At 35.4% G+C, this 115,343-nt stretch carries 103 protein-coding genes and 1 pseudogene (1 of these 104 running past the window's edge); 38 read left to right on the plus strand and 66 right to left on the minus strand.

Features of this window, described 5'->3' with window-relative positions; genetic code table 11:
* From ychF to V0410_RS05695, 6 genes are all read right to left on the minus strand, one after another.
* On the minus strand, positions 1-112 hold the 5' end (the start) of the coding sequence (gene ychF / locus V0410_RS05670; protein WP_202838764.1) for a redox-regulated ATPase YchF. Its footprint begins 980 nt before the window's first position; 112 of the gene's 1,092 nt are visible here — the first part of the coding sequence; the start codon lies at positions 110-112; its stop codon lies beyond the left edge, outside the window.
* Positions 113-290: 178 nt separating this feature from the next.
* On the minus strand, positions 291-842 hold the full coding sequence (locus V0410_RS05675; protein ID WP_330746661.1) for a ferritin: 552 nt from the start codon (positions 840-842) through the stop codon (positions 291-293).
* 240 nt (positions 843-1,082) lie between these two features.
* On the minus strand, positions 1,083-2,699 hold the full coding sequence (locus V0410_RS05680) for a glycoside hydrolase family 10 protein (RefSeq protein ID WP_330746662.1): 1,617 nt from the start codon (positions 2,697-2,699) through the stop codon (positions 1,083-1,085).
* A 128-nt stretch (positions 2,700-2,827) separates the two neighbouring features.
* Complete coding sequence (gene typA / locus V0410_RS05685) at positions 2,828-4,633, minus strand: translational GTPase TypA (RefSeq protein WP_062675162.1); 1,806 nt, start codon at positions 4,631-4,633, stop codon at positions 2,828-2,830.
* A gap of 136 nt (positions 4,634-4,769) precedes the next feature.
* Complete coding sequence (locus V0410_RS05690) at positions 4,770-4,976, minus strand: bacteriocin-like protein (protein ID WP_137905639.1); 207 nt, start codon at positions 4,974-4,976, stop codon at positions 4,770-4,772.
* 87 nt (positions 4,977-5,063) lie between these two features.
* Positions 5,064-5,318 carry a DUF1294 domain-containing protein gene (locus V0410_RS05695; protein WP_330746663.1) on the minus strand — a complete coding sequence of 85 codons (255 nt, stop codon included), beginning with the start codon at positions 5,316-5,318 and terminating at the stop codon, positions 5,064-5,066.
* Between the two features lie 117 nt (positions 5,319-5,435).
* Between V0410_RS05695 and V0410_RS05700 the strand changes: the two genes are divergently transcribed.
* Complete coding sequence (locus V0410_RS05700; RefSeq protein ID WP_330746664.1) at positions 5,436-5,792, plus strand: hypothetical protein; 357 nt, start codon at positions 5,436-5,438, stop codon at positions 5,790-5,792.
* 67 nt (positions 5,793-5,859) lie between these two features.
* Here V0410_RS05700 and V0410_RS05705 read toward each other — a convergent pair whose 3' ends face one another.
* Positions 5,860-6,537 (minus strand): YceI family protein, encoded by a 678-nt coding sequence (locus V0410_RS05705; protein WP_330746665.1) that lies wholly within the window; start codon positions 6,535-6,537, stop codon positions 5,860-5,862.
* 262 nt (positions 6,538-6,799) lie between these two features.
* Here V0410_RS05705 and V0410_RS05710 point away from each other — a divergent pair, with 262 nt between their 5' ends.
* Positions 6,800-8,923 (plus strand): Tex family protein, encoded by a 2,124-nt coding sequence (locus tag V0410_RS05710; RefSeq protein ID WP_330746666.1) that lies wholly within the window; start codon positions 6,800-6,802, stop codon positions 8,921-8,923.
* A 43-nt stretch (positions 8,924-8,966) separates the two neighbouring features.
* Entirely contained in the window at positions 8,967-9,617 is a 651-nt protein-coding gene (locus V0410_RS05715) for an HAD family hydrolase (protein ID WP_330746667.1), read from the plus strand.
* 70 nt (positions 9,618-9,687) lie between these two features.
* Here V0410_RS05715 and V0410_RS05720 read toward each other — a convergent pair whose 3' ends face one another.
* Entirely contained in the window at positions 9,688-11,028 is a 1,341-nt protein-coding gene (locus V0410_RS05720) for a LuxR C-terminal-related transcriptional regulator (RefSeq protein ID WP_330746668.1), read from the minus strand.
* Positions 11,029-12,047: 1,019 nt separating this feature from the next.
* Between V0410_RS05720 and V0410_RS05725 the strand changes: the two genes are divergently transcribed.
* A complete protein-coding gene (locus tag V0410_RS05725) occupies positions 12,048-12,485 on the plus strand; it encodes a transposase (RefSeq protein WP_330746669.1) in 438 nt (145 codons plus the stop codon).
* Positions 12,486-12,631: 146 nt separating this feature from the next.
* On the opposite strand, the gene V0410_RS05730 is transcribed toward V0410_RS05725, so the two are convergent.
* The 4 genes from V0410_RS05730 to V0410_RS05745 all read right to left on the minus strand — a co-directional run bounded on the left by V0410_RS05730 (position 12,632) and on the right by V0410_RS05745 (position 15,843).
* A complete protein-coding gene (locus V0410_RS05730) occupies positions 12,632-13,408 on the minus strand; it encodes a hypothetical protein (protein WP_330746670.1) in 777 nt (258 codons plus the stop codon).
* A 158-nt stretch (positions 13,409-13,566) separates the two neighbouring features.
* On the minus strand, positions 13,567-14,988 hold the full coding sequence (locus V0410_RS05735; RefSeq protein WP_330746671.1) for a tetratricopeptide repeat protein: 1,422 nt from the start codon (positions 14,986-14,988) through the stop codon (positions 13,567-13,569).
* 86 nt (positions 14,989-15,074) lie between these two features.
* Positions 15,075-15,518, minus strand: coding sequence for a hypothetical protein (locus tag V0410_RS05740; RefSeq protein ID WP_330746672.1), 444 nt, complete (start codon positions 15,516-15,518; stop codon positions 15,075-15,077).
* A 127-nt stretch (positions 15,519-15,645) separates the two neighbouring features.
* Positions 15,646-15,843 carry a hypothetical protein gene (locus V0410_RS05745; protein ID WP_330746673.1) on the minus strand — a complete coding sequence of 66 codons (198 nt, stop codon included), beginning with the start codon at positions 15,841-15,843 and terminating at the stop codon, positions 15,646-15,648.
* 510 nt (positions 15,844-16,353) lie between these two features.
* Here V0410_RS05745 and V0410_RS05750 point away from each other — a divergent pair.
* Positions 16,354-16,692, plus strand: coding sequence for a helix-turn-helix domain-containing protein (locus V0410_RS05750; protein ID WP_330746674.1), 339 nt, complete (start codon positions 16,354-16,356; stop codon positions 16,690-16,692).
* A 298-nt stretch (positions 16,693-16,990) separates the two neighbouring features.
* On the opposite strand, the gene V0410_RS05755 is transcribed toward V0410_RS05750, so the two are convergent.
* The 3 genes from V0410_RS05755 to V0410_RS05765 all read right to left on the minus strand — a co-directional run bounded on the left by V0410_RS05755 (position 16,991) and on the right by V0410_RS05765 (position 20,203).
* Entirely contained in the window at positions 16,991-18,562 is a 1,572-nt protein-coding gene (locus V0410_RS05755; protein ID WP_330746675.1) for a M20/M25/M40 family metallo-hydrolase, read from the minus strand.
* Between the two features lie 133 nt (positions 18,563-18,695).
* Positions 18,696-19,853, minus strand: coding sequence for a hypothetical protein (locus V0410_RS05760; protein WP_330746676.1), 1,158 nt, complete (start codon positions 19,851-19,853; stop codon positions 18,696-18,698).
* 173 nt (positions 19,854-20,026) lie between these two features.
* Complete coding sequence (locus V0410_RS05765) at positions 20,027-20,203, minus strand: histone H1 (protein ID WP_002978882.1); 177 nt, start codon at positions 20,201-20,203, stop codon at positions 20,027-20,029.
* Positions 20,204-20,666: 463 nt separating this feature from the next.
* Here V0410_RS05765 and V0410_RS05770 point away from each other — a divergent pair, with 463 nt between their 5' ends.
* The 3 genes from V0410_RS05770 to V0410_RS05780 all read left to right on the plus strand — a co-directional run bounded on the left by V0410_RS05770 (position 20,667) and on the right by V0410_RS05780 (position 23,564).
* A complete protein-coding gene (locus tag V0410_RS05770) occupies positions 20,667-21,182 on the plus strand; it encodes a hypothetical protein (protein WP_330746677.1) in 516 nt (171 codons plus the stop codon).
* Between the two features lie 173 nt (positions 21,183-21,355).
* Positions 21,356-22,270, plus strand: coding sequence for a helix-turn-helix domain-containing protein (locus tag V0410_RS05775; RefSeq protein WP_330746678.1), 915 nt, complete (start codon positions 21,356-21,358; stop codon positions 22,268-22,270).
* An 88-nt stretch (positions 22,271-22,358) separates the two neighbouring features.
* Positions 22,359-23,564 (plus strand): MFS transporter, encoded by a 1,206-nt coding sequence (locus V0410_RS05780; RefSeq protein ID WP_330746679.1) that lies wholly within the window; start codon positions 22,359-22,361, stop codon positions 23,562-23,564.
* A gap of 121 nt (positions 23,565-23,685) precedes the next feature.
* Here the strand turns inward: V0410_RS05780 and sph are convergent, their stop codons facing one another.
* Positions 23,686-25,254, minus strand: a complete 1,569-nt coding sequence (gene sph, locus V0410_RS05785) for a sphingomyelin phosphodiesterase (protein WP_330746680.1) — start codon at positions 25,252-25,254, stop codon at positions 23,686-23,688.
* Between the two features lie 253 nt (positions 25,255-25,507).
* Here sph and V0410_RS05790 point away from each other — a divergent pair, with 253 nt between their 5' ends.
* Positions 25,508-25,984, plus strand: coding sequence for a MarR family winged helix-turn-helix transcriptional regulator (locus V0410_RS05790; protein ID WP_330746681.1), 477 nt, complete (start codon positions 25,508-25,510; stop codon positions 25,982-25,984).
* Positions 25,981-26,823: a universal stress protein gene (locus V0410_RS05795; protein ID WP_330746682.1), complete on the plus strand. Its 843-nt coding sequence runs from the start codon at positions 25,981-25,983 to the stop codon at positions 26,821-26,823. The genes V0410_RS05790 and V0410_RS05795 overlap by 4 nt, the downstream gene beginning before the upstream one ends.
* 15 nt (positions 26,824-26,838) lie before the next feature.
* Here the strand turns inward: V0410_RS05795 and V0410_RS05800 are convergent, their stop codons facing one another.
* Together V0410_RS05800 and V0410_RS05805 are read right to left on the minus strand one after the other, a co-directional pair.
* Positions 26,839-27,435 carry a Crp/Fnr family transcriptional regulator gene (locus V0410_RS05800; RefSeq protein ID WP_330746683.1) on the minus strand — a complete coding sequence of 199 codons (597 nt, stop codon included), beginning with the start codon at positions 27,433-27,435 and terminating at the stop codon, positions 26,839-26,841.
* A 109-nt stretch (positions 27,436-27,544) separates the two neighbouring features.
* The gene (locus V0410_RS05805; protein WP_330746684.1) at positions 27,545-27,901 is read right to left on the minus strand and encodes a winged helix-turn-helix transcriptional regulator; all 357 of its coding nucleotides are present in this window, start codon (positions 27,899-27,901) and stop codon (positions 27,545-27,547) included.
* Between the two features lie 118 nt (positions 27,902-28,019).
* Here V0410_RS05805 and V0410_RS05810 point away from each other — a divergent pair, with 118 nt between their 5' ends.
* The 6 genes from V0410_RS05810 to V0410_RS05835 all read left to right on the plus strand — a co-directional run bounded on the left by V0410_RS05810 (position 28,020) and on the right by V0410_RS05835 (position 35,169).
* Positions 28,020-28,622 (plus strand): FMN-dependent NADH-azoreductase, encoded by a 603-nt coding sequence (locus V0410_RS05810; RefSeq protein WP_330746685.1) that lies wholly within the window; start codon positions 28,020-28,022, stop codon positions 28,620-28,622.
* 154 nt (positions 28,623-28,776) lie between these two features.
* Positions 28,777-29,202, plus strand: coding sequence for a RidA family protein (locus V0410_RS05815; protein ID WP_330746686.1), 426 nt, complete (start codon positions 28,777-28,779; stop codon positions 29,200-29,202).
* Between the two features lie 444 nt (positions 29,203-29,646).
* Positions 29,647-30,093, plus strand: a complete 447-nt coding sequence (locus V0410_RS05820; RefSeq protein WP_110011158.1) for a hypothetical protein — start codon at positions 29,647-29,649, stop codon at positions 30,091-30,093.
* Complete coding sequence (locus tag V0410_RS05825) at positions 30,090-32,165, plus strand: GMC family oxidoreductase (protein ID WP_330746687.1); 2,076 nt, start codon at positions 30,090-30,092, stop codon at positions 32,163-32,165. Before V0410_RS05820 ends, V0410_RS05825 begins: the two co-directional genes overlap by 4 nt.
* Positions 32,166-32,169: 4 nt before the next feature.
* Entirely contained in the window at positions 32,170-33,624 is a 1,455-nt protein-coding gene (locus V0410_RS05830) for a ferritin-like domain-containing protein (RefSeq protein ID WP_330746688.1), read from the plus strand.
* 18 nt (positions 33,625-33,642) lie between these two features.
* Entirely contained in the window at positions 33,643-35,169 is a 1,527-nt protein-coding gene (locus V0410_RS05835; protein WP_330746689.1) for a peroxidase, FMP-type, read from the plus strand.
* Between the two features lie 71 nt (positions 35,170-35,240).
* On the opposite strand, the gene V0410_RS05840 is transcribed toward V0410_RS05835, so the two are convergent.
* The 5 genes from V0410_RS05840 to gndA form a co-directional block, all read right to left on the minus strand.
* Positions 35,241-35,879 carry a TetR/AcrR family transcriptional regulator gene (locus tag V0410_RS05840; RefSeq protein ID WP_330746690.1) on the minus strand — a complete coding sequence of 213 codons (639 nt, stop codon included), beginning with the start codon at positions 35,877-35,879 and terminating at the stop codon, positions 35,241-35,243.
* Positions 35,880-36,569: 690 nt separating this feature from the next.
* Entirely contained in the window at positions 36,570-37,199 is a 630-nt protein-coding gene (locus tag V0410_RS05845; RefSeq protein WP_330746691.1) for a TetR/AcrR family transcriptional regulator, read from the minus strand.
* Positions 37,200-37,862: 663 nt separating this feature from the next.
* A complete protein-coding gene (gene pgl / locus V0410_RS05850) occupies positions 37,863-38,573 on the minus strand; it encodes a 6-phosphogluconolactonase (RefSeq protein WP_110011164.1) in 711 nt (236 codons plus the stop codon).
* A 25-nt stretch (positions 38,574-38,598) separates the two neighbouring features.
* Positions 38,599-40,080 carry a glucose-6-phosphate dehydrogenase gene (gene zwf, locus V0410_RS05855; RefSeq protein ID WP_330746692.1) on the minus strand — a complete coding sequence of 494 codons (1,482 nt, stop codon included), beginning with the start codon at positions 40,078-40,080 and terminating at the stop codon, positions 38,599-38,601.
* 11 nt (positions 40,081-40,091) lie between these two features.
* Positions 40,092-41,510 (minus strand): NADP-dependent phosphogluconate dehydrogenase, encoded by a 1,419-nt coding sequence (gene gndA, locus V0410_RS05860; protein ID WP_330746693.1) that lies wholly within the window; start codon positions 41,508-41,510, stop codon positions 40,092-40,094.
* A gap of 253 nt (positions 41,511-41,763) precedes the next feature.
* On the opposite strand from gndA, the gene V0410_RS05865 reads away from it, so the two are divergent.
* Positions 41,764-42,123, plus strand: coding sequence for a prevent-host-death protein (locus V0410_RS05865; protein WP_330746694.1), 360 nt, complete (start codon positions 41,764-41,766; stop codon positions 42,121-42,123).
* Between the two features lie 165 nt (positions 42,124-42,288).
* On the opposite strand, the gene V0410_RS05870 is transcribed toward V0410_RS05865, so the two are convergent.
* The gene (locus tag V0410_RS05870) at positions 42,289-42,738 is read right to left on the minus strand and encodes a response regulator transcription factor (RefSeq protein ID WP_330746695.1); all 450 of its coding nucleotides are present in this window, start codon (positions 42,736-42,738) and stop codon (positions 42,289-42,291) included.
* A gap of 627 nt (positions 42,739-43,365) precedes the next feature.
* Between V0410_RS05870 and V0410_RS05875 the strand changes: the two genes are divergently transcribed.
* Positions 43,366-46,188, plus strand: coding sequence for a T9SS type B sorting domain-containing protein (locus V0410_RS05875; RefSeq protein WP_330746696.1), 2,823 nt, complete (start codon positions 43,366-43,368; stop codon positions 46,186-46,188).
* Between the two features lie 50 nt (positions 46,189-46,238).
* Positions 46,239-46,676, plus strand: a complete 438-nt coding sequence (locus V0410_RS05880) for a hypothetical protein (RefSeq protein ID WP_330746697.1) — start codon at positions 46,239-46,241, stop codon at positions 46,674-46,676.
* Between the two features lie 65 nt (positions 46,677-46,741).
* Here V0410_RS05880 and V0410_RS05885 read toward each other — a convergent pair whose 3' ends face one another.
* Positions 46,742-48,022 (minus strand): helix-turn-helix transcriptional regulator, encoded by a 1,281-nt coding sequence (locus tag V0410_RS05885; RefSeq protein WP_330746699.1) that lies wholly within the window; start codon positions 48,020-48,022, stop codon positions 46,742-46,744.
* A 393-nt stretch (positions 48,023-48,415) separates the two neighbouring features.
* Here V0410_RS05885 and V0410_RS05890 point away from each other — a divergent pair, with 393 nt between their 5' ends.
* Entirely contained in the window at positions 48,416-49,555 is a 1,140-nt protein-coding gene (locus V0410_RS05890) for a T9SS type A sorting domain-containing protein (protein WP_330746700.1), read from the plus strand.
* Positions 49,556-49,736: 181 nt separating this feature from the next.
* On the opposite strand, the gene V0410_RS05895 is transcribed toward V0410_RS05890, so the two are convergent.
* Complete coding sequence (locus tag V0410_RS05895; protein WP_330746701.1) at positions 49,737-51,131, minus strand: helix-turn-helix transcriptional regulator; 1,395 nt, start codon at positions 51,129-51,131, stop codon at positions 49,737-49,739.
* A gap of 240 nt (positions 51,132-51,371) precedes the next feature.
* Between V0410_RS05895 and V0410_RS05900 the strand changes: the two genes are divergently transcribed.
* On the plus strand, positions 51,372-54,371 hold the full coding sequence (locus tag V0410_RS05900; protein WP_330746702.1) for a reprolysin-like metallopeptidase: 3,000 nt from the start codon (positions 51,372-51,374) through the stop codon (positions 54,369-54,371).
* A 342-nt stretch (positions 54,372-54,713) separates the two neighbouring features.
* Positions 54,714-55,949 (plus strand): PKD domain-containing protein, encoded by a 1,236-nt coding sequence (locus V0410_RS05905; RefSeq protein ID WP_330746703.1) that lies wholly within the window; start codon positions 54,714-54,716, stop codon positions 55,947-55,949.
* A 67-nt stretch (positions 55,950-56,016) separates the two neighbouring features.
* On the opposite strand, the gene V0410_RS05910 is transcribed toward V0410_RS05905, so the two are convergent.
* From V0410_RS05910 to V0410_RS05920, 3 genes are all read right to left on the minus strand, one after another.
* Complete coding sequence (locus V0410_RS05910; protein ID WP_330746704.1) at positions 56,017-56,157, minus strand: hypothetical protein; 141 nt, start codon at positions 56,155-56,157, stop codon at positions 56,017-56,019.
* Positions 56,158-56,191: 34 nt separating this feature from the next.
* On the minus strand, positions 56,192-56,521 hold the full coding sequence (locus V0410_RS05915) for a helix-turn-helix domain-containing protein (protein WP_330746705.1): 330 nt from the start codon (positions 56,519-56,521) through the stop codon (positions 56,192-56,194).
* A gap of 247 nt (positions 56,522-56,768) precedes the next feature.
* Positions 56,769-58,193 (minus strand): hypothetical protein, encoded by a 1,425-nt coding sequence (locus V0410_RS05920; RefSeq protein WP_330746706.1) that lies wholly within the window; start codon positions 58,191-58,193, stop codon positions 56,769-56,771.
* A 695-nt stretch (positions 58,194-58,888) separates the two neighbouring features.
* Here V0410_RS05920 and V0410_RS05925 point away from each other — a divergent pair.
* From V0410_RS05925 to V0410_RS05950, 6 genes are all read left to right on the plus strand, one after another.
* The gene (locus V0410_RS05925) at positions 58,889-59,587 is read left to right on the plus strand and encodes a hypothetical protein (protein ID WP_330746707.1); all 699 of its coding nucleotides are present in this window, start codon (positions 58,889-58,891) and stop codon (positions 59,585-59,587) included.
* 91 nt (positions 59,588-59,678) lie between these two features.
* A complete protein-coding gene (locus V0410_RS05930; RefSeq protein ID WP_330746708.1) occupies positions 59,679-60,101 on the plus strand; it encodes a transposase in 423 nt (140 codons plus the stop codon).
* Positions 60,102-60,661: 560 nt separating this feature from the next.
* Positions 60,662-61,249 (plus strand): TetR/AcrR family transcriptional regulator, encoded by a 588-nt coding sequence (locus tag V0410_RS05935; RefSeq protein ID WP_330746709.1) that lies wholly within the window; start codon positions 60,662-60,664, stop codon positions 61,247-61,249.
* Positions 61,250-61,344: 95 nt separating this feature from the next.
* Positions 61,345-62,151: an SDR family NAD(P)-dependent oxidoreductase gene (locus tag V0410_RS05940; RefSeq protein WP_330746710.1), complete on the plus strand. Its 807-nt coding sequence runs from the start codon at positions 61,345-61,347 to the stop codon at positions 62,149-62,151.
* 271 nt (positions 62,152-62,422) lie between these two features.
* Entirely contained in the window at positions 62,423-63,721 is a 1,299-nt protein-coding gene (locus tag V0410_RS05945; protein WP_330746711.1) for an epoxide hydrolase family protein, read from the plus strand.
* Between the two features lie 42 nt (positions 63,722-63,763).
* Positions 63,764-64,222 carry an organic hydroperoxide resistance protein gene (locus tag V0410_RS05950; RefSeq protein WP_330746712.1) on the plus strand — a complete coding sequence of 153 codons (459 nt, stop codon included), beginning with the start codon at positions 63,764-63,766 and terminating at the stop codon, positions 64,220-64,222.
* Positions 64,223-64,334: 112 nt separating this feature from the next.
* On the opposite strand, the gene V0410_RS05955 is transcribed toward V0410_RS05950, so the two are convergent.
* The gene (locus V0410_RS05955; protein WP_330746713.1) at positions 64,335-66,134 is read right to left on the minus strand and encodes a hypothetical protein; all 1,800 of its coding nucleotides are present in this window, start codon (positions 66,132-66,134) and stop codon (positions 64,335-64,337) included.
* Between the two features lie 121 nt (positions 66,135-66,255).
* The gene (locus V0410_RS05960; RefSeq protein WP_330746714.1) at positions 66,256-66,663 is read right to left on the minus strand and encodes a 5-fold beta-flower protein; all 408 of its coding nucleotides are present in this window, start codon (positions 66,661-66,663) and stop codon (positions 66,256-66,258) included.
* Positions 66,664-66,808: 145 nt separating this feature from the next.
* Between V0410_RS05960 and V0410_RS05965 the strand changes: the two genes are divergently transcribed.
* Positions 66,809-67,294, plus strand: a complete 486-nt coding sequence (locus V0410_RS05965; RefSeq protein WP_330746715.1) for a hypothetical protein — start codon at positions 66,809-66,811, stop codon at positions 67,292-67,294.
* A 179-nt stretch (positions 67,295-67,473) separates the two neighbouring features.
* Here V0410_RS05965 and V0410_RS05970 read toward each other — a convergent pair whose 3' ends face one another.
* From V0410_RS05970 to V0410_RS05980, 3 genes are read right to left on the minus strand one after another with little or no spacing between them, the layout of a single operon-like run.
* On the minus strand, positions 67,474-67,806 hold the full coding sequence (locus V0410_RS05970) for a helix-turn-helix domain-containing protein (RefSeq protein ID WP_330746716.1): 333 nt from the start codon (positions 67,804-67,806) through the stop codon (positions 67,474-67,476).
* Positions 67,785-68,201 (minus strand): transposase, encoded by a 417-nt coding sequence (locus V0410_RS05975; protein WP_330746717.1) that lies wholly within the window; start codon positions 68,199-68,201, stop codon positions 67,785-67,787. The genes V0410_RS05970 and V0410_RS05975 overlap by 22 nt, the downstream gene beginning before the upstream one ends.
* A gap of 37 nt (positions 68,202-68,238) precedes the next feature.
* On the minus strand, positions 68,239-68,706 hold the full coding sequence (locus V0410_RS05980; protein WP_330746718.1) for a hypothetical protein: 468 nt from the start codon (positions 68,704-68,706) through the stop codon (positions 68,239-68,241).
* A 481-nt stretch (positions 68,707-69,187) separates the two neighbouring features.
* Between V0410_RS05980 and V0410_RS05985 the strand changes: the two genes are divergently transcribed.
* Positions 69,188-72,196, plus strand: coding sequence for a ligand-binding sensor domain-containing protein (locus V0410_RS05985; RefSeq protein ID WP_330746719.1), 3,009 nt, complete (start codon positions 69,188-69,190; stop codon positions 72,194-72,196).
* A complete protein-coding gene (locus V0410_RS05990) occupies positions 72,189-72,827 on the plus strand; it encodes a response regulator transcription factor (protein ID WP_330746720.1) in 639 nt (212 codons plus the stop codon). The genes V0410_RS05985 and V0410_RS05990 overlap by 8 nt, the downstream gene beginning before the upstream one ends.
* 176 nt (positions 72,828-73,003) lie before the next feature.
* On the opposite strand, the gene V0410_RS05995 is transcribed toward V0410_RS05990, so the two are convergent.
* Entirely contained in the window at positions 73,004-74,134 is a 1,131-nt protein-coding gene (locus V0410_RS05995) for a hypothetical protein (RefSeq protein ID WP_330746721.1), read from the minus strand.
* A gap of 1,194 nt (positions 74,135-75,328) precedes the next feature.
* Here V0410_RS05995 and V0410_RS06000 point away from each other — a divergent pair.
* The 3 genes from V0410_RS06000 to V0410_RS06010 all read left to right on the plus strand — a co-directional run bounded on the left by V0410_RS06000 (position 75,329) and on the right by V0410_RS06010 (position 81,058).
* Positions 75,329-78,316: a ligand-binding sensor domain-containing protein gene (locus V0410_RS06000; protein ID WP_330746722.1), complete on the plus strand. Its 2,988-nt coding sequence runs from the start codon at positions 75,329-75,331 to the stop codon at positions 78,314-78,316.
* Positions 78,309-78,944 carry a response regulator transcription factor gene (locus V0410_RS06005; protein WP_330746723.1) on the plus strand — a complete coding sequence of 212 codons (636 nt, stop codon included), beginning with the start codon at positions 78,309-78,311 and terminating at the stop codon, positions 78,942-78,944. The genes V0410_RS06000 and V0410_RS06005 overlap by 8 nt, the downstream gene beginning before the upstream one ends.
* Positions 78,945-79,768: 824 nt before the next feature.
* Positions 79,769-81,058, plus strand: a complete 1,290-nt coding sequence (locus tag V0410_RS06010) for a reprolysin-like metallopeptidase (protein ID WP_330746724.1) — start codon at positions 79,769-79,771, stop codon at positions 81,056-81,058.
* 99 nt (positions 81,059-81,157) lie between these two features.
* Here V0410_RS06010 and V0410_RS06015 read toward each other — a convergent pair whose 3' ends face one another.
* The gene (locus tag V0410_RS06015) at positions 81,158-81,334 is read right to left on the minus strand and encodes a hypothetical protein (protein WP_330746725.1); all 177 of its coding nucleotides are present in this window, start codon (positions 81,332-81,334) and stop codon (positions 81,158-81,160) included.
* Between the two features lie 277 nt (positions 81,335-81,611).
* Here V0410_RS06015 and V0410_RS06020 point away from each other — a divergent pair, with 277 nt between their 5' ends.
* Both V0410_RS06020 and V0410_RS06025 read left to right on the plus strand, forming a co-directional pair.
* Positions 81,612-83,285 carry an SGNH/GDSL hydrolase family protein gene (locus tag V0410_RS06020; RefSeq protein ID WP_330746726.1) on the plus strand — a complete coding sequence of 558 codons (1,674 nt, stop codon included), beginning with the start codon at positions 81,612-81,614 and terminating at the stop codon, positions 83,283-83,285.
* A gap of 174 nt (positions 83,286-83,459) precedes the next feature.
* Positions 83,460-84,263, plus strand: a complete 804-nt coding sequence (locus tag V0410_RS06025; RefSeq protein WP_330746727.1) for a hypothetical protein — start codon at positions 83,460-83,462, stop codon at positions 84,261-84,263.
* Positions 84,264-84,446: 183 nt separating this feature from the next.
* Here the strand turns inward: V0410_RS06025 and V0410_RS06030 are convergent, their stop codons facing one another.
* From V0410_RS06030 to V0410_RS06105, 16 genes are all read right to left on the minus strand, one after another.
* Positions 84,447-85,304, minus strand: a complete 858-nt coding sequence (locus V0410_RS06030; RefSeq protein ID WP_330746728.1) for an EboA domain-containing protein — start codon at positions 85,302-85,304, stop codon at positions 84,447-84,449.
* A 92-nt stretch (positions 85,305-85,396) separates the two neighbouring features.
* Entirely contained in the window at positions 85,397-86,227 is an 831-nt protein-coding gene (locus V0410_RS06035) for a hypothetical protein (protein ID WP_330746729.1), read from the minus strand.
* A 56-nt stretch (positions 86,228-86,283) separates the two neighbouring features.
* Positions 86,284-86,862, minus strand: coding sequence for a hypothetical protein (locus tag V0410_RS06040; RefSeq protein WP_330746730.1), 579 nt, complete (start codon positions 86,860-86,862; stop codon positions 86,284-86,286).
* A complete protein-coding gene (locus V0410_RS06045; protein ID WP_330746731.1) occupies positions 86,849-87,409 on the minus strand; it encodes a hypothetical protein in 561 nt (186 codons plus the stop codon). The genes V0410_RS06040 and V0410_RS06045 overlap by 14 nt, the downstream gene beginning before the upstream one ends.
* Before the next feature lie 20 nt (positions 87,410-87,429).
* Positions 87,430-87,984, minus strand: coding sequence for a hypothetical protein (locus tag V0410_RS06050; RefSeq protein ID WP_330746732.1), 555 nt, complete (start codon positions 87,982-87,984; stop codon positions 87,430-87,432).
* A 28-nt stretch (positions 87,985-88,012) separates the two neighbouring features.
* Positions 88,013-88,600, minus strand: a complete 588-nt coding sequence (locus V0410_RS06055) for a hypothetical protein (protein ID WP_330746733.1) — start codon at positions 88,598-88,600, stop codon at positions 88,013-88,015.
* A gap of 186 nt (positions 88,601-88,786) precedes the next feature.
* Positions 88,787-89,143, minus strand: a complete 357-nt coding sequence (locus tag V0410_RS06060; RefSeq protein ID WP_330746734.1) for a hypothetical protein — start codon at positions 89,141-89,143, stop codon at positions 88,787-88,789.
* 21 nt (positions 89,144-89,164) lie between these two features.
* Positions 89,165-90,025, minus strand: a complete 861-nt coding sequence (locus V0410_RS06065) for a DUF4138 domain-containing protein (RefSeq protein ID WP_330746735.1) — start codon at positions 90,023-90,025, stop codon at positions 89,165-89,167.
* Positions 90,022-92,379: a TraG family conjugative transposon ATPase gene (locus V0410_RS06070; RefSeq protein ID WP_330746737.1), complete on the minus strand. Its 2,358-nt coding sequence runs from the start codon at positions 92,377-92,379 to the stop codon at positions 90,022-90,024. Before V0410_RS06070 ends, V0410_RS06065 begins: the two co-directional genes overlap by 4 nt.
* 45 nt (positions 92,380-92,424) lie before the next feature.
* Entirely contained in the window at positions 92,425-93,597 is a 1,173-nt protein-coding gene (traM, locus tag V0410_RS06075) for a conjugative transposon protein TraM (protein WP_330746738.1), read from the minus strand.
* Positions 93,598-93,601: 4 nt separating this feature from the next.
* Positions 93,602-94,009 carry a M23 family metallopeptidase gene (locus V0410_RS06080; protein WP_330746739.1) on the minus strand — a complete coding sequence of 136 codons (408 nt, stop codon included), beginning with the start codon at positions 94,007-94,009 and terminating at the stop codon, positions 93,602-93,604.
* 133 nt (positions 94,010-94,142) lie between these two features.
* Positions 94,143-95,831, minus strand: coding sequence for a type IV secretory system conjugative DNA transfer family protein (locus tag V0410_RS06085; protein ID WP_330746740.1), 1,689 nt, complete (start codon positions 95,829-95,831; stop codon positions 94,143-94,145).
* 381 nt (positions 95,832-96,212) lie between these two features.
* Positions 96,213-96,902, minus strand: coding sequence for a hypothetical protein (locus tag V0410_RS06090; RefSeq protein ID WP_330746741.1), 690 nt, complete (start codon positions 96,900-96,902; stop codon positions 96,213-96,215).
* Between the two features lie 48 nt (positions 96,903-96,950).
* Positions 96,951-97,211 carry a hypothetical protein gene (locus V0410_RS06095; RefSeq protein ID WP_330746742.1) on the minus strand — a complete coding sequence of 87 codons (261 nt, stop codon included), beginning with the start codon at positions 97,209-97,211 and terminating at the stop codon, positions 96,951-96,953.
* Between the two features lie 205 nt (positions 97,212-97,416).
* Entirely contained in the window at positions 97,417-97,716 is a 300-nt protein-coding gene (locus V0410_RS06100) for a hypothetical protein (protein ID WP_330746743.1), read from the minus strand.
* An 808-nt stretch (positions 97,717-98,524) separates the two neighbouring features.
* Entirely contained in the window at positions 98,525-99,505 is a 981-nt protein-coding gene (locus V0410_RS06105; RefSeq protein WP_330746744.1) for a hypothetical protein, read from the minus strand.
* 589 nt (positions 99,506-100,094) lie between these two features.
* Between V0410_RS06105 and V0410_RS06110 the strand changes: the two genes are divergently transcribed.
* Complete coding sequence (locus V0410_RS06110) at positions 100,095-100,217, plus strand: hypothetical protein (protein WP_330746745.1); 123 nt, start codon at positions 100,095-100,097, stop codon at positions 100,215-100,217.
* A 930-nt stretch (positions 100,218-101,147) separates the two neighbouring features.
* Here the strand turns inward: V0410_RS06110 and V0410_RS06115 are convergent.
* From V0410_RS06115 to V0410_RS06140, 6 genes and pseudogenes are all read right to left on the minus strand, one after another.
* Positions 101,148-101,870, minus strand: a complete 723-nt coding sequence (locus V0410_RS06115) for a carbonic anhydrase family protein (protein WP_330746746.1) — start codon at positions 101,868-101,870, stop codon at positions 101,148-101,150.
* Positions 101,871-101,925: 55 nt separating this feature from the next.
* Positions 101,926-102,544 (minus strand): annotated as a pseudogene (locus tag V0410_RS06120) (peroxiredoxin).
* A 230-nt stretch (positions 102,545-102,774) separates the two neighbouring features.
* Positions 102,775-103,785, minus strand: coding sequence for an NAD-dependent epimerase/dehydratase family protein (locus V0410_RS06125; protein ID WP_330746747.1), 1,011 nt, complete (start codon positions 103,783-103,785; stop codon positions 102,775-102,777).
* A 64-nt stretch (positions 103,786-103,849) separates the two neighbouring features.
* Entirely contained in the window at positions 103,850-104,425 is a 576-nt protein-coding gene (locus tag V0410_RS06130; RefSeq protein WP_227944124.1) for a Crp/Fnr family transcriptional regulator, read from the minus strand.
* A gap of 95 nt (positions 104,426-104,520) precedes the next feature.
* Positions 104,521-105,168 carry a response regulator transcription factor gene (locus tag V0410_RS06135; protein WP_330746748.1) on the minus strand — a complete coding sequence of 216 codons (648 nt, stop codon included), beginning with the start codon at positions 105,166-105,168 and terminating at the stop codon, positions 104,521-104,523.
* Positions 105,165-105,899: a sensor histidine kinase gene (locus V0410_RS06140; protein WP_330746749.1), complete on the minus strand. Its 735-nt coding sequence runs from the start codon at positions 105,897-105,899 to the stop codon at positions 105,165-105,167. The genes V0410_RS06135 and V0410_RS06140 overlap by 4 nt, the downstream gene beginning before the upstream one ends.
* A gap of 412 nt (positions 105,900-106,311) precedes the next feature.
* Between V0410_RS06140 and V0410_RS06145 the strand changes: the two genes are divergently transcribed.
* A complete protein-coding gene (locus V0410_RS06145) occupies positions 106,312-106,467 on the plus strand; it encodes a hypothetical protein (RefSeq protein ID WP_330746750.1) in 156 nt (51 codons plus the stop codon).
* Between the two features lie 35 nt (positions 106,468-106,502).
* Here the strand turns inward: V0410_RS06145 and V0410_RS06150 are convergent, their stop codons facing one another.
* From V0410_RS06150 to V0410_RS06185, 8 genes are all read right to left on the minus strand, one after another.
* A complete protein-coding gene (locus V0410_RS06150; RefSeq protein ID WP_330746751.1) occupies positions 106,503-107,936 on the minus strand; it encodes a hypothetical protein in 1,434 nt (477 codons plus the stop codon).
* Between the two features lie 10 nt (positions 107,937-107,946).
* Entirely contained in the window at positions 107,947-110,751 is a 2,805-nt protein-coding gene (locus tag V0410_RS06155) for a hypothetical protein (RefSeq protein ID WP_330746752.1), read from the minus strand.
* Between the two features lie 9 nt (positions 110,752-110,760).
* Complete coding sequence (locus V0410_RS06160; RefSeq protein ID WP_330746753.1) at positions 110,761-111,561, minus strand: WxL protein peptidoglycan domain-containing protein; 801 nt, start codon at positions 111,559-111,561, stop codon at positions 110,761-110,763.
* A gap of 80 nt (positions 111,562-111,641) precedes the next feature.
* On the minus strand, positions 111,642-112,187 hold the full coding sequence (locus tag V0410_RS06165) for a peptidoglycan-binding protein LysM (protein WP_330746754.1): 546 nt from the start codon (positions 112,185-112,187) through the stop codon (positions 111,642-111,644).
* 82 nt (positions 112,188-112,269) lie between these two features.
* Positions 112,270-112,815 carry a peptidoglycan-binding protein LysM gene (locus V0410_RS06170; protein WP_123280015.1) on the minus strand — a complete coding sequence of 182 codons (546 nt, stop codon included), beginning with the start codon at positions 112,813-112,815 and terminating at the stop codon, positions 112,270-112,272.
* A gap of 228 nt (positions 112,816-113,043) precedes the next feature.
* The gene (locus V0410_RS06175) at positions 113,044-113,589 is read right to left on the minus strand and encodes a peptidoglycan-binding protein LysM (RefSeq protein ID WP_123280015.1); all 546 of its coding nucleotides are present in this window, start codon (positions 113,587-113,589) and stop codon (positions 113,044-113,046) included.
* A gap of 229 nt (positions 113,590-113,818) precedes the next feature.
* The gene (locus V0410_RS06180; protein ID WP_110011201.1) at positions 113,819-114,364 is read right to left on the minus strand and encodes a peptidoglycan-binding protein LysM; all 546 of its coding nucleotides are present in this window, start codon (positions 114,362-114,364) and stop codon (positions 113,819-113,821) included.
* Between the two features lie 229 nt (positions 114,365-114,593).
* Positions 114,594-115,139 carry a peptidoglycan-binding protein LysM gene (locus V0410_RS06185; RefSeq protein WP_110011201.1) on the minus strand — a complete coding sequence of 182 codons (546 nt, stop codon included), beginning with the start codon at positions 115,137-115,139 and terminating at the stop codon, positions 114,594-114,596.
* Positions 115,140-115,343: the final 204 nt, after the last annotated feature.

Genomic DNA, 115,343 nt, shown 5'->3' on the forward strand with positions numbered 1-115,343 from the left:
TCGGTTCAATCGTACAGAAAGGATAGTTTGCTGATTGAGCTTTTGCGTTGCTCAGACAGTTAAAAAGAGTTGATTTACCTACATTCGGTAAGCCTACGATTCCACATTTCATATTGTAAAATTCAAAGTTTAAGGTTTAGGGTAACTCAAGGTTTCTCCAACTTTAAACATTGAACTCAGAACCTTGAATTACGAGTGTGCAAAGATAGTGATTTTTGAGGGAGTTTCATAATAAAAAAATCTGCCGATATTCTGACAGATTTTTAAATGGCCTGGTTTCACCAATTGTTTTAAGGATTATCCCCTGTAGCATTCTGAGCCAGCGGCACATCATTCGGTGCTTCCTGCAAAGTTTTATCTAAAGTAAATAAAGATTCATCTGTTGCCCTGTCGCCGCCTGCAATTTTTAATTTATCAATTAAGTTCTGCGCTAATGTTTCTTCTTCAATCTGTTCCTGTACAAACCATTGCATAAAATTCCATGTAGCCCAGTCTTTTTCTTCAAGAGAAAGATCTACAATTCTGTAAATTGCGGTGGTATTGTCAACTTCATGCTTAAAGACGCCATCAAAACAGGCAGTAAGGCTGTCCGGATCTGCCGGAGGAGCGGGAATAGCGTCTACTTTTGGTTTTCCACCGCGGTTTAAGATATATTCCATGAATTTGATGGAGTGGTTTCTTTCTTCCTGAGCATGGCGGTAAAGAAAATTGGCAATACCCTGATAACCTTTATCATCAGCCCAGATCCCATAAGATAAAAAAACGTGTGATGCATGAATTTCTTTGTTCATCTGATCACTTAATGCCTTTTCCATGTTGTCGGAAAGTCTTTTAGTATTCATAATGTTATATTTTGGTGATTATGGGATGAATCATGCAAAAACAGTTCCGATAGGATTATTATTCCGTACAAAAATTCCAAAACACCTTTAAAATACAACTGAAATTCAGTAACTTAAATTAATAATTTATAGTTATTCTAAAATAAAACCGGCTCTGTCTGAGAACCGGTTTTTTAAATTTATGATTGAGATTGCTTCACCTAAAGGTTCGCAATGACCAATTTAGAATGGGCATACTAACTATTTAATCTTTCTTGCTGTATAATCACTCTCATTTCCTAATCTGTCGATAGCTTTGATGGCAACAGCATTCAATTTTTTTCCGTCTTTAGATTTGGGAATATCTTTTGAAAGCGTATCCAATGTCAGAATTTCTGTTTGCCATACTCCGTTGTACTGAGTAAAAAGTACCCACAGGAAAACATCTGCAGCATTTTTTGTACTCCAGCTTGTCTGAGCAAAGCTTCCGTTATCAGCAATAAACAAGGTTGGAGTCTGCAATGGAACCGCTTTAATCCACGGAGATTTTGGAACTAATGCTTTTTCATTGTATGGTCCGCTTTTCAAAGCGGGAAGCATATTTGGATTTTTGCTAAGCCCGGCAATACTCCAATGAATTTCTCCGGCATCATTTTTAAGGATATTTCTGGAAATTGCAATCTGGTTTTTGATTTCAGCCGGACGGTCTGATACTTTTATTTCAACAGTATTCAATCCCGGCCACAGGTGACGTTTCATTGTATTTTCAGACTGCCACCAGCTTAACAGGCCTTCGAAGCTTTGTCCTTTGGAATCTATAGGCCAGTAAAGCTGTGGTGAGAAATAATCTACCCAGCCTTTATTTAACCATAATTTAGCATCTGCATACAGTTCATCATATTGTGATGATCCTACAACTCCTGCCGGATATCCTGGTTTCCATATTCCGAACGGGCTGATCCCGAATCTTACATTATTTTTTTCTGCGTGAATTTCTTTATAGATACGTTCTACAAATTTATTCACGTTATCCCTTCTCCAATCTGCCCTGGATAAGGTTCCGCCACTGCTTACATAGGCATTCCAGCTTGCATTATCAGGAAAATCCGCACCTTTATTGTAAGTAGCATAAGGATAGAAATAATCGTCGAAATGTACAGCGTCAATATCATATCTTTTTACAATATCTTTCACCACATTGGATACGTGACCTTGTGTTTTCGGATTAGCAGGATCAAACCAATACATTCCATTCTTTAGTCTAACCACAATATCAGACAGTTTATTGGCCATTGACAGCTTATTTACCGCACCTCCGTTGGTATGATGTGCACGGTAAGGGTTTAACCAGACATGGAGCTCCAGACCTCTTTTATGAGCTTCTTCAATCCAGAACTGAAGCGGGTCATAATTGGGATATGGTGCAGTTCCTGTTTCTCCGGTCAGAAAGTAAGACCATGGTTCGATATTACTGGTATAAAGGGCATCTGCCGAAGGTCTGATCTGGAAAATAGCGGCGTTGAAATTGTTATCTTTCAGCATATCAAGCATACTTATTGCTTCTGCTTTCTGCTGATCCACCGTAAGATCATTTCTTGATGGCCAGTTGATATTGGCAACACTTGCGATCCATGCTCCACGGAATTCTCTTTTGATTTCGGGAAGATTGGTTCTGAAATTTTCTTCACCGGAAGCTCCTGTATTTGTAGCAGGTTTTACAGCTGTCGGATTTACTTTCGGAGGATTTGTATTGTTGATTGGTTTTGTCGGATTCTTCGCGGAAGGTGTTTTTACAACGTTGTTCTGAACGGAACAGGAGGTAGCGTAAGATGCAAAAACGCCCAATAAAACGATAAGTTTTAATTTATTCATTCTCATAGTCACAAAACTACTTTAAAATTTATTTTTTTATTTCAGAGATTATTATGCCAAAATAAGCATTTAATGGGTAGGTATAGAAAAAAAGCCTCGAAAATCGAGGCTTTGATTTTATGTATAAGATTTTATTATGCTTTTGCAGATCTTTCTACTCTTTTTCTTTCTTCTTCAGAAAGGATTTTCTTTCTCATTCTGATGAAGTTCGGAGTTACCTCAATCGCTTCATCACCCTGGATGTATTCCATACATTCTTCAAGTGAGAATAAGATTTTCGGAGCAACACCAGTATCTTTATCTTTTCCGGAAGCTCTCATGTTGTTCAACTGTTTTGCTTCTACGATGTTTACTACTAAGTCACCAGGTTTGTTTTGCTCACCGATGATCATTCCTGTGTAGATTTCCTCACCTGGATCAACGAAGAACTTACCTCTATCCTGCAGTTTAGCAATAGAATATTCTGTAGCAGGACCAGTTGTTTTGCTGATCAAAACACCATTGTTTCTTCCAGGAATAGCACCTTTGAAAGGCTTATATTCTGTGAAACGGTGTGCCATAATAGCTTCACCAGCTGTAGCTGTCAACATCTGAGAACGTAATCCGATCAAACCTCTTGAAGGAATTTCGAATTCCATGTGCTGCATTTCACCTTTAGTTTCCATAATGTGAAGGTCACCTTTTCTCTGAGTTGCCAGGTCAATAACTCTTGAAGCAAATTCTTCAGGAACGTCAACAACCAAAGATTCATAAGGCTCACATTTCTCACCATCAATTTCTCTGAAGATAACCTGCGGCTGACCAATTGTCATTTCGTAACCTTCTCTTCTCATTGTTTCGATCAAAACTGATAAGTGAAGAATACCTCTACCGAATACAAGGAATGTATTGGCATCGTCAGTCTGCTGAACTCTTAAGGCAAGGTTTTTCTCTAATTCTTTTGTTAATCTTTCTTTCAGGTGATTAGAAGTAACATATTTACCGTCTTTACCAAAGAAAGGTGAGTTGTTGATAGAGAACGTCATATTCAGCGTAGGCTCATCAATTGCCGTTCTTTCCAATGGCTCAGGATTTTCAAGATCTACGAAAGAATCTCCGATCTGGAAAGCATCAAATCCTACTACAGCACAGATATCACCTGCCTGTACTTCAGTTACTTTTTTCTTTCCTAATCCTTCAAAAACGTAAAGTTCTTTTACTTTTCCTTTTACAATTTTACCATCTGCCTGAGCAAGACCAATCCATTGAGATTCTTTGATCTCCCCTCTTGTCACTTTCCCGATTGCAATTCTTCCTAAGAAAGAAGAGAAGTCAAGAGAAGTGATCTGCATCTGAAGATTACCTTCTGTTACTTTCGGTTCAGGAACATATTGTAAAATACCATCCAATAATGGTAAGATATCTTCAGTTTGCTCTAATGAAGTGTTGAACCATCCTTGTTTTGAAGATCCATAGAATGTAGGGAAATCCAATTGCTCTTCTGTAGCATCAAGGTTGAAGAAAAGGTCAAATACTTTATCATGAACTTCGTCAGGACGACAGTTTGGTTTATCTACTTTATTGATAACCACTAATGGTCTCAATCCTAATTCCAAAGCTTTCTGAAGTACGAATCTTGTCTGTGGCATTGGTCCTTCGAACGCATCCACCAACAAAATAACCCCATCAGCCATTTTCAATACTCTTTCTACTTCTCCACCAAAATCGGCGTGACCAGGAGTATCGATTACGTTAATTTTTGTGTCTTTATAAGTAACAGAAATATTCTTGGATAAGATCGTGATCCCTCTTTCTCTTTCAAGATCGTTGTTATCCATAATTAACTCCCCACTCTCCTGATTTTCTCTGAAAATGTTGGTAGCGTGAATGATCTTGTCAACCAAAGTCGTCTTTCCGTGGTCAACGTGTGCGATAATCGCAATATTTCTAATGTTTTGCATAAAAGATTTTTACGGGTGCAAAAGTAGTGATTTTTAATGAAAAAATATTTAGTTATACAAATATTTAATATTTTGTTTAAAATACTTATTTACAAGACAATAAAAAAGAGTGCTCAAAAAACACTCTTTAGATTATTTATACACAAGCCTGTACTTCGCATGGATCTACTGCAGGCGGTTCTCCACATATAATGTCAAACTCTGCACAATTGCTGGAGAATCCGGTTCCCCATCCCCATCTTACAACGCATGTATCAGCATCTTTGCATCTTACCATTCCTTTGACGATTCCTCCCTGAACTGATTTCATTTCTGTTCTGGAAATTTTTTTGAGATTTTTCATGTTGTTCTTTATTTGTTATTAGCCTGATAAAGATAAAAAAAATAAATCATGACAACTATTTATTAAAAACATTTAACATTTTTAATATCAACGTCTTATTAATCTGTAAAACATAACCAGGTCAATCAAAACCACAAGCACAAATTTTACTAAAAAAGATTTTTTTGAAGTTTTATGATTGAAAATCACCATTCCTGAAGCCGCTCCTAAAATTCCACCTAGAAGGGAGATTCCTAAAAGAGCATTTTCGGAGATTCTCCATTGATGTTTTTGGGCCTGCCATTTATCAAATCCAAAGATCCCAAATGTAATCAGGTTTGTTATAAAAAGAAAAGGAATCATTCAAAAAATTAATTTGTGGCAAAAATAAAGCTTAATTTGTATACTTTACAACCATGATATATTTATAATTTATCAGAATAAGATTTTATAAATTTGCGCTTCCTAAAAATAAAATCAATGACAGTACATGATCTTGCAGGAAGCTACTCTATTGAAGGAAGTAACCAGGAAGAGTCTTCCCTACCCACATATCATGGTATATTAACCATATCCATTGACGAGAATAACCGTATCATCGCGCAATGGATTATTGGCGACCATATACAAAATGGCACCGGATTTTATAAAAATCAGATCCTGGTAATCAACTTCAATTATGAAGGTGAAGATCATAAAATATATAAGGGTGTTGCTGTATATCGCTGTCTAAATAAGGATATACTTGATGGATTCTGGTCTGAAAAGCACGGTAATCCTCTATATCTTGGAAGTGAATATTGTGTGAGAATTCAGAATTCAACGATTTTGAACTGATTTTTAAGTAAATAAAAAGGGCTGCCTTTTAAAAAGACAGCCCGGTTGTTATTAAAGTTTAAATAACTTATTTTTTAGCTTTTACATCGATAGCAATCTCGATATCTTTGCTGATCATCCATTCTGCAGGGTCTGCTTCTGAAGTACCGAATTTGATTCCCCAATCTGCTCTGTTTACTGTAAATTTAGCCTGAATAACCGCTGAGTTTTCAGTCACATCTACTTTAGCAGGGAAAGTAACATTCATTGTTTTTCCTGATAATGTAAGGTTTCCGCTTACTGTTTTATTAGCTCCTGCTACTGCATCTTTTGGTGCTTCCTTCAAATCTGTAACACTGGTAATTTTGAAATCTGAAGTAGGGTTTTTAGCTACATCAAAGAAATCAGGGTTTTTAAGGTGAGCTTCAAGGTCTGCCGGTTTTTTATCTTTTTCTGTTACTGAAGCCGGATCTACTTTGATAGAATTCATGTCAATAATAAAGTTTCCTGCAGCAACCTGACCTGCGTCAACACTGATATCTCCTGATTTTACAGTAAGTGTTCCCCAACGAGGTGCCATACCTCCCTTGTGGAATGCTTTCCAGTTTACTACTGAAGCTGCTGTGTCTACTGCCAGTGTTTCTCCTTTACTTTCAGCTACTGTCTGTTCCTGAGCTGTTGCTGCAGACTCTGCTGTTTTTCCTTTATCACATGATGCCAAAAGCAATCCTACTCCAACTAATGCAATTACGCTAATTTTTTTCATATTGAACTGTTTAAAAAAGTTTGAATTTTGTTGTTTTCGGGTACAAAAATAGAAAAACCTATTTGGAGGAGCCTTAACATACATCAAGAAATGTGGTATTTTTGTAGTATTTGTAATGATAATACCATTTGCGGAATATTTCTATTAAATTAAATGCCTACCGAAATAATTGGTATAATATATAAAAATAAACAGATTAATACATTCAGGATCTATATTTTCTCATTCCAAAACCCTATTTTAGCTATCCGAAAACAGAACAATGACGACCGTAGAATTTATCCAGAGACATCTCAATATTTCAGAAAAGAGCATCAACAATACTTTACAATTATTAGCAGAAGACTGCACCATTCCTTTTATTTCGCGTTACCGAAAAGATAAGACAGGAAACCTTGATGAAACACAGATTGAACAGATTTCAAAAATCAGCAAGCAGTTTGAGGAAATTGTTAAAAGAAAAGAATCTATTGTAAAATCGATAGAAGAACAGAATTCATTAACGCCTGAACTTCAGCAGAGAATAGAAGAAAGCTTTGATATCCAGGAGCTGGAAGACCTTTACCTGCCTTTCAAAAAGCGTAAGAAAACCAAAGCAGATACTGCCAAGGAAAAAGGGCTGGAACCTTTAGCCAAAATCATAATGAGCCAAAAGAATAACGATCTGCAGTTTTTGGCTTCAAAATATCTTAATAATGAAGTAAGTTCTGAAGAAGAAGCATTGCAGGGAGCAAGAGATATCATGGCAGAATGGATCAATGAAAATATGTATGTCCGTAAAAATCTCCGCAGATTATTTCAGCGTAAGGCTGTTATCACTTCTAAAGTTGTAAAAGCCAAAAAAGATGAAGAGGATGCGCAGAAATTTTCCCAATATTTTGAATGGGAAGAAAGCCTTGCCAGAACTCCTTCCCACAGACTTCTTGCAATGTTGAGAGCAGAAGCGGAAGGTTTTGTAAAAACAAATGTAGCTGTAGATAAAGAAGAAGCAATCGGTTTTATTGAAAAAGCGGTCATTAAATCCAACAATGAAAGTTCGGACCAGATTGCACTGGCCATAAAAGACAGTTATAAAAGACTTCTGGAACCCGCTATTTCAAATGAAACATTACAGGAAGCCAAAGAAAAAGCAGACAAAAAAGCAATTGAAATTTTCTCTGAGAATTTAAGCCAGCTGCTTCTTGCCCCGCCTTTGGGAGAAAAAAGAATTCTGGCAATAGATCCCGGATACCGAAGCGGATGCAAAGTTGTGTGTCTGGATGAGAAGGGAGACTTACTGCATAACGAAACCCTCTACCCTCACGCTCCGCAGAATGAAAGCGGAATGGCGATGAAAAAAATCCGTTCTATGGTGAATGCCTATAATATTGAAGCTATTTCCATTGGTAACGGAACAGCAAGCCGCGAAACAGAATTCTTTATCAAGAAAATTGCTTTCGATAAGCCTTTGCAGGTTTTTGTAGTTTCTGAAGCCGGAGCATCCGTATATTCTGCAAGTAAAATTGCAAGAGATGAGTTTCCTTCGTATGATGTAACAGTACGTGGAGCTGTTTCTATCGGAAGAAGACTTTCTGATCCGCTGGCTGAATTGGTGAAAATTGATGCCAAATCTATAGGCGTTGGGCAATATCAGCACGATGTGGACCAGACTCAACTGAAAAATGAGCTGGATTCTACTGTGATGAAATGTGTAAATTCGGTGGGAATTAATTTAAATACCGCCAGTAAGTCACTATTGAGTTATGTTTCCGGAATCGGAGAAAAGATGGCAGAAAACATTGTAAATTACCGTACTGAGAACGGAGCATTTGAAGACAGAAAACAGCTTAAAAAAGTTCCAAGGCTTGGAGAAAAAGCCTTCCAGCAAGCTGCCGCTTTCGTGAGAATCACCAATGCCAAAAATCCACTGGACAACTCTGCAGTACACCCGGAAGCGTATGGAATTGTAGAGAAAATGGCAAAAGATTTGGCTATTAAAACCACTGAGCTGATTGCCAATAAAGAAAAAATAGCTCTGGTAAAACCGGAAAACTATACAACAGGAGAAATCGGAATTTTAGGAATTAAAGATATTTTAAAAGAACTTGAGAAGCCGGGACTGGATCCAAGAAAAGCAGCAAAAGTATTTGAATTCGACCCGAATGTTAAAAGCATCAAAGATTTAAAAGCAGGAATGATTCTTCCCGGAATTGTCAATAATATTACCGCTTTTGGGTGTTTCGTAGATCTTGGAATCAAAGAAAGCGGGCTGGTTCATATTTCGCAGCTTAAAGATGGCTTTGTATCAGATGTGAATGAAGTGGTAAAACTTCATCAGCATGTCCGCGTAAAGGTAACGGAAGTGGATGAAGCAAGAAAAAGAGTACAACTGAGCATGATTTTGTAATCTTTAACCGTTATATATTTAAATTAAATCAACAATTATCATTTTGAAAACAAAGAACTTAATCTTCGATCTGGATGGAACATTATGGGATTCCAGAGCTACGATTATCAAAATATGGAATAAAGTATTGGGCAACCATCAGTTGATCCAAAAAGAACTGAAACCTGAAGACATGAATCAGTATATGGGATTATTAGCTCATGACATTGTAAAAGATATTATTCCCGGCATTTCAGACCCGCAGGTTCAGGAACTCCTTTCTGAAATTGTAGGCGAAGAAAATAAAATACTACACTTAGAAGGTGGAATTTTATATGATGGTGTGGAAGAAACTTTAAAGAATCTGGCTAATACCTATTCCCTTTTCATTGTAAGCAACTGCCAGGATGGGTATATTGAATCTTTTTTAGATTATTATCAATTCAGTGATCTGTTTGTTGATTTTGAGTCCCACGGAAGAACCCGAAAAAACAAATCTGAAAACATACAGCTTCTTATGGAAAGAAATCAGTTATCTGCTGAAGACACCATATATATTGGAGATACCCAAACTGATTATGATTCTGCAACACCCAATGGGTTACCATTCATATTTTGTAAATATGGGTTTGGAAAGTTAACCAATCCTCTGTATGAGCCGGCGATTCTTTCCTTTTCACATTTAGGACTCCGCATTTCCGATATAACCCAATAGAGGCCGTCTCTCAGACAGCCTTTATTTTTACCCATACACTTACAAGTACTCGTAAAATGCGATTGAATTATTATTTGGAATTTAAATTTTGCAAGAAAAAATAAAGATCCACATCGGATGGAATATTTAATTTTTTCCTTAATCTATTTTTCTTTGTTTGTACCGATCTGTGCTGCATAAAGCCATATTGTGCAATTTCCTTAGAGGAAAAACCCAGTTGTATCATTGCACAGAAAGAAAGTTCATTTGCTGACAGCTTTGGATTAATCTCAAAAAGTTTTTCAACCAGCTCAGGATAAGCACTTTGATATTCATTAAAAAACAAAGGATCATTTTTCTTTGCTAAAAACACCAGCCTTTCATCATTAGCAGACATTTTTTTCATTAAAACTTCCGTCTCTAATTCTTTCTCCTCTATTATTTTATGCTTTTTGGCAATTCTTTTACGATAGACAAAAAAAACAATTATGATAACGCCTAATAATGTAAAAACGATTACATTATATATGATGGCTGAATGCTTTTTTTCAATATCATTTTTCTCCTTTTCCAGAAGCATTTTATCAATAGAAGTATTGATTGACTCATCCCATATCTTTCCAAGGCTATCATTTAATTTCGTATATTTCTCCAGATAATCTTTTTCTTTGGAATCATTGTTTAATTTTTTATAGGTCTTGGCAATAGCTTGATACAATACGGGAACCTGATAAATTCTCTGGGTCTTTTTGAGTATTTCTACCGATTTAGTATAATAGTCTAATGCCTGACTATAATCCTGTTTATCAAATAAAAAATTCCCATAATAAAAATAAGTAAGCGCCCTCTGGGAATCCCAGTAATCTTTTTTTTCTAAAAGAGAAAATGCTCTGTTAAAATATACCTGTGCAGAATCCTCATTTTTACCAAAAAGCAAATAGTGATTAGCAATCGTGGAATTGATAACCGGTGTAGGTTTTACATCTAAAGCTTTGTGCAGATAGATTAATGAAGAGTCAACCGAATTTGTTTCCCTTAAAAAGTCGGCTCTGTTTGCATACACAACGGATAAAATTTCCCGGTCATGCTTATCTTTTATTTGTTTACCATAATAAATTGACCTGGAATTATACTTAATCGCTTTTTTATAAAGACCTATTACAAAATTTGCCTGGCCATACTCCTGATATAGTCTTGTACACAGGTAATAATCTTCCATCCCTTCAAGGTCATTTTCAGCCAGCTGAAGGTATTTGAAGGCTTTTTCATACATCCCGACAGTCGCATACATATTACCCAGATTAATATATGAAAGTACGACTCCTTTTTTATAATCCTGTTTTTTACTGATATTGTAAAATTTCGTATTAAGGTCAATTAATTCCTTCTTTCTCCCACTTACTCTCAAATTCTCATTTACTTTGATCAACATACTATCTATATATTGAGGGGTGTATGTCTGAGAAAAGTATAAGTTAGAAAACAAAAAATATATCAGCGTGCTTAGCAATACTTTCGAAAATTGGTTAAGCTTTAATGTTTGCATAGTAAATTTAATAATAATTAGTTTCTAAAGTGAAAAAGCAAGATCAGATTCTACCACAAAAAACTACTTAACAAGATATTAATAATAACTTCTTCAACCAAATTACAACGCACAATTTAGTTTCCATAAAATTAAATAAAAAAAACATATCGCTATAAAATTTTTGCTAATTTTAGTTAAATTAAATAATATATCATGACCATATTCACCATATGTTGATTAATTGAAACACATAAACAGTCAATCTTAATGAATTAAAAATCATCAGAAATTTATTTATATTAATAAATTTATTGACGTAGTAAACCAATTGATAAAATTTCTTTTTTGCATTAAATCTTCATGCCCCGGATACTACTACAATGGCAAACTATAAATTGATGTACTTTTGATGTATGTGAAATTTTGCTTTAATCATATACCAGATTTAACTTTGTAACAGTAAAATTTATTGATACAATCTGATATAAAGCACAAAAAAAATATTGAGTTGAGAATTTAATTAAAGTTTTCACACAAATAAAAACATCCGTTGTAAAACTTTCAGTTCTCAATATTTAATAACAAAATCAGTTTTCATTTTTATAGAAATCTATAATACTGATCAAAGTTGCTACTCCCGTTTTACGGGAGTTTTTTGATCCTATACCATAGAAATTGATGTATCTCTGATGTAGAGCCATTTAATTAAAAAAAAATAATGAATGCTAAATTTGAACAAATGATAGAAAAAAGGTTACCCTTATTATTTTCTCTTCTCAGGTAGGAATTAATATTACCTGTATAGAACATAGTGAAAATACTCACTATAATCCAAGCCATATCTGTCATCCAACCAACGAAACTAAGTCTTAAGACTTATTATTCTTGTAAAAAAAAATTTTAACTATATAATACCGTTTATTTTGAATTTTAAAAAAATACATATTGGCAGTACTATTAAAGCTAAGTTTCAGGAAGAAGCACTGGACATGCAGAGAGCATGCAGTTTCATGAAATGTACTGAATCTGAAATTGAACAAATGTTCCTTGAACAAGATCTGACAACTGATAAATTATTAAGGTGGAGCAAGTTGCTGGAGTATGATTTTTTCCGGGCCTACTCACAACATCTTATACTCTTTTCTCCTCCCAAAAAGGAGGCTTCCCATAAAACTTCCGATAAAAAAACATCTTCTCTGCCAGCGTTCAGGAAAAACATCTACACCAAGGAAATAATAGAATTTATTCTTGAGCAAATTGAAACAGGAAAAAAAACAAAGCTGGAGATAATAAATGATTATAAAATCCCAAAAACTACACTATATAAGTGGATAGCAAAGTATACGGATAAAAACAAGTAGACATCAACTTTATTTTGTATAGTCATAAAGTTCTATGGCTAATACTCTGCTTAAAACAATATTCATTAAATAGGTAAAAAAAATAGACTAATTTTTTAGTCTATTTTTTTTAAGCTCAAATAAAATTATTAAACACTATAATTTATCTACTTTAGTCGTCGTAAAGACATTTGGGTAACAGGACCGGATCCTGTAGAACCTGAGCTTAAATATCTGACGATTACATCCACTGTATTAGACAGTCTGAAAGAATAGGTATGAGAAGCTAACATAGGAATTGAGGTAATAAGAGTATAGGTCTGCTTTGGTCCACCTCCAACTGAAGTTGATGATCCTGCCCAATAAACATCATTAACACGCGCCACCCAGCTACTACTTGTATCGTCCCATATGCCTATTACTGGAATCGTAGGTTGATTACTACTATCATTACTTGTTGATAACTGCGCATTCATCATTATCTGATATACTCCATCTGCAGAAACTTTAAATGAATTAGTGGATGGTGAACCTGTATACAGATTTTCATTATCTACAATTTCATTATTTAAACTTCCTATAGCAACCGGAATACCACCATTGGAACCAGCTGTATACGTAAAATCATTAGTCATTTGTACTATGATTTCCTGGGCGACCATAAACTGACCGTTTACAACAATCACCGTTCCTGTAGAACTGGGAACACCCGCAATAGATTGCCAGGTAGGAGCATTACCCGGTCCATTAGACTTAAGTACCTGCCCGGCAATTCCTGCCGAACCTGCGGTAGAAGCAGTCCCTCCCACATTCAGTTCATTGACAACCTGCAAAGCTCCGTTAACATGCAGGGACTTCATAGGAGTAGAGGTATTAATTCCAACTTGGGAATGATAAAATAAAGAACCAAAGATACTGGTTATAAGGATGGCTTTCTTTTTCATAACGAATATTGTATTTTAAATTGTATGCAAAACTATAACACAACACCGCTTTTACAGCATAAAACCACATACATCACAGGTACATCATCCAACAACAACATTTATAAAACTCTAAAAATCAACACCTGTACACCTTAAGAAAAACAGCAAATCTATTTTTACGTACTACTGTCATCCTGGTCATGAGAAAGGTTTTTAAAGAAAAAATACAGATCAACATCTGAAGAAATATTCAATTTTTTCCTGAGTCTATGCTTTTTATTCTGGACAGACCGATGTTCCACAAAAGTATATTGTGCGATTTCTTTTGATGTAAACCCCAACCAGATCATTGCACAAAAAGCCAGATCAGATTTTGACAAATTAGAATTGATTAAAAGTAATTCTTTTATAAAGTCCGGATGTGCTTCCTGAAATTTATTGAGAAAAACAGGGTCATTTTTTTTAGCCAGCTCAATAATACAATCGTAGGAATTATTAAGTTTCTCCTTTAAAACATCTGTTTCAAATTCTTTTTGTTTTATGATGTCTTTATTCTGTTGACAGTGGATGAAGGCTAAAATCAGAATAACAATAAGACTGAAAACTACACTATTATAAACAAAAAATATATTCTTCTTTGAAATATTTGCTGATTCTTTTTCCTTCATCATGTCATCAACAGAAATATTGATGCTTTCATTACAAACCCTCCTTAAACTGTCATTTAGCCTTGTATATTTTTCAAGGTATTCTCTTTCTCTCTCCAGGTCATTTAAAACCCGATAAGTATCGGCTATTTTTTTGTATAGGAGAGGAATATTACAAACTCTTTTGGTTCTTTCTAAAATGGCTACAGACTTTGTATAGTACAACAGCGCTTTTTTGTACTCCTTTTTTTTATTAAGAAAATTACCATACAAGTAGTAAGTCTGCCCTCTTTGGACATTCCAGTAATCCATTTTCTGCAGCAGTTTCAATGCATTATTCAAATAATATGAAGACGAATCTGTATTCTCCTTATAAACCATATAATGATTTGCTATCGATGAATTAATTACCGGAGTCGATTTTATATTTAATGCTTTATGCAAATAAATCAGTGAAGAATCATGCCGATGGATATCATATAAGAAATCTGCCCTGTTGGCAAAAATATCTGATAATATTTCCTTTTCATTGGGATTGGAAATCAGCTTACCATAGTAAATAGATTGCGAATTATATTTCAAAGCTTTTGTATATAACCCAATAACATAATTAATCTGTCCATATTCGTGATATAGCCTGGCAGATAAATAAACATCATTAATTTTTTTGATTTTTCTTTCAGCTTTCTGAAAATAATAAAAAGACTCTTTATAGTCACCTATAGCTGCGTAAATATTGGCAATATTGATATAACCTAAAATCTCTCCTTTCAGATAATTTTGATTTTGGGAAATAATAATATATTTTTCATTGAAAGAAATTAACTCTTTTTTTTCACCTCTTAATCCTAATTTCTCGGATTTAATTATTAATGCATTGTCTATTTGGTCCGGAGTATAATTTTGAGAATATAAGACAGTAAAAATAGACAAATGGGCAAATACCATCATTAAAAATTGAAATATTCTTTTTATGCTCACTCTGATCATATTGTATATTCAATTGCTGTTCCGTTGTTACTAGCAGATAACTCTGCTTATTCTTGTACTTTCTGAAAAATTATTTTTTTTGAATCAGGTTTTTGAATGATAACAATGGTGTTGGGGATAGTCATGAAACTCCGCTGACCTCCTTTGATCACTTTATAAGAGTATACTATATTCTGACCTTTCTGCTGAAGGCTGACAGGGATAATCTCCACTTCCAGATTGGTTTTCGGGTAGATAAGAGCAAGTACATTTTCTTTTGAAAAATTAATAGGTGTTGGTTTCCCACTCATGCCCATTGTTGTTGCGGCCCCAAAAATCAAATCAAATTCTTCCTGTGAAGTAATTATTTTTTCAGTTAATTCTTTTTGATCAGTGGTATTTTTAACAAAATATTTCTTTGCTGATGTATAGGGAATATCTTTTTGAGAAACATTTACAGCACACGAAAAAGCTATTAGAGTACTTATTAAAGTCATGATGAAATTTTTCATTTTTTTCCAATTTATTATGTGTTAAAAGCTATTGTAATTACTTAAACAGATAGTAATCAAAGCCGGGCCCGAGGGATTACTTAGAGAATATTAGATAATCCGAACACATCCTGTTTCTATAATCGTATTATAGCTTGTAAGAAAGGATAATTTTAGTCTGGGCGGCAGCAATTCTTGGTAACAGGATACCATCGTTGATAGATGACCGGGTTGAATTTCCCGTTACATTTATAGTAATTTTAGAATTTGGAGTATTAATCCCGCCCTGAGAATCCATCTCCAGCGACAATAATACAAGCAAGGTTAATACAATCTTTTTCTTCATAATGTTTTTTGTTTCACCGTAAAAGTATAAAATAAGCATTATGCTGCATTAAATGACACATACATCACAGATACAGCACGATGGAACATGCATTATTTCAAGCAAATACTCCTGATTTATACTAAAAGACAAACAACTGTTATCTGTAAGCAATTTTTGTGTTTTTTGACATTCATCAAAAGCTGTATAGATGATGTATACAAAATATTGCAGCGTATAGAACAGTACCTATATTTTTGCAAAAAACACAAACTATATACTTTCTATTAACTCACAAATCATTTAGTTGATATTAAGACCAGATACTAGAGTTGTAACTGACATTAAAGAATAAACTATTGTAAAATTCAAAAACAATTTTACTTTATTATTTGGAATATTAAAAGCATTCTTTTAATTGGTTGAGACACTCTCTTTAATTAATTTATAAACTCTAGTATTCTTTTTAGTAGATAGAGCTCACTCAAAAAAAGAGCTATAAAACGGAAAAATTATATTATTATATTACAAATGGATCATCACAAGCAATCTCACTCAATGACGCCTGATTATAAAAAGATTTATATTGATCTTGTCGACCTGAAATATCCTGAGAAAAAGGATGAGTGTGCAAAAATTTTATCGAAGCAAAACCTTTCAGCGTTTGATGTAATAGAAATTAACAGAATAATATTTAATTATAACCAGGACATCAAGGCAAATCAGTCTCATCGTTCTTACAATGAAGAAACGATACACAAAATCCTTGAATATCAAAAAAAGAATTATCTTAATAATACGCAGCTGGCCCTGCATTTTAAGTTGAGTCGTAATACCGTTGCAAAATGGAAAAACTTATTCAGTATGTAATCAATTCACGTCCTCTATAAATTTATTATGACATTCATTCCTGATTAAAATACTGTGCTTTTATTGGCTTGTTTAAAGGGTATATTGAGGATATAGCAGAACCTTAGCACTTCCGATTATTCTGTGAGGGATATTCCTTTTTGGGAAAATTCATAATAACAAATGCCGTTATTGACTACAACATATATAACTACAAATATATGTTGTAAGCAATAACGGCAAAAAGAATATACCAGAATATGGTGTGATATGTAGAGATTTAAAACCAGCCTTCTTTAATGTTTTTTCAAAGAAAGAACTATTTATAATCTTTGGAACTTCTTCGAGGTTCTTTTACTTCCGGCCATTTTACCGCCTCTCCTTTTTCGTCTTGGGGCATTACTCTTTTTTCTCTGTTACTGAATTCAGGATCCTCGGAAGCCATATAAGCCAATGCCGCTGTTAAAATCACATTATTTTTCACCTCATCAAAAACGATCTTGTCATAGGTATCTTTCGTAGTATGCCATGTATATCCGAAATACCCCCAGTTCAGAGAACCTAAAGAAATTCCGGGCACTCCTGCTGCCACGAAAGAAGCATGATCGGAGCCTCCACCACCAGGCATTCCTGGAAAATCTGTCTTGATGTGGCTTCTTACAGCCTTTGGAACTCCATCAAGCCATCTTCCCACATAATCATAAGCTTTTACAAATCCTTGTCCACTGATATTAACCACTCGTCCCGTTCCGTTATCCTGATTAAAGGCAGCCTGTACCCCTTTAATAATCTGAGGGTTGTCTGCAACAAAACCTCTTGAACCGTTTAATCCCTGCTCTTCACTACCCCAAAGCCCGATAACAATAGTTCTCTTGTTATCAGGATAATATTTTTTCAGAATTCTCATGGCTTCCAGCATGGTAATCGTACCGGTACCATTATCTGTAGCTCCCTGAGCTCCGTCCCATGAATCAAGGTGAGCAGAAAGAATTACATATTCATCAGGTTTTTCTTTCCCTTTGATCATTCCGATCGTATTAAAGCTTTTGGCTTCGGGAAGTATTTTTGACTGGGCATCAATTTTAATTTTAGGCCGAGTTCCTTTTTCTGCCATTCTGTAAAGCATTCCATAGTCTTCCAAATCGATATCAATCATTGGAATTTTGGTAGTTTTTGCGCCGAATATTCTGTTAGCTCCCATAATACCCGTCCAGTTTGAAATGGCAATGCCTGCCGCTCCTGCTTTTTCCAATGCTTCCGGAAGACTGTTATTATCATAGCCGATATTCTTTATATAAGCTGCAAAATCTTTAGCAGCCTGATCTTTTTCGGCTTTAAGTTTTTCATACAATTCCGGGGTTGCAAATTCTTTGATCTGTTCATCAGAACGTCCGATTTTCTGGTATTGTGCCATCAGCACAATTTTTCCTTTCACTGAAGGAAGCCATTGATCAAACTCAGCTTTAGAAGACACTTTCGGAAGAGTAATTACTTCTGCTTCAATGGCTTTTTTTGTAGCCGGACTCCATGCCAGCTGAGTTGCTGAAAGAGATTTTATGCGAGGATAGGTCATATCAACATGAGTAGTTCCTCTCTGCCATCCTTTCCATGTTCCGAATTGCTGAAGATTGGCATCTACTCCCCAGGAGCGAAGTTTATTGACACTCCATTCATTTGCTGCCAGCATTTCGGGAGTTCCCACAAGACGAGGCCCGATACCATCCAACAGTTCAGATGCCAGGTTTTCAAGCTGGGAATTATTATTGACTTCATCTACAAAACTTTTTACGATAGGGTCTAGTCTTTCTTTTGGATCAACCTTTATCTGAGCCCATGAAAACTGGGCAGCCAGCACTACTGCAGGCACTGCAAAAAATCTATTTATCCTCATAATATATATTGATTGGTTTAAAGATAGTAGAAATTGGGGAAATGAAAGCAAAAAACTCTTTAAACAATATACTTTAAAGAGTTTTTTATATAATAAATTAAATTGATAAAGAATATAATTAGAAATATTTCTGCTATTTGGATCCAAAATCAGGTAATTTCCTATCGATAAAAGCTTGCTCTTCCCTGGAAAGTAAAATTGTATTATTTTTATTTTCTTTCACCTGAACATTATCCCAAATATTTTTAGTAAAATCCACTTTAGGGACAAGTCCTTTTTCTTCTGATTTTTTAAAGGTATTGTATATAAGCTCCCTACTGCTCTTTCTTTCATGTTTAACCCCTTTGTAATATGCAACATATTTATTCCCTTCAAGTCTGCTCATCGCAGGAACATACATTCCATCATTTTTATAAAAATCGAAAACAAGTATTGCATTTCCCAGTTGATAATCATATTCTTCCCCCTCAACTGTTTTTCTTTTCATCATCGGATATTGATCCTGTAAATAATGGATCTCAAAATAGGTAATTACTTTATCTGCTTTATTAAATTTAAATTCGCCTTCCATTTCAATTCCCAATCCCGATTTAATACTAAATGTAACCAATTGTTCATTGCCTTCTTCGAAGATCATCCATCCTGAATATTTTGAATCTTTATTTTTTAAATGAGCCAGCACCCGTGTTAATTCAAAATTGAAAAAAAAATTCCCCATATATTCTTCAGAAAATTCTTTTAATCCTGCGGTAAAAATACTGTCCGACTTTACATTTTTAAAGCTTTTCACATTATTTAACTGCATTTGCAGGTTCTTATCATAGGATTTATTATGGTTGTAATAATTGGCCTTACTCCACAATTTAGTCTCCGCAATTACTAAAAAATAAAGCTTATTATTATCACTCTTTTTTTCTTTGTAGATTACGTCATAAAGAGATGGATCACTGTAATATCTCTTTCTATAATTATCACTTACGTCTTCAAAGAGTTTTCTGATATCGATTTTTGCTAGTTTTACCTCTTCAATTTTTTTATAAACCCGCTTTAGTTTTATAACAGAATGAAATTCATGAACTATTGTCTTTTGGAAACCGGAAGCAGAAATTTCAAAGTTCACAGCGCCTTGTTCAACCGGTGCAAAACCATCTTCATTGGTATAAACAATCTGATTCTGTAAAAGAATTCTTGCATTGAAAATAGGCTTCCCGTTTTCTGCATCCACAACTTTTAATTTCTGCCCTGAAAAAAAATTAAAAAAGAGAATAAACAGCAGATAAAAATATTTCATAATATACCATCATTGATGTTTCTAAAATACAAATTATATAAATGGTATGTATTCAAACAAAATAAATTAACATTGGATTTAAAAAGCATCAACATAAAGGTATGATAGGATCGAAAGTGATCAGGAAAATAAAGGTATAAAAAAACCGGCTTCAAAAGCCGGCTAAAGGTGAATTATTTCTTAGCTTCTTCTACAGAAACTTTTCTGAATTCTTTGAACAATTTGCTTAGTTCTAAAGCTGCTTTACGAGCTCTTGTACCAGCTGCTTTGTTTCCTTTTTCCGCTTGTTGGTTTGCCTCAGTTGTGAACGCTTCAAATTCTGCGTTGATTTTTTCAATTAGTTCTTTCATTTATTTAAAAATTTAGGCTGCAAATATAGGTTTTATGGCGATTCCAGCCTAATTGTGTTGAAAAAAAATAGTGGATTTACTCATTTTTTCTGAGTCTTTCTTAAATTCAATTTAATTTTTAAAATAAAATCAAATTATTGTAGAAAATAAGCCATGTTATTCGTTGTCACATAGAGCATCAATGAATATTTAAATAAACTATTCAAAATCAATAAGAACCGAAGAAACATCTAGAAAAATATTCTTAAAAATTTTATCTGTAAATTATTCATTTTCCTTACTTCATACGTATTTGATTACGTTGCTTTAAAACTGCAGTTCTTTATATTCCTGCCAGAATTTTATACTAAAATTTTAATGATATAGGACAATTTTAAACAAATAATGTCTGTACCGCTGATATTTTACCAAACTGTATCCTTTTTGAATGGATTAATCTTATATTTTTGAATAAAAAAATTTCATGGATATCATTTCAAAATTTACAGTAGGTTCTGAAGAGGGAATTTCTGATCTTATAGCCATCATTGATTCTTCCGTTTATGCATTACACAAAGAATTTGTAACTGAAGAAGAAATCAAAAGATATATTCACAACGAAATAGACCCGAGAAAGATGATCAATGACCTGAACGATCTTTCCAACCAACTGATCATGATGTATGCAGATCAGAAACCCATCGGATTCAGTATTATAAAAAGCGGTTCGGTACATCCGGGAATTCCTGACGGAAAAAGAGCTACAGAAATCAGTTTTGTAATTCTTTCAGAGTTTGATCTTCCTGAAACACGACAGTCTCTCTGGAAAAAATGCAGGTCAGCAGTGAGCTTTACGGATATTATATGGATCAATATCCTGGATCATGATCCGATCGCAGACTTTTTAAAAGAATGTGGTTTTATCGCTGTGAGCAGTTCAAAAGCCGGACCTTTTCAACTGCCGTCTCATATTTTGGAACTGGAGATTAATAAAAGTTAATCGGCTGCTTTCAACCCTAGGTTTCATAGATATTTGCCTATATAATAGTATCAATCATTTTTTTAATTCTGCAACTATTGAGGAAGACTATTATTTTAATTTCTATTATCTCATTTAAAATGCTCTTAAGTAGACAACAGTTTACTTATCTTTGATTTTTATAATTTTTACTTATGAGTGATCAGCTGGAAACGATAGAGGATTATTACAGACGTATCCGTAAAAATCAGATCAAAATATTTGATTCTGAGGATTTTGAAATGGGAAAATCCCACTTCAATATTTCTATGCGGAAATACTGCAGTTTTAAAAGCCCTTACAACCGCCGTGATTATTACAAAATAAGCTTTATTATTGGAAAGGGCACCATTCATTATGGTACTCATCAGCTGTTTATAGATGGTCCTGCCCTGTTTTTTCCTTCTCCAAGCATTCCGTATTCATGGGAGTGCGGGAGCGATGTGCAGGAAGGATATTTTTGTTTATTCAATCAGGAATTTTTTAATGGGAATTCTGAGTTCAATCTGTTTAAAAAAACGTCGATGTTCAAGGAATGGAGTAAGCCGGTTGTTTTTTTGACGGAAGAACAGACTCAGCTGGCAATGCTTTATTTTGATCAGATTTACAGAATGAATAACTCTTCCTATCCTTTCCGCTGCAGCAGCATCAAAAGCAATCTTGCTTCTGTAATGCATCTGGCGCTGGAAAACCGTGTGGAAGACATCAATCCTAGTGAGCTTCCCGCAAATGTACGTCTGTATAAGCTATTTGATGAACTGCTCAACAAACAGTTTCCGTTGGACTCCCCTGCTTATCCGCTGGCCTTAAAAACACCTTCTGATTTTGCCGCGCACTTGAATGTACATGTCAATCATCTGAATTCTTCAGTGAAATCCGTAACTAATCTTACAACCACACAGATCATTAAAGAAAAGATGTTTGAAGAGTCTAAAAACCTGCTGAAGTATACGAATTGGGATATTGCCCAGATCGGTTATACTTTAGGATTTGATCAGCCTGCTCATTTTAATAATTTCTTTAAAAAGCATGCACAGACTTCGCCCTTAAAATTTAAGAACCTGTCATAATATTTGATTTTTGTAATTTTTACTTTGTCTTTTAAAATCCAGTTTTGTATTTCTTGACTTATTTTTGCAATGTAAAAAATGAATGAATATGTTGAGAGAAGCATCTGAACAACGAATCAGATTAATTACCATTATGGCTTTCGTGTCTATCCCGCTTTCCGGTTTTGTCACGGATATTTATTTACCATCGTTCCCATCTATGGCCAAAGAAATGATGGTTTCGGAAAAAGATATTCAGATTACCCTGACATCATATCTGTTGAGCTACGGGATTTCCCAATTATTTGTAGGAGGAATTCTGGACAGCATCGGGCGTTATCGTCCCAAATTGATAGCCTTGTTTCTGTTAATACTAACCAGTATTTTAATTACGATGACCAACAGTATTCTGCTGATCTGTCTGCTTCGTATTCTTCAGGGAGCTGCAGTTTCAGTACTCGTTGTGGCTACGCGTGCTATTTTTGTAGATATTTATGATGCGGAAAAGGTAAAACATTATCTGAGCTACTTTACTATTGTATGGTCCTGCGGTCCTATTCTGGCCCCTTTCCTTGGAGGATATCTTGAGAAAATCTTTAACTGGCATGCTAATTTTTATTTTCTGGCAGCATATGCAGGATTTCTGTTCCTTTTTGAGTGGTTTTTTAGCGGGGAGAGCCTTCCTCAGAAAAAGAAACTGGATCTTTCAGAGAACATCAGCCTTTATAAGATGATGCTTAAAAACAGGATTTTCATGTTGGGGATTTTCATTTTAGGTTTAAGCTACTCTATCGTGATGTTATTTAATATTACCGGGCCATTTATTATAGAAAATACTTTTCATTTTACGCCGGTAGTGATTGGATATTGTACATTAATCTTAGGATTTTCATGGATGATTGGAGGTTTTATAGGGAAACGCAGGCTGACTCTGGATTTTAAACCAAGAATATTGCAGCCTATCTTACTTCAGCTGATCCTGATCGCAGGCCTGATCATCACCAGTTATTTTGCAGAAAGCCTGTTCATTATGATTCCTTTTGCCTTTTTTATTCATATCTGCTCCGGAATTTTATTCACCTCCTTTTTTACGACAAGTATGCTTTACTTTCCGAAAAACGCAGGTACAGCCGGCGGACTGATGGGTGGACTGGTGTATGTAATCACTTCTGTAACAAGTTTCATCATCTCTGTAAGCGGAACGGTAACAGATCAAAAAGGTCTTTCCTGGCGCTACCTGATCATTGCATGTTTCCTTTTGGGGATCATTCTTATCATGCACCAAGCCGTTAAAAAAGAAAAAGCAGAGAATTAGTCTCTGCTTTTTTAATGGATATCTTTCAATATTCTTGTTATTCTTGTTTTATAGTGATAATAAGCGGCTACCAGAAGGCAACCGCTTATTAAATCCTTACATCAGTTTATAATACATAATTCTAAAAAGGCTGTGCAACGGTATTATTCATTTCAACTACGAATTGTACATCCGGAGTTAAGCTTGTTCCATTCAGATAAATCCAGTCTGTTCCTGACTTATTATAGACCTGAAGATAATATGTGTTACCAAATCCTGTTGTATCCTTGAAAGCAACGGTATCTCCATTTTCAATACTTGTTGAAAAATTCCCTGGTTTTTTCTTGACAATTTGAATTCTCATATTATAAGTAGTCTTTCCATATTTTGGATAAAAATAATAACTTCCACTGCCTGAAGAATACCAATACCAGAAATGATTAAGCCTTTCGCTGCTCTCTACCCTAACGTATCCTTCTTTCAAATCAAAATAATTGTCAGAATCTCCGATATTCACAATATTAAACCAGGTTCTTGCATCGCTTGGCAGCAGAGAGGAAACAGTTAGCCAATCATTGGGTGTTGAAAGGTTCGAGCTGATATATTTCCCGGTGGCTACAGATCGCAATGAAATACGGTCATACTTTCTGAATTTCATACTTTTTGTTGGTGTTTTCGGGTCTGAATAAACATTGGCCTCTACAGGATAATGATCCGAATATTCTGTCCAGTGATATTTAATTCCAGCTATATTGGTATAGGTCATAAGGTTTGAAGCTACAGGATCGAATGCAATATTTTGCCAGCTTGGAGGAACAAGATGATCATTGGAAACCAGAATATAATCAAGATATTCTCTTTTATTGTCCGGGTAAGGATAATGGTAAGAAGCCATGGTATTGGTTTTTGTATCCCATGAATATTTTAATCCTTTATAGGTAGGAGCATTCACATTCAAGGTCTGCAGCATACTGGAATATTCGGGAGTATCTTTTATAATGTTGAAATCTCCACCATAAATTACCATTTCATCTTCAGGGATATTCAAACGGTCAACAAATGATTTCATCATTCCCAACTGCTGTTTGCGGATTTCCACATCTCTTCCGTTACAAGACGGCTGTGTAGACTGTGCATGTACTGCTATAAAGTGGATACGTTTTCCTCCTTTTACTATTCTGGCGTAAGCAAAGCCTTTCAGACAGTATCCATCAAAATCACATCCTGCAGGAAAGATAAACTGATCCATTCTTTCAATAGGATATTTACTGGCAATCATCACACCTCCGTCTTCAAATCCTCCGGAGATGATCTCACGCCAGTGACCGAAAGTATTGTTCCATCCATTTTTTGTGCGTCCCACTATTGGAGTCTGATAAGGAAAAGTGGGAAGAAGTTTTTCTCGCAGCTTATCGGAAGCTGCATTATCGAAGCACTCCTGAAGCATCAGTACATCATAGTTCTTCAAAAAAGAAGCTTCACCAATTTTCTGAGCACTGGCCTGTTGTGACCATTGTGTCATACCAGACACTGCAAGTTCTTTCAACAGGAATGTATTATACGATAATACTTTGATGTTTGGAAAAGAACCTCTCATGGCATTTTCCTGTGCATTGGGGAGAGTCTCATCTTGCTGAAACTGATCTGACCTACACGATAAAAGGGTTAATAGACAAAGTACCGGAAGAAACCGGAATAATGAAAATTTCATTTGATTCATAAGTTTTTAAGTTAAAATTGTTTTGTTTTGCTGTGGCCAAAGTAAAATTTACAGTATAAACAAAAATGAACTGAATATTATCTAAATAATAATTTTCCGGTTCGTCATTTAACTATTAAAAATCATCATAATCTAATGGCCTAATTAGTTTCAATTAAAACTAATTTTTCGTATATTTGTTAGGTTAAGACATGCTAAAAACCCTCTTGACAGGCGCTGTAGCCTTCCATATTATTATAAAATTATGCCCGCAAAACAGAATAACATATCGGAACTTGCTCTGGAACTTGGCCTGGCAATGAGTGAAATGAAAAGCCGTCTTCGGCAGAAAATTCAGACCATTGTTAATGAATATGATCCCGATTTGTCTTTTGAGCTGATTGAAATCCTGGGATTGCTTTCACGAAATAACGGCATCAACCAGCAGGAAATTGGAAATAAAGTAAGCAAAGACAAGTCAAGTATCACCTATCTCATCAACAGCCTTGTGAAAAAGGATCTTGTTGAACGGATAGCTGATAAAAAAGACAGGAGAAATAAACAGATCTTTTTAACTCCGAAAGGTAAACAGATTGTAGAAACCGTTTATCCATGGGCATTGGATCTTTATAAAAAAGCAGCTGACGGTATTGATGAGAAAGAGATCAGCAAAGCACTGCTATTGGTAAAAAAAATGACAGCCAACCTGGAGGAATCAGCATTAAAACATGATACAATATGAGAACAATTCTTGTACCTGTTGATTTTACATCAACTACGGAAAATGCAGTAAGAGTTGCCGCAGACTGGGCAAAAACCTACGAATATCAAAATATTATCCTGTTAAAAACTGCAGGAGAATCAGAATTTGATTATCTGCATATTGCAGAAGGACATTCATTTGTCAATGAAGAAAGTATCAATAACCTGCTGCAAAGGACAGAATTGCTATTCGATCAGCTAAGCAGTATTATCACGGAAAAGTCACCTGAAGTTAAAGTTTCCAGTGTTTTAAGTGATTGGACTCTTACCAGAAGTATTAATGAACTTTTAAAAAACCAGCCGTCTGTAGAACTGATTATTCTGGGAAGTGATGACCAGACTTCTTCTACCGATAGTTTTGTTTCTGAGAATATTATAAGTATTGCCAGAACAAGTCCTGTGAAAACATTAATTGTTCCCAGCAGCTACCATTATTCACCTATTAAGAATATATTTATTCCTTGTGATATTAGAGGTATTAAAAGGCTAGAAAGACTGTTTCACCACAAATCTGTTATTCATAAACAAGATGTCCGTCTTTCATTTCTCAATATCAACACCAGTGAAAAAGAGAACGAAACGCAAAAAAGAGAACTGGAGGACTACATTCGTGAGCATTTAACAGAAATTCCGAGCAGTATTCATTATTCTCATGATGAAAATATTATTAAAGGTATCCTGAACTTTGCTGTATCAGATCAGGCAGACCTTATTATAGCGCTACCCGGTAAGCACAGCTTTTTGTATTATCTGGCAAGCAGAAGTATTTCCGAAGGAATTTATCAGAACACCTCTCAGCCCGTTTTAATTTTAAAATAACAAGAAAACTGAAAGCTAATAATAAATCTTAGCATTTTCAATTTTAACCATGTTCAGCTCTTCCATTTTCTTAACATAGCGGATCACCGTCTCTACCCGAAGGCCGCTTAAGGTTGCTATTTGCTGTCTGGTATAAGGAATCAGAAATGAATAAGGTTCTTCAAAACCGAAATATCTTTTAAGGTGATCGAAAAGCTTCGTGAGCTTTACAATAGGATCTGAAATTGCCAGAAAGCTTGAAATCATATATCTGAAATGAAGTCTGTCTGCGGTATACTTATTTATTTCAAGCATTAATAAAGGGTTTTCCACCAGGAATTCCAGGAATCTTGTTTTGGAAAGCCTGATAATCTCACAGCTGGTTACCGCAATGGCATTTACAGCATAATGGTGATTGGTAAATAAATAGCTTTCACCTATACAATGCCCGTCAAAGGGAAGCCCATGAACAAACTCTTTTCCGTCTTCCAGAAATGTATTGACTTTCACAGTACCCTCTCTGATCTGAAAATAATATTTTGCTGCGGCGCCTTCCTGAAAAATAGTATCTCCCGCTTCATAATTTTCCAGACTGGCTCCGAGGGAAAATAATAATTCTTCATCTATGATCATCTTACCATTATTAATTTGAGTAAAAATACTTAAAGAATAAGCAATGTTGCAACTTATTAAATACCACAGAAACGGTAATCCTTTTCTACACTGCTTTTCTTATATCTTATTAAGTTGTAATTTTCTTCTTGTGTTTGGAACCCCAATCTGCCAAAGCAGCAATCACATCTTTCAGGGATTCACTATACTCTGTGGGAACATATTCTACCAGCACCGGCTTCTGATCCGTAATCACAGTTCTTTCCACCAGGTGATTCATCTCCAGCTTTTTCAATTCGCTGGATAAGACTCTTGCCGAAATTCCATTGATAGTCCGCTGTAACTCATTGAAGCGGGTATGTCCGCCTAAAATGGCAATCATTACTCTGATGGTCCACCGCCCACCCAAAACATATAAAGCATCCTCAGTAGCAGCCAGATGAGTACTGCATTGCGGTCTTGAATACACTATTTTCTCCTCTTCCATTCTTTTATTTTTACTGATTACTAACCTAAATGTTATTACTAACCTTTTGGTAACTACTATCTTTTTATTAGTAAATATAGATAATTTTGAAACATCAATTTTAAAAAAAATAAAAAAAATGAAACGTGTACTTCATATCATTTCAAGCCCGAGAAGCGAATCATCAATCAGTAAAAAACTGGGTAATGCTGTTGTAGAAAAAATTGCAGCAAAGTATCCTGACAGTGTTTTTAAAAAGCGTGATCTGACCAATCCACTTTTTCCTCATCTGGAAGAAGCACATATCAATGCATTTTTTACTCCAGCTGAAAACCGCACTGCTGAACAGCAGGAAATCGTAAAACTTTCAGACACGGTAATTGATGAATTACAGGAGGCTGACATTATCATTATTGAAGCTCCCCTTTACAACTTCAGTATCACTTCTACATTAAAATCCTGGCTTGATCATATTGCCAGAGCAGGAAAGACATTCAGCTATAGCGAAAACGGTCCTGAAGGCCTGGTAAAAAATAAAAAAGTATACCTTGCCTTTTCAAGTGGCGGAGTCTATTCTGAAGGGGAAAGACAGGCTTACGACTTTGTAGTTCCTTACCTGGAAAAAACGCTTGGATTTATGGGGATGACGGATATTTCCGTTGTCCGAGCAGAAGGACTTTCTGTTCCGGTGATCCAGGATACAGCCCTGCAAAAAGGGATTGAAAGTATTGTTGTAGAGTAAAGACTAAAAATACTGTTCCTTTGAACAGTATTTTTTTTGCATCAGAATTTTATTATTGATGAAAGTATGTAAAGAATTAAAAATATTTCCCTCAACATATGTAAAGTTTTTTTCAATTTTTTTCGCTCATTTTTACTTTATTAAATAAAAGATTATGGAAAAAAATAAACAGCCTAAACTGATCAATCCTGTTGAATTATTTGATCCCAGCCCTTACGGCTTCTCTCACAGTATTGCTGTGAAATCTCCATCAACGATGTGTTTTATATCCGGACAGAGCGGCGGCGTGGGGGGAAATCATGTGCTGGCAGATGACTTTAAAACTCAGGTTCAGGATGCTTTGAAAAATTTACAGATTGTTTTACAGAGCCATTCAATGACATTTGAAAATATAGTTAAAATCACCTTACTTATTGTAGATCACAACCAGGAAAAACTTGAAATATGGGCAGAGGAAGCCAGAAAAGTCTGGAAATCTTCGTTCCTGCCTACGAGTACGCTTATTCCTGTAAGCCAGCTGGCTTTGCCGGGAATGATGTTTGAGATCGATGCAATTGCTGTAAAACAGCTGGCCACCTAGAAATATCTGATAATGGTATTATAATTCTTCCCTTCGACCTTATTTATTTAAATACTGCCTGAATATTCAATTCAGGCAGTATTTTTATCTATCCCAGGCAATCGTCACTGTTTTATCCGATATATTTCGATAACAGATACCACATTATTTAAAATAATTCTAAACTATGTGAAAATAGAATCTCCTATAAACACTTCAAATAAAGGATTTGTTACAAAAAATTAAAACACTGTTAATTCAAATTACGTAGAAATACTGAATCTTATCTGCCGGGATGTGATTAATTTCGAATAAACAAAAACTGATACTATGGATCGCTTGAAATACAGTCAATCATTTCTGAAAAAGAGGTGTTATCTGAAATATCCGGCAGCTGTAGATCAATCAGCTTGATAGCCTCCTGTTAAAAGGAGTTGAAGATATTGAATCCAAATTTTTTACGAAATGAATATTATTAACAAAATTCTCAACGTCGACGATTATTATTTCGACGTGTTCATGTCTATCTCGGAAGCGCTTACCGGGTTTACGGTAAACGAACTGCAGTCAACAGGGCTTGCAGAAACCTATTACACTTATGTTTTAAAAAGCCTGGAAGCAGCCACTTTCGTAGAATTCCTTACGGTTTCTAAAAATATCCTTGAAAATTCTTCCGGTGAAGAGGAATTAAAAAAGGCTATTCAATCTGAAATTATTGCCCATCCGGGAATGAATGACATTTCAGGAAAAGTAATCACCATGTGGTATCTGGGAACCTGGGAAGGAGCGTATATCAATGATCTGTCTTACAAGGAAGGTCTTGTCTGGAATCTGATGCATTCACACCCGCCGGGAGCCAAACAGCCGGGCTACAAATCTTGGAATATTAAACCTGTAAACACCCACTCATGAATCCAACCCATAACAAAAAAGATGTGATCATTGTAGGAACAGGGATCGCAGGGTCATTAATCGCAAAGCTATTATCCGACCACGTATTTGACACAACCAAAGGAAAAATGGTCCATCGTGCAGATGCCGGAAAATCCGATAACATCAGGGAAATATCAATCCTAATGTATGAAGCTGGCCTGGAAGCTGGTATTGAGCTGGATTCCGTGTCCTCAATGACCACTTATAATGAATATATCCGTACTTTTTACAGAGAGGAAGCCAAAGTACCCAACTCTCCTTATCCGAACTTAAAGCAGGCTCCTTCTCCCAACGTTCTGGATATGGAACATATTGTTCAGCCGTATCCGGATAAAAAAGGGTATCTCGTTCAGTTCGGGCCGATGCCATTCGCAAGTGATGCGATACGGGTAGGCGGCGGAACTACTCTTCACTGGCTGGGAACTACACCAAGAATGCTTCCCAACGATTTTAAACTTACCGAAAAATACGGCATCAAGATTCCAAAGCCGGATTCTGAGGAAAAAGCTCCTGTCGACTGGCCGATAAGCTATGAAGAATTAAGACCTTATTATGAGATGGCTGAGTTTGAAATCGGGGTTTCCGGGGATGTTTCAAGACAGGAATATCCAATTACAGAGAAGACGGAAGAATATTATGGAAACTATGTATTTCCGATGGAAGAAATTCCCCAGAGTTACATGGATCATAAGATTATTGAGGGACTTAAAGGGACAAGTGTAAAGCTGAGTTCAGGAGAGATTCCTTTAATGATGGTGCCTTCTCCACAGGGAAGGAATTCCATTCCAAATCCAAAATACGGAAAAACGAAGATCATTAAAGCAGAGTCAAAGGATTCCGGTTATAAACTGGTTTTAGACAGCTCTGAAAAAGAAGAATACAAAGCTCTTGGTTCCGTGTGGAATCCTTATATGGGAGAACGCTGTGAAGGGAATGCTTCGTGTGTTCCGATCTGTCCTGTTCAGGCGAAGTACAATGCGTTAAAAACATTGAAAAAGGCTTTATATAAAATAAATGATAATGATAACCTGAGCCGTAATCCATTCATGCAGATTCAGGCGCAGAGTGTTGTTTACAGGCTAAGCATTGATCAGAATGATAGTCATAAAATTTCAAAAGTCCATCTGAGAAAATATATATCAAAAGAAAAAACCGATTTTGTTGAAGAATCTATTGATACTTCTGATGCCATCGTCATTCTGGCAGCCAATGCTTTTGAAAATCCCAAAATTCTGTTGAATTCCAAATATACAACTCCAGATGGTGTAAAAACAGCAGCCAACAGCAGTGATCAGGTGGGGAGAAACCTGATGGATCATATGGTAATGCTTACCTGGGGACTTTTCCCTGAACCGGTATATCCGTACAGAGGTCCAGGTTCTACGACAAATATTTCTTCTTTCCGTGACGGAGAGTTCAGAAAGAACTTCTCAGCATGGATTTCTCCGCTTGACAATTGGGGCTGGGGCTGGCCGGCATTTTCTCCGGGTTCTGATGTGGCAGAATTTATCGAAGATAAAAAGTTTGGGTCAGAATTAAGAGAAAAGCTCACCGACAGACTTTCAAAGCAGGTATTATTTCATTTTGAAATTGAACAGCTCCCGAATCCCAATAACAGAGTAACCATTAATGATGAGTATCTGGATGTTCTCGGAATTCCACGCCCTGTTATTCATTATGAACTGACAGAGTACGAAATGAAAGCTATGGAACAGGCAAAAGATGCTTCGGATCAAATGTTTAAAAGATTAAACATTACGGATTCTACAAAATATACTGAGAAAGACAAAAACTCTGTGATATACAATGGTAAAAGATATTCTTACAATGGTGCAGGGCACATCGTGGGAACTCACAGAATGGGTTCTAAAGCTGAAGAATCCGTAACCAACAGCTACTGCAAAACCTGGGATCATCCGAATTTATACGTTGTAGGTGCGGGAAATATGACCACACTGGGAACATCAAATCCTACTTTAACATTATCAGCATTCACAATCCGTTCGGTAGAATCCATCCTTGCTGACCTTGAAATTCAACTTAAAAAATAACAACATGAGACAAAGACTTATCAATAAAACAGTTCAACCACAGGAAACATTATTAACAGCAGGCAGGATGGCTTCCAGAAGTGCCGCGGTTACAGAAGCTATTTCATTACCTTCTTTATTATTTGATTCAACATTAAGCAAAGAAGACTGGATAGAGGGATTAAAGAATCACAGTAAAACAGTAACTAATCTTTTACTGAATGATCAGATTGGTGACTTCAATGCCTATCTGGAATCTCAGTTCGGTTCAGGAGTTTCAGAAATGAAAAGAGAGGTAACAGAAGTTGATTACAAACCGGTTTTGCAGGACCTTCTGCAAACTGCCATTCTTATTGAACATTCTACAATTCCACCCTATCTTACAGCATTGTACTCGATCAAAGACGGAACCAATGCTCTGGCTTCACAAATTATCAGAAGTGTGGCTGTAGAGGAAATGCTTCACCTGATTATGGTTTGTAACGTATTGAATGCCATCGATATTCAGCCTTCAGTCAACAAAAAGGAGAACTACCCTGTTTATCCTATGAAATTACCGATGAACGTTGATTTCTATGTAGGGTTGGAAACATTCTCAAGCAACAGTATTGCCACGTTTATTGCCATTGAAAGTCCGAGTGCATCTGTGGTAAAAGCTCCGAAATATGATGATGAAGCGGAGATTTCTGAACTATACTCTCAAAGAGCTGCCGTACAGGAAAAACACCTCTGGGCTCTTGAAAACATGAAAGGTTTCATTATGGAAAACGTACACACCATTGGTGAATATTATGACGTATTATTCTTTTATATCGTTGTCTTCCAAATCATTGCTTACTATAAAGCACATGGGACACTTCCGACAAACTTTGAGGAATTAAATACCGGAGGAATTTTCACAGGAAATTCGTCAAAACAGATCCGCCCTGAGCAATATTACGGAAGCGGCGGGAAACTTCATTCTGTAGAGGCTTTGGACGGAGTAATTGCTGTTTTCCAGGAAATCAAAGGGCAAGGTGAAGGTGCAGATGATTCTATTTTCGATGTAGATCCGTCCCAGTTTGAAGAAGGGGTTGAACTGGCTCATTATTTCAGGTTTAAAGAAGTTTTCCATGAGCATTTCTATCTGGGAGGAAACTATGAGCCTTTCATGGATGAAAATGGAATGATGCCTGTAACCACTCCGCCTACAGGAAAAGATCTTCCGGTAGACTGGAACGAGGCTTATCCTATGAAACCTAACCCTAAGATGGAAGATTACATCAAAAACAAAGATTTACATGCTCAGGGTGTGGAGTTTAATAAAACCTACAAACGTTTGTTAGATGCTATACAAAGCGCTGTGGAAGGAAATCAGAGAGAACTGGAAAAATCCATTATGTATATGTATGCTCTGAAAGAACAGGCTGTAAATCTGATGAAACAACCGTTGGATGCTCAGACCAATGCGGGGCCAACATTCGAATACATCGACCTATAACCATAAAAACGATATATCATGCTTAAAAGAAAAAAAGAAAGCCTGGAAGCCGGAAAAGAACAGCTGTTCCGCAGAATGCCGGGACAAAGTGAAGTTAATCTGGCTGAATTAATGGACGGATATTCTAAACTTCTTATTGATGATCCGGTAAGACCATTCAGGGAAGACAACCTGCAGGCTATTGAGAATAATGTGGATTATGGAGTTCTGGCTGCCCTGGATGGCACATGGGTAAGCTATAATGTCAATTATAATAAAGGTGTTACCACCCCTTCGTTAGCAAGCGGAGTACATACAACCATCATGCCTTCTCCCGGAACCAATCCGGGGACGATACCCGGAAAGTTCGCTTTTACCAGTGAAGAATATATTGAGAAATTAACATTTTCCATCGTTCCCGGCGGAGTACGTAACCGTGGCGGAGCGAGTGAGCTTTTCTGCGGAGCAGTTAAGTACGAACAAAGCATTAAAAGTGTTAATACAATACCGGGACAGGATGCGCTGAAATATACCCCTATCCACGAAGAAAACGGAATGTACCTATGGCTGAGTGATGTCTATAACCATGCAGCAACGAAAGAATCTATTGAAAGAGACCGCGGTATTCATGCCGTTTTAACAGAAGATGCAAAGTACGGATATACCGGCGAATACAGAGACGAGCCTTTGCTAAGGATAACACCGGACGGAGAACCCAACCCTCAATACATTCTTCAAAGCCAGCTGCAACCGGGACAGCCTTATTATGAAATCATTCCGGCACAGGAAATAAAGCCGGGAGCAGGGCTTGATGGTCCTTATTTTATCCCGGACTACTCTATCTCCCGAAGCGGTGTTATTCCGCATGGAAGCACCATTACTTTGCTTGGAGATATCATTCCTCAGAATAAAGATAAGACAACGTACTATTTAATTGAAGGTTCACCTCAGTTCCCTTACGGTAAAGAGGCTTGGGAAACCAATCATCTTTCCATTTCACGGACTATGGGAAATGCCGGAGTAACTCCGGAAGAAATTATTGATCTTGACCAACCGGCACCGGCGTGGGTTCATGAAAAACTTAATGATGATAATGATCCCGGCTCCAATAAGATCTATACCCAGAGAATTCTTGCAGACAATTTATATCCTTACTCTGTACGGCCTGACCTGAGGCTCAGGGATACGTTAAGAGGCCAGAAAGTCAGCAATCATGTTCATGTGAGAATGTCTTCAAAAATGAAAACAGGAGCACAGGGAGGCGTGTTGAATGTTCCGTTTGTCAATCGTTTCGTTCCAACTGTTGAGGTAGATATGGACATGTGGATCGAAACGGTGATTGAAGATGGAAAAGAGATTCTTCAGCTGCAGTATGAGCAGATTGTATTTTTTGAATTTGATTTCGGGAATGACGGAGGTACCACAAGCTGGCCTCATATCCAGGTAAATACCCTGCGAAAGATACAGGATATTCCTGAGGATCAGAGAAAGGTAATTGAAGAGCAGTTCTTTAATACCGGAGTAAATACCGGTACAGCTTCTGGCTGTCCTTATCATAAAGGATAGACTACTATACTATAAGTAACATATAAAAAAGGGGCAAACTATTGTCCCTTTTCTATGTTCTTTAAATTAGATTAAAGATTATCGTGGGTTTGTTGTACCATGAAAGATATTGCCTTTTTGATTTTTTCCCGTCCTTCAGGCGTATTGGTATCTATACCACAGAAAATACTTCCGTTCAGAGACGAAAACATATTCAGGTAATACAATCCTGAAACCATGATGGCCATAATAGAACGGTAAGTATCCATTTTATCTTTGAAACGCGACTCCATCAATAATTTGAAGATATATTCTCCGTTTTCCTCCTGAGTGTCAATCAGTTTCTTTAATGATTTGCGGGGTTCAGAAATAGTCCACAACAATAGTTTTTGAGCTTCTTTATTGGCGTATACATAATCAAACTGGGAAAGCAGCATATGCTCGATAAATTCTCTGCCTCCATCTTCAAGATTCGGTTTCATCTTTTCCACTTCCTCGCTGGTTACTTTTACCCAGAAATCCTGTGTACGAACATATTCGTCCATGAGGCCATCCATTCCGCCAAAATAGGTATAGATCATTTTCTTATCTACCCCGGCAGTCGCAGCGATATCATTAATCTTCAACCCTGCATGTCCCTTCGTTTTCAGTATTTTTCCAACGGCGTCCAGAAACTTTTTTTTGCTGCGTTCCTTATTCCTAATACTACCTGATGCTGACTTTCTTTCCATGACTAAACATTCAATATACAAGATACAAGTTTAAGAAATTTTTTTTTATTTTAGACACTAACTAGTGTCTAAAACAATCTGTTTGTATATATTTGTACAAACTATAACCATTCAATATACAAAACACTATTGAAATTGAGAATTAAAACTATTCAGATTGTATCGTTAATTCCCTCAGTTCAAAATATTTCGAACAAAATGACTGAGGTAAAACAACAGCAGCATCATTTTTTACAGTGATGCTGTTTTTTACATAGCAAATAATGGCTTGATATTAAATAATTATTTCTACAGATATCCTTGATCAACCCTTCTTTGTTATTAAAGACGCTATTTTAAACTATTTCATAGACTTAGCTTAATCAAAAGCATCGAGAAAGAGAAATTTTTACATCAATAATAAAAAATAATATACTGATTTTCAATAAATTAAATAAAATAATGAAAAATATTACGATTTTACACACTTAGCAGTGTCTTATTTTATATATTTGTACAAACTAAAACCATCTACATATTTTAAAACACTTTTTAGGTTGAAAAATAAGACAATTCAGATTGTATTATTTTAGTTCCCTCACTTTATGAGAATTTCGGATACGAAACAACTAAGGTAGAAACACAACTTACATACAGACCATTAGATTTCTAATGGTTTGTTTTTTTATAATTTTCAAATTCCAAAAAGTTCTACAGGTTTTTGCAGGTATGATGCAGCAGAAAAGAAACAGCTTTTTTTATTTCATCCCGTCCTTTGGTTGTGCTTATATCTATTCCGCAGAAAATACTCCCATTGATTTCAGCATACATATTCAGGTAGTATAATCCTGAGGTCATGATCGCCATGATGGCACGAACATTTTCAGCATTATTCTTAAAGTGGAAATCCGTTAAAAGCTTAAAAATGTATTCTCCGTTTTTTCCCTGAGTTTCGGTGAACTTTTTTAAAGATTTACGGGATTCTGATAACCGCCAAAGCAATAGTTTTTGTGCCTCTTTGTTGCTGTGAATATAATCAAATTGAGAGAAAAATGTGTTTTCCATAAAGGATCTTCCTCTATCGTCCACCTGGGGTTTTATTTCCTCAATCATTATTTTACTCCAGTAATCCTGTGACTCTATATACTCATCTATCAGACCATCTATTCCTCCAAAATAAGAATAGATCATTTTCTTATCGACCCCGGCTGTAGCAGCAATACTATTCACTTTCAAGGCAGTATACCCTTTTGTTCTCAGTATTTTTCCAACTGCATCCAAAAATTTTTTTTTACTGCGTTCCTTGTTCCGGATATTTCCTGCCGCTGACTTTCTTTCCATGGTACACTTTTCAATCGTACAAGTTTATGAATTTTTTTTCATTTTAGACACTTTTTAGTGTCTAAATGTATATATTTGCATTAACTAATAACCATTTTATATAAACAGACAATCAGAGTTGTGAGATTGAGAGTGATTAGATTGCACCGTTAGTTCCCTCAGTATACATATTTTACTATTCCATTACTGAGGTAAAACATTATCACAGCATCACTATACATGATGCTGTTTTTGATTAATAAGGGTATTTTTTTAGTTTTTGATCAGTTAAGGCTTAATTTTTCAAATTTCATAACCTCATACAAGCCCCTTTAATAAAGGGTTTTCTTCACATTACCAGACTGTTGATTATTTTTTTTTATATTTTTTTTCATATTAGACACTTAGAAGTGTCTTATTTTGTATATTTGCTTCAAACTAATAACCATTTTTACATAGAAACACTCATTGAGTTGAAAATTAAAAGTTTCGAATAAAAGCAACTAAGGTAAAAACATTAAATGCAGCAGCATCATGAGTTCTCTAATGGTGCTGTTTTTCATTTAGAATTTTAATTTAGTTGGACCTACGGAAAATTGTATATACCGGGAATCCGGTACTAGAATAGTTGATATGAAGAGAGACTGCCCAAGGACAGTCTCTTATTTTTAAATTGAAGTTGTATTAGCCTTTTGCTTTCTCATCTGTAAAAAACTGAAATCCATTCTTCTTCTCAATAAGCTGCATTGGATATAACGAAGGATTATATTCACCATTCAATACTTCATTCAGTGCATGCTTTTTAGATTCCCCGAATGCAATAACCAGGATATTTTCAGCATTATTAATGATAGGGGCAGTCAATGTAATTCTGAACATTTCCTGAGGCTTAAGATAATAAGCAGATACCCATTTTTCTTTTTCATTTAAAACATCTTCGCCTGGAAATAATGAGGCTGTATGGCCGTCATCTCCCATTCCTAACAGGATAAAATCAAAAACACCTTCATCACCAAGAACAGTTCTTATCTGCTGTTCATAAGCTTTTGCATAATCTTCAGGAGTTATTCCTTCAGCATACATAGGAAAGATATGGCTTTGGTCAACCGGAACCTTACTGAGAAGTGCCTCATCTGTCATCCGGAAGTTGCTCTTATCATCGTTTAAAGGAACCCATCTTTCATCTACCCAAAAAAAGTAGACTTTATTCCACTCTATCTTTTCTTTATATTCCGGTGTTGCCAATAATTTGAAAATAGCTTTAGGTGAAGAGCCTCCACTTAATGCCACTACAAAACGGCCATTTTTCTGAATAGATTTTTTTGAAAGATCAACAAATGCATCTGCTGCCTTTGTATACAGTTTTTCCAGATCGTCAAATACTGTGATATTCATTTTTTCTGTTTACATTTTATTTTGTTTATACCCAGCTGTGCCCTTGTCTTTCCACCAAAGCATTAACATCTTCCGGACCCCAGCTTCCTGCTTTATAATTTGGGAAAGATAAATCTTTGTTATTTTCCCATGCTTCCTGTATGGTAGTCACTACATCCCACGCCTCTTCCACCTGATCGGAACGCATAAATAAGGTAAGATCTCCTAAAAGAGCATCCTGTAACAAAGTTTCATACGCCTCCGGAGTATCTTCTTTACAGGCAAAATTATCGAAAATCATTTCTGCAGGTTTCAGATCCAGTGTCAGTCCCGGTTTTTTGGTCATGAACTGTAATCTGATATCCATCATGGGCTGAATATTAATGATCAACCTGTTGGCAGATAAAAGATGTGGGCTGTCTGAGAACGTTGAGTGAGGAAGCGGCTTAAACTGAATGGTAATGTAAGAATGCTTTTCTTTCATTTTCTTTCCGGTACGGACATAGAAAGGGACATCCTGCCATCTTTCGTTATCCAGATAAAATTTAATCGCTGCAAAAGTCTCTGTATTGGAATCCGAAGCAATTCCATCTTCCTGGCGGTAGCCTTTCACTTCCACTCCGTTGATGGTTCCTTTTCCATACTGGCCTCTTACCGCATAATGATCAACCTGATCGGAAGATATTCTCCGAATTGATTTCAGAACGTCAACTTTCCGGTCTCTGATTTCACCTGACTGCAATGAAGCCGGTGGTTCCATAGCCACCATACACAGAATCTGCAACAGGTGATTCTGAATCATATCTCTTAACGCACCTGTCTGTTCGTAGAATGCTCCTCTAGTCTCTACTCCAACTTCTTCCGCTACCGTAATCTGTACAGATTCTATATATTTATGGTCCCATAAAGGTTCAAAAATAGAATTTCCAAATCTGAAAGCCAGTATATTCTGCACCGTTTCTTTTCCCAGATAGTGGTCGATACGGTAGATCTGCTCTTCTTCAAATGTTTTAGCCAAAAGGCTGTTCAATTCAACAGCAGATTGTTTATTGTGACCAAAAGGCTTCTCGATAATGATACGGTCTTTTTTCGGATCAGAAGCTAGTAAAGTCGTTTTGATATGATTGGATATTGTAGAAATAAAGTTGGGCCCGATGGATAAATAAAACAGTCTGTTTGCTCTCATTCCGTAAACGGTATCGAAATCCTGCAGTTTCTGCTGCAGATTTTCGTAAGAACTTTCTTCATCCAGCTGATGCTGAAAGTAAGTAATATGAGCCTGAAAACCTGCCCAGTCTTCGGAAGTCACTTTTTTTCTTGAGAAACTTTCAAGGTTTTCTTTGATATAATTTCTGAAATTTTCGTTGGTATTTTCAGCTCTTCCCAATGCTACAATATTGAATCCTTTGGGCATTCTGCCATCGATATATAAGTTGTAAAATGCCGGAAAAAGTTTTCTTTTTGCCAGATCGCCTGTAGCACCAAAAATAACAATAGTTGTTGGCTGCAAGACTTTATTTTGATTCATTTTTCCGAATTTTAGTTGTTTGCACTCTGCCAGGAAGTATGAAAAACTCCTTCTCTGTCAATACGCTGATAGGTATGAGCTCCGAAATAATCACGCTGAGCCTGGATAAGATTCACGGGAAGAGATTCTGTAGTATATGCATCAAAATATCCTAAAGCTGTCTGAATTCCCAGGCTTGAAATTCCGTTGGTAGCGGCATATCCAGCTGTTTTTCTTAAACCTTTGATTTTTGATTTTACCAGTTCTGAAATTTCTTTATCAAGAAGAATATTAGAAAGGTTAGGGTTTTGGGTATAAGCGGAATAGAATTTTTCCAGCAAAACTGAACGGATAATACATCCTCCTCTCCAGATTTTCACAACATCTTTCAATGGAATTTCAAAGCCGTATTCTTCAGATGCTTTTACCAGTAAAGATAAACCTTGTGCATAGCTGATTAAGGTAGAAAGGAAAAGAGCATCGCCAACCTCCTTAATGAATAATTCTGTATTTTCAGGTTTTACAATTTCGTTATCGGCATATATTTTTGAAGCCTGAACTCTCTCGTTTTTATAAGCAGATAAAATTCTTGAAGTTACCGCAATATCAATGGTAGGAATAGAAACTCCGATTTCCATGGCCTGTTCTGAAGTCCATTTTCCGGTTCCTTTCGCACCTGCTTTATCTAAAATCTGATCTACAAGATAGCCATCTGTTAATGAATCTTTTTGTGTGAAGATATCTCTGGTAATTTCAATAAGGAACGAGTTCATTTCGCCGTTATTCCATTCTTTGAAAACCTGATAAAGCTGTTCATTATTTAAACCTGCTCCTCTTTTAAGGAGATCATAAGCTTCACTGATCAGCTGCATTATGGCATATTCAATACCGTTGTGTACCATTTTCACATAGTTTCCGGCAGATCCTTTTCCCATATATGCTGTACACGCTTCGTTGTCTACTTTGGCTGCAATGGCTTCCAGCATCGGTTTCAGAAGTTTGAATGCATCCAGATCCCCTCCAGGCATTATACTTGGACCTGTTCTGGCCCCTTTTTCACCTCCTGACACTCCCATTCCCATAAAATGCAGTTTTTTAGATGCCAGGTCAGCAACACGTCTGTTGGTATCTTCGAAATAAGAATTTCCTGCATCAATCACGATATCGCCTTCGCTTAAAAGCGGGGTAATATTTTCCAGCACAGCATCTACAGGTTTTCCTGCAGGAACCATAAGAATAATTTTTCTTGGAACTTCCAATGCGGATACAAAGTCTTCTAAAGATCCTGTACCTTTCACCTTCATTTCTGAAGCAGCTCCGCCTTCTAATTCTTTAACTTTCTCCTGATCAAGGTCGAATCCTGCGATTGAAAACCCGTTGTCAGCGATATTATAAAGCAGATTCCGCCCCATTACTCCAAGGCCAACCATCCCATAACTATATCTTTCCATTATATTGGTATTAATATGAATTTTTGTTATACAGAGAATAAAATTACGGAAATGCCTATAATGAAAAAAATAAAAGGAAAGAAAATGTTTGTTACACTTTTGTTACGTCCTCATTTATAAGCCTCTAATATTCACATTTTCATATGATTTTGTGTTTATAGAATAAAATTCAATCATTAATATGGGAATGATCTATTAAAACAGTCTGTTTTTTGGCATAATTAAACTTATATTTGCCAAAATTTATAAAGTAATGAACTATAAACTTGAACTCAACACTCAGGAGCCTAATTCTAAAATCGTTTTTAATAACATCATATTTGATTCGTTCAAGATTAATATAGTTGAAAGATATATCGGTTCCATGAAGGCTCGCCCTACGTTATGCGAAGTTTTATTTAAAGTAAGAACTCTGGATAATGTACTTATTAACAGAAAAGATGGTAATATAAGAGTAAAGATAAAGGGTGATGATTTTGAAACGTATCAGAAATTATCACGCGACCTGAATTCTTATGAATACAAAAACAAACTGATTAACAGAAAAGAGGTAGAACAGAATTATGTTCATTTCATCCTGAGTTTAGTGATCACAAATTATCAGCTTAACTAAGCTGGCCGGGTATTTTCCCTCTGAATTTTGCGGAGGGAAAATTCTCGTACGTTAGTAAGGACATAGAAACAACTATTTTTCAAGGCTTGAAAAATAAGATTATAAAGAGAAGTACATTTTGTTTCTCGGTACTTCAGGACTGGAAAATGTTTTAAAAAGTAAAGTTTAAATCAAATTATTCGTTATTACGTAGGATATTGCTTCAATTATATTTTTCACTCCAATTCTTTCAAACAATTTGCTTCTGTGAAACTTTATTGTACTGGGCGACACAAACAGTTGTTCTGCGATTTCTTCTATTTTTAATCCCTGGAGATACAGCCGTATGATCTCGATTTCCCTTATCTTTAAGGTTATTTTGCATTCTTCTGTCCATTTTCCGGTAAAGAGATTATATTTCCAGTAGGTTTCTGAAGTATTGGATATAATCCTGATATTTCCTGCATTCCTGTTCAGGGAATAAGACACCACACAGACTATTTTGGAAATTTCACCATGATCATCCAGTTCTATAGGGGTGATCCTATGGTTAACAAGCACATCTACACTGTTGGTATACTTAAGATGGAAATCATAGGTAATAGTGTGTATTTTTTTTCTTCGGGTGACAGGCATTCAAAAAATTTGAGTCCGTAAGTATTTACTTTTCTTAGTATAATTATATTCAGACTTAAACCTATTGTAGAAAATTACTTAAAAGACAAAAAACACCTGCTTTTATTGAATTTTCAACATTAAGTGAAATTTTTAAACACAATATACACACAAAAACAGGCATTAGATTGAATATTAAAAAAAGAATTAAAATAAAAATCAAGTACTCTCTTTACTGATAGTGTTTGAACAGAGGTTCCCTTCAAATTAATTCATCAAGCTTTGATTTAAAACTATACAAAAGTATAGTCAGTTTATATTTTTATTAAATTATTTTTATCCAAACAATAAAATGGAAAATGCTCTAAGAAAAAATATAAAAATGAAATAAATTTTGCCAGTTATAATCAGACCATTAACAAGCCATTAGGTGCGCGATCTTGTATCTAAGGTATCAAACGGCATTCATACGTTTCTGAAAAGATTCCCTCTTTTTCAGTATTTTCTTATTTTTTCAGACAATCCAATGATTACTTTTTAATAGAAATGGTATATTGAAATATAACAATTAATAAAAAATTAATAATAAAATCATAATCGTTTTTAAAAAAAGAATTCGTAATTTTTAGAACGAAAATTTAACGATGCATGAAAAGTATTATATTTTGTTTATTGTTCCTTCTATTGAGTCCTCCTCTTTTGGCACAAAGAGATACAGATCATTGGTTTGCACCTTATTACGGGTCTGTAAATTATACGCAGGCACTCTATCTTTCTACCGATTCTGCAACTCCTTTTGTTGTTACAATTAACAACAATAATGTCCCGATAGGTAATGTCACCATCAGTAAAGGGTCTCCTCAGACTTTTGTGGTGCCGGCTAGTATTATAGCAGCTAATGTTGCTTCAAATGCATTCACTACTATCAATAAAGGTTTATATGTACATGGAAGCAAGCCATTTTACTGTTCATTAAGAATGGTAAGCGGTACTGTACACGCTGAAATTATAACAAGTAAAGGAAAAGCCGGTATAGGCAAAGAATTTTTTGTAGCCGCAACTCCTACCACTTCATCACTTAACATATTTAACTTCTCAGCAGGTATATTGGCAACAGAGAATAATACAGTTATCACCACTACTTGGAATGGAAATGTAACTTTCTTTGGAGGAACACCTGCCACCCATTCGCAAACAATCACTCTCAACAAAGGACAATCCTTTATTTTTGCCGGAGGTCCTGGAATAGGAGGTCAAAATATATCAGCTTTTATTGGAGCTAAAATTGTTTCTGATAAACCGATTACCCTTACCAACGGAAATATCAATGGAAATTTTGGAAACAACACCAGCATGGGATCTGATGCGGTTCTTGATCAGGCTGTACCTACGGATAGGCTTGGTAGCACCTTTGCCATAGTAAGAACAAGATCTACCGATCCGGATCTTGAAGGTGGCATCATTGTAGGAACAGAAAACAATACACAAATATTTATTAACGGTTCCAACACTCCTGTTGCGACCATCAACAGTGGGGAATTTTACAGAGTTTCAGGAAGTAATTATGTGCAGCAGGGAAATTCCGGACATTTCAATATGTTTATTACGACTTCAAAAAATGTCTATTTATATCAGTTGGTCTCTGTAAATAACAGCAGTGCAACGGTTGGATTCAACTATATCCCGCCATTGAACTGCTTTTTACCCCGAAAAATTGATGAAATCGGGAAAATCAATGAAATGCCAACAGGACCAGGGGTAACAAGCACTGTCCCAACCGGCACTGTTGTAAAACTGAATATTTTAACGGAAACCGGAGCCAATGTCACGGTAAACGGCATTACTCCCACTGCCGCACAAGGACCTTTCCCATTGACAGGAAATAGCAGCTGGGTAACATATGCTATCCCATCCATCACTGGAAATATAACTGTAGTTTCTGATAAAGCTGTAACAGCAGGTATTAATGGTGGTTACAGCACATCAGGATACGGGGGTTATTTTGCAGGTTTCTCTTCCATCCCACTGATTTCAAAAAAGACCGGAGACTGTATTCCGGGTATTGTATTGGAAGTAAATGACAGCTATGATACCTACCAATGGTTTCTCAACGGAAATCCTATTAACGGAGCCAATACCAATACTTATGCTCCAGTGGCTGCGGGAAATTACACCGTGAAAATTTCAGTAAGCACTTGTCCACCGGCAACCACCCCTGTCTATAAAGTATACACATGTCTTCAGGAATCTACAAAAGCGATTACTGTTTGCGAAGGAAATCTTACGATCGTACCGGAATTTACCAATTCCACCCAAACTTACGTTCCGAGTACAGTAACGATTATTACTTCTCCAACAAACGGTACTGCTACCATTGATGCAGCAGGAGTAATTAATTATGTTCCCAATTTCGGTTTTCTGGGTACTGATACCATTGTTTATAAATTTTGTGGGAATGATCCGGAATTTACAGATTGTGAACGGGTAACTGTAACCTTTACTGTTTCTGAAAGCCCCATTGTAAAAGATGCAGCTTTAAGATCATGTTTCCAGCCATCCAATCCGTTGTTTGGGTTATTTGATTTAACAACGGCAGGAGTTAATGTACAACCGGGAATTACTAAGCAATACTATCCATCTCCTACTGATGCGCATAACGGGACAAACGAAATTCTGACTCCCTCCAACTATATTGCTCCTAACGGTTTGGTTTACATTAAGGTAAGCAATGCCAGCGGATGTTATAAAATTGCAAAAGTAACTCTCACGGTTATTCCTCCCAGCTATTCAGAAGCATTAAAGGATAAAATTATCTGTATGGAAAGTACAACCATATTAGATGCAGGACCAGGCTATACCTCTTATGAATGGAGTACTGGAGCGACAACACAGTCCATCAAAAATGCAGGGGTTGGGGTCTACTGGGTAGATCTGAAAACCAGAGAATGTACCACCAGGCAAACAGTGAAGGTTTATGCTTCTGAAAACCCTGTTATTTCAGATATTAACATTAACAATAATACGGTTACCTTAAATGTAATTGCAGGTACAGCGCCTTATCAATATTCGATGGACAATATCAACTGGCAGAGTGAAAACATATTTACCAATATATCCCGCGGAAGCCATACTTTCTATGTAAGGGATTCATATAACTGTGTTCCTGTACAGGTAGAAATTACGGTTCCTAATTTAATAAACATCATCACCCCTAACGGTGATGGAATCAATGACGTACTTGATTATTCTGCTTTGGCAAATAAAAGTAATTTCACATTCGGTATCTACGACAGATATGGAAGCAGAATTCATACAGGAAGTAAATTAAACGGATTCAAATGGGACGGAACCATGGACGGTAAAAAAGAACCTACAGGAACTTACTGGTTTGAAATGGGCTGGAATGAAAACAACACAAAACAAACCCCAATAAAGTATACAGGATGGATTGTAGTAAAAAACAGGAATTAACACCAGCCTTCCATGGTAAAATATCCAACATTTAAACCTCTATTTTTATTATGAAAAAGTTATTGTACATACTCTTCATTATTAATTCATTATTACTGTTGGGCCAGAAAAACAGTAACATACAATTTGCAGTTTACAATGATGCCGTTGGAACCAGCAGCATGTTTAACCTTTACAAAAGCAGTATTGAAAAATTAAACGTTTTTAAAACCAAGGCCAGTCTGCCTTCTCATTTAAAAAAGTTTGACTATCTGGCTGACAACGGTTTAATAGAGATCACGTTTAAAAAAAATGAAGGTTATCCTGATAGTTTATCGCTGGAAATGCTTAATGAGCAGAGCGATCTTCCTAAAGACAGACCAGTGTTTATAGAAGGATATCAATTTAATGATACCTCTACCCGGATCTACAGTGAAATGATCACCAACATTGAACTTAAAGATTGTAATGGATTGCAATGCATCCATATTTCCACCATAAGAAATTAACCACTGGTTTTTAATCGGGAATTAATTTACTACGGGGACTATTTCGAAATGAAATAGTCTCTTTTTTATTTTAATAATTTAGAAAACCAAACATAGATATCCATATCAACGGGAATATCCAGTTTTTTTCGCAAATTGTATTTCTTGGTCTGCACAGTTCTTACTGAAGTATGAGTATACCCGGCAATTTCCTTGGTAGAGAAATTAAGATAAATGTAGGCACAGAATCTTACTTCTGAAATTTTTAAAGGCGAAACCTTCAGAAGCTCTTCAGAAAAACGGGGGCAGTATTCATTGAAACGGGTTAAGAATTCAGCATTATTTTCTTTAGCAAGTTGTATAACTTCTTTAAAAATACATTCCTGTACCGGTGGTTGATGAGGAACATCAAGTGTATCCAGGTTTCTGCTTTTATATTTTTTATAGTAAAACCAGAAAAGGAAGATGAAAAAAACACCTATTACAATGGTTCCCGATAACAGCCATATCAATCTTTCTGTAAATTCCTTCTCCTTTTTGCCTTCAAGCTCATCTCTTTTATCAATAAAATCTTTTAAATCATAGCTTTGATGCTCCCCAGCAGTTTGAATATCCAGTAACATATCTGCATAAAAAGCAGCGCTGTCTTTTTCATTTATTTCCTCATAGAGGTTTTTCAACTCATTGGCTACAGGTTTTTGATGAGGCACATTCTTAAAGTGATTGTTCGCAATTTTTTTACAGATCCATAGGTATTGCTGTGCATTTTCAAAGTCTTTTATTGTTCTGTAATATTTTGCAGCGTTAAACAAAGTAAAGTACAAAACGCCTTTATCACTTGTTTTTTTTAAATCTCCCAATGATTCCTGTACATAGATCTTTGCAGAATCAAGCTTACCCAGATCAACATACACTGCCGCCAAATATGCTGTTGTTTTATAACTCCAGGCTAATTTGGTTTTATGCATTTTGTATTGATTATTTTTATTTTCTCTGTATATTTTGGAGTATTGATAGGCAATTTTAATCTTCTTTAATGCCTTTTCGGTATCGCCCATTTCATTATAAAACCCCGCGTACTGCCAATTGATCAGATAGGTATAGTAAGCATTATGCTGCTCCAAAGTCTTCTCATAAATTTCATCCATCTGCCGTAGCGCAGTAACCCGTTCTCCCAAATTATAATAAAGTAAAGATTTTAAAAGATTGAGATATAAAACAATTTCAAAATCTGTTTCTTCATTAATTAAGTTTTCATTCTCTACTTTCCCTATATAGTAGAATGCTTTTTTAACATCATTATTTTTGTTGTAAATATTGGCAATCTTAAGATATCCTAATGCGATGCAGTCCTGGTAGGAATTCATCCGGCAAATTGTTATAATATTTTCAATTTTTTCTATTTCTTTTGGACCGGATGTACAAAATTCAATATCAAAAAGAATATTCTTCAACTGTTCTTCAGTTTGTTGTGCGTAAAAAAGGGAAGAAATTAAGAAAAGCAGAAAACTTAGATTTTTTATCATGAGTACCCCATACTATTTAATGCAATATTAATACTATAACAATTCAATAAAAGACAAAATATATACGTATTACATACACAATACGCAAATACAACAATTAAAACCGATTTATATTACACAATTAACAATTACTTTTGACCGGAAATTACTTCATTATTTAACTCCACAACAGAAATCAATAATATTCTAAGGCCAGCTCATAACTTCTTAACTCAAAATATACACATCAATTCTATGAAAAAATTACTACCCTATTTCTTTTTGTTCTCTGCAATATTTGCAAAAGCACAGAATGACAACTGCTCCGGAGCTACTCAAATAACTGTTGGAACAGATTTTACCTCTGGAGCCGTTATCTCAAATAATACAGCTTCCTCCACAGACAATACATTGCCTGTTTGTAACCCGGATGCTGTAGAAAATGTCTGGTTTAAAGTGGTGGTTCCGGCTAGCGGAAATTTAACAGTAGAAACCCGCTCAGTTTCAAATTCGTCATTTGATGATTCCGTACTTACAGTGTATACCGGAGACTGTAATTCTTTAACGGAAATTGCCTGTGATGATGATAGTGGAGAAGGCTCATTTTCAAAAGTCAAATTAAGCGGTCAGACTCCCGTAACTACTTTATACATAAGTGTTTGGAAGTACAGTTCAAATACAGAAAATGGAGAATTTCAGGTTTCTGCCTATGAAGTTTCTCCTCCTTCTAATAATAATTGTGCAGGTGCTACAACCTTGACAGTAGGAACAGACTTTCCTTCAGGTTCAGTCACAGTCTCTAATTCAGGTGCTACTACAGACGATGCTCTTCCCTCCTGCAATCTGGATTCAGTTGAGAATATATGGTTTAAAGTTGTCGTTCCGGCTAGCGGAAATATAACCCTGGAGGCTCAGGAAGTTTCAGGATCCCCGTTTTCTTCTCCGGTGATTTCAGTATATAGTGGTACTTGTGGAAATTTAACAGAAATCGCTTGTGATGTTACCAGTAGTCAGAACTTCTTACCATTGGTTTCATTAACGGGGCAAACACCAGGAACTACTTTATATGTAAGTGTATGGAAGTACAATTCCTCTACAGACGATGGAGAGATTCAGATTTCCGCTTATGACAATACAATCTTGTCTACTCATGAAACTTTGAATAGCAAAAATAAGATCACCGTATTGCCTAATCCTTTCAGCGATGTTCTTAATATTTCAGACATCTCAAAAGTCAAATCAGTTACAGTTACTGATGCATTAGGAAAACCCGTTAAAACAATTGAAAAACCTTCATCTCAGTTGTACCTGAATGATTTAAAAACAGGATTATATCTTGTTACTTTAAAAATGACAGACGGAACTACAAAAACGATTAAAACAATTAAGAAATAGCACTTTTTTTCAGAATCAGAAAATAGTTTTTAATATTTAGGATATCTACTATCTGCAGGTTTGTGTTATTTTCCTGCAGGTTTTTTAAAAAACTTTGAAAGTTCAAAACACATTATACTTTTTCACATTTGCACAGAAGCTGTTTCATGAATGAGATAGCTTCTGTTTTTTAAGATCAATTTTATTTCAGTAATTTGGAAAACCATACATAAATATCCATATCACTGGGAATATCCAGTTTTTTCCGCAAATTATATTTCTTAGTTTGTACAGTTCTTACGGAGGTAAATGTATAATCTGCAATTTCTTTAGTGGAAAAATTTAGGTATACGTAAGCACAGAACCGTATTTCTGACATTTTTAAAGGAAAAATTTTCAGGAGTTCTTCTGAAAAACCAGGACAGTATTCATTGAAACGGGTTAAAAATTCCGGGTTATTTTCTTTAGCGAGCTGGATGACCTCCTTAAAGATACTCTCCTGAACAGGTAACTGATGAGGCACATCCATCTTATCCAGGCTTTTACTCTTGTGTTTTCTGTAATAATACAGGGAAAGAACAATGAAAAGAATACATACAGCAATACTGACTGATAGTATCAAAAAGAGATTTTTTGCCTCTTTTTTTCTTTTGCTGGTTTCCAATTCGTTTTGCTTATCAACAGTGTCATTTAAAATCTGGTATTGCTCGCTGCTTGAAGACTCTATATCCAGCAGCCAGTTGGAATAGTAGCCAATACTGTCCTTTTCTCCCAGGCTCTCATACAGAGCTTTAAGTTCATCAGCAACCGCTATTTGATAATTTTCACTTTTATAATAATTTGTAGCAATATTTTTGGAGATCCAAAAATAATGCTGAGCCTGCGGGACATTTTTAACCGCTTTAAAATATCGTCCGGCATAGAATGAAGTAATATATTTGATCCCGATATCATCTACTTTTTTTTCATTCCGTATCGCTTCATCAATGTAGATTTTTGCTGAATCCAGTTTATTCAGATCTGTATAAATTCCCCCAAGATAAGCAGATGTCTTATAGCTGTTACTCAACCTGTTTTTATCAATCCGATACCGGTTTCCTTTATTCTCTCTGTAGATCTTTGAATATTTATATGCTATTTTGCTATACTTCAATACGAGATCCTTTTTTTTCAACTCATCATATTTACTGGCATACTGTCTGTTAATCAAATAAATAAAATAGGCATTGTCCGTTTTCATTGCATCATCATAAATTTCATCCAGCTGCTTAAAAGAAGCCACTCTCTCCCCCAGCTTCTGGTATAAAAAAGACTTCTGTAAATGGAAATAAAATATGACTTCAAAGTCTGTATTGGAATTGATAAGATTTTCTTTCTCTACTTTATTGATATAATAGAAAGATTTTTTCGTATCATTCAGTTTGTCATAGATATTGGCAATCTTAAGATAGCCCAGCGCAGTACAGGTAGTATAGGAATTTTTCTTACATACTTTAATAAGACTGTCAATTTTTTCTATTTCCCGAGGTCCGGCCTTAGAATAATCTATATCAAAAATGACATTCTTCAGTTCTTCCTCTGTATGCTGTGAATGCATTAAAGAAGAAATAAATAAGAGCCAAACAAATAGTCTTTTCTCCATAACTCTACCAAAAACATAAATATAATATTAACACTACATCAAAGCAATATCGCCCGAAACACATACGTATTACATACTCTATCTAACAAAACAGCAAGTAAACATCGTTTGTATTACAAAATTAGCAATTACTTTTGAATACCCGAATTTTATATTCAATCTTCAAATACCATTGTTAAATACCTAATTTTTAAAATGAGAAAAACTCTATTATCATTATTTTTGATATCAGGATTCTGTCTTTCCAATGCTCAGAGGTGGGAACCCGCTTCACAGAAAACATCCGATATCAGAAGAGAGGTTAAAATCAAGTTTGCATACAAAACTGATATTAATGCTTTGATACAGTTATTAAAAAATGCTGAAGAAACCGGAGCCAATGCAAAAGCTGTCACCATCCAGCTGCCAACTGTAGAGGGAACCATTGAAAAGTTTGCCGTGTACAGCAATCCTGTAATGGAAAAATCACTGGCTGAAAAATATGGATTGGGATCTTATGTAGGGATCGGAATTGATGATCCGTCCAAATATGTAAGGTTCAGTACATCCCCTACAGAAATACAATCAATGATAATCAAAGATGGTATCTTCCAGTTTATAGAGCCCATTACTACGGATAAAAAAACCTATGGTGTATTCTATAAAACTGAAAGAACAGATTCTGAACATGGCTTTAGCTGCAGTATGGAAGGAAAAAAGGAACTGGATATTAAATCCTTGAAAAAATCCGGAAAAAACAAACTTGCAGGAATCAATATTACCGGAAGACCTGCCGCATCCATGTACAGAACTTATAGACTTGCTTTATCTGCAACAGGTGAATATACAACGCTTTTTGGAGGGGTACCGGGCGCACTTGCCCAGATGAATGCTACCATGACTCGTGTCAATGGTGTTTTTGAAAAGGAATTCGCTATCCATTTGAATATACAAAACCTTCCCAATATTATCTATGCCAATCCTGCTAATGATCCTTATACCGGTAATTTAAATACACAGCTGCAACAAACTTTAACCGCACAGGTAGGTAATGCAAACTATGATATCGGACACGTCTTTAATGCGGCAGGAGGAAATGGTAATGCAGGCTGTATAGGTTGTATATGTACCGATCCATCTGTAGCGGAGCCACAAGGTAAAGGTTCAGCTTTTACACAAAATCAGAATCCTGCGGGAGATACATTCGATATAGATTATGTAGCCCATGAGATGGGGCATCAACTTGGAGGCAACCATACATTTTCTACAGTTACAGAAAGTTCAGATGTCAATGTAGAACCGGGAGGAGGTACAACCATCATGGGATATGCGGGAATTACAGCCAATAATGTTCAGATGAACAGTGATGCCTATTTCCATTATTCATCAATCAATCAAATCCTTACCAATCTTGAAGGTAAAGTGGGATGCGGTGCCGCTGAAAATATTGCCAATAACGCTCCTGCCATCACTCCGCTTATTTCTTATCATATCCCTAAGGGAACAGCCTATTATCTGGATGCCAATGCAGTGGATGCCAACGGAGATCAGCTGACGTACAACTGGGAACAATATGACAGTGTGGGAGCTACAAACTCTATTTCAGGGGACAGCGGATGGGGTTTTAACCCTGAAGGATCTCTTACCCGTTCTTTTCCAGCAGTTGCCTCTGGCAGAAGATATTTCCCGAGTCTTCCTATTGTGATGAGTGGTAAATTAACTAATAAAGACACTTGGGAAACGGTTTCGTATATCCCAAGAGTATTACACTATGCTGTAACGGTGCGTGATAATAATCCAAACAGACCATTAACTATTTCTGCTGAAAATACGGTTACCGTTGGAAATGACGGACCTTTCAAATTTAAAGGTTTAAGTACTTCTTCTACCCTTTATAATAATGCATCCAACACCATTACATGGGATGTTGCCAATACAAATCAGGCTCCCTATAACGTTGCCAATGTAAAGATTGAATATACAACTGATCTTGTTAATGGTTCCGCATGGACAGAACTGGTTGCTTCAACTCCGAATGACGGTAGTTTTGATATACAGATGCCGGCAACACTACAAGGCAATATTAAGCTGAGAATTTCGGCGGTAGGAAATATATTTTACACAGTTTCTCCTACTGTTACTATTGGAGCGGCTCCTACTACTTTAAATAATCCCCCAACCGGACTTGCTGTATTTGAAAATGATATAGTAAAAACCTCAGCAACCGTTTCATGGAATCATGTACCGGGAGCAACCTATTCTATCAATTACAGAAAGGCAGGAACGACAAACTGGTCTAATGCTGCCAGCCCTGTTAATTCAGTATTCCTGAATAACCTTGAAGATGAGACCTCTTATGAAGTTCGTGTTGCATCCGTGATTAATAATGTTGCCGGAGCATTCTCCCCTGTTTCTAATTTCAAAACAAAAGGGCTACGCACAGGATATGATTACTGTTTGATGACTACGGGAGGCAATACAACAATTTCGCCATATTTCAGTGGTATATTAAGGGTAAACCTGGCTAATGTCAATGTAACAGGTAATGGAACTACCGTGCAGCATACTTATAAAGATTATTCAGAAGATCCTACGAAACTGATTCAGCTTACACAGGGAGCACAATATAATCTTAATTATGTTGTTTATGCTAATCGTGCAGGAGGAAACTTTCAGGATTGGGTACAGGTATGGATTGATTACAACAGAAACGGAGTGTTTGAAAATTCAGAAAGAATAGGTATTAATGGTGCAGTACCTAATGCCAATGAAGCACACCTTGGAAGCTTTGCCTTTGCTGTTCCGGCTAATGCTTACAATGGAGACAAAACATTAAGAATGAGAGTAGCCAGTGGTTTTTTTAATGCTTCAGCTGATGCATGTGCAAGTCCTTTCGTAAATGCCAATGGTGATATTATCTCTCATGGTTCGGTATGGGATTTTTCTGTAAAAATTAATGCAGCACTTGGGGTTAAAGAATCTGTTCAGTCATCTTCTGATCTTGAAATCTACCCTAATCCTGCCGATACATTTGTAGAAGTAAAAAAACTTAAAGGAAAAGCAGATTACAAGATCTACAGTGCAGACGGAAGACTTGTTCAGGAAGGGAAGCCGGATGGCCAGAGAATCAATGTTGCTTCCCTGATAAAAGGAATGTATGTGATCTCTGTAAAGGATGACAAGACTACTTACACTACGAAATTAATCAAGAAATAGTTAATAATTAGTACCGTGTACCTGTAGGTTATTCGAGATGCCTGCAGGTACTTTTTTCAAGATTTATTAAACTAATACAGCCCAATCATTAACTCATTATAAATCAAAAAAATCTCTAACAAAGTAAATACATTAACATTTTCATTTTAAACACCTTTTAATGTTGTACCTGCAGTATAGATTGGGTTTCCTGCAGGTGCTTTTTAAAAGGTTATCATTAAAAAAAGGATAAAGCAAAATATATAAAAAAACATTTTTTAATCAGAGTTTGTGTTGTGTACCTGCATAAGAAGTGGTTTTCTGCAGGTACCTTTTTTAAAATAACTCTCAAAAAAATACTCTATGATAAAAAAACTACTTTTTCTGATATGCACTGGTTTTTCAGTCTTATCATTCTGCCAATCCGATGAAGTTCTGTTTATCGGAAACAGTGTGACGTATTTTAATGACATGCCTGAAATATTCAAAAATATAGCGGCTTCAAAGGGGAAAAATCTGTCTGTAACAACACATACTCCCGGAGGAACCGGATTTGTAAATCATGTGGATGATCCTTCATTGTATCAAAAGATAAGATCTAAAAACTATAAATATGTCATCATGCAGCCCGGAACCGGTGAATCTGCGGGACATTCCTACCCTGTTGCAGTAACTGCTGAGCGCAGTCGGAAAATCAGAGACTCTATTCGTAAATACAGTCCTTGTTCAAAGATATTTCTGTATGAAATTCCTTATGGAGTACCCTCTGCGAATGAATACAATACCTATTTCGCTTTTCAGCAGAAAATTAAGGATTCCATTACAAAGATGTCTAACCTGATGCAGGTGGAAATGGTTCCTGCCGGAGAATCTGCAAGACATTACTACAATTCTTCCCAGGATCTGGCTCTTCACGGGTCTTATAACGATATTCATCCAGGGCCTAAAGGAAGTTATCTTGTAGCAGCTTCTATGTATTCTGCGATTTTTCAGGATCATGTTTTTCCGTCCACTTTTTATAACGGACTGCCTCAAAACACGGCTGAAAATTTTCAGAATATTGCAGATCTTGTTTTTTTTAATAATCCGCCACAATGGAACAGTAACGCGTTTCATCTTCATTCGGATTTTATAGCAGGAATTAATGGAACAACTGTAAATTTCACCAATCATTCCGCCAATTACACATCTGTATCATGGAACTTTGGTGATGGCATTACCGATTCATCATTGAACCCTGTGCATCAATATACTGCACCGGGAAGTTATACAATCTCGCTTACGGTCATGAAAAATTCCTGTGCAGAAACTTTCAGTAAAACAATTACTATTGGTTCTCTGGGGACTGCGGATACGAAGGTAGAGCCTGAGCTTACATTTTACCCTAATCCTGTGAAAGATTTCTGTCATATCAAAAGTAAAGAGAAAATAAAGGACATTATGGTTTATGATATGGCTCAAAGAAAGCTTTCTGACTGGAAAAACCTTCATACTTATGATATACAATTAGATTTTTCAACTTATAGTAAAGGCGTTTACATGATCAGCATTCTCTATGAAAACGATCATAGGGAAAGCATTAAAATCATGGTCAAATAAATGCGAAAAGAGAACTCGTCTGAGTTCTTTTTTTTGTTGTATTATGAGGTAATCCATTTACAAAAGACTATCCTGCAACCACTTTTTCTGCATATACCACTCCTTCATAGCAGGCATTGTAAATTGCGTTCAATCTTCTAAAACAGGAAGCAAATGTACCATTAACATAGAGATATAAACGATGGTCTGCAAGGATATCTTTCTCCATAAATTGGTTTTTCACTTTTGAAACACACAAGATATTACAGGAGAAACAGTTTTTTCCACTTGGCAATGGTATTCCTGCTCAATTTAAAATATCTTGCTAATTCAGCATTATTCAGTTTATTATTTTTCTGATAGCTTAGAATTTCCAGAATTGCAGTTTTATCATAGGAACGATGTCTTTGATTGGCAAATTCGGTTTGTTTATTGGCTTTAGGAAAAAGAATATTGTTAATGGTAATTACATCTTTTACTGAAAATATGGGTTTTGACAATATAGATTCACATTCTTGTTTTTTTGCAGGGTATTTCAGACGTACAAGGTCTTCATATATCCTTTTATAATCGGGAGATTCGGGTTTGTGCATAGATTCTTTATTCTTAATCAAAAATCCCCGGAAAGGGGGCCGAAGTGCGGCTGGTCTCCGGCCAATAATAACTAAACATACTTCGCCACAAAAACTATATTTTAATAAAAAATTCCGAACAGATCGATTTTCTTTATTGTTATAATTCTCTTACAGCACAAATTTGCTTTATTCTCCTTTCGTCTCAAAAAAAACAGGTATGACACAGGTATTACAGTGAGTTAATCCCGGTAAAAATCCACTAAAATTATCTCAAATTAAGCATCCAGAGATAAATATCCTCATCTGACGAGATTCCCAATCTTTTGCGTAAACGGTTCTTTCTTGTCTGTACAGACTGAGGCTGAACAAAAGTATATGCTGCAATATCTTTGGTGGAAAAATTAAGAAACAACATGGCACAAAACTTGAGCTCAGTACTTTGCAGCTGAGGTTCAATTTTCATCAGTTTGGGTACAAATTCAGGGTAAACCTCCTGAAAACGGGTAAGGAATTCCGGATCATTATTTTTTGCCAGTTGTATCACCTCTTCAAAAGCTACATTCAATTTTTGATTAAGCTCCTTCGTTTCCATTTCCCTGACATTTAACATCTTATTCTTATTTTTTATTCTTTTATTAATCATAAAGAAAATAACTGCCAAAATTCCAATCCCTCCAATCATGATATAGAGCAAAAGATGATTTTCATTTTTCAGATTTTTTTGTTTTTCTTCCACAAGAAGATCTACTGTATCTTTCAGATTATTATCGTCTATCTTTTTTAAACTGTCATTGAGTCTGCTGTATTTAAGCTCATATTTATTTTCATTATCAATCTGCCCGGTTTTTTCGTATGATCTGGATATTAAGCCGTACAACTCTGATAATTTTCTGAAGTTTTTTGCTTTTGCAGCAAGCACTATGGCCTTTTCATAATTGACAATAGCTGCATCATATTGCTTTCTCGCATCACAAATTTGCCCTAAAAGCTTATATGTTGCAAAATCATTATTCCCCCAGTCAACAGCTATAGACTGGGCAGATTTTATATAATACTCCGCAGAATCAATTTTATTTTCATTAAGTTTTGCTTCGGATAAAAGGAGCATGGCTGCTTTCAGACTGGTATTCATCCCCGTATCCATTTTTTTTGATTTTTTCAATTCATCAACAATTTTCTTTCCATAGTAGGTAACAGAGTCGTACATTTTTTTCTCAAGATAATTTCTCCCTACCTGAACCAGAATCATTCCCTTAATAGCATGCCTGGTAGAATCATTTTTTAAATCATCCGCCATTGTCAGATTCTTTTTCAACTTTTTTAACGATTCATCATACATTTTAATTCCTCTGTAATTGATGCTGTATAATATATTCATGGAAATTTCCTGATCTTCAGCATTCGAGTTTTTGAACTCAGGTTCCATCATTTTCAAATAATAATTGCTTTTATTATACCTGTATTGCATGGAAAAAGCCAGTGCCAGATTATAATATGCAGATAATTTTCCTTCCGCATAATTAATATGTTTGGCATCATCCAGTATTGAAAGATTCAATGTAATCATATCATCTGTCTGGCCATCAATAAGAAGAGCATTAGACTCCTCCAGCCTTTTATCAATAGTTGCTGTGGTAATTTTAGGCTGTGCAAACAGCAGTAACGGGAAAAACAAAATAATAAATTTCATAGTGTATCAAATATGTGTAATATATATATGCATATAACATGTATAAAAGTAAAAATTTATTAATTTAATATCAAAATAAGAATTTTAACCTAATAAAAATCAATACCAATAAAACTTAATATAGATCTTTCACATGCATCTTTACTTCTTTTCAGGGGCAATGATAAAATATTTACATAAAAAAATGCCCTATGGAGCCATTACATACATATGACATACCTATGACATTCAATAGTATTGATGCTTTAGCTTATTTTTCAAAGTTGTAATCTGATTCTTATTTGAGTCTCAAAGTATTCATCCTTATTCCCTGATCAAATGAAAGAAATCGGTGTGATAACAATTGGATAATAAATTTTTACTTTCTGCAATTAAACCCACTTATAAATATGAATACAGCGAACATCTTGAGCCTGATTCTATTCCTTATACTCATACAACACAGACTCATTAATTCCCATTAAAAGTATAATACAGTGAACAATTTTAAGACATCTATACTTTTTCATTAAAAAAATAAAATACTCATTACCAATTAATTACAACAATGTCATAGCTATGTCATAGGTGAAATTTTGTACAACATAAAGCCTGGAATGTAATATTGCATCAACAAACTTATCCATCTGATTTCCAGCAAATCCCGGTTACGATCAATGGATCATGAGTTCAAAACAAAAAAAATATATACATCTATGAAAAAATTTTTATTAGCCACAGCTTTACTAGCTTTTTTGAATGTGTATTCACAGGTTGGTATGAATACTACAAGCCCCAGTGCTACAGTTGATGTAGTGAGTAAAGGAAACACCAATGCAACAAAAGCTTTAGAAATTAATGACAGTACCAATAAGGAACTTCTTAGTGTATCTGATGATGGATCAGTGCGCCTGGAAAATTATAAAAACTTCAGTTTATTAGGCACTGATGTTAATGGTAACCTGGTGAATGGGACAACAGCAAGTATTCCTTCTATTGTAGGAATTGCCACAGGGATTGCGTCAACCAGTGACCTTGCCGCCAATACGGAAGCTAAATATAATTTTACTGTGAACAAAATTAATTCTGCTAATCTATCATATAGCTCAGGTAACTTTACCGTATTGAAAGCAGGATATTATGGTATTTCGCTTTATACAAAAAAAGATGTCAGTATGAACTCTCCTACAACCGGAGGAACAGTACAAACCTTTATAAAGAAAACTGTTGGAGCTGCTACAACTGAACTCTCAGTAAATCAAAATGGCTTAACGGATAATGTTTCTTTTGAAGCCAATACTATAGGAGTAACAGCATATTTTAATGTTGGTGACATAATAAGCTGCAGAGGTAATTACACAAGACCTCACAGATTAACTACAGCTTCATTGAGCATTGTATATTATGGTACCTAATCAATTTCCTTTATAGAATACTTTATTTTTAAACTATAAAAGCCACTTTTAAAACCCTCACAAAAGTGGTTTTTATCCTAATCCGTTGATTATGCTTTTTAAAGACATTCACATTGGTACACTAATACAAAAACGGGTACAGGAAACCGGATTCTCTTCAGACAGGCTCATGAAATTCATGCAATGCAGCTGTGAAGAACTGTCTGAAATGTACAAAAGCAAGTCATTGGATGCAGAGGTACTCCTTAAATGGAGCAAGCTACTGACTTATGATTTCTTTAGAATTTATTCCCAACATCTGCTGCTGTATTCACCTCCCCTATCTTCAGATTATTATCAAAAATCAAAACAGGAAAAAACGCAGCTTCCGGAGTTCAGAAAAAATATCTATACTATAGAGATGATTGATTTTATTCTTGAGCTTTTAAAAACAAATGAAAAAACAAAACAACAAATTATAGAGGAATACAGAATTCCCAAAACTACTTTATACAAATGGATCAGAAAATACTAACCTTATTTATCCATGATCATTAATGAAAAATTTTACTTTGATGCCTGCATCTGATCTCCCTCTGGAAAGTGTATGTCCATCCTTTATTTTTCACAAATTTCCGATTCTATTAACACAGATAAAAAATATAAGATTTATTAAAAACTTCAGCATTACATGTACTTCAGAAATATAATCAGGACCATCAAAAGCAGCAGAAACTCTCAATGATTGAGAGTTTTTTTCTGCAGTTCAATTTTTAATAATGTGCCTTTGCTATTTCAAGCCTGTTGATTTTCGCTTGTTTGCTATATAGTGAAATTTGAAGGAAGTCCTAGTTGCTGATAAAGTTCGCGCAAAGTGCGTACATTCAGGTTACCGTTTACGTTTGCATTCGATTTCGGATAAATTTAGAAATTTGATTAAAGTATAGCCACTGTAAAGATGAAATTTATTTTCCAGCAATTTCCTTTCTATCAGTAAATTGAAACAGATTTTCAATAATTTTTCATAAAAAAATCAAATAAAATTTGTTTTTATGACCAATCGGTCATATATTTGCTTCATTATTCAGTATGATCATGGCAAAAGGGGAAGAAACCAGACAGTTCATTATAGAAAAAGCAGCACCTATTTTTAATACAAAAGGGATTGCAGCTACTTCTATGAGTGATATTATGGAGGCCACCAAGTTGTCTAAAGGCAGTATGTATGTTCATTTTGAAAATAAAGAAGTACTTGCCTGTGCCGCTGTTGAGCACAATATGCAAATGCTGACGGAAAGACTTCAAAGAAATTTAAGCCAATACAAAACTTCCAAAGAGCAGTTATTTGCTTATATTGATTTTTTCAGTGATCCCAATCACCCCCCGGTAGTTGGCGGATGTCCCCTATTAAACTTTGGAACAGAAGCTGACGATACCAATCCGGTGGTTAAAGGAAAGGTAAACCGTGGCATACAACAGGGAGAAAAACTGATTTCCGGTATTATAGAAAAAGGAATTGCCAATAAAGAGTTCAGAGCAGAATGGAACGCGGAAGATTTTGCAACAGTTTTGTTTGCAATGCTTGAGGGTGGACATTTAATGTCAAGAATGGCTGGCAATAATGATAAAATGATCACTATTGGAAACAGCCTGAAAAAAATTATAGAGGAAAATACGGTATAATTTTTTTTACTCAAAATATGACCGATCGGTCATTTAAATTAAAAACAATATTGCATAAAAATTATAATCACAACAATCAATTAAAAAACAAAACAATGTCAAAAACAGTTTTAATTACAGGTGCATCAAAAGGTTTCGGAAAAGCATGGGCAGAAGCTTTTTTAGCAAAAGGATACAAAGTGGCAGCAACAGCCAGAAATGTAGAAACACTTCATGATTTAAAAGAAAAATATGGAGATTCCGTATTGACTTTACCCTTAGATGTAGATAAAAGAGAGGAATCATTAGCAGTTGTTCAGAAAGTACATCAACACTTCGGCAGCATTGATATCCTGATCAATAATGCAGGATATGCATTAACAGGTGCAGTGGAAGAAACCAACGAACAGGAAGCAAGAGCACAGTTTGAAACGAATTTCTTTGGAACTTTATGGCTTACACAGGCAGTACTTCCTATCATGAGAGATCAGAAAAGCGGCCATATCATTCAGGTGTCTTCTATTTTGGGATTAGCTACGCTACCAACCATGGGGCTTTACAATGCTTCCAAATTTGCTGTTGAAGGATTAAGTGAAACTCTGGCCACAGAAGTAAAAGAATTTGGAATCAATGTAACGTTGGTAGAACCTAACGGCTACGCTTCCAATATCTGGCATACAGGAATTAATACGCAAAGTAATCCGGTTTACGACAACATTAAAAAAGCGTTCTCGGAATCCGAAACATCTTTCGGAAGCGTTGAAGCGACAGCACCAGCCTTGATAAAGTTAGCAGAAACTGAAAATCCTCCATTACGTTTATTACTTGGAAAAGTAGCGCTTCCATTTGTAAAACAGAATTACGAACAGCGTTTAAAAGTTTGGGAAGAATGGAATGATGTATCTGTAGAAGCTCACGGATAATTTCCAAAATGAATTAACAAAATAAGCTCTGTTATAGTAAAACGGGGCTTATTTTTTATCTTTTTTTAGGCCGGCAACGCTCTCTTTTTCCGTAGCACTACTTCTCATCAGTCTTCTATTTAAACCATCTTCCTGTTCACCATCTGAAATGTCTGTTTCGCTGTGAAATATGACTATTTGAACACATTTCTCGTTTCCCAGGCGTATCTCAGTGTATAATTTTGTCTCATCAAAAAAGAAAAACAGATTTAAAATCTAATACAGCAAAACAATGAAAACAACAATTTCAACAATCCTGTTAGCAGCAACTTTTATCTTAGGCACGCCTGCTATTTCTAAAGCGCAAAAAATTGAGACTGCCACTCTATCATCAAAAAATGATACCAGTATCCGGTCTTTTAACATCAATATCCCGCAATCCCAGCTGGATGATCTTAAAAAACGGATTTCCGAAACCCGATTCCCGGATAAGGAAACGGTGAAAGATGCTTCCCAGGGCATTCAGCTTGAACAGTTAAAAGAGCTGATCACCTATTGGGGCAATGGGTACGACTGGAGAAAGGTGGAAGATAAGCTGAATTTACTTCCCCAATTTGTAACAAAAATTGACGGGCTTGACATCCAGTTCATCCATGTACGTTCAAAGGAACCGAATGCTATGCCTGTGATCCTTACCCATGGCTGGCCGGGTTCTCCACTGGAGTTTATCAATACAATAGGTCCATTAACAGATCCTGTTAAATACGGAGGAAAAGCAAGTGATGCCTTTGATGTGATTATACCAGCTATTCCGGGATATGGTTTTTCAGAGATTCCTACTGAGCCTGGCTGGAACCCGGACCGTGTTGCCCGCGCGTGGGATGTCCTGATGAAAAGACTCGGTTACAAAAAGTATGTTTCTGAAGGTGGCGACCATGGTTCCGTTATTTCTGATGCATTAGCAAAACAGGCTCCTTCTGGCCTTTTAGGAATCCACCTTACCATGCCGGCTACCATTCCTGCCGAACTTGTAAAACCGATCAATGCCGGTGATCCCGCCCCGTCAGGACTTTCTGCCTCAGAAACAAAAGCATACAATGCAATGAGTACATTCTTTGGAAGAAATGCAGCTTACGGAGGAATGATGGTAACACGTCCACAGACAACAGGATATCTGCTTTCTGATTCTCCAACAGCCTTAGCAGCATTCCTTTACGAAAAAATTGCAGAATGGAGTGAAAGTGATCTTCATCCCGAGAATGTCATTGGCCGTGATGCTATCCTCGATGATATTACCCTTTACTGGCTTACCAATACGGGAGCGTCTTCTTCACGTTTCTATTGGGAAAATAACAAGAATAATTTCAGTGCCGAGGCGCAGAAGACGAAAGACATTAAAGTTCCTGTAGCTATTTCGGTATTCCCTCATGAGATTTACCAGGCTCCGGAAAGCTGGTCGAAGCAGGCATATCCTACTTTATATTATTATCATAAAGCTTCAAAAGGCGGACATTTTGCAGCCTGGGAACAGCCGCAGGTCTTTACAGAAGAGCTTAGAGCCGCTTTCAAAGAGTTAAGAAAAAAACTTTAACAATATCAATCAACAATATCGTTTAATCTAAATAATAAAAATATGGAATTAAATACCATTCAGGAAGTAGAAAATACAACAGTAATCAATATCAGTAAAGTGTTGTATTCCGGAAATGTCATTGTAACCGGAGGCCGTAACGGAGAAGCAAAAAGCAGCGACGGAAAATTAGATATTGAATTAACCTCTCCCGGTTCAAAAGGAAACGGAACCAATCCGGAACAGCTATTGGCAGCAGGATGGTCGGCATGTTTTATCGGGGCTATGCATTTGGCTTCTGCAAAAATGCAAATTGATCTTCCTTCAGACCTGTCCCTAAATACCTCTGTAGACCTTGCCACCAATGATGACGGATTTTTCCTGCAGGCTCACCTACAAGTCGTTCTGCCAGGCCTTGCAATAGATGAAGCAAGAAAAGTTGTGGAAACCGCTCATGCAACATGTCCTTATTCAAAAGCAACCCGCGGAAATATTAATGTAAAGATCGATGTAGTGGTGTAGTTTTCAGAATGTTTATCTCATTTTGATTATAACCTTCCCTGCCAAAAGCAAGGAAGGTTTCTTTTGCTGAGATCTGTCTGAAAAGATAATCCGGATATAAAGGTCTGTTATATTAATTTCCAAAATTGACAAAATGAGGAACATCCGTGGCAAAGCTGTTCAATGGTAAAAGATTATTCCTGTTACTGTTAAAGTCAAAAACAGAATTATTATCAAAAGGAACACGCGGATAATACATGAAAGAAATCTGAATCCTGTTGAAAACCAGATAAGGATTATTAATTAAAACACCGATCCCGATTTTTGTGTTGGCCTTAGTTTTAAACAGCTTATCATCCGGCATTCCGAGCCAGCCCACTGCAGTCGTTAAATATGGACTGAAGTGAAAATTCTTCCAGGTTTTATTAATAAACAATTGAAGCTGATACCTCAGCACTATTTTTTTTGTTCCGATATAATCAGAATTATAAACGGGGAACTCGTCTGTAGAAGAAAGGTTGATTCTATCCTTATACGAATAATTATGCTGTGGATTTCCCAATGCCAGTGTTGGAGAGAAGAAATGTCTTGCTTTGGCAAATTTCCAGTCCATGAGGTTTGTAAAATAAGTTCCGTCAAAACGGAAAGATTCTCTGTTCTGGCTGTCTTCGTTAAAAAATCTTCCAAACTGTGCTTTCACGGTGAAATACCCCAATCTGGTAAAACGGCCATAAGATGCAGAGATTCCCACATACGGATTCACTTCTTTATTTCTTGATAAGCCTCCGGCAATGACATTGACAGAATTACCATAAGCAATATCCTCCGGCAAATCATACTGGAAAATATTTTTCTGAACCGAAAAGTTTCTCTGAATAAACCCTACAGACATCAGGAAACTGTTGTAAGAACTGAAATATTGATACTGATCGATTCCCGGGCTGTCTTTGTACTTATAGTTCTGAAATCTTCCTATGATGGCAATATTACTGGATACCTTCTCTTTGGGATCCGATGAAACCGGAATCTGATAACCTCCCCATAAATCCTGACTGTACACTTTGATCTGAACTTCGGGAAAAGTGGTAGCTGTATTTATCGGAAGTAAAACTTTCCGCATGAAATATTCAAATGTAAAACCTCCCGCCCATTTCGTCAAAGGGGAGAAAAAGTCTCTTCTGAGGCTGAAATTAATTCTTTCATTTTTCGAAAAGTCCCGTTCTCCAAGAATCTGGGCATTGATATAGGTACCAAAAAGATTATGGGTAGTATAGCTGCCTAAAAGATAATCCTGCTTTTCTTTGGAATCGTTTCTGTAAAGAAAGTCCAGTGTGTGTCCCAGTCCCAGCACATTTTCTTCCGTAACACCCAAACCGATTTTACTTCCGGAATAGCTGATTCTCGGCTTCAGACTCCAGGAATCCAATACCTTTACCACAACATCTATAGAATCCTGACTGGAAGTACTGTCGGAAACACTGATATTAACTCTGTTGACAAAAGGCATTGTTCTCAGCAAACGTTCAGATTCGTAGAGTTTTTGGGCGTTGTACTCTTCTCCTTCTTTAAAAAGTAAAAAATTATTGATTGTTGATCTTCTGGTACTGGAATGAAGATGATCCTTTATCCAATCATACCATTTACCTATTTCCTTACTGTCATTAGAGCCATATCCAAAAGGGTCAATGGTTTCTATCCTGACATTTCTGATAATTTTTTTGTTATAAGTATTTTGTAAAAGCTTTTCAGTATTGGACTTCACGGAAGTGGAATCCGGCTCTCTACGAAATATAAAACGGTGAATGAATTTGGTAACTTTTCTCTTATCTGAAAATTCTTCTATTTTGTAATACAGCGAATCTTTCTTTTCCTGTGCATTTAAAAAGAAAAAACCGCTTAAAAGGAAAATCAGAGTTACAGTCGTTCTAGCCATTAGTCATCAAAAATTCAATAAAGTGTGTTGTATCAATTTGCAAGCCAATAAGGGCTGATCATAGATAAAGAAACAATTTTTATGAGAAAATAGTGAAAGCAGGCCCTTATCATCATTTTTTCTACATCTTAAAAAAGAAATAAACCACCGCAACCCATTCTTTTTTTATACCATGAGCGTAGCCTATTGTGCTGCGGCTGGCATTTTCAACGGTTCCATCCTCTTTAATATACCCCAGAGTAGAGCGGCTGCTATTTTCTACTGTTCCATCTTCCTTTACATATCCCACTGTGGAACGGCTTTTATTTTCAATAGTTCCATCGTTTCTGATATAGCCAATTGTAGAACGGCTGCGGTCTTCAATAGTACCGTCACTCCTGATATAACCTACGGTAGAATGGCTGCTGTTCTCAATCGTTCCGTCACTTTTAATATATCCTAAGGTGCTTCGGCTGGCGGATTCAATGGTTTGTGCCTTTGTCAGTATCATGCCTGGTACTGTGATCATTAAAAATAGTATTTTTTTCATCCCTTTTTAAAGTTTTACCTCATTGTAAGTTAAGATTCTCTTTTTAATTTTCTAAACAATTTTAAAACTAATTTAAATCATAAAGCAAAAGCATTCGATACATTTCTTTTTTATTATTTTTACTCATTATAAATAAAAATAATACATGAAAAAATTCGTACTTACGGGAATAGTTATTACAGGAGGCTTTCTAACAGCAAAAGCACAGTGCAAGCCGGTGGCCTCTCTTGCAGAAAGTTTTGATACATGGAAAGATATCCATAAATGCTGGACTGCCCAATCCGGGAAAGCGATGCTTTATGCGAGTGACAAGAGAATTATATTCTACTCCATGAGCAATCCGGGAGAAAATATGTCTCTGGTAACTCCCGAAATTAAAGCCGGAACCTATACGCTGTCTCTTGACCTTTCTGATAACGGAGGAGAAACAACATTAGAACTTTTTTCAGTAGATAATCCTTCTGATATAAAGACCTATACGACAATTACCAAACCTTCCAAAATAACTGGAGAGAAAAAAACATTTACGGTTTCTTTGAAGAAAGATTCACATTTAGGGTTGAAAGTCATGCTGAACGGAGTACATCAGGCTGTTTATATGGATAACTTGTCTCTACAGGCAAAGAAATAGATGCAGGATAAAGCCTAAAGATTATCAACAACAGAGCTTACCATTTGACAATAAAAGCCTCCAATAGCTATTATTCAAAAAAAAACAGCTCATATCAAAATGTAAAAACTTAGAGTGGAATTTTCACTCTAAGTTTTCTATTTCTAGTTGTTAAGAACGCAGTAATTACCATACACAGATTATAATAAGAAAATACGTCTCCATTTTGTAACAGTATTTCGGCTTAATTTAAAATGTCTGGCTAGCTGGCTGTTATTTAGTTTATGCTTTTTTTGATAGGTAAGTATTTCAAAAATAGTCTCTTTATCATAAGATTTGAATTTTTGGTTCTCGGATAACCTGTCAACAAAAATAATATTATTAACTTTCAACACATCAGATAAAGTCATGGATTCTTTTGACAGATATTGCTTTACATTTTCCCATTTATCAGGGCATTTGGACTTGATGAAATCATGATAAATCTTTTTATAATCAGGGCCTGTATTTATTATCTGTATTTGCTTATCCATTTATTTAATGTTGACTTGGGAATTCCGTAGTGATTAATGATTTCCTTAGTAGTTTTTTGTTTATTTTCTAAAAGTTCCATCATATAATCTATGATTTCTCTGGTATATAAACTTTTGCGAAACTGAGGCAGTTTTGATTGTACTCCGTTTTTATTTTGGCTGGCAATGGGAGCGTATAATATTAAATGATGGGAATAGAGACGAAAAAAGTCATATTTCAATAATTTTGACCATTTAAGAAGTATCTCCACATCTAATGATTTCTTAGAATACATTTCCAGAATCTCATTTTCTGTTGAATGTAAGAATCTGCAGATCCTGTTCATAGTAATATCCTGTTCATTGACAAGTTCATATACCAAAGCACCGATATGAATGTCTTTCAAATTTTCCATCTTAAACTAATTTATCTGTCTTTAAAAAGCAATTTTTTTATAAGAAGTAAGTTCCTGTTCTATCTTTCATTAAATTGTTGGATATATCTTTTAAAAGCTGATTGACTTCATTCTCACTACAAAACGTGATATCAATATTTTTTCTTAATATTCTTCCTGAAGAATTCAAAAAAAGAAGGATTAAGTATTTTCTAAAAGTCTGTTCCTTTATTTCAATTCTTACAATTTTCTTTTGCGCCGTTTCTAAAACAAAACTTTTTCCTCTGTTTGAAGGCCATTGATAGCTTTTGATGGAAATCATCTTTCCGGAATGCTCATATTCGAATATAAACCGGTTCTTTAAGAATCCATATACGAGTACCAGCAAAGTCATAAAAGAAAAAATTTTTAAAGTAAGGATGTATTCCAGATACATGAGAATACCAATGCACAAAAAAAGCAGTGCCAACGCAGCTAAGTGAACAGTCATATAATGATCTACTCTTTTTTTATTATTTATTTTCATCACTCTTTAATTATCAAAATTGTGTCTATTATTATTTATTTTCTCTGACCTGGCAGCCATGCTATCAAAAAACTTTATGTTATAATTTTAATCATACTTAATTTTCTATTTACATTCATTCACTTATTACTCCTCTTTTGTTTTTTAAGACAAACAGACTTCATTCATAATTTAATCAGTCAAAACATATTATTTCTTTTAAAATCATAAATAAAAAAATCTCAGTTTAGTGAAATATATACAGAATTTTGTTTAAAAAATTTGAGAATTTATTTAACTTTCAGCTGTTAAAGAAAGCATTAAAATCAACAACGCAAATATCTGACAATCTTATAAAAACGTAAAATAATCCATGTAAAAATAGATTAGCAATATTGTAATTTTTAATTGTGTATCATGTAGTTTTTAAATGACATTTAATTCTTTCAACAATGATTTATTTTTACTACATTTATAATTATTCAATCTAATAAAAACACAAATGCATCAACTCCCTTTACTGTCTCGTACAGCACTTATAGTGTTACTATTATTCTGGATACAACTTTGTGATGGCCAGCAGGCAGCTTCTGTATGGTATGACACGGATAACGGCCTTCCCCAGAATAGTGTAAAAGATATTATGAAAGATAAATACGGATTTATATGGCTGAGTACAGAAAACGGGTTAGTGCGCTATGATGGATATAATTTTGTTGCCTATAATCATCTTAATCTTAAAAACAACAGATTTACTTCTTTTTTTGGAAGTATCGAAAAAGATTCCATTTATAATTCTACAGCTTATACTGAAAACATTGTTGTATTGTCCAAAAGAAATGTGAGTGCTTTCCATCATATGAACAGCTACACTAAAAAAATACTGAATGAAAGCAGGTTATATGGATTATTTGTAAAAAACGGAACTCCTGAAAAAATAGATCATAAAAACTTCTTCCTTTATTTTGACAAAAAGAACTCCTATCATCTGTTTAATAATGGAACTATACAGTATAATGATAAAAAGACCGCATCAATAAAGGAGCTGCATAAGCATTATATCGCCGATACTTTTTGTTTTGGACAAGATATTTTTATTATCCACAAGAAATTAAAAAAAATCATTAAAATTTCGTCCGGGCAAGCCAGTTATTTAAGTGCTTCAGAGATTTTCTTCCGGAAACATGTCAAAGTATACTGGAGCCAAATCAACAATCAATGTTTTATCTTTCATCATAATTCATTGTATAAGGTCTCCTATCAAAACAATGAGATCGGATTAAAAAAAATGATAGACTATAATCTCAATGAGAATTCTTTAGCATCTGTTTATCATGATGAGGTTAATAATAAATTATATCTTGGAACATTATCGGACGGGTTAAATGTAGTAAAGTTTAATAATTTTCGTGTAGCCAACCGGTCAAACAAATCTTATGAAAATATTTTTTATTCTATACTTCCTTTTGAAAATGATAAAGTAATTACTTCATCAGGAGATGTATACAATAAAGACGGGCTGGTAAAACAGTATTATTTTAACACTACAAGCAAATATTTTTTATTTTATGATTCACAAAAAAATATTTTTGTTCAAAATGGTATTTCACTGCTTCGTTTTTTCAAAAATTCCGGTTACTCAAAACATGAGTCCTTATATTTCACGAAAACAGCACCTTATGTTTTCAATGTCAATCACTGCTATGCTATCACGTTTCACCTGCCTTCATTACAATCAAAACTTTGCTTTTATAAAGATTCTGTCTTCAAAAAGCCGTTTTTACAATTTTCAATTCCCAATATCGTTACATCGGTTCAGGAGCTGAGTAATGATCAATGGCTGGTAGGAACCAGGGATGCTTTGTATTCGATTGAAGGTCCATCATTTATTCTTAAAAAGGTTTCTTCCGATCCGTTACATGTAAGAGAAATTACCAAAACAAAGGATGGAAATTTTTGGATCATGACTCAGGGAAATGGCTTCTTTCTATATAAAAAAGGCCAGCTCATTAAAATGCCTGAAGATAAAAACGGACATCTTTCATTTTCGCACACTATTCTGGAAGACAAAAACGGTTTTCTCTGGATCAGCACCAATAATGGTTTATTCAAGGTACTGAAAAATAACCTGATGCAGTATTCTCAAAACAATAAAATCTCACCTAACTATTACCGGTACAGCAAAGAAGACGGCTTTAATACCAATGAATTCAACGGAGGATGCGCTCCAGGTGCTGCAGCCCTTCCCAATGGATATTTTGTATTTCCTTCCATCAAAGGGCTGGTATTTTTTGATCCTGAAAAAATAAAAAGCTATTACCCTAACAACTTTTTTTTGGAAAGGGTTATATTTTATGATTCCAAAAGCACTATAAAAAGACAGAATATTAATCTGGAAAACAATTTTTATAAAGCGGTTATTTTAGTAGATGTACCCTATTATGCTAACAGGGCTAATCTCGTTATCGAAGGAAAGCTGAAAGGTTCTAAGAACGAAAAATGGGAAAGGATAAGCAGTGATGGCAAATATTATATCTCAAACCTGGATCCGGGCCAATATCAGCTTATGGTGAGGGTATTGACCTCACCGAAAGGAAAATACATCTATAAAACCATTAATATTAATGTAAAATACCTGTTTCATCAAACCCCTATTTTTAAGTTCTTTATCCTTTTATTATTGTCTCTTATTGCATTTACATTCTTTAAAATATGGATAAAAAGACAGAAACAGAAAAAAAGAAAACTTGAAAGAATTATTGCTATCAGAACCCGGAAACTGTCACAGACAGTTTCAAAACTGGAATACACCAAGGAACAGCTCCGAAAAGAGAGTGTACAGCAGAAAAAACTATTGGAAACAATAAGCCATGACATCATTACACCCGTAAAATATTTATCTATTACAGCCCAAAAGCTGTATGAGACAGACGAACATGACCGCTATATACAAAAGAAATATTTCGAAAGCTTCTACACCTCTTCTTTAGAGTTTTACAATTTCGTGAAAACGCTGAAGGAATATGCCGAAATTTATAATATTTCTGAAAAAAATGAAATCTATAATATTTACGAGGTGGTAGAAACTAAAAAAGCCCTTTTTGAAGGTGCGGCCAAAGAACAAAATACTCTTATTATCAACAATATTAAAAATCCGACTTATTCGAAAAACAATCAGAATGTGATCGCTGTTATCATTCATAATCTCATAGATAATGCGGTTAAAAATACCACTAATGGAGTTATAGAACTTTCTACTATTGAAGATAGCAGGACCTTTTTTCTGGAGGTGAAAGATACGGGTAAAGGAATGAGCAGAGAACAGATGAACTATTATGTGAAAATTCAGGATAATATTGAAAATGAAAAGCTTGTTTTACAAAAATACAGTTTAGGATTACATCTTATCCTCCAGCTGCTTATGATGATTAATGGTAAAATTGAATTTAAAAATAATATCCCCAACGGAACAATCGTATCAATTAAAATAAAAAAACAAAGAGATGACTAAAAAAATTATTATTGCCGATGATCACTTCGTAGTAAGATTAGGCACTACCCTGATTTTGGAATCCCACTACAAAGATGTAAAAGTTTCCTGTGCAGAATCCTATAGGGATCTCACAGAAAGATTATATGCAGAGCCTTTTGACCTGCTGATTCTGGATATCAATATGCCAGAAAGCAAATATTTGAGCATGATCGGTGAAATAAAATCGATACAGCCCAATCTTAAAATCCTTGTTTTTTCGGTATATGACAATGATATTGCCGTACAATATATCATTGAAGGTGCTGATGGATATATTAATAAATTATCAGATGAAAATAATATCCTGGAAGCTGTTCAGCAAATTTTTGACACCGGAACTTATTATTCCCCGGATATTGTAAAAAAACTCGTTTCATCTGCCAAAAAGGACACTCCCATCAACCCCCTTGAAATATTATCAGAAAGGGAAAAGGAAATATTTGACCTGCTGGTGAAAGGATATGGAAATATTGAAATATCCAACGAACTCAATCTTCACCTTTCTACCGTGAGTACTTATAAAGCAAGAGTTTATAAAAAACTCAACATTAAAAACACTGTTGATCTGGTACGGTTAGGAGATAAAAACCAGACCCACAAACCTAAATAAGCTCCCGATAGGTAATGATCCCAAAGAAAGATCAGCTGAAGGATATATTGAGCAGATAAAAAAAACGGAATGTTTATTCCGTTTTTTTTATTGTATTTTAATAACTTACACAATACAGGGATAGTATCTTTTTTTATATTCTTTCAGAATAGTAAAATAGTAAGACAATTGCATTGCTATTTTTTTGATTTAATTTTCTTTTGTAATTTTTGAGTCAAGGTAAATAGCTTATTAATTTGTTCTTTTTGCAAGTCAATTTGTTTTTGCTGTTCTATGACATGTAAATACAATTCTTCTACTTTTTCCAGCGTTTGGGTTGATAATCGGGTAATATCAAAAGAATATCCATCTTTTGTTTTCTCTAACTCTTTAATAGAAGTTACCCCAGGTAAATGCTTATTATCCTGAATAAACTTTTCTGTCTCATAAATAGTTGAGAATTTATAATTTGAATTAATATTTGAGACCCCGTTAAAATACTTATCAAATACATAATCCGGATAAGTGACTGTTGTTGTTGCAATACTTCCATTTACTTTTAATTTCACCCCTGGGGTAAAGGTTGTACTGGCATATCCAACACCAACATTTGCGGCAAAAAAAGAATTTCCATCCGGTGCAATACGGAGTTGTTCACTACCAGAATCTCCGCCGACAGGTGTTGTAATAAATAAAATACCACTGGGCACCGAAGTATAAGCTGTTCCTATTGATAAACTTGTACTGTTTCCTGCAGCCTTGATTTGTGCTGCTGAGTTGGTATCTGTAAAAATATGCATACTTGGATTGCCTCCATTCGTTAAGGATATTGTTGCTCTGGTACCAGATCCGGAATCCTGGATAATACCAAGGCCTACACTATTATTAATGGTTGTCGTTTGTTGATTCACAAATTTCAGATCCTTTCCATTTTGGGAAACCGTTCTGTTATTGGTAAGAGTACCATCTGCATTATAAATATTATTATAGATCAGTTTTCGCCATACCGTACCATCAAAATAATAATACCCAATCCCATCAATATTCACTCTTGGCCCGCTATTATCACCCGTTGAGATATCTGTAATAAATATCAATGCTCCTTTTTGGTCTGCTCCATAAAGAGCATCTCCTTTAGCAGAAAGCTGTGCCCGAGTAAGTCGTGGTGCCTGAAGTCCGTCAGGATCAGCAGCGCCCAGTTTTCCATTGACATCCAATGTGGAGTTAGGAGTTGAAGTATTAATACCTACACCTGCCGTCTGTGCAAAAACGCCAGCAGAAGTTACCAACAGGGTTACTGTTAATAAAGTTGTTACATTTTTTTTCATTGTTTTTATATTAGTGTTTAAATTTTTTCTGAAGTGGATCATACGAGATAAGCCGGCACATATGACTCTTATGTCAACTTGTGCGCTATCAGTATAAAAAAGAAATATCTGTTTGCTTAAAAGATAGAATAGAAAAGGCTTTTTGCTTAAGTATGAACAAAAAGAATAAAATTTTTACAGAGGCTTTATAACCTTAGATAAATGTATTGTTTTATAGGATTTTTTTCTACTTTCTGAAGTTTAAATATATTTTATTATTATTCCATTTGCATTTTTATCATTATTGATTGCACAATTCTTATATCTTAGAATTGAACCGTTTATTTTAATGATGGTACAAATTTAATATATGAGATCTAAAAAGCTGAACTACTTTATGTAAAAACAAATCGTCACTTGTGTAGTATTACATCTTGTTTATGTAGTTTAAAATTTACAAATATCTGTAAATGCTTCCAATATAAATAAACTGACAACCGATGCCATACTGCCCGCCCCGCTGATGATATAATGCAGAAGAAAACGAATACCAGGATTTTCATTCGTCCTGGATAAAAATAAGCTTACGCAAACAATTCACCATCGTCTCAGGCTTCTCATTACATACACTTTTCTTTCAGAAACTCTCTTTCTGTCAAAAGTTCTATTATCAATAGATCACATTTACTATTTTTTATAAAATAGAAATGAAAATTTAAAACACTTACTGAAGACTGACAATTAAAATTGCATTATATGTAGTTTTATAACTACAGGTTTAAAAAACGCTTATAGAGAACATTTATGTACTTTTGCAAAAGCTATGTAATTAATATTATATTGACAAAAATAATAGAGCGTTACTATCAAATTTTTAAGGGACTCTCCCCTTTAAATATAAAAATCAGCTAATTATTCTTCTGATATTGATTGATTTTATTTTATGACCAGTGTCATTTATTTTATCAGAGTATCAAAAACTATTCAACAGAATATCAAAACAGATAAGTACAGAACATTAAAGAATACAAAGTTTACCAAGTATTTGATTAATATCTGCAGCTTACTCTGAAAGCCTTAGAAATTGATGTAATGATCATTTTAAATGTAAAAGCATCTGGTTTTAAAATGACCCTCAACATTTCTACCTGCTTTTAAAATTGCTGATTCTTACAATTTTATACCATGAATACTTTATAATGACAAGTATTAAAAATGTTTTATAAACAACTTATATTTCTGTTTTTCATCAGTATACAGCTGTATTACAGCCAGCAGCCGGCTTCGGTTTGGTATGATACAGATAAAGGACTTCCTCAGAATAGTGTAAAGGATATTACCAGGGATAAGTATGGATTTATCTGGATCAGCACAGAAAATGGATTGGTACGTTATGACGGAAATAATTTTGTCACCTATAATCATCTTAATTTTAAAAATAACAGATTCACTTCTTTTTTTGGAAACGCAAAGAAAGATACTATTTATATTACAACCGCTTTTGATGAGAATATCGCGTTGATATCTAAAAGAAATGTGAGTATCCTGAGCCACCAGCAGGGCTGCCTTCAAAGAGTATTACGGGAAAGCAGATCGAACCTTATTTTTACCAAGAATACAATAGACGATAAGTTTGAAGATGAAGATTTCTTTATTTATTTTGGTAAAAACAACTATTATCATTTGTTGCATGACGGAACAATACAATACAGGAATAACAAAATTAAAACGCTGAACAATCTTTGTAAAAACTATATCTCAGATACATTTTGTTTTGACAAGACGATTTTTATCATTTGCAGATCTTTAAAAAAAATAATCAAAGTTTCTGCAAACCGGATTACTTACCTTGATGCACCTGAAGTATTTTTTAAGAATGATACAAAGGTTTACTGGAGCCAGATCAACAATCAATCTTTTATTATCCAGAATCATACATTGTACAGAATACATTATGAGTGTAATAGCTTTAGTTTAAAAAAATTAACAGATTATGACCTTAATAAAAATTCCCTATCTTCCATTTATCATGACGAAGTGAACAATAAGCTGTACCTTGGTACATTATCCGACGGATTGAATGTCATAAAATTCAACAATTTTCATGTTTCCAACAAATCAGATAAATCTTATGAAAATATATTTTATTCAATACTTCCTTTTGGAAATGATAAAGTAATAAATTCCTTAGGTGATGTATACAATGAAACCGGACTGGTAAAAAGGTATCATTTTAACACAACCAATCATTTTTTTTTGCTGTATGATACTGAACAGAATATTCTTGTTCAGCGCAGATCAGGCTTGGTACGTTTTTTTAAACAGTCTGATTATTCTAAAAGAGAAAATCTTGCTTTTAAAAATGAGCCCTCCCGTGCCTGGAAACTGAGAAATTATTGTATTGTAACGGTTCACAAGCCTATTTTAAAATCTACTCTTTCCTTTTATAAGGATTCCTGCTTTAAAAATCCTTTTTTGCAGTTTTCAATTCCCAATATCGTTACATCGGTTCAAGAGTTGAGTAATGATCAATGGCTGGTAGGAACCAGGGATGCTTTGTATTCAATAGAAGGTCCATTATTTATTCCAAAAAAAATTTCTTCCGATCCGTTACATGTAAGAGAAATTACCAAAACAAAGGATCGGAATCTTTGGATCATGACCCAGGGAAATGGCTTCTTTCTATATAAAAAAGGCCAGCTCATTAAAATGCCTGAAGATAAAAACGGATATCTGTTATTTTCGCACACCATTCTGGAAGACAAAAAAGGGTTTCTCTGGATCAGCACCAACAATGGCTTATTTAAGGTACTGAAAAGCAGCCTGCTGCAGTATTCCAAAGACAAAAAAACGTTGCCCAGCTATTACCGGTACAGTAAAGAAGACGGCTTTAATACCAATGAGTTCAACGGAGGATGCTCTCCGGGAGCTGCAGCCCTTCCCAATGGAAATTTTGTATTTCCCTCCATCAAAGGGCTGGTATTTTTTGATCCTGAAAAAATAAGAAGCTATTACCCTAACAACTTTTTTTTGGAAAGGGTTATATTTTATGATTCCAAAAGCAGTATAAACGGACAGAATATTAATCTGGAAAACAATTTTTATAAAGCGGTTATTTTAGTAGATGTTCCTTATTACGCTAACAGGGCTAATCTCGTTATCGAAGGAAAGCTGAACGGTTGTAAGAATGAAAAATGGGAAAGGGTTGGCAGTGATGGCAAATATTATATCTCAAACCTGGAGCCGGGCCAATATCAGCTTATGGTGAGGGTATTGACCTCACCGAAAGGGAAATATATCTATAAAACCATTAATATTAATGTAAAACACCTGTTTTATCAGACTCTTATTTTTAAATTCCTTGTTATTCTAGTAGTAGTCCTTATTGTATTTACTCTCATTAAAATAAGAATAAAAAGGCAGGAACAGAAAAAAAGAGAACTTGAAGAAATTATCGCCATAAGAACCCGGAAGCTATCACAGACAGTTTCAAAACTGGAATATACGAAGGAGCAGCTCCGAAAAGAGAGTATACAGCAGAAAAAACTATTGGAGACGATAAGCCATGACATCATTACTCCCATAAAGTTTTTATCCATTACAGCCCAAAAGCTTTATGAGACAGACGAGCACGACCATTATATACAAAAGAAACATTTTGAAAGTTTCTACAAATCTTCTGTAGAGTTTTACAATTTCGTGAAAACCCTGAAGGAATATGCAGAGATTTATAACGTCTGTGAAAAAAATGAGCAGTATAACGTCTACGAAGTTGTGGAAGCTAAAAAAGCTCTTTTTGAAGGTGCGGCCAAAGAACAAAACACTCTTATTATCAACAATATTAAAAATCCGACTTATTCGAAAAACAATCAGAATGTGATTGCTGTTATCATTCATAATCTCATAGACAATGCCATTAAAAATACCACCAATGGAGTCATAAAACTTTCTACCACGGAAGATTGCAGGACCTTTTTTCTGGAGGTAAAAGATACAGGTAAAGGAATGAGCAGTGAGCAGATGAACTATTATGAAAAACTGCAGGATAATATTGAAAATGAAAAGCTGGTTTTACAAAAATACAGTTTAGGATTACATCTTATTCTTCAGCTGCTTATGATGATCAATGGTAAAATTGAGTTCAAAAACAATATTCCTAAAGGAACTGTTGTGTCCATTAAAATTAAAAAAAAATATGACTAGAAAAATTATTATTGCCGACGATCACTTCGTAGTAAGATTAGGCACTACTCTGATTTTAGAATCACACTACAAAGACGTAAAAATTTCATATGCTGAATCCTACACGGAGCTCTCGGATAAGTTATATGCTGAACAATTCGACCTGCTAATTCTGGATATCAATATGCCGGAAAGCAAATATTTGAGCATGATCGGTGAAATAAAATCGATACAGCCCAATCTTAAAATCCTGGTTTTTTCAGTGTATGACAATGATATTGCCGTACAATATGTCATTGAAGGTGCTGATGGGTATATTAATAAATTATCGGATGAAAATAATATCCTGGAAGCTGTTGAGCAAATTTTTGAAACCGGAACTTATTATTCCCCGGAAATTGTAAAAAAACTCGTTTCATCTGCCAAAAAGGACACTCCCATCAACCCCCTTGAAATATTATCAGAAAGGGAAAAGGAAATATTTAACCTGTTGGTGAAAGGGTATGGGAATATTGAAATATCCAACGAACTCAATCTTCATCTTTCTACGGTGAGCACGTATAAGGCAAGAATTTACAAGAAACTGAATATAAAAAACACCGTTGATCTGGTCCGGTTGGGAGACAGAAATCAGGCCTATAAAAAATAACCAATTGTATTTGTTTTAAACATGATGTGGGACTTTTAACAACCTTAAATCATTAAAAACCACAATAAAAACCGTCAAACATGTCATTAAATAACTACATCTCTCATCACTTTTTAAGCGAAATTATTGTATAGCTTTGCTTCAGGAAATGAACCTTTATGAGCATGAGACAAAATGATAAAAATATACTAATCTATAACCTGGATGTAAGGTTTCAAATAGGCATTCATTCTATTTAGCTGCCTGTATTTTTACGATGATACAGGATTAAGATGGGCTCATTGAGCCCATCTTTTTTATTCTACCCAAAATCAAAACTACTTGTAAGGCTATTTATAACTGCATTGATGTGGTTTAATATCTACAATTTATATTTCTTATTCCTAAGCTATTTCAATAGCTTTGTCAAACATTAAATTGTTTATGTATACTTTACTGTTAATACTCAAAGTAAATAAAAGTTAGAAGGACTTCTTTAAGTATAAAAAATATATCCACATGGTCAATTTCCGATTTTTAATACTATTGCATTATTCATAATACTAAATTTCATCATTTAAGCCTTATGGTATTGAAGTCGGAATAAGCCGGAAAACTTTTTAAGGATATAGTGTATTATTAGTATGTAAGTGTACAATGAAAGATGGGCGTTCTGCCCATCTTTCTTTTTTATCCCGTACCAACATATCCCTATATTCAATTCACTAAAAAACATGACAATCCTGCCCATTAATGTCTTCATAAGAGTAGTTTAATCTTTACGACTATCTTTTTTTATTCCATCATTAAGCAGCTAATTTTGTCACCAGTTAAAGAATTATATTATGAAAAAAATTATGATTTCAATGGCTTTTGTTGCCACTCTATTTGTTTCATGTCACAATGAAAACCTTGAAACAAGTTCTTCTGCTAACAAAGGTGTCGTAACCAATAATGGCAGTATGTACAAAATTTCAGAATTACCATTAATACCAGAGTTTGCAAAGCCTATTGAAAAAGAAGGAGAAGTAAGAAAGTTCGCCCTTATCAAGAATGATGGTACAAAACTCAATTTTGAACTTATAAGCAACAAAGCAACTCTTTTTGGAAAAATGAGAACGTTCATAGGAACAGTGAATACAAGGGGACAAAATAAAGAAAAAGCCATTATGATTGTTGGTAAAAATGGTTTTGATTTATTTTATACGGATCAGAATCAGGATTATAGACTGAAGGGTAATCAAGACCTCAATATTGGTTTGCAAAAAGGAAATCTGGGAATCAATCCTAATCACAGAAAACAGTTTCTGGCTTTGGCTCAGAAAAAAGGATTAGACGGTGGTCATTTATTACACGAAGCGAATAAAAAACCTGTAGATGATGATAAACGCTATGAGATAGCAGTGGAAAAGTCAAACTATTATTCCTTAATTAATGTAACAGCTACCTTACAGAAAAAAGGTTCAGGTAAAAATTATGGAAAATGTAATGTAAATTCTTTTCCCTTTCCCCCTTCTGAAAAATCATATAGCAAAAATTCAGGGTCTTTGCGTTCGTACAATATTGAGATCGCATTTATTGAAAGTGGCTTTGATTTTGATTCATCTTACGCAGCTCTCTTAACCTCACTTAAATCAGTAGATTTAGGATTTGAAAAAATCTTGCCGAATGTTACCCAATATCCAGGACGTCCTAATAATCCAGATTTCCCATTATCTGTAGAAGATGAATTGAATTATAACAATGCATTTTCTAAAGTATATAGTGCAAGTGAACAATTAAATAAACTTACAAATTGGATTGAAACTACAAAACCTCATAGCCCGGGAAAAGTAGTTCGGGTTGCTTTATATGAAAGTACATGGGATTCTTCTACATGGGGATTAGGTACTTTAGGCCTCGCATGGGTAAACCAATATAGATATAGTGGCAGTATTCAAAATAGTGGTCGTAAACGTTCATCATTGATAGTCTGTGATGATTATAGTACTACCTTAGCACATGAATGTGGCCATAATTTAGGAGCTACACATGTAGAAAGCAGCTCTGACGTGATGTATAAAAATGCCAATTATATCCATTCGCATTATGATGCAACCAACATTTCGAACATAAAAGGATCACTTACCTATTAATATCATATACGATACGACAGGATATAATCCGAACTTTATAAATAGTACATTGCAAAAAAGGATGAGCAGTTTTGTTCATCTTTTTTAATTTAACAATAACTAAATCTTGCTTATAATAAGGTAATAATTCAAGAGGTTTGCAAAACTTAATTCACTACAAAGCATCAATAATAATGTTTGCCAAAGCTCTAGTTTAGAAGGCAAGCTTACGATATAAACAGTATTTTTTGTAAGTCCTTGTGAAAGGCCAGCTTTTTGTTCCTTTTTCTTCTTCATCTCTCCCTAGAAAAGTTTAATTTTTTCAGACTCGACATTTCCGGTTTCCCTACTCTATTTCTTACCCATTATTCTAATTTTTGAGTTGATGTCAACAGATACAATTTTATTGCTTTACAACCCTATTAACTTTGTCAATTCCTTTAATTTATAACTACAAATATGTAGGTTTAAATGGACATAAAATATATGGGCCTCTTCCCTCAAAAAAATAAATTTGTGTATACAGAAACACATAGGATAGAAATACCTATCCGGTAATTTAATTTTCTTAATTATGATAGATCGAATAGTAATTTTAGGAGACAGTATGTCTGACTTCGGTATTAAAAAAAATACCATTATGGGTATGGTAGCAAGGGCTGCCGGTGCGATGCGTGTAAATGCGGTGGGACGTTTCAGCGACACAAAAAACTGGGCTGACTACATGTGGGAATGGTCTGGTGGTGAGAGTTTGATAGATGGTAAGGATAAGAAACAAGCTGATGCCTTAACGGCGAAACATATGTCCCTGAAAGAGTCAAATCATGGGAGCCCTGATAACAGATTATCATTCGTCAACTATGCAGTAGGCGGTGCAGTAGTGAATGAAAGGGAAAAACTGGCACACAAATTAGCACTGACAACTATACTGGAGCAAAAAGAAAAATATTTCAAAGAATTGGACAATGAGACGTCTAAAGCTAAAAATACGTTGCATATCGTCTGGATTGGTCTGAACGATACTGTTACCGATGGTAAAGACGCTTCGAAAATGAAGGCAATCGTTGATCAGATCAAAGGTATGACTGATGAAATTCGAGCTCGCGTTGCTAAGGACGGTGGCAAAGCCTATTTTATGGTGGTTAATAATCCTGCTCCTGAAGAAGCTGTGCGTTACACCCATGCAGATAAAGACCCTAAATTACGTGCAACAGTAGATAAGGCACAGGAAGCTACTTTGGAGTTTAACAAGCATCTCAAAGAAGCATTTCCCAATAAATATGATGATACGATGGTGGTTGATATGTATGAAGCACTTAAAACCAACTTGTATAATTTACGTCTCATAAAAGCAGCACAGCACCGCGGAAGAAAAGTACAATTCAACAAGCCGGAGGACAATATGGATACTTCACTTGCGAATACCCTGAAAGAATTTAAAGAAATATATAAGGATAAAGGAGGTAATGAAATATTTAATGAAATCCAGCCGCTTCTGGATAAAGCACATAAAAGTGATAATGAGATTAGACTTCACAGGGAAGTTGGTGATTTAATCATTAAGAAAATGGCTGAAGGTCACAAATCTGCTGAAAAGCTTGAAAGCATAAAGGCTGTTAAAAATGCATTAATGGCTACCGGAACATATCCGAGTCAGATCGAATTTGTAACAAAGTATTACCAGCAAATCAGACCCGAAAAACATCAGGCAGATATTGCGAAACTTCGCGGAGAACTTGACAAGGTATTTTCTGAGAATCTTGTCAAACAGCTAGATGATAATGTAAACATCTCCAACACAGGATTATATGATACAGTTGGTTCTATATTGAATGACGGACTCAATAAAGGAGGGCAGAACAGAGATAACAGTACTTTCAGAAAATTATTAGATAATGTTACCGCTAATAATCTTGGATTTGTAGCGACATCGGATGGGGCCCATCCTACTCAGGCAGCTTATAAAGCGATTGCTTTAACTATGGCCTCCCATCTTAATCAAGGCTTTTCTGTTTTGCCAAGTCCCGATTTTATAAAGAATGCACAGGATGCACTGGTTGAGGCTGAGATTTTTGAAAAAAAGGTAAATATTCCACTTAGCCGATCAAATGATATATCAGCTTATACCACTCCTACTGTGAAGGCAGATCCAAAGGCGGTTCTCGCTTCTGAAACGCTAAAACAGCAGCAGCAAAAGGAAATAAAACAAGAAAAGCCTAATACTAAGACGCATCATACCAGCCTTTAAAGTAAAAACGGAAGCGATCTGAGATATTAATTAACTGTTAGGTAAAGTTTACAACGCTATTATAATACAAGTATACTTAGGATTTAGGTCTTACATGTCATGAATACGTTGTAAACTTTTACAGTTATTCAATAAAAACAACAATCAGTTTTTTACAACTTTAATATATATAACATGCCTCAAAGAGAAGCCGAAGAATTACACAAACGTCTGGAAAAAGAAGCCCATGCTCATGCGCAACAGAAAAATTTGAATGAGAATACTGATTTAAAAAATGAAAACGAAAAAAAGGATATCCCACCAACAGAAGAGTCCCGGAAACGAAGAGGCTTCCTCAATTCTGTCTCCAAAAACGCTTCTTTCATTAAGAAATCCTTAAAATATTCTGCGATTGGACTGGCTGCAGGATTTGCACTTGGATTATTTTTTCCACCATTAGGAATAGCTGTCATGGCCATTTCTGCAATAGCCGGCAGCATCGCTATAGGTACGAAAATAACGCACAGTTTTAATAATTCAAAATCAGATAAAAGTTATACTCAAGAGAATACTGAAACAAAGGCTGAAATACTTCGTGAGATTGTCCGGGAATTAATGGAAGAAAAGTTATCCAAGGATAAGGAGGAGATTAAACAGCATGATAAAAAGAATGGTATTGAGGATAATTTGAAACAGGATATTGAAAGATTAACAGGCGGCCCGGAAAGGAAAACAGAAAATACAACAGGAAATGGTATAGAGAATAGAATGGTCCGTGACCAAAAACTACCTTTTGATACTAATGCAAAGAACGTAGGCACCGGTAATCGTAGAAAATCTGCAACACATACTGATGAATCCAGACTAGCAATGTTTACTAAGCCATTAAACAGACTTAATCCTGATATAAAACAACATGCTCAAGCTTCAAAGCCCAAAGTACAGCAGGAAACGCAAAGCATCAGTAAAAATATGGGAATGAGACGAAATACATTATAATGTCTGTAATAATTTATCTTTCCAAACCTTGGAGAAAGTGAAAATGTAAGGAATGTATCTTACAGACCGAATAATTGAAAAGTTATTCCGGAAAAATTTGAGCTTTGAACACTCAAATTTTTCCGGAATTTTACTGCTTAAGCCTTGTGCAAAACAGATAAGAATTTGGATTGATCCGTATCTTTATAGTTCTTTATTCTGGATGTAATATTGTTCTCCGATATAGTTCCATAAAGTGGTATTTATAGGTCTTAATATATTGTTGCACGTGTTGGAAGCACTTTCTCTGAGTACAATGATGGCTGCGTGTTTTGACAGTGAATCACCGGATTCGATCACTTTCAGCAGATCTGAGGTAATCTCTCTATTGACAAATCCTTCCATCAACCGCCATATCTCCGGGGATACTGTTTTTCTCTCAGACCATCTTTCGTGAATATATCCGGTGGTGATGAAAGCCAGCTGTTCGTTTTTACGCAGATCCAGATTGATGATCTGGTAAAGCGGGCGCCCCATCAACAATGCTTTAAGAACCAACTGATTCCAGGATTGCTGAGACAGGTATCTGGCGGCAAAAGGATTTAAGAGAGCTATAGCATCAAAAACAGAAGTAATATTGGTCCTGATGCCCTCTTCAACGAGTGGTACAAACTCATACGCATTTTCAAGGAAGAAAATTCCTTTGTATATACTAATCAGTTCACTGATATCTGCTGACTGCGTAAGCTTTTTTACTATAGCTATATTCTGATCTTCAGGAACACAAACCATCAATAAACATTGGCAGAATTGCTGAAGGTTCCAACGGCCGGAGGTAAGGCCCGGATAAAGCTGCTCAAGGGTAATTTTTTCAGATGGACTCCATTCTGGTGAAACGGATGGAATTACCTGGGAAATCCGTCTGAAGTTCTGAAAGAAAAGAGTTTCATTTTCAAATAGCATCACCGTTTTCATCCAATCCATCTGGTTTTTTGAAAGCCTTGTTTGGATCAGTGAATATATTAGCTCGCTGGAATTATTTTTAAAAACGTTCTCTGTCATCTCAGTGGTGCTTTTGGATTGTATATAATGGATCATGCGTTGACCTTTCAATTAAAACTAAATACATTTCTTTCAGATTTATATTTTCCCTTTTATTTACCAAAGACTTTGCCTGGTAAACCTCTCAAAACGGAACCTGCCTTATTACTAAATTTATTACCAGATTCAGGATCTACCAGAAGATTCGCGAATTGCGGAACTTTTAATATCATAAATATCATTACAAGCTGAAGAGCAACAGAAAGGAGAACATTAGTAAATTCTGTACTTCCAATAGGTAAAAGAACAATCATCACTTTCAAAATCGTTAATATGGGCTCCCACAGCAGGATAGAAAGGAAACCAAAGAACCATGTCTTCAGAATTCTTTCATTAGATATAATAAGTGAAAACGGTAAAACAAAAATTCCTAAAACATAATAGACAAATATCATCAGTAATTGTCTCAATAATATATAGGCTCCAACACAAGAAGCAACAAGATAAACAAGAATATGGAAAAATTCTAAAAAAGGATTGACCTGCAATACATCATACACCCCATTTCCATCTGCTCCTTTTGACTGCACATGTGATATTCCCTTTTGAAAGAGGTTTTCAAACTCAGCAGGACTACGCCCTGTCACTTTATAAGCCCCATGTTTTACTATATCTGATAAAATATCCACGGTATCAAATAATAATAATTTGACCAAAGGAATGTATAATGTAATCACCATGAGAGTAAGAATGGGTCTTAAAAGCGTTTCCCGTCCAATCTTTTCATCCGGATCCGACATGGCTTTCATTACTTTATACCCAACATAAACAAAGGTAAATGTAACGGCTATGAGAAGTACATACGGTCTCGACTCAGTAATAAATAGGTCAAAATTGGTTTTAAGAATTTTCCTATAGTCATTTAGAACTTGATTTATTGTCATTTACTTTATATTTTTAATCATCACTGATTTTTATATTTTGCTAATCTTATTAGAAATTATTTAATTAAGACCTTATTGATTACCGACAGGGATTGGAGGTCTTTCTTTATAGACAAAACAGTGGCTCTGATTTTCAAAATCCTTGTTAAAAGTTTTCCAAAAACAGTATAAAACTGCCCTAAACCTCCGGAGAGAAGTCCTGATGCCAGATATCCTTTATAGTCACTTTCAGCTTCCTCTAAATATCTGTTTTCAATGGCCAGTTCTTCAGATTTCTTTCCGAGGGAATGTTTAATAAATAACGGATTGTATTTGATGATACTGATCACCTTTCTGAGATCTTTTATATCTGTTTTGGTTGTTTCAATCGTAGCGATAGAAGCAGCAGCAAGCGCAAGGCTTTGTACGCTTTTGATGCTCTTTTTGTCATCAATCTCTTTTTCCAGCTTGATGAGCTTTTCAAACAACTCATTCTGTTGATCTTTTAAAATAATTTCTGCTGCTAATCCTGCAATAATTCCCGTTTTGGTTATAGCAACGGTTTTATCCTTAATATCAAAGGCATATGTCTGTGCATTAAAAAAACCAATGCTAAAAAGAAGCAGCAATGCGGATATTGGTTTAATATGTTTCATCTTCCAGTGTTACTCTTATTACTTTATCTAAGGCCTGCTGAATGAAACGCAGTCTTTCTCCTTCGGGAATATAGTTGCTGGTATCCAGATAATTGGTAATATTTTTTTTCTCGGCATCAAATTTCTTCTTGAATCTTCTTCTTATCAAACCATTGGAAAGTTTACCACTTGAAAGCGGGGAAACTGCCACGATCGGATATTTATCCTTTATATAATCATAACTTGTTCCGGATAAAAATTTCAGTATATCGTCTTTCTTTGAAGTTAAACCAGATGATATCCGGGTAAGTTCCTGATTAGGTTCTATATAAATATCTTTTGTTCTTTTCAGAATACCCGTTTTTCCTACGGCATATATCAAATTTAGCTTTCTGTGGGCTGAGGCCATATCTTTGTAATACTTCTTTGACAGAACATCATTAGCAGCCCAGGGTACAGGGATATCAATCGTCACAAGCTGAGCTTTGGGAAATACAGATAATAAGAATACCCCTACGAGAAATACCTTACCACTGAATGATTTGAAATTAATATACAGTATATTCATGACTTAAAAATTTAGATTAACTATTTAGTAAACTGCCGGACTATTTTCCTCTTCAACGTACTCTCCTTGATATTATCTTCTACCCTATCAAGCTGCCGGTTAATCGCAGACAACGATGTTCTCAGGTCTTCATACAGGTTAAATTTTTCTCCCAAAATGACCGCTTTTTCACCATTTAAGAAATTGGCAGACATATTCTCAATCTGGCTGTCTGCTGACTGCAGATACACCTTATTTTCTTTCTTTTTTGAATAATACAGGAAAGAAAGCTTTTCATTATCCTGTCTGAGTTTTAGGGATCTGTCCTGGACATTATTGATAATACTATTTACCGTAAACAGCCAGGTAATACCAACATAATATGGAAGTCTTTTTCTATACTCTTTTAAAAAATCTTCAGTTCTTTTCTCTGTTGTTTCTTCCCTTCCCTTCAAAGCATATTTTTCTATAATAATCCCAACTGAGCCAATATTAGACGGGACGTCTGAAATCGGACCAATAGGATTATTGGCAAAAGGCTGAGAATAAGCTCTTATTGAAGCAAATAATAACAGTACTATCAGAAACCTGTACATATTGAAATAAATTTATATTTGATAAAAACTAGAATATAATCTCAAGCTTCTTGATGAATTTGATAAGATCCGGATGACTTTGTACCAGAAGTACCAAAGCAGGCAAAGCCATCACTCCAATAACTTCCTTGTCATTTTTAGAATATACTCTTACCAACTGATCCCGGATTCTGTAAATTTCCTGTCTTTCGGCGGCCTTTATTTTTGAGGCATCCACATTCTGGATAGAAAGAAGCGCAGCTTTATTTAATGCTAACGATTGTAAATAATCTTTCTTAACATTGGTTATATAAGGAAGTGTTTTAAACTGGTTCAATAGTACAGGTCCTATCCCTAAAATTCCGGTCTTTACAGATTTAATCGTACTATTTTGTTTATCAAATTGAGCTGACTTTTTATAATTCCTTTCTAAAAATTCTTCATCATTCTTAATCATTTCTTCCAGGTAATTATTTTGCAGCTTTAGCTGTATAGCTCTTGCCGCGGTATGTCCAGCAATTTCTTTAAGCTTTTTCCTTGTATCTGAATCGGTATTATTCAAATGGATAGCAAAATGTACAAACTGAGCTGAAAACAGCTGAAATGTAAAAAAACACAAAATGGTTAATACTCTCATAATACTGTGTTGTTAAAATTTATGATATAGGTGTAAATATTTGATATTATTTGGGTATCAGGCCTAACCTGTAGAATAAATTACTTTGTTCTGCTTCATATTTCATCTCTTCCAGCTCCTGAATCAGAAAATTTAAAGTACTCATAAATCCTGCATCCAGCTTTTCCCTGTTTCCGCGGTTGATCTTTATCCCTCTCCAGCTATAAAGGCATCTTCCAATATGCTGTTCGCAGCTTTAATATATGCCAGTTTCTTTCTGCACTTGCTTTTCTTAATGGGATTAAAATAAGGATTGCAAACCTTGGAGTACTTAGAAAAGTTGATGAGGTCTTTTTTAGAAATGGTAGTCCTGGCCGCATTTTCGACTTCATTGATGGCCTCAATTTTAAGCAGTTCATCCCGGCTTTTTTTGGTCGCTTTTTCATAGTCATCAGTGGCATTATTTTCTAAATACCTTACCCCCAGACCTATGGGATCAATGTATGGCAACTGTCCTTTATACTGTAATGAAAAAAACAGCAATAGCAGAATCAGGTATTTCATAACTGAATACGTTAAATATCTTTATATATACTCGGGAAATAGAAGTTTCTTTCTGGGAATACGGATATTGACGCTTCTGCCACCGGCATGCTCTCCTACTTCCAGGCTCAGTATCTCATCTTCATTCAATGTGAATTTGTCAAAGATGAAGGTAAGAACCCTTGTTTCCCCCAGTTTAATATTTCGCTGCTCTCCACAGGATTTTACAGGCGTCAGTATTCTTTCCTGATAGACATAATCTTTCTTCGCAGCATTATTTCTCTTAAGTTTTGATCTGAAAAGAATCTGGTCTATATCCAACGTGATTTTAGACGTATTATAAATTTCTACGCGTAAGACAATTTTATTCTGAAAGTTCCTGTAATAGATTCCGTTTAAAGTAAGGTTCAATCCATCTTGAGTATCTTTAATTTTTACTGTGGAAGGCGCACTTTCAGAAAGCATACACAATTCCTGAAGATCCTGTGCTGTCCTTTCTTCCTTTTCAATTTTGTAAATATTTTCCTTTGCAAAATAATCTATTGTGGTAATGGTTTCAATCGCTTTATACGTTGTGATATCCGGATTTCTGTTATATTCCATATCAATAGAATAATAGCTTCCTTTACCATTAATCACGGTAAGGTTCGCCTGCCGGCTCTTTAAGTCTTCCAACTCTTCACCGGTATGCTTTAATTTGAGCATATTCCCAATGGTATCTGCAACGAAATAAGCAGATCCCACATCCACATATTTTATTTTTTCATCAAAAATAATGTGTGTGGTTTTCACATCTGAAACGTCAATGGCCTGGCGCTGAGATAAAGGTTCCAGTATTTCCTGGGCAAAAGAGACCTGAGAACATATAAAAAATAGAATAAATAATATAACGTGTTTTTTCATTTCTTTTGAGAATTTAAATCAATAAAATCATTAATAGCCACCGACATGTTTCCTTTGGCTTCGTATATTCCGCGGATTACTTTGTTTTCATCAGCATTGGAAGAATAACAGGCATATCTTTCGGGAGATACTTTTACTTTATATACATTAGACATACTTCCTACTTTAACATACACCTCACCTTTATCTGTAGAATAAAGCTTTTGAAGATCAGATTCACTCAGTGACAAATATTTGGAAAACTTATCTTTGGATGCCATTTTCTTTTTATGGGAAAGCATAATCAGGGTATCTGTATTATTCACCATGGCAGGTCCGGCAGCTGTATCCAGGATATCTTCCAGATCCTGGGTTGCAATGGCTACTTCTCCATAAAATTTACGAACGGTCTTGTACAAATACTTGATAAATTCTGCCATCTCTCCTTTGGAAATAGGCTTCCAGCACTCGTCTATAAATATTGATTTCTTTACTCCCGGGATCTTTTGTATCTTAGTCATCACCAGATTAATACACAACATGGTAACTAAAGGGAACAATGTCGGGTGATCTTTGATATTGTCCATTTCAAATACAATAAAACGCTCGTGAATCAGATTGGCTGGTTCTTCTGCATTAAGTATATCTTTATAATGTCCGTCGTAAAAATCTCTAAGTGAGAGTTTAAAGCTGACCTTGTCAAAATAAGTTGATTCTTCTTCAACAGCCGAATTTTCTGAGATAAACTCATAGAAAGTAGACATACTAGGAAAAACATCATTTTTAACGACATGCTCGTAATAAAGATCCAGATAGGTGGACAATATCTGTTTTTCTTCTCTTGAAGCTCCCTCTTCTCCTTTCCATAAGAAAAAGATCAGTGACAGGAGAAACGTTTTCTTATCTATATTAATTTCATCTTCATCATAGTAATAGAAAGGATTAAACTGTAAAGGTGAGTTTAAGTCATAGGTAAAGTAAACACCTTCCACCAGTTCACATAACTTTTTATAGGAGTTTCCGATATCTATCATCACGATATGGTGGCCCTGCTCATAATACTGACTCGCAATGTGATTGATCAAAAATGATTTTCCGGTTCCGGAAGGTCCGAAAATCAATCTGTTTCGGTTCACGATGATTCCTTTTTTAACGGGCTCGTCCCATAAGTCAAGACGTAACGGAGATCCGTTTTTACGGTCACAGAAAAGAATTCCATCTTTATTGCTTTCGTAATAGGATTCAAAATTCAGCAATGAGGAAGTTTGCTCGGATATCCCGATAAATTTATGATTCTCCGAAATATAGGCTGGCGCTCCTGGACAATTGTTCATATATAATTCATTGAGCGCATACTTCACCTGATAAGGTGTAATTCCCAGATCTCTGAAGGCGTTTTCCAGTAAGTTTACATCATGTTCCAGTTTCTTTTGCGAAACATTCCAGACGATTACACTGAAATGCTGATAAACAAACGTAAGTTCTCTTTCCAATACATCTTCTACAAGATCTTCCACCTGAGAATAAGTAACCTGATTTTCTCTCGAAAGGATCGCCATACTTTTAAACTGATTCATTTTGGTCTTCAGGGAAGAAAAAACTTTTTCGGAATCTTCAATAAAAATCACCTGGTTGTAGATATGGTTTACATCCAGCCCTGTAGATACCGGCTGTATAAAAGGAATTCTGAAATCGGTTTTTGGGGTAGAATATTCAATACTTTTGATGGTACTGTTAATGGTAATAGGTAGCTGATTATTGGAAGAGATAGTATACAGTTCTGCGAATTTATTTCCTACCTGTAAGTTCTTATCAAAAAACATGTCCCTCAGATTGGTCTCTCCTTCTTTCGAAAGAGACAAATATTTCCCTAACAGCGCTATAATCTGATTATTATTCAACCTTTCTACTGCAAAAAAACCTTCTTTTGTTAAAAATGAGAGACTTGATTCTACAGCCTTGATAAAATCATCTATTCCATCTAAATATTTATTATACTGGCTGGAATTATTAAGTATGCTTACTTTACTTTTGGAGTCCTTTATGATGGTGAGATAACACTCGTGGCTCATTGTTGGCTTTTCATGGAAAAACCTGTTATCACTTGCTGATAAAAAATTAGGGCTGTCCGATACCTGCTCTTTGATAGCGTCTACAAAAAAGAAATCCTGTTTCTGCAATATTGTTCCGGCGGGTAAAGATCTGATTACTTTGTCAAAAATAACACTGATCTGCTCAATCTGGTCACTATCAAGCGAATATATCTGAGGGAGCATCACTTTATACACTAAGCCGACATCTCCTTTTTTACTAATTAACAAATCATTGTCTACCGCTAATATGTTAAAAGCCTTTTTGATATCTATATCTTTCATAATCTTAGGAAATAATTTGTATTTTACTTCTACAATAAGAACACTCTAATTAAAACCAGAGCCATTATTTGAGGATCTTATATTGATCCATAACTGGTATTTTTTAGGTAAGAACACTCTCCTTTTCTCAAAAACTTCTTTGCTTATTTCTTTTCCTGCTGATAAAATGGCCAGGTTTTTAGCCTCCTTTAAATCTATCCCGGTATTGGTACCACCACCTAAAATAGAACCGCCGGCATTGGTTCCTCTTTGAATGGCATAATCAAAAACATCTTTCGATACTGTTGAAGGGATTTTAAGCCACGAATGATTATTCACCTGAATACCCTGTCTTCCGTCATAGTCATAAACGCTAAAGTTTAACTGGTACAGAACATTATCTTTTTTATAGCTTTCAATATCAATATTAATCCGGTCTTCCCCTAAGGATATTCTTCCATAGATAATTGAATTCTTTGGAATTAGCAGTCCGCCCGGGACATCTGTAAGCCTCATATCTTCTTTTATTCTTATAGGAATGATATTTTTATCTAATATCCTCTTCTGCTCTATAGTTTCTGAAGGAATCAGCTGTAAAATTTTCTTGTTATTTCCGGCTGTTGTTCCCTGGAAAAAATTCTTTTGATCCCGAACATCGTTTTTAACCAGCTCCTTTTTACTTTCCCTGTTTTTGGGAATATCACCGGAATCCAGAGCATTACGGGAGGCAGCCCCTTCCGTTAATCCTGCACGGATCTTATCCTGCAGCGCAAATATTTTGTTAAGGCTGTTTTCAGAACCAGATGCATAGTCGGAGCCATATCCTGAGCTATACCCGGAACCGGAAGAGTAGCTTCTTCCCGGTGAAGAGATGTTGGATAAAGCTTTCATATAGCTTTCCTGCCTTTTGGCATAATCATTTTCTTCCGTTTTGCCGCTAAAATTCTGAAACTGTTCCTGCAATAATTTTTCATCTTCAGGCAGTTCTGTATCTATACCATACTTTCCGTCTTTTGAAAAGTACTTTTTTAGATCTCTTTCATCCTGATTATAAATTTCTAATTTTGATTTTTCTTCAAGCTGTTTCTCATCTACATTAGGAGTTACAATCAACTTATCATCAGACTCCTTTATTTTTGGGAACAGGATCAGGCTCATCATCAAAGTAAGAGTACCTAATGCAGCCACAAAAACAACCCCAATAATGATCTTTTTTTTCTTGTCAAGATTTGCAAACATATTTTTATAAACTATTATTACACATGATATTCAGAAATAATAAAGGGTTAATTTTTTTACCTTCAATTATTATTTCGTAATGGAGATGGGGACCAGTGGAATGTCCTGTATTTCCACTTAACCCTATCAACTGTCCGGGCTTTACCAATTCACCCTTCCCAACAAACAGGGTCATTAAATGTCCATATCGGGTTCTGAAGCCTCCCTCGTTATCTATTAAGATGGTATTGCCATATCCTCTTTCGTACATTGAACTTAAAACGATCCCGTAATAGGTAGAAAATACAGCAGTTCCCTGAGGTACGGAAAAGTCAACTCCATGATGCTTTTTAAATACTCCGTCAACAGGATGCTTTCTGTACCCATAATGCGATGAAACAGTTTTATGATAGGATTCAACAGGCGGAATCATCTTTTGTGATTTTAATCTCTGGTAAGGAAATACTATAAAAAAGATAAAACACACAGGAAGTATCCTATTCTTTTTACTAAGTAATGTATACATAAGGTGTTATCATCATTGTATGTTTTCTCAGTTAAAAAAATCAATTCTCTTGTGTTTCCACTTGTGACGACAGTTCACCACCCATATCAGCATTTTCCTCCTGGGAAATTCTATACAATTCGTTTTCAATAAGAATATCAACCTCTTTTACAATTCTTTCAAAATTCCCATTGAGAACTTCATTGATCATTTCTCCTTCTATAATGGTTGGTATCTTATTCTTTATCTGATCTGTACGCTTCTCTACTTTTATTTTTCCTCTGAAAATCTTCCGGTTAATTTCTTCTCCGAAATTATCAGCAACCACTCCTACAAATTCTCCCTGAGAAAGCTGGGATATCGCAGATACGGGAATGGCATATTCTAAATTCTCATTAATAGAATATGAATTATTCGTATCAATGGTTACATTTTTTAATTTTTGCTTTTTCTTTCCGAATATTTCCTGAAGCTTGCTTGCCGTTTCACTTCGTACTGAACCACTAAAAATATTACCTACGATATTAAATATTGTTTCAGCTACTTTATCACCATAATCACGCTTCAGCTGTTCAAGATCCTGCATTCCTATGGTTGTTGAAACTTTGTTGGATCTCGCAGTAGCAATCAGGTTATCCAATCCCATAAAGTACATGGTGGGAAGCTCATCCAGGATCACGGAACAAGGTTGTCTTCCCTGCTGATTAATTTCTTTCAGAAGCTGGGTAACCACAAGCCCTAAAGCAGGAGAATTGGTTGTCTGGGTACTTGGTGAATTAGCAATAATTAATATGCATGGACTTTCCGGATTGTTGATACTTAATGAAATATTCTCTTCAGGAAAAACATTATTACCCATTACCCAGAATAATTCCTTGGTTGCCAACTGAGACAGCGGTATCCTCGCAGACGCTGTCTGACCAGAAAGCTGCTCGTAAGCCTGCTTGGCTAAAGCATCTGCAAAGGGAGTCATAAAGAATCTCAGTTCTGAGTACTGACCAAAAACTTTGAATACTTTTTCATCCGGCAGCGAAGCTAAAGATATGGCATGAGGCAGCGTACAGAATTTCCCGTCTTCATAAATTCTCAGGAAATAAATACAGGCCGCGAAATACGAAATCGCTGATTGTGCAAAGAAATCTTTTTCCGTAATCCATTCTTTATTCAGATTAAACAGGATGGTTTGTGATGCTTCGATGGCATCTGCTGCTTTTCTGATCAATTGAGGATCCAGAGGATTCACAAAATTAGATTTCTCCAGATCATCCAAAGAAACCACACAAAACCGCGGTTCAATTTTATATTGTTCTTTGTAATATTCATAAAAAGCAAATGTTTCTTTGGCCAGTGCAGGAAATTTGAAATCATACACCATCATCGAAAATTGCTTCTGAATATGCTGTCGTATATATTCTTCAACTACAGAGTAAGACTTTCCTGATCCCGGAGTTCCGAGAACCATCGTGGCTCTGAAAGGATTCACCACATTAATTACCCCGTTTTCTGTTTTAAAATTTACAGAATAAGGATTTTTCTTAACGACTTTCTCTTGTTCAAAGATTTGATTTTTATCATTAAACTCATCCTTCTTATCATAAAAATTGAAGTATTTTCTGAATTTTAAAAAACCAACGATATAAACAATGTAAGAAACAAAAGATATGATGGTATAAGAGATTATTTCAATCTTCACAACCGATATACTTAAGAAAATGATAAGAGATGATCCTACTATGATAATATTCTTCATAAAAGAAGAATTTTCTCCCACTTCTCTCTTTACTTCAAACCCAAAACTACAAAAGGAAACAATGGCCAGACTTACTGTTCGTAATAATAAAGGATTCTTAATAAGCGGGAAAGTTTTAAATAGCTTTATAATGAATATATTGATATATTCGTTGCCCAGTCCTTTCTCAACTATATATATATATTTCGAATAATAAATATCTACTAAAATAAACAGTATACTTACTAGAAAGGAAAATATAATTAATATATCTAAAGAATATTTATCGTTTTTCATTACATACAAATTATAACAGAATCCCGTTGCTGAAATTCCAGATTATCATCAATACTTATCAATCCAAAGATTTTATAATACAAAAGTGTATCACTGATCCTCTTCCTATTGGGAATCTTCTTCATTATCAGCGGCCTCCGTCTTTACCCCATTGCCACCATCGTTAACGGAAGCATTTTCAAGGCCTTTACTTTTGAATAAATAATTTTCTATAAGTAAACCATGAGGATTATTTTCAGTTCTTGCTACATTATATAAATCGAATGATGAATAAAACAGATTTTTTGTACTCACATTCTGATCAACTCTGGAGACGCTGAGCTTTCCATAAACAGATGCATGATAAGGATATTCTTTATCGTTAACTTTTATAGAATCTATTTCCAGTTTTTGAACCAGGTTCTGCGATTGTATCCTCGCAAAATGCCCGTTGGCCTTAAGAGATAAATACAATTGCTTTCCTGAGTTTCCAATCAGATAGAGGGCCTCATTGATATTTTTATCATAACTGAACTGATCGTATCCAAAAAATAACCTGTGAAACACTTTAATCTGGTTCTTGATCTCAGGCAGTCTGTAATTTTCGTAGTCCTGATCATTATTCATAGAGTTTGCAATGGCAGCCTGTCCCTTTTCAGTAATTACATAGATCTTTTTAGTAAAAACTTTACTCACGTAAACAGCCCAGACCGAGCTGGAAATAATAGCTATAATTGTAATAGAAAAGCTAAGAAATAATGCTTTTTTAACTAAAGAGTAAGTAGAAGGAATTTCACGTAATTTTTTTAAATCCATTGGTATTTTAATATTGATAAATGATGATAGAGATAAAAGAGAAGCATTTTATCTGAATATTTTAACTTTAAAAGAAGCTTTTCTGCAATTTTCACATAAGGGATACTGATTTTCATCGTTATTCTCTGACAGAGGAGCAATATTAGCCACCTTAACATTCTGCCCGCTTTTACATTTCACACACGACAAAGCCTCGGTATTAAATAATTGAAATCCAACAGGCACTGCATTTTTTCCAACTTCTGCTGAAGCGGACTTCAACCTTTCTTCTTCAGTATTTGAAGGTTCAACAAATGATTTAAATTCCATAGTTTAAGTAAATACGTTCTTAATGGGCATAAGATTAGAATATCAGCCACAAACAAAATTTCAGAAAAATTGTAAAAGGGATAGTATTGAATAAGTGTATGCGTTACCTATTCAATTCCTGCAGAAGTAAGGAGTGCCAATTAGATTTAAGCTATATTAAATAGCGTATAGCTTAAATCTAATACCGGTTGAAAAGTGCTATATGCTAGATGAATACATGAGTAATGACATCAACCAAGCCAAAAATAGCTAACCCTATCACAAAACGGACAAAATTCTTTTGGGCCTGTTCGTTACCCTGCATGTACTGAACAAAGATCAGGAAAGCACCCACCACAGCAAAAGCTGCCACACCTGCATTCAATGAAGTTTTAAGAGTGTTTGTCCATCCATTAATTTTTGCATCAATTGCTCCAGCACCGCCGCCTCCCTGGGAGTATAATAAACTACTCATTGGTAATAACAATGCGATCAGGCTCCTTTTATTAAATTTCAAATTTTTCATTTCTGCTCTATTTTAAAACTAAATTTTAATTTTGTTTGTTTATTTTTATCTGTAACCCGAATATCTGCTGAAAAATAGTTCCCTGTTTTTTACCATCATCCTGCAGAATTATATCAGTCTGTCAAAACTCTTCTGATAGTTCAGACTGATTCAGTTACTTTTTTTTGATTCTCTATTATCCTTTGAATTGTTACTGATCAGATTTTCTAATTTCTCATCAAATCTGATGCATTGTACTCCCATCTTAAAATCAAAAAAAAATTCTTTAAACTCCCCTTTCCTGGGGTACTTTTTTATGATGTATAAATAGAGGATAGGAATTACTAAAAACACTAATGATACCAGTACCTTTTTAAATACAATAAAAAGGAACAACATCAGACATATAACAACGATCATAGCGGTGATAACGGGATAACCAAAGACTAAAGGAGTCCTTTCTAATGTTTTTGGAGTCTTATATTCCATATAATTTTGTGTTTATTTTAATCGAAAAAAATCTTTATCATTACAAAAAATTCACTTATGGAAAATCTGTTCTGATCATAAAGGATGGCAGGCCAATTACAAACCGGATACAATTTTTATCAGCCTGCTCATACCCAACCTATATTGATGAATACTAAATGTCTTAACAATTATAAAACCTCAGATCAAACAGCGGCATACAACTTCATCGTCTCTATCCATCAGGCTTTTTACCGTCCTGCTGTGAATCCTTTGAGTATGCAACAAATTAATGATCATATAGAAATACTATTTTTAAATCCAGAAGTACCTGATCTATAGTACATTTTCACTTGTGCTTTTAACGCAGTTTTGGTGATTTAGGAGGAAGCGCAGGAGCAACGTTAGCCTCGGCTTTAAGAGTTTTAGGAGGAAGTTTTGGTGCTGATTTAGGAGAAAGTCTTGGTGGTAGCGCAGGTGCATTCTGTGTTTCTGTAAACTTTGAAAGATCATTTTTACTCGATTTAAATTGACTTGCATTTGCATATATATCTTGATTCACATTTGCATATATATCATCTTGTACATATGATGCGTTTTCCTTATTACGTTGCTTAGATATCGCCGCTTGCTGCTCAAGCGCTTTTTCTATCGCATTGTTAAGTTTTTCCATAAGTTCCTTATTAAGCCCTTTCGTTGCTAACATCCCGGTACTATTCGGATTTCTACTTTTGGTAAATACTTCAATATTTTCCTTACTGTCATCAACAAAAATATTTTTAACATCAATCAACCCTTCAATACTTGCTCTTTGTGCTCTTTCATATTTTTGTATTTCTTTATTCTTATCCTGAGCCATTTTAAGCTTATTTTCCTTGACAGTCCCACCACTAGCGATAGGAACAACAATCATTGGAATATCGTTTAACTGAGTTAAGCCCTTTATTTCATTTATTGCCTTAATTGCACCCGGAAACATAGAGGCTGTTAATATAGCAACATCAACACCTTGCTCTTTACGTTCTTTAACAAGTTTATTCAGGCTCTGTCCTTCAAAAAAATCAAATGTGTGTTCAGGTTTTGCAGGTTTTCCTTCTGCTTTAAGTTTTTCATTTGTTTCTTTAGCATCATTTCTAGCATTCATCAATGCAGTCTGTACCGCCCACTTAGAACTTGGTGTAATGGGGGCTTTACCCATAAGCTCGTCCATTAACTGCCCTTTTGTCAATCCAGGAATATCATTGTCTTGATACTTATTTGTATATCTCATCATAGTATTATGAAGATGGCCATCAAATTGTGTATTATCGAAGTCTAAAAAGACATTTGTTTTTGTTTTCATTTTTTATACTTATTTATTGACACTGATTATTTAATATAGCCCCCAATACATTTATTTTAAGCAGATCATCTATTGCGCAACGTGTCATTAAAATACCGCTATTGTGTAACTATTATCATTTGCAAAATTAGGAGGTGTTACAATCCACTGAAAATTAATACCGTAAGAATAATCCGTAATGTATGTAGTTTTTATTCGTGTTGGTAAACTGAAAAAAAATGACATGATCTTAGGTTAAAAAGGTCTATCGTAAGAAGATTATCCATTACACAAAATGTAATTAAAAAAATCAATTGTTTAAGTATTAACAATCTGTAAAACTACATAATTCGATAATTAACAAAAAAATAAGACCGTAAGAATAAACAGCAACGCGTGTAGTTTTTAATCGTGCTAATAAGCAAAAAAGCATACACTATCACTGATGTTATTATAGTATTCGGCAGTAGTTTAATCTATATACAAAACCACCACATATATTTTCATCCCGGCCGCATAATAACTACAACTAATAAACTGTATTCCAATCGTTTAATCAACAATTTTGCCTACTATATAATATGCCATTGATCTGGTATAAATAGGTACTATGAACGATTTACTTACTATTGCAATTGTAACTGCATCCATTGTTCTTTTTTCCTATTTGATGACGAGTCTCAGAACCAATAACAATTGGCAGGAAAACGATTACTTCGACTCATACAAATGACGGCAATCAAAACGAAAGTATTGCATATTCTTTGTAAAAGGAATCTCAGAAACGGAAAGAATCTTGTCAAAAAAGATAAGAGTCACGGAAGATAAACCAACTTTGATAATAAGAAAAAAATTATCGCATGGTCTTTTCAGGAAACAAAATCTAACGATGAACTGCTTACATTATACAGCCTTATTCATCATTAAGTACATGAAAAACAAACAGAAAGACAATAAATAATGTCATCCATGTAGTTTTATAACTACTGGTTTTCATCTTCCAATGATAACAATTTTCCTAAATTTACATTATAAAAATCACTCATTATAAATATTTTTCTTCACACCAAATAGTGCTTTGGGTTCAAAATAGTCTAAGACTAATTTTCAAAAAAATCTGTAACTGAACTAACCTTACCAGGAATGGTATATTTAGATGAAATGAACCCAGGGCCTATTTAACTGATTTTTATATTTCAACAAATATCCTTTTTTCAGAGAATTACGAACCAGGCTGAGAAGTTACCCATATATCAAAACGGCAATAAAAAAAAACAAGTGTCAGAACACCTGCTTTTTTTTCATCTCCTACGATTGATTAACTTTTCTTCCAGGACTTGTCTTATTAATTTTTAATCTTGTTGAGTTTTAGAAATTGATCCAAGCTGTATTTTCCAGCACCAAAAGAAAATAGAGTAAGGAGCATCAGAATATAATATAGAGGAATTTCAAAACCGTTATCTCCTGCATCAAAACCATTTCCAAAATGTACCGTGACCATAGCAATAATCATCGTATCAAACTGTCATAAAACTGAAACTCCAGAAATAAAAAATCCGGAGATTTTTTTCTCCGGATCTGATATTACTTAATTGTATACCAACTTATCTCAGGCCTGACATTTTTGAGTATGGATGAATTCGAAATAAATTAACAGTCTGAATTATTTTACCAACTGTAATATTCCATCTGCAGGGCTATACAATGTTCCAACAATTTTAATCTTTCCATTATCCTCCATTTCCTTAAGGATCGGATTTTTTTTTCGTATTTCACTGAGTGCTATTCTTACATTATTCTCAGAAACGAACTTAACAAATTCATTGTTTCTTGAGTTTTTCATTCCTGTAAAACTCAGACTTATATTGACCGCTGGTCTTATTCTGTAAAGTGTTGCTGTAATATTACCAAACCTGACATTGTCAATTGCTGCTTTTACCACTCCACAATGCTGATGGCCCATTACCATGATAAGTTTGGCACCCGCTACCGCACAGGCATACTCAGTACTTCCCAATACATCTTCATCTACAAAATTTCCTGCCACACTTTCAACAAAAATATCTCCCAGCCCCTGATCAAAAATATCCTCCACGGGAACACGATTATCTGAACAACTTATAACGACAGCTTTGGGAGACTGCCCATTTACAAGCGTTCTTGTGCGTTTTGTATGATTTCTTACCGTTACCGTTCCCTCCCGGAATCTTTTATTGCCCTCCATAAAATCTTTCAGAACCTCTTCACCTGTTAACTTATCCTGCTGTTCTTTTGTTATGATTTGAGGAGAAGACTTTGACGGGCTCTCTCTATTCTCTGCTTTTTTGCATGAAACCGCCAATCCACAGAGTAACAGACTTAATAAAATATTTTTTTTCTTATTCATTATCAGATGTGTTTTTTACATTCTCTTTAAACCCGGTTACCTTCAGAAGGACATCTTATTTATCAGGATGCGGCGTATATCTTAAATAAGGTTTGATTTCTTTAACACCTTTCGGATATAATTTTCTTGCATCTTCTGTAGAAATACCGGGAGGAATAATGACATCATCACCAGCTTTCCAATTAACAGGAGTGGCTATAGTATGAGTATCCACCAACACGTATTATTTCATCAAAATTCCGTCCTGTAGATGCCGGATAAGTAATCATTAAACGAATCGTTTTATGCGGGTCAATGATTAATAAAGAACGAACTGTTGCTGTAGTGGATGCTTTTGGGTGAATAAAATCATAAAGCTTTGAAATGGCAAGATCATCATCAGCAATGATCGGAAACTGAACACAGGTCATTTGGGTTTCATTAATGTCATTTATCCAATTCTGATGATCTTCTACCCTATCAACACTTAATGCAAGAACTTTGGTATTGCGGTTATCAAACTCAGTTTGCAGCTTTGCTGTCATTCCCAGCTCCGTAGTACATACAGGTGTATAATCTGCAGGATGAGAAAATAAAATTCCCCATGAATTCCCAAGGTAATTATAGAAATCTATTTTGCCGGCAGACGAATCGGCCTGAAAATTTGGTGCGGTATCTCCTAATCTAAGTGACATAATTGTTTTTATTTTAATTTATCCTGTTATTTCTATCGCAAAGTAAGTTCTGCAGATATTTTATTATTGTTTTGAATTATTTGCAAAACTATCTATAAACGGATGGATTAAATAATTTGGCTTGTAGATATTACACTATAATAATGTAAATATTAATCCCTATCTCGCTTGTATTATTAAAGACAAAAATTTGAAGGTATAATCAAAGTAAACCTCATCGGGACTGGTGATTACAGTAAATTTTTATGCTCCATCAGATAGGACAAAGCTTCTCTTACGGCCTGTTCAGGATTTTTAGGATTAAAACCCAATTCATTTCTGGCTTTGGAAATATCAAAATTCTGTTGTAGCCCTGAAAACATGGCAATATCCTTTGTGGTTAATACAGGAGGTTTTCCACTTATTTTAGCTGAAAGTTCCATGAATCCGGCAATGGTATAGAGGATAAATTTAGGAACAGAACCCGGCACTTTGATTTTCAGTTCCGGATAAAGCTTTTGAGCCAATCTGGTAGTGTTGGTAATAGTCATGCATTTTTCATTCGCTAAGATATACCGTTCCCCTGAACGTCCTTTCTGAGCTGCAAGGTAACATCCTTCAGCAACATCTTTTACATCTACCCAATTAAGGGTTATTTGGGTATCCATTGGTATTTGTTTATTTAAAATCAACTTCAGTACACCATAGGACACATTCAAAGGAAGAAAAGCTTCGCCTCCTATCATTGCTCCCGGCATTACAGACACCAGTTCTACTCCTAATTCTTCAGCGAGTTGAAAAGCCAGTTTTTCGCCATCGTTTTTCGAATTATAATACATATCCCGGCGGTCAGGATTATACCCGTTACTTTCTTTAGCAGGAAGATGAGTATAATCCAAAGCTGCAATGGAACTTACATACACGATTCTTTTCACGCCCGCTTCTGCAGCAGCTTCAATCGTATTTCGGGTTCCGTTCATATTGACATCGTAGATTTCCTTTTTTGGATCTTTAGCCCACAATTTAAATGCTGCACCTACAGCATAAAATGTATGAACCCCCTGAAGAGCCTTAACAAAGGAAACTTTGTCCGTAATGTCAGCCTGAACTACTTCACAGTTCAGATCCTTGAAACATTCTTTATTTTGGATACTGCGAACGGATGCCCTTACATGAAATCCTTCTTTTATTAGTAATCTTACCAGATTATTGCCCAGATGACCGTTCGCACCTGATACCAATACTAAGTTTTTGCTTGTCATATCTTTTGATTTTAAATGATAGTGCAAATTTCAGTTTTGCTCATTCAAAATCACTTCACAAATGTTACCTAATAATCTGCTTGCGGATACGGCTCAAACTTTTTGGATTCATCCCTAAAAAAGAAGCGATATACTGCATCGGGACATTGTGCAGAATTTCAGGATTTTCCGTTATCAACTTTAAATAACGCTTTTCAGCGGTCAATGTTGCAAGGTCCTTTGCCCGTTTTTCATTGTAGGACAACGATTGCTGAAATACCAAAAAACTGAAATCTTTAAATGCAGGACTCTGCCGGATAAGCAGATCGAGATCAGCCTTTGTAATGCGTAAAAGCTCACATTCGGTAATGCACTCGAGATTTTCTTCAGATTTATTCTGATTGACAAAGTTGGTATACGATGTAATGAAACCGGGAGGACAGTTGATATGGGTGGTTATCTCATCTCCTTTATCATTGTAATGGAACAGCCGGACAAAACCTGAAACCACAAAATACAGGTACTGCGGTATTTTTTCTTCTTCCTCAATTATTCTGTTTTTTGGATACAATACAGGTTCGAAATACCGATTACACAGCTCTCTTTCTGAATCTGAGAGTTTTACATTTTTTGAAATAAGTTGGTTCAGCTGATTATGCATAGCATTACAAAAATATAAACTTCCGGATTAAAATCCATTATCATCTGAAATTGGCAACTTTCCAAACAAGATGGTGTTCTTTTGTGATAGCATTTTTACTGATTATACAGTCGGAGAATTTCCACCAATTCGGGTATGGACCGTATTTTCAGCTTCTCAAACAACCTGACTTTGTATGTACTGATAGTCGATGAATGGAGATTCAGCTGATTAGAAATTTCTTTGAGCGGAAGGCCTTCCGCAAGCTTATTGGCAATTTGCAATTCGCGGTCTGAGAGGGCTTCAAAGGGAGAATTTTTTGCCGTCCCGTTTAACGATTCTAAAAAAATCGATTCCTTTATATTATCACTGACATATCGACCTTTATTAAGCATCGCCGCTAAAGCAGTCTCAATGACTTCAGTGGAGCTCAGCTTGCTTAGATAGCCACCAGCTCCCATTTTCAGATAACGCATCCCATACAGCTCTTCATCCTGTGAAGAAAATATTAGAATTTTTAATTCAGGCTGATGAATTTTTATATAATCTATTGCTTCCTGAACAGTACCATTAGGCATATTAACGTCCATAATGGCCAGATCGAATTCTTCTTTCAGAATTAATTTGTAGAGCGATTTATAATCCTCTACCTCTGAAATTATAGCATCAGGCAGGAGTCGTTTAATCGTTTGTATCAAACCCATCCGGACGATACCATGATCGTCTGCTACAACAATGCGAATGTTTACTTTTGAACCCATCATTCTATAAATTTACGTAAAAAAAGAGAAACCGTGGTACCTTTATTTTCAGTGGAAATGATCTGGATGTTTCCTTTAAGCAAGGATATAAAATTTTTTACAATTTTCAAACTTAATCCCACTCCTTTCTCGCCAGCAGTTCCCAGAAATACAGGATTACCATGAGTATAGATCGCAGGCAAATACTTTTCATTTATTCCCGTTCCGGAATCAATTACAGAAAGTACAACCTGATCACCTTCTGTACTTTCCTGTAAATAAATATCTTGCCCCGGAAAGGAATATTTTACCGCATTGTTGAAAATTTTGTCCAAAACATATTCGAGTAACACGCGATCGCTCGTAAGAAATGCATGATGATCTCCTTTAAAGTAAAAATTGATGTTTTTTTCTTTTAATTGAGCAGCGTATTTTTCTTCCAAATAGTGAAAGAGATCTGTCACCATAATTGTAACGGGTTTAATCTTAAATTCCCCGTACTGTGTTTTTAGCCAGCTAACACTATCCTGAATCGTTTGCAGATTCTTCCGGGCATCACGTTTTATCTGCGGCAATAACTTAAAAAAATCTTCCTCACTTATGGTCTTTTGCTCCAGCTCTTCGATAAGCCACAGAAAGGTTCCAAACAGTTCTTTTGAATCATGAGACAATATCGAAATCAGTCCGTTCTTGAAATTGATTTCGTTTTCAAGTCTTTCGATTTTTAATTGTAGTTCGTTGATCAAATCATTCATAAATTCAGTATCACGGTTAGAAGCTGTTTGAATTATTTTTGAAAGAAGGCAGAAAGAGTTATGTTGTTTAAATACTGATAAAAACATATAGTCCAGACCTTTCTTTCAGGAGCTGGCAAGTTATAAAAAATATCATATCAGTGAAAAAAAAATCAAATGGGATTTACCTGAAATAATACAGGTCCTGTTTTATTTCACAAAAAAGGCTGTGTCAGATTCCACGAGAATTTTAACTCTGGCAGACGGTTTACCGGTATTATAGAAAATAGAGTAAAGGTGAAATATAGAACAGTATCAACAGATTACTGATCACAAAAAACTGAATGATGCAAGATAAAATGGCAGCCTGAAGTGGCAATCATTGATAGCCAGGCACCCAAAATACATCTACAGGTAGTGAAAATTATAAGGAGTGAAGGAAAAACTCATCAAAGGAAGAAAAAGTATCTATGGAGATACTTCAGGAGATTTTTTGGAAAGTTTTGTAGTTCCGGCCAATTGCAACCAGCGAAGAACAGCCATAAATGCCGGGACTAAATACGCCAAGAAAACGAGTTATTGGTATTAAACGGATCTATAAGAAAACTATTTCAGAAAGTAGGGTTAAATTGCCGTAAAACTATAATACACATTGACAGAGTAAGTGGTATTTTCCTTCCCTACCAAACTTTGGGCACCCGCAGGCGATATAGTATATCTTACGTTTAGTCCCTGGTCCAGAACCGGAGTTCCGTTAAAGAGTATTTTTTGTGGAGTTTTGGATAAAGGTACATTTACAGAACTTCCGTCCAATCCAATTTGTAAAATATTGGAGTTGATATCGGTCTGCAGGCCGCCTTTCTTGAAATAATTTTCGTCCGATTTTACATAGAGCTCAAAATTTTCATTATTAGACAACATAATCTGGTTGGGAATCATCTGTGACTGGCCATCCGTGTAATGGGCAGCGGTATTAAAATTGAAGTTGACATTGCGCCCGGAACTGGGAATGGTGATCTCCGACAGAGGAAGCACTTTCAACTGAACAGCCGTATTTTGCAAGCTGTTAATGGAGTTATCTGTACTTCTGGCATTGAAGTTCAATTCAAACGTATAGGTTCCGGCTTCGAAAAAGAAGTTTTTAAAATCTTCAGCAGACACATAAAGCTGGGGGATAAAACTGTTCCTGTTTCCCGCTACAACACTGAAGTTAGCAGCCGAAAAATTCTGAAAATCGGCAGATAAGGCTTTGGTGGTAAGTGCAGATCCGTTACTACTCAATTTAATGCTGGCAATATTTCTGGTTCCCGGAACACCTTTAGAGGACGTGAACTGGACATTTGTGGAAACTGCTTTCGCCCAAAAATTAAAATCAACCGTATTCGCGATTTCCGTATTTCCCAAATCCCACACCCGCGTGCCTGTACTGCGGTAGTCATTTAAAGATGAGATTTCTATATATTTTGTTAAAGAGTTTGCAACCCATCGTATAGATGAAGGAATGACTAAAATTGTTTTAAAATTACGGGGCGTGAAGTCATTATAATTCTGAGTGATATCCATGGAGTAATTCCCCGCCCGGAAGGCATTGGCTGTAAATTGTGAGGCAGGAATTTTAAATGTAAAATTGATGTTTCCGCGGTTGAACCCTCCACCGATACTGATGGATGGCGGTTCAAACCATTTTACAGCGCTTGTACTGAACGACTGAAAACCTGGTAAATAACCTGAAAGTCCGGTATAGGGCAGCTGCCCGCCCATACTTTCCAGCTGCCACAGAAGAGCGGATGCGGGTAATGTGAGTGAGGAAGAAGAATGAGTAAAATTTGGCCCGGAAACAGAGGTAAATGTAGGAGCGATTGGGAGTAATCCCAAAAAGGCATAATCCCAGTTGGTTCTGTTGGCGTTCGTCATTACCCTTGTAGGTACTGAGGTAAATTCGGTCCTGTTAAAAATATTATTTTCAGGAACCGACAGGTACACATCCTGAGCTTTCGTGGCTGCAGCCCCGCAGAACACGGTAAAAATTCCTATTAGAAAAGCCCTCATCTTTTTCATACTTTTAAATTTAAAACTTTTTCACCTTAATGGTGGTGTCTTTCTTCTTATATTCAAAAACCAGAGTTTTTGAGTACCCTTCTTTTGTCACCTGAATAGTTTGGCTGGGTTGTGTATAGCTGTATTTGTCATTTTCAATATAGATGTTATATTTTCCATCTTTCAGGAAAAATTCAAACTCATTTTTCTGGTTCACCACGGCAGTATAGATCGTGCCATCTTCACTTTTTGCATACACCACTATTCCGGTTACATCCGTTTCCAAAACATCGTAAGCTTGTTTGATCTCTGTCAATTTCCCACTTACCCTGATGTTTTTTACCATGCCCACTTTGCGGTTAATATTGTTATGGACCATAATGGCAGGATCCATCATCAACCGGGCACCCGCACTTTCGTTTACTTTCAGCGTGTAAGTACCTTCGGGTACATTCTGAAAAACTACTTTTCCATTCTTATCCGTCATCGCTACATAATTGTCCAGTTTTACAATTTCATTAGCAAGTACTGCTTCGCCGGACTCCAGAAGTCCATTAAAATTTTTATCTTCAAAGAACTGGAAAGCCACTTTATGATTTCCAAGAGCTGTAGCGGTGGTAAAATATTTTCTGATCCCCACTCTGAACTGGTAATAACTTCCGCTGGTTGCATATTCAGCGGTAGATTTATACCCGGAAAGATTAAAATACCCTGTGGTGGACCAGGAAGGCGAAATCTTATATTCCAGATTACCGGTGATATTGCTGTTTAAATTTTGATACAGTTGCGAATAGAAGGTTCCTGCTGAAAAAGATCCGGTCAGATTATGGTTAAACATCTGGAAATTATATGAGGCGTATACATTGTAGTTGGCGAAATTATGGTTTACGTTATAATAAGAATTTAAATCAAAGACACTTGTTGCGTTCCATTGGGCGGTTCCGTTGAGGGAGAATGACTTATATCTGTAAGACAAGGTTGTTTTCAAACTGTTGAACCAGTCTGGTTTATCATTCTCTTTTGAATAAGAATATTCCGCCGTAAGGTTCAATCCGTGAGCACCTAAAGTAGTACTGATGTTGGCTTCCAACCTATAGGAAAAAAGTTCCTGTGATGTGTAAAAATTAGCTGTTTTTTGCTTTTCAACCTTTGGAGACAGTAGAAAATTCCATTTCTTTAAAGAAAACTGATACCCTAGTCCCAAAGCTTCTGTACTGTTGAAATAATAACGCAAATTAGCGGTGTTCCCAGGTTGGATTGGCTCGCTCTGGAAACTCAGGAACTCTGGCTCTATCTGCGAGTTCTGATATTGTATAAAAGCGCGCTGAGCAGCAGAAAATTGACGGCCGATCCGCTGATTTGAGAAAAAAGATCCCCTTTTGATCCCTGCATAACTTTTGGTGGCAAAGGAATTGAAAGACTGTATATCCCATTTCCCTATTTTCCCCTCGTAATTGGCTCCCATTAATGCTCCTGCATTTTCATCGTTGTTCAAAAGACCTTTTTCGTGGCTCACTCCTACCTCCGTGCGAATGGTGTGTTTATCATTAATTAACAATGATGTTACCGCATTCGCTACCTGCGTATCTACGTTAAAGCGCGGATCATGATCGAATATATAAGACACTTTCCCGTTGAAAGATTTAGCATTTCCAAAAGCATATTTTGTACCCACCATGGTAGATCCTTCTGTTTGCTGGAAAAAAGTGCCATACAGGTTGTAATTATTTTCCAGCGCAAGAACTTCAATCTGATTATTGTTACCAAATCTGGTAGAAATTTTCCCGCCTCTTCCGAAAACCGGGTAATCGTAATCGCTGCTGTTAACATTTCCCAAGCGTAATACCGTATTTTTTCTCTCCAGTTCCAGCCAGGTATCATACAGGTTATACAAGCCGTCTTCAACATAGTAATCTGCACCGATATTGAAACGCGATTTTAAATTGTCAGTCACGCGAAATGCTGTATTTCCCCTCAATTGAAGATAATTGAAACCTGAACTGTTTTCATTATAGCTCATTTCCGCAAAGTTACTTCCGCTCACCGCTTCATTTCCACGGGCAATCTGTCTGTTATGCGATAAAATAACTAAGTAGAGTGTATTGCTTCCCACAATTTTATTATCAAGCAGATCTGTGACAATTGCATTAATATTAAATTCCGGATAAAGTGTATTCTGTTTTCTGACGGCAATTTTAATCTCAACTGTTTGTTTTTCCAGACCTTCCAGAGATACGGTTTGTTGTTTTGGCAAAATTTCCAAGCCATCAGGAATGGATTGCAGATCAATCTTAACGGTGCGTTTACTGTACCCCTGGTTTTCTACAGTCAGCAGAATTGAGGATTGAGGTAAAGCAGGGTTAATGAAATTTTCGTAGTTGGCGGTATAAATTGCGATGTTTTTGTTCTCGCCCTTAGCAACGAAGAACGAGGCGCTATCAGTTCCGGTAACCGCTGGGGTGGCGTAAGAGACCTGAAATTGGATCTTATTGGATCTCAGTTTCATAAAATCCACGTTGGCAATCAGTTTCACAGGAAGATTTTTAGACTGACCAGCGCCTAAGGTAAAGCCATTTTTGGGATAGAAAAGCAACCCCGGATAGTTTTCCTGAGGAATAATATTCTGAATAATAATCTCTTCAGAACTTTTATTCTCTATGATCAGGAAATTAGTAAAAGTAGAACCTTTTTCAACAGCTAAACTGTCATTTTCAAAATGGATTTGAATATCCTTTTTTTCCTGCGCAAAGGCCCACGAAATGTGCAGAAGAACAAATACAAAAAATAAGATTGTTCTTCTCAGGACTGACATCGATATTCCATTCTGTGGTTTCAAAGCTTACTATTAAAATTTAAAGTTTTTTTCTCCTACACGTAAATCATTGGATTCCGCCATTTTGACGATAACCACGCCAAGGAAGTTCCCTGAAATGTTTTCAGGTAAAGAAAACTGAACAACCTGATTGGTATCCGGAAGCATGGAGATTGAAATTGCGGGTAATTTTATTTCTTTGCCGCTGTCTGTGTTGGTAAGTTCAAACTCAACGGTAGCATCATTGATGGTGTTTCCGTCATTGTGAATGCTTACTGCAACTTTTCTGTTTGCTGCATTTTCATTGCTCACCTCTGCAATATTAGTAATATCCAGACTTTTCACATGGTTTCCCGGTGGAGTATAAAAGAGATGAAGTCCCACCTCAAATAAGGTGATAATACCAATACCATTCTGAACACGTGCCTTATCTGCCTGCTGAGGAAGTTGGGTAAAAAACAACATACTGTTCGTAACGGCAGATTGTGATGCGTTTGCAGGAATCTGCATGGTTACTGCAATCTCCTTTGTACTTTTCGCAGGAACTGTTACAGTGTTTTCTAAGGTAGATACCCAGGAAGCATTAGACGTTTTTGAACTGCCTGCTTCAAGATAAACCTTATTTCCGTCTTCTTCTCTGAACCAGTCTTTATAGTTGAGATTAAAGACATAATCCTTATCCGAGCTGTTCTGAAGCGTGACTGTCTTTGTTACTTTTTCTCCAGGATTACCGGTAAAAAACAATCGTGTAGGCGACATAGAGATACTTTGTGCCAGAAGCGAAGAAGATCCTGCGAGGATAAAGAAAATGAAAAGGTGAATGAATTTGTGCATGGTGTAAATAGTTTAATAATAAAAGATTCCCAAAACTACTGAAAACATAGCAAAAGGAACCTTTTAAACTAATTTTTTTTTTATAAAGCAGTCGCGGTATACGTCACTGTTTGTGTATAAGTTCCGGCTGGTTTTCCTAAAATATCAGAAGATGATGATTTTGCTGCCGGAATAGTGTAATCCAGGTTCAATGTTAAGGCACTTCCGAGAGGAGCATTGGCTACTAAGTTTTTTTCTCCCGGGGATAAAACCACTTCGTTTTTTGTTCCGCCCATACTTCCGGGAGCTTCTGCAGCTTTGATTGTTAAAACATCCACTGGGATTGAGTTTGAACCATTGAGGAAATTCGGACCGCCTGCTTTTACTTTTACATTAAAGTTCTTTGTGGAAGTAACTTTTAAAGAGTTCGCTTTGGTAATTGTCTGATCAGAATTATAGTCTGCTGCAGTAACATAATTAAAGGCAACTATACCACCAATTGCTGTACTTCCTGCGTCGATAGAGATGACATCGTTCAGGGTAATATTTGCAGCTGTGGTTGCAGTTGTGTTCTGAGCTTGAACATTGTTAGTTCCAAATATAATTGTTCCAAAAGTTAAGGCTGTGATTGTGATTAGTTTTGTCATGGCAGTAATATTTTATTGTTATTTTTATTTAATTGTTCTTGATGAACACTGCAAATCTACAGCGGTGATAAAAGTTTTTTTATTATAATGCTGTTGCAGTATATGTTACTGTCTGCGTATAAGTTCCGGCTGGCTTACCTAAAATATCAGAAGATGATGATTTCGCAGCTGGAATAGTATAGTCCAGGTTCAATGTTAAGGCACTTCCAAGAGGAGCATTGGTAACTAAATTCTGATCAGTTGCAGATAAAACGACAGTATTTTTTGTCCCGCCCATGGTTCCGGCAGCTGTAGCCGCTTTGATGGTCAGAACATTGACAGGGATTAAGTTCGTTCCATTCATAAAATTAGCGCCCCCTGCTTTTACTTTAACATTAAAGTTCTTCGTGGAAGTAACTTTCAAAGAGTTGGCTTTGGTAATCGTCTGATCAGAGTTGTAGTCTGCTGCAGTAACATAGTTAAAATCTACCGTATTACCAATGGCCGTACTTCCTGCGTCGATAGAGATCACATCGTTCAGGGTGATGTTTACCGTTGTAGTTGCGGTTGTATTCTGAGCTTGAACATTGTTTGTTCCAAATATGATTGCTCCAAAAGTTAAGGCTGTGATTACGATTTGCTTTTTCATGATGGTAATATTTTATTGTTATTTTTTACTTAATTGTTATCTTTTGTATACTGCAAATTTATAGTGGTGGTAAAAGTTTCTTTGTAGTGGAAAAAGGAAGTTCATGTAGTAAAATCACTACAAGGTTTATTCACATGATAAATAGAAAACCCTCACATACAAAATCAAAGGCCTCCTGAGGAAGCCTTCGAAACACCAAATCACAAAATATTAATATGAAAAATTTATTTATAAAGCTGTTGCAGTATATGTTACTGTCTGCGTATAAGTTCCGGCTGGCTTACCTAAAATATCAGAAGATGAAGATTTTGCTGCCGGAATAGTATAGTCCAGGTTCAATGTTAAGGCACTTCCAAGAGGAGCATTGGTAACTAAATTCTGATCCGTTGCAGATAAAACGACAGTATTTTTTGTTCCGCCCATGGTTCCGGCGGCTGTAGCTGCTTTGATCGTCAGAACATTGACAGGGATTAAGTTCGTTCCATTCATAAAATTAGCGCCCCCTGCTTTTACTTTAACATTAAAGTTCTTCGTGGAAGTAACTTTCAAAGAGTTGGCTTTGGTAATCGTCTGATCAGAGTTGTAGTCTGCTGCAGTAACATAGTTAAAATCTACCGTATTACCAATGGCTGTACTTCCTGCGTCGATAGAGATCACATCGTTCAGGGTGATGTTTACCGTTGTAGTTGCGGTTGTATTCTGAGCTTGAACATTGTTTGTTCCAAATATGATTGCTCCAAAAGTTAAGGCTGTGATTACGATTTGCTTTTTCATGATGGTAATATTTTATTGTTATTTTTTACTTAATTGTTATCTTTTGTATACTGCAAATTTATAGTGGCGGTAAAAGTTTCCTTGTAGTGGAAAAAGGAAGTTCATGTAGTAAAATCACTACAAGGTTTATTCACATAATAAATAGAAAAACCTTCACATACAAAATCAAAGGCCTCCTGAGGAAGCCTTCGAAACACCAAATCACAAAATATTAATATGAAAAATTTATTTATAAAGCTGTTGCAGTATACGTTACCGTTTGCGTATAAGTTCCGGCTGGCTTACCTAAAATATCAGAAGATGAAGATTTTGCTGCCGGAATAGTATAGTCCAGGTTCAATGTTAAGGCGCTTCCAAGAGGGGCATTGGTAACTAAATTCTGATCCGTTGCAGATAAAACGACAGTATTTTTTGTTCCACCCATGGTTCCGGCAGCTGTAGCCGCTTTGATCGTCAAAACATTGACAGGGATTAAGTTCGTTCCATTCATAAAATTAGCACCTCCTGCTTTTACTTTAACATTAAAGTTCTTTGTAGAAGTAACTTTCAAAGAGTTCGCTTTGGTAATCGTCTGATCAGAGTTGTAGTCTGCTGCAGTAACATAGTTAAAATCTACCGTATTACCAATGGCTGTACTTCCTGCGTCGATAGAGATCACATCGTTCAGGGTGATGTTTACCGTTGTAGTTGCGGTTGTATTCTGAGCTTGAACATTGTTTGTTCCAAATATGATTGCTCCAAAAGTTAAGGCTGTGATTGTAATTAGTTTTGTCATGGCAGTAATATTTTATTGTTATTTTTTACTTAATTGTTATCTTTTGTATACTGCAAATTTATAGTGGTGCTAAAAGTTTCTTTGTAGTGGAAAAAGGAAGTTCATGTAGTAAAATCACTACAAGGTTTATTCACATAATAAATAGAAAAACCTTCACATACAAAATCAAAGGCCTCCTGAGGAAGCCTTCGAAACACCAAATCACAAAATATTAATATGAAAAATTTATTTATAAAGCTGTTGCAGTATACGTTACCGTTTGCGTATAAGTTCCGGCTGGCTTACCTAAAATATCAGAAGATGAAGATTTTGCTGCCGGAATAGTATAGTCCAGGTTCAGTGTTAATGCGCTTCCAAGAGGAGCATTGGTAACTAAATTCTGATCCGTTGCAGATAAAACGACAGTATTTTTTGTTCCGCCCATGGTTCCGGCAGCTGTAGCCGCTTTGATCGTCAGAACATTGACAGGGATTAAGTTCGTTCCATTCATAAAATTAGCGCCCCCTGCTTTTACTTTAACATTAAAGTTCTTCGTGGAAGTAACTTTCAAAGAGTTGGCTTTGGTAATCGTCTGATCAGAGTTGTAGTCTGCTGCAGTAACATAGTTAAAATCCACCGTATTACCAATGGCTGTACTTCCTGCGTCGATAGAGATCACATCGTTCAGGGTGATGTTTACCGTTGTGGTTGCGGTTGTATTCTGAGCTTGAACATTGTTTGTTCCAAATATGATTGCTCCAAAAGTTAAGGCTGTGATTGTAATTAGTTTTGTCATGGCAGTAATATTTTATTGTTATTTTTTACTTAATTGTTATCTTTTGTATACTGCAAATTTATAGTGGTGCTAAAAGTTTCTTTGTAGTGGAAAAAGGAAGTTCATGTAGTAAAATCACTACAAGGCTTATCATTTTGACTTAAATAGTAAAGCCCTCAATACTTAGAAAGTGTTGAGGGCTTTATAAATTACCACATTTTGCAT

Origin of the sequence: Chryseobacterium sp. CP-77, from assembly GCF_036362765.1 — a bacterium.
GTDB lineage: Bacteria > Bacteroidota > Bacteroidia > Flavobacteriales > Weeksellaceae > Chryseobacterium > Chryseobacterium cupriresistens.

What these genes read in the sequence shown, in the direction of transcription:
- V0410_RS05675 (WP_330746661.1), bottom strand. Translation starts at nt 842, where the DNA reads ATGAATACTAAAAGACTTTCCGACAACATGGAAAAGGCATTAAGTGAT.
- V0410_RS05680 (WP_330746662.1), bottom strand. Translation starts at nt 2,699, where the DNA reads ATGAGAATGAATAAATTAAAACTTATCGTTTTATTGGGCGTTTTTGCA.
- typA (WP_062675162.1), bottom strand. Translation starts at nt 4,633, where the DNA reads ATGCAAAACATTAGAAATATTGCGATTATCGCACACGTTGACCACGGA.
- V0410_RS05690 (WP_137905639.1), bottom strand. Translation starts at nt 4,976, where the DNA reads ATGAAAAATCTCAAAAAAATTTCCAGAACAGAAATGAAATCAGTTCAG.
- V0410_RS05695 (WP_330746663.1), bottom strand. Translation starts at nt 5,318, where the DNA reads ATGATTCCTTTTCTTTTTATAACAAACCTGATTACATTTGGGATCTTT.
- V0410_RS05700 (WP_330746664.1), top strand. Translation starts at nt 5,436, where the DNA reads ATGACAGTACATGATCTTGCAGGAAGCTACTCTATTGAAGGAAGTAAC.
- V0410_RS05705 (WP_330746665.1), bottom strand. Translation starts at nt 6,537, where the DNA reads ATGAAAAAAATTAGCGTAATTGCATTAGTTGGAGTAGGATTGCTTTTG.
- V0410_RS05710 (WP_330746666.1), top strand. Translation starts at nt 6,800, where the DNA reads ATGACGACCGTAGAATTTATCCAGAGACATCTCAATATTTCAGAAAAG.
- V0410_RS05720 (WP_330746668.1), bottom strand. Translation starts at nt 11,028, where the DNA reads ATGTTGATCAAAGTAAATGAGAATTTGAGAGTAAGTGGGAGAAAGAAG.
- V0410_RS05730 (WP_330746670.1), bottom strand. Translation starts at nt 13,408, where the DNA reads ATGAAAAAGAAAGCCATCCTTATAACCAGTATCTTTGGTTCTTTATTT.
- V0410_RS05735 (WP_330746671.1), bottom strand. Translation starts at nt 14,988, where the DNA reads ATGATGGTATTTGCCCATTTGTCTATTTTTACTGTCTTATATTCTCAA.
- V0410_RS05740 (WP_330746672.1), bottom strand. Translation starts at nt 15,518, where the DNA reads ATGAAAAATTTCATCATGACTTTAATAAGTACTCTAATAGCTTTTTCG.
- V0410_RS05745 (WP_330746673.1), bottom strand. Translation starts at nt 15,843, where the DNA reads ATGAAGAAAAAGATTGTATTAACCTTGCTTGTATTATTGTCGCTGGAG.
- V0410_RS05750 (WP_330746674.1), top strand. Translation starts at nt 16,354, where the DNA reads ATGGATCATCACAAGCAATCTCACTCAATGACGCCTGATTATAAAAAG.
- V0410_RS05755 (WP_330746675.1), bottom strand. Translation starts at nt 18,562, where the DNA reads ATGAGGATAAATAGATTTTTTGCAGTGCCTGCAGTAGTGCTGGCTGCC.
- V0410_RS05760 (WP_330746676.1), bottom strand. Translation starts at nt 19,853, where the DNA reads ATGAAATATTTTTATCTGCTGTTTATTCTCTTTTTTAATTTTTTTTCA.
- V0410_RS05765 (WP_002978882.1), bottom strand. Translation starts at nt 20,203, where the DNA reads ATGAAAGAACTAATTGAAAAAATCAACGCAGAATTTGAAGCGTTCACA.
- V0410_RS05770 (WP_330746677.1), top strand. Translation starts at nt 20,667, where the DNA reads ATGGATATCATTTCAAAATTTACAGTAGGTTCTGAAGAGGGAATTTCT.
- V0410_RS05775 (WP_330746678.1), top strand. Translation starts at nt 21,356, where the DNA reads ATGAGTGATCAGCTGGAAACGATAGAGGATTATTACAGACGTATCCGT.
- V0410_RS05780 (WP_330746679.1), top strand. Translation starts at nt 22,359, where the DNA reads ATGTTGAGAGAAGCATCTGAACAACGAATCAGATTAATTACCATTATG.
- sph (WP_330746680.1), bottom strand. Translation starts at nt 25,254, where the DNA reads ATGAAATTTTCATTATTCCGGTTTCTTCCGGTACTTTGTCTATTAACC.
- V0410_RS05790 (WP_330746681.1), top strand. Translation starts at nt 25,508, where the DNA reads ATGCCCGCAAAACAGAATAACATATCGGAACTTGCTCTGGAACTTGGC.
- V0410_RS05795 (WP_330746682.1), top strand. Translation starts at nt 25,981, where the DNA reads ATGAGAACAATTCTTGTACCTGTTGATTTTACATCAACTACGGAAAAT.
- V0410_RS05800 (WP_330746683.1), bottom strand. Translation starts at nt 27,435, where the DNA reads ATGATCATAGATGAAGAATTATTATTTTCCCTCGGAGCCAGTCTGGAA.
- V0410_RS05805 (WP_330746684.1), bottom strand. Translation starts at nt 27,901, where the DNA reads ATGGAAGAGGAGAAAATAGTGTATTCAAGACCGCAATGCAGTACTCAT.
- V0410_RS05810 (WP_330746685.1), top strand. Translation starts at nt 28,020, where the DNA reads ATGAAACGTGTACTTCATATCATTTCAAGCCCGAGAAGCGAATCATCA.
- V0410_RS05815 (WP_330746686.1), top strand. Translation starts at nt 28,777, where the DNA reads ATGGAAAAAAATAAACAGCCTAAACTGATCAATCCTGTTGAATTATTT.
- V0410_RS05820 (WP_110011158.1), top strand. Translation starts at nt 29,647, where the DNA reads ATGAATATTATTAACAAAATTCTCAACGTCGACGATTATTATTTCGAC.
- V0410_RS05825 (WP_330746687.1), top strand. Translation starts at nt 30,090, where the DNA reads ATGAATCCAACCCATAACAAAAAAGATGTGATCATTGTAGGAACAGGG.
- V0410_RS05830 (WP_330746688.1), top strand. Translation starts at nt 32,170, where the DNA reads ATGAGACAAAGACTTATCAATAAAACAGTTCAACCACAGGAAACATTA.
- V0410_RS05835 (WP_330746689.1), top strand. Translation starts at nt 33,643, where the DNA reads ATGCTTAAAAGAAAAAAAGAAAGCCTGGAAGCCGGAAAAGAACAGCTG.
- V0410_RS05840 (WP_330746690.1), bottom strand. Translation starts at nt 35,879, where the DNA reads ATGGAAAGAAAGTCAGCATCAGGTAGTATTAGGAATAAGGAACGCAGC.
- V0410_RS05845 (WP_330746691.1), bottom strand. Translation starts at nt 37,199, where the DNA reads ATGGAAAGAAAGTCAGCGGCAGGAAATATCCGGAACAAGGAACGCAGT.
- pgl (WP_110011164.1), bottom strand. Translation starts at nt 38,573, where the DNA reads ATGAATATCACAGTATTTGACGATCTGGAAAAACTGTATACAAAGGCA.
- zwf (WP_330746692.1), bottom strand. Translation starts at nt 40,080, where the DNA reads ATGAATCAAAATAAAGTCTTGCAGCCAACAACTATTGTTATTTTTGGT.
- gndA (WP_330746693.1), bottom strand. Translation starts at nt 41,510, where the DNA reads ATGGAAAGATATAGTTATGGGATGGTTGGCCTTGGAGTAATGGGGCGG.
- V0410_RS05865 (WP_330746694.1), top strand. Translation starts at nt 41,764, where the DNA reads ATGAACTATAAACTTGAACTCAACACTCAGGAGCCTAATTCTAAAATC.
- V0410_RS05870 (WP_330746695.1), bottom strand. Translation starts at nt 42,738, where the DNA reads ATGCCTGTCACCCGAAGAAAAAAAATACACACTATTACCTATGATTTC.
- V0410_RS05875 (WP_330746696.1), top strand. Translation starts at nt 43,366, where the DNA reads ATGAAAAGTATTATATTTTGTTTATTGTTCCTTCTATTGAGTCCTCCT.
- V0410_RS05880 (WP_330746697.1), top strand. Translation starts at nt 46,239, where the DNA reads ATGAAAAAGTTATTGTACATACTCTTCATTATTAATTCATTATTACTG.
- V0410_RS05885 (WP_330746699.1), bottom strand. Translation starts at nt 48,022, where the DNA reads ATGAATTCCTACCAGGACTGCATCGCATTAGGATATCTTAAGATTGCC.
- V0410_RS05890 (WP_330746700.1), top strand. Translation starts at nt 48,416, where the DNA reads ATGAAAAAATTACTACCCTATTTCTTTTTGTTCTCTGCAATATTTGCA.
- V0410_RS05895 (WP_330746701.1), bottom strand. Translation starts at nt 51,131, where the DNA reads ATGCATTCACAGCATACAGAGGAAGAACTGAAGAATGTCATTTTTGAT.
- V0410_RS05900 (WP_330746702.1), top strand. Translation starts at nt 51,372, where the DNA reads ATGAGAAAAACTCTATTATCATTATTTTTGATATCAGGATTCTGTCTT.
- V0410_RS05905 (WP_330746703.1), top strand. Translation starts at nt 54,714, where the DNA reads ATGATAAAAAAACTACTTTTTCTGATATGCACTGGTTTTTCAGTCTTA.
- V0410_RS05910 (WP_330746704.1), bottom strand. Translation starts at nt 56,157, where the DNA reads ATGGAGAAAGATATCCTTGCAGACCATCGTTTATATCTCTATGTTAAT.
- V0410_RS05915 (WP_330746705.1), bottom strand. Translation starts at nt 56,521, where the DNA reads ATGCACAAACCCGAATCTCCCGATTATAAAAGGATATATGAAGACCTT.
- V0410_RS05920 (WP_330746706.1), bottom strand. Translation starts at nt 58,193, where the DNA reads ATGAAATTTATTATTTTGTTTTTCCCGTTACTGCTGTTTGCACAGCCT.
- V0410_RS05925 (WP_330746707.1), top strand. Translation starts at nt 58,889, where the DNA reads ATGAAAAAATTTTTATTAGCCACAGCTTTACTAGCTTTTTTGAATGTG.
- V0410_RS05930 (WP_330746708.1), top strand. Translation starts at nt 59,679, where the DNA reads ATGCTTTTTAAAGACATTCACATTGGTACACTAATACAAAAACGGGTA.
- V0410_RS05935 (WP_330746709.1), top strand. Translation starts at nt 60,662, where the DNA reads ATGGCAAAAGGGGAAGAAACCAGACAGTTCATTATAGAAAAAGCAGCA.
- V0410_RS05940 (WP_330746710.1), top strand. Translation starts at nt 61,345, where the DNA reads ATGTCAAAAACAGTTTTAATTACAGGTGCATCAAAAGGTTTCGGAAAA.
- V0410_RS05945 (WP_330746711.1), top strand. Translation starts at nt 62,423, where the DNA reads ATGAAAACAACAATTTCAACAATCCTGTTAGCAGCAACTTTTATCTTA.
- V0410_RS05950 (WP_330746712.1), top strand. Translation starts at nt 63,764, where the DNA reads ATGGAATTAAATACCATTCAGGAAGTAGAAAATACAACAGTAATCAAT.
- V0410_RS05955 (WP_330746713.1), bottom strand. Translation starts at nt 66,134, where the DNA reads ATGGCTAGAACGACTGTAACTCTGATTTTCCTTTTAAGCGGTTTTTTC.
- V0410_RS05960 (WP_330746714.1), bottom strand. Translation starts at nt 66,663, where the DNA reads ATGAAAAAAATACTATTTTTAATGATCACAGTACCAGGCATGATACTG.
- V0410_RS05965 (WP_330746715.1), top strand. Translation starts at nt 66,809, where the DNA reads ATGAAAAAATTCGTACTTACGGGAATAGTTATTACAGGAGGCTTTCTA.
- V0410_RS05970 (WP_330746716.1), bottom strand. Translation starts at nt 67,806, where the DNA reads ATGGATAAGCAAATACAGATAATAAATACAGGCCCTGATTATAAAAAG.
- V0410_RS05975 (WP_330746717.1), bottom strand. Translation starts at nt 68,201, where the DNA reads ATGGAAAATTTGAAAGACATTCATATCGGTGCTTTGGTATATGAACTT.
- V0410_RS05980 (WP_330746718.1), bottom strand. Translation starts at nt 68,706, where the DNA reads ATGAAAATAAATAATAAAAAAAGAGTAGATCATTATATGACTGTTCAC.
- V0410_RS05985 (WP_330746719.1), top strand. Translation starts at nt 69,188, where the DNA reads ATGCATCAACTCCCTTTACTGTCTCGTACAGCACTTATAGTGTTACTA.
- V0410_RS05990 (WP_330746720.1), top strand. Translation starts at nt 72,189, where the DNA reads ATGACTAAAAAAATTATTATTGCCGATGATCACTTCGTAGTAAGATTA.
- V0410_RS05995 (WP_330746721.1), bottom strand. Translation starts at nt 74,134, where the DNA reads ATGAAAAAAAATGTAACAACTTTATTAACAGTAACCCTGTTGGTAACT.
- V0410_RS06000 (WP_330746722.1), top strand. Translation starts at nt 75,329, where the DNA reads ATGTTTTATAAACAACTTATATTTCTGTTTTTCATCAGTATACAGCTG.
- V0410_RS06005 (WP_330746723.1), top strand. Translation starts at nt 78,309, where the DNA reads ATGACTAGAAAAATTATTATTGCCGACGATCACTTCGTAGTAAGATTA.
- V0410_RS06010 (WP_330746724.1), top strand. Translation starts at nt 79,769, where the DNA reads ATGAAAAAAATTATGATTTCAATGGCTTTTGTTGCCACTCTATTTGTT.
- V0410_RS06015 (WP_330746725.1), bottom strand. Translation starts at nt 81,334, where the DNA reads ATGAAGAAGAAAAAGGAACAAAAAGCTGGCCTTTCACAAGGACTTACA.
- V0410_RS06020 (WP_330746726.1), top strand. Translation starts at nt 81,612, where the DNA reads ATGATAGATCGAATAGTAATTTTAGGAGACAGTATGTCTGACTTCGGT.
- V0410_RS06025 (WP_330746727.1), top strand. Translation starts at nt 83,460, where the DNA reads ATGCCTCAAAGAGAAGCCGAAGAATTACACAAACGTCTGGAAAAAGAA.
- V0410_RS06030 (WP_330746728.1), bottom strand. Translation starts at nt 85,304, where the DNA reads ATGACAGAGAACGTTTTTAAAAATAATTCCAGCGAGCTAATATATTCA.
- V0410_RS06035 (WP_330746729.1), bottom strand. Translation starts at nt 86,227, where the DNA reads ATGACAATAAATCAAGTTCTAAATGACTATAGGAAAATTCTTAAAACC.
- V0410_RS06040 (WP_330746730.1), bottom strand. Translation starts at nt 86,862, where the DNA reads ATGAAACATATTAAACCAATATCCGCATTGCTGCTTCTTTTTAGCATT.
- V0410_RS06045 (WP_330746731.1), bottom strand. Translation starts at nt 87,409, where the DNA reads ATGAATATACTGTATATTAATTTCAAATCATTCAGTGGTAAGGTATTT.
- V0410_RS06050 (WP_330746732.1), bottom strand. Translation starts at nt 87,984, where the DNA reads ATGTACAGGTTTCTGATAGTACTGTTATTATTTGCTTCAATAAGAGCT.
- V0410_RS06055 (WP_330746733.1), bottom strand. Translation starts at nt 88,600, where the DNA reads ATGAGAGTATTAACCATTTTGTGTTTTTTTACATTTCAGCTGTTTTCA.
- V0410_RS06060 (WP_330746734.1), bottom strand. Translation starts at nt 89,143, where the DNA reads ATGAAATACCTGATTCTGCTATTGCTGTTTTTTTCATTACAGTATAAA.
- V0410_RS06065 (WP_330746735.1), bottom strand. Translation starts at nt 90,025, where the DNA reads ATGAAAAAACACGTTATATTATTTATTCTATTTTTTATATGTTCTCAG.
- V0410_RS06070 (WP_330746737.1), bottom strand. Translation starts at nt 92,379, where the DNA reads ATGAAAGATATAGATATCAAAAAGGCTTTTAACATATTAGCGGTAGAC.
- traM (WP_330746738.1), bottom strand. Translation starts at nt 93,597, where the DNA reads ATGTTTGCAAATCTTGACAAGAAAAAAAAGATCATTATTGGGGTTGTT.
- V0410_RS06080 (WP_330746739.1), bottom strand. Translation starts at nt 94,009, where the DNA reads ATGATTCCGCCTGTTGAATCCTATCATAAAACTGTTTCATCGCATTAT.
- V0410_RS06085 (WP_330746740.1), bottom strand. Translation starts at nt 95,831, where the DNA reads ATGAAGAATATTATCATAGTAGGATCATCTCTTATCATTTTCTTAAGT.
- V0410_RS06090 (WP_330746741.1), bottom strand. Translation starts at nt 96,902, where the DNA reads ATGGATTTAAAAAAATTACGTGAAATTCCTTCTACTTACTCTTTAGTT.
- V0410_RS06095 (WP_330746742.1), bottom strand. Translation starts at nt 97,211, where the DNA reads ATGGAATTTAAATCATTTGTTGAACCTTCAAATACTGAAGAAGAAAGG.
- V0410_RS06100 (WP_330746743.1), bottom strand. Translation starts at nt 97,716, where the DNA reads ATGAAAAATTTGAAATTTAATAAAAGGAGCCTGATCGCATTGTTATTA.
- V0410_RS06105 (WP_330746744.1), bottom strand. Translation starts at nt 99,505, where the DNA reads ATGAAAACAAAAACAAATGTCTTTTTAGACTTCGATAATACACAATTT.
- V0410_RS06110 (WP_330746745.1), top strand. Translation starts at nt 100,095, where the DNA reads ATGAACGATTTACTTACTATTGCAATTGTAACTGCATCCATTGTTCTT.
- V0410_RS06115 (WP_330746746.1), bottom strand. Translation starts at nt 101,870, where the DNA reads ATGAATAAGAAAAAAAATATTTTATTAAGTCTGTTACTCTGTGGATTG.
- V0410_RS06125 (WP_330746747.1), bottom strand. Translation starts at nt 103,785, where the DNA reads ATGACAAGCAAAAACTTAGTATTGGTATCAGGTGCGAACGGTCATCTG.
- V0410_RS06130 (WP_227944124.1), bottom strand. Translation starts at nt 104,425, where the DNA reads ATGCATAATCAGCTGAACCAACTTATTTCAAAAAATGTAAAACTCTCA.
- V0410_RS06135 (WP_330746748.1), bottom strand. Translation starts at nt 105,168, where the DNA reads ATGATGGGTTCAAAAGTAAACATTCGCATTGTTGTAGCAGACGATCAT.
- V0410_RS06140 (WP_330746749.1), bottom strand. Translation starts at nt 105,899, where the DNA reads ATGAATGATTTGATCAACGAACTACAATTAAAAATCGAAAGACTTGAA.
- V0410_RS06150 (WP_330746751.1), bottom strand. Translation starts at nt 107,936, where the DNA reads ATGAAAAAGATGAGGGCTTTTCTAATAGGAATTTTTACCGTGTTCTGC.
- V0410_RS06160 (WP_330746753.1), bottom strand. Translation starts at nt 111,561, where the DNA reads ATGCACAAATTCATTCACCTTTTCATTTTCTTTATCCTCGCAGGATCT.
- V0410_RS06165 (WP_330746754.1), bottom strand. Translation starts at nt 112,187, where the DNA reads ATGACAAAACTAATCACAATCACAGCCTTAACTTTTGGAACAATTATA.
- V0410_RS06170 (WP_123280015.1), bottom strand. Translation starts at nt 112,815, where the DNA reads ATGAAAAAGCAAATCGTAATCACAGCCTTAACTTTTGGAGCAATCATA.
- V0410_RS06175 (WP_123280015.1), bottom strand. Translation starts at nt 113,589, where the DNA reads ATGAAAAAGCAAATCGTAATCACAGCCTTAACTTTTGGAGCAATCATA.
- V0410_RS06180 (WP_110011201.1), bottom strand. Translation starts at nt 114,364, where the DNA reads ATGACAAAACTAATTACAATCACAGCCTTAACTTTTGGAGCAATCATA.
- V0410_RS06185 (WP_110011201.1), bottom strand. Translation starts at nt 115,139, where the DNA reads ATGACAAAACTAATTACAATCACAGCCTTAACTTTTGGAGCAATCATA.